Origin of the sequence: Pedobacter suwonensis (assembly GCF_044762335.1) — a bacterium.
In the GTDB taxonomy this organism is placed as follows: domain Bacteria; phylum Bacteroidota; class Bacteroidia; order Sphingobacteriales; family Sphingobacteriaceae; genus Pedobacter.
Genome location: NZ_JBIWEB010000006.1, coordinates 288,358 through 375,287, shown reverse-complemented (window position 1 = coordinate 375,287; position 86,930 = coordinate 288,358). Strand labels below are relative to the sequence as shown.

Below are 86,930 nucleotides of genomic sequence, written 5' to 3'. Positions count from 1 at the left end.
TATATCAAAAATATGTTTCATATCTGTTTTAAAGCAAAAAAATACTTTAAATTCAAAAACAAAACATCCAATTCAAGCATATTTAACAATTTATTAACACATTTTTACATTATCTTTGCTGTATCATGATTTTAATTCCGGAAATCTTCTGAAAAAAGAACAGGAAATAAAAAATGACAAAAAAAATACTTAAAATTTTCTTAGTGTATTTTTTACACTATCATTTTTTTTACTATATTTGTATCATAATAAACGGAACGATGTTTGTTATTAATAGAAATAGATAAAATCACTTTCCGGATAAACCAAGGTTTAGAAAGAAAGTTAAAGACAAAGCCTGGCTCATAACAGGTTTATATTTGGTTAGAAAAAAGAGATACGTCTGGATGGAGTATCTCTTTTCTTTTATACGGAGTTTTGATTTATTACCTGCTTAATTACTCCTCCTCAAGCCAAATCATTAAGGGACGACCCAACATTACAATTGCTTCAAAATAAATAAAATGCTTTCTCCCCTTTCACCTCAACCTGAATATTTACGATTAAAATTAACCATTTAAAACATTCCTGATCTGGCTAAGCTAAATTACAGAATAAAACTTCTTTGGTTTATATTTGTTAGAAACCTTGACCATCTAGCAATTTTAAAACAACCTCTATTCATGAGTAAGTTTAGCAAACCCTCAGATAACACAACAGAATATGAATTACAGCGTCTAAACAAACTTAGAAGGTATGACATTATAGATTCGCCTCCAGAACTTCTCTTTGATCTGATTGCAGAAATAGCGAAGACTACTTTTAAAGCATCAGGATCATTTATTTCATTTATTGATGAAGCAAAAGTATATTTTAAGGCAAATACCAGCCCGATACCGGTCTCGGTTCTTGAAAAAGAAGATAGCTTATGCGAAGTAGCTTCACAAGCGACGGAGATTACCCTAATTGAGGACACCCATTCCTATCCTGAAATCAGCAATAATGCTTACGTTAAAATGGACAATGGAATCAGATTTTATGCTGCCGCACCAATAATCACCATGGAAGGCTTTATAATTGGAACCGTAAGCGTAATAGACGAAAAGCCAAGGCATGACATTGAACAAGACCAACTGTTGATACTGAAATGGCTGGCCAGGATCACCCTGGAAAAATTGGAATCGCGACTAATTAACCGCATTTCGGTACGCGCTTACGATGACCGTTTGCACCGACTGGCGCACGACATGAAAAACCCGGCCACATCGCTGATTGCTTATGGACAACTTTTAGATAAAGGCTTGCTCTCTCAGGAAAAACTTGTTTCACTAGGTAAAAAAATTGAGCAAACCGGCCGGAACATCGAGCAAACGATGAACAACCTGCTGAATGAAGCTAAAAATGAAAATGCTTCCATAGATCTCAGATTCGAAACGGTTGAAGTAATCGACCTGATCAACGCAGCGGCTGCAACTTTTGATTCTACATTAAAAGAAAAACAGCAAACGCTTAAAATCAGCTGCCAAACTGATGGCTATATCCAGGTAGATCAGGAACGTATAAATGACGTTCTAAACAACCTATTGAGTAATGCAATTAAATATTCACATGAAGGGGCAACCATAGAGATTATCTGCAGCGAGGAAGCCAATAGCATTATATTCGAATTTAAAGACAACGGTTTAGGCCTGACCAGGGAAGACATTACCAAGTTATTTACGAAATTTGCCAAGCTCTCATCGGTACCGACTGCAAAAGAACGCTCTAATGGCATTGGGCTGTATATCGTTAAAACACTGGTACAACTGCATGGGGGTAAAGTATGGGCAAGCAGCGCCGGTAAAAATTTAGGCAGTTCCTTTTTTATTTCCCTGCCAAAACAAGAAAGCTCACCCATTACGAATTAGCATAAAATTCCTTTCCATTTTATTTCACCTTTTACTCAGTGAGTTCGATCCAGATTCGCTTCGCAGGATACGGAAGTAGCCATCAATACTGATCAATTGGCCACTACATCAACGGATTCGGTTTTCCGCCCGAAAGCCTTCAACTTAAGGGACCTCACAATATAAATGACAAATATTATTACCGGAAAATAAGTGATTGAAATAACGTATACGCCCCAGATACCCTAGCCAAGAAAAAAGGATGTAACCAGTTGGCTACATCCTTATCTAAATTAACGCTCTCAACTTATGAAGTTGTATAAGGCTCTCACCCCTTATGCCTACAATATTACGGTAGAAAGATTAAGATTTGATGAAGAAATGTATTTTTGATCAATTATTTTTAAAAATTAATGCTAATGCCATCTGCGTTGTATTTTTCTGCAACTAGATTTATTATACTACCTGCCTAACCATTTTACTCCGTATTCTGCTCAATGTTTCGAGGCGCATACCTAAGTAAGTAGCCATACAGCGCAAAGGAACCCTGGTTGCATCAACAGAATTTAGCTCCATAAATTTCTCGTAACGCCTTTCGGCAGACGGGATACGTGCCAGCATTGATCGTTCTGAAGCTGCATGGTACTGGAATTGGAGTATTTTTCGCCATATGATGTTTGTTTCCGGATAATTTGTATAAAGCTCATCAATTAATAAATATGGAATTGCAACTAATTCTGATTTCGCCAACGCCTGTATATATTCAATAGAAGGTTTGGGAGGAGCACCCGGATGCTGAATGGCACCAACAAATTCATTGCCTGCGCTAATCCAGGTGGTAATTTCTTTATTGCCTTCTCTAATAAAACCTCTCACCAAGCCTGATACTACAAAAAAAACGCAATTATTATTATCAATAGGCGATAGAATGTGTTTATTCTTCTTAATAAAAAGAGGCTCCACATTATTTTCTATTTCCTGGATAAATTCTGATGATATCGGAGACAACTGGCTGAAATAGTTTAACACAGCGTTTACCAAAAACACCTTTTGAGATTCGAGCATACAAATTGGGTTAGACTTTAGACCCTTAATTATAGCAATTTCGAATGGAATATAAAAATGTTACAGATTATAAACCGCTTTTTAAAGCGTAAACTTCTTGATGGCTTGAAGGGCAAATTGATTTATCCAGGTAAAAATTCTGAATTTGGTTTGATCAAATTGGGGAAAAGCTTCCCAAACTTCACAAAATGTTTGTTGTAAAATTAGTTTAGCTTTTTCTTCATTATCTACATGCCTGATAATATTCCCATAAATAGCTGCAGAATATTTCTGATAGAGCGCTTTGAATGCAGCACCGTCATAGGGCTGTAGTGTTGTAAAAAAGAATTGATCATCCGATAAATCAGCGTTACAGCCAACATTTACTTCTTGATGCGTATTTCTTTTATATAACGGTTGCATGAGTAATTTGATATGGGATAATAACACATCGACATCCTGTTTGTTTATACAAGGGAACAAAATCAAACAACCGAATGGAGTAAGAAGCATACGGCTTCCGAAAATAAAGTCATGAAGATTGACTCCCTGATATTTCTTCAGAATAAACAGCGGCTTGTCCTATATGCTCAGCGATGTAAACGACTATAAACACTGATATTGTAAAAACCAGGGCATCAAAAATAACACTTTGGCTTTCTGCTTTTTGCTGTTTGCAAGTAATAACCAATAGATATCTCGTGAGAGCCATAATCATAGTTACCCAGCTTGTTTAAACTATAATCGTAACCGTAACCAATCCTGAGATTGTTCCGGACAAAGAATTCCGTAATCAGTCCAACGGCACTTCTTGCACGTAAATCATTAGGCAATGCTGGTTTAGGATAAAGTTTTACAGAGGTTCGATACGCAGCACCTAACCAAAACTTTTCCCTGATCAATAAAAAAGCGTTCAGATCTAATGAGGTTGGCCCGTTTAAATCGTCTTTTATTAAAAAAGTGGGTTTGAACGTAAAGTCGTTATTCATGGGAAATACCATGCCGGCCGTTAAATAAAAATGTGGCTTTGCAGCAATACTAAGGAGATTATTATTCCTAAAAACTGGAAGATACTGCGTAAGCAGGTTATTGGCAGAAAACCCCACAAATAATTTCTGGTTAGAATAATGCACCCCTGCCCTGATATCTGGTACAGTTCTGCTTTCATATCCGGTTGGAATCCGGTTATCGCCGGTTTCTGTAGGATTCAATAAACTGCCGTTCAACCCCATCTGTACCACCCCGAGGCCAAAACCAAATGCGAGTACACTGGTTGCAGTTCGGTCCAATTTAATCCGGTAAGCAAAATTGCCTGATAAATTCAGCGAATTCTGTGCGCCAATTTTATCTTTGGACATCAGTAAGCCCAAACCTACATTTTTTTCTTTAACTGCTCCATCTACCGATAAAGAAAGCGTTTGTGGAGCCCCCTGAATACCTGCCCATTGCGCCCGGACAAAGGCCTGCATATAAAGTTCTTCTTTATAGCCTGCATAAGCTGGATTGATGTAAAGACCGTTGAACATGTATTGTCCAAACTGGGCATTCTGCTGCGCGAACAGACAGAGATAAAGTAAATTAAACAATATTGTTAAAAATATCTTTTTCATATTCTCTCTTTCCACATTCAGTTATCTCATTACCGTTACATAACCTTTAAATTCCTGCCATTGCGTATTTGCAGTTTTCACCCTAATCACATAAAAATAAGTTCCATCTGTCAAACCATCTGCGGTCCAATCGTTTAGATAGCCTTTCTTTTCATACACAGTACTCCCCCAGCGGTTAATAACAGTAAGCTGATTTTCGCTATATAGATCCAGACCCTCAATAAAAAAGGTTTCATTCTTTCCATCACCATTTGGTGTAAATACATTCGGGATTTTAAGTCCGATAATTTCTTTATTATCTATAGAGCTGTTGTTTGACGGATCAGGATCGTTTTCATTGATTGTAATCGTGGCGCGATTACTCACGTTCCCAGGCTTTACTGACCTTACATTGATGATCAGCTCGACAAAACTGCCATTGGCAAGAGATGGTATAGACCATGATACCGTTTTGGTCCGCTCATTATAATTTATGGTCCCCACAACAGCAGGATCAACACCGACATAAATCAGATTTTCTGGGAGTTCGTCTTTTACCTGCAGATTAGTTGCCGTACCCGTCCCATTATTGCGAACCAATAAGTTGTATTTAAACACTTCAGTGGTCATCACCTTTCTGCTTTCAGATCTTTTAACAATGGAAACATCGGCTAAAACCTGTGCATCCATAATCACTTCTATTGCTTCAGAGGGATCCGAACTACATCCGCCTAAATTAAAAGTAATAACAGTATATTTTCCTGCAGCATTTACCACATAATCTTGCAAGGTAGCACCTAAAATAGGCGCTCCATTTCTAAACCATTGATAAGAGGTAGCACTTGCACCGTTGGCCCTGAGCTTAACGGTAGCACCTGGTTTAAGAGGCCACGTGTTTGGATTAGGTGATTGCGCAAAGCATGCTGCTGCATAAAGCAGTAGCACACCAAACGCAATTATTCTAAATCTGTTAAACATCTTAATAATTAAACCAGCTCAAAGCAATAGCTATGGTACTACAGAGATTGTTGCCTTACCTGGTTTAGCCGTAACTGTTATTGCTTTATTTGCAGTTGCCGTACAACTTGCTGCGTTTACGATCTGAACACCACCGGTAGCATAACTTCCAACAGCGGCAAACACATAATCACCCGGAGCCACGCCAGCTTTAAGCGTAAAAGTATCTCCGGAAGTAGATGCGGTGCCCAAAGTTGTAATGTCGGTTACAGCAGTACCACCCAATGTTGCAGACCAGGCATAAGTCATGGTTACCCCTGCCGGTAATGTTATAGAAGCATCCTTACTTGCTGTAATTACAGTAGCCGCTGTTTGATCGGTACAATAAGTACTACCCGGGGCTGTAACAGCAATAACTGGGGCAGGCAATTTTTCTACAACTGTATTATCAGAAACATCGCTGGGACAAAGATTTGCATCAGCCGGTATAACCTGAACCGAATAGGTATGGCTTCCTACAGCCAGGCCGGCAGCAATCTGATAGAAAGCATTTGAACCGTTGTAAACTACCGGAGCCTCCGCGGTTCCGTCAACCGTCCATACAATTTTATCGCCGTTAGCGGGCGTGTACCCAGAAAAAGTGGGACTCAACTTTACAGTATTTGTTCCGCAGAGATATACACCTGGCGTTTGCGCCAGAGCACTTAATGGCAGCAGGCTAATTAAAAATACAAAGATTTTCAGATTACGTTTTTTAGTTTTTTTTGTCATGATTTTAAGTGGTTTGAGTGAATAATTTATTTTCTTTTTAGTTAATGGAAACGGTTGGTTTATGAGGAATCAGCTTAACCCTCAAACTAAATGGGATAGCGCGTTCACATCCATCTGCATTTTTAATGGTTAAAACTCCCTGGTAAACCGCAACAGAAGTGGTTGATGGTATGGTGATGGTAATCTCATTTGCAGGTAAAGCCTGATTTAAGACGGCAGGCAACAAATTGCCAGTCCAGGAAATACTATAATTTAGGGGGTTAAAAACGGCATTAGAGTAAGTGATTTTGGCTGACGTTGCCCCTTCGCAAATACTTATGTCCGGCCCCAAGGTTAAATTGGGCTGGGGATTTACAGCTAATGGAAAATCTACTTTTTTGGCACAATAAGTCGCATCTTCAGCAACGATATAGCTAATTACGGCATTACCAGAAGCTATTGCAGTAACCTTACCGGTGGCATCTATCGTTGCAGTTCCAGCATCACTTGTACTCCAAACTCCATTTGGATAAACATTGGTAAATGTTGTACTTGTTCCCGCGCACATAACAGTTGCACCACTTATTGCGGGGACAGGGGCATATTGTTTTACTTTAACTTCTACAGCTTGAGCGCCACCGGCATTTTTACATCCTGTTGCTGTATTAACCGCTTCTACATAATAAATAGTACTTGCAGTTAAAAGGGGTGTAGTGTATGTAGTACCCGTATAAAATGGCGTAACGCCAGAGGACGAAGAATACCATTTATAAGTGTAACCCGCGTCAGGTGCCGTAACTGAAAGTGTAGCAGAAGAACCACTACAGATTACCGTGCCTGGTACAGTGACCACAGGCAACGCATTCACCTTGAATTTTACCCTTAAACGTTCAGAAAAGGCGGTAACGCAATAGGTTCTGTTTGCCTGAACATAATAGTTATAATCGCCTGGTGTAAGCGTATTTGGCGGAGCGAAAGTTAGGCCGGTATGTATCAAATTACCCCCTGTTTCAGCATCATACCATTTGTATTCGGTGCAGGTTTGTGCATTCTGAATAGCAAATGTTGCCGTTTGCCCCTGACAAACCATTTTTTCGTCTGTAGATGAAGGATCGGCCAATGTGCGCGGTTTTACCAGCTTACGTTTAATATCATATATCCTTAAACGGCTGAAAGCGCCAGTAAGTCCGCCCATCGAAATCTCAAGGCGATCGTAAACATTAGCTACCGCAAACTTTAAGCTATATTTACTGGTTGATCCAGGAAGTAATTTGAGGTCTAAAAACGTACTTGTGTTTGCAAATGCTGACCCGGCTTTAACTCCACTCAGATAAGGCTGTATGGTAAAACCTGTTAAAAGACTGAGATCCAACAGTCCACCACCAGGATTTTCAAGTATAATACTAACCGAATCTGCTGGTTGTGAGGGTTTATTGAATACAGCTGTCAGATATACCTGATTGAGTACGGAAGTACCCACATCGATTAGTGCAAAGCTATTTAGATCAGCATCAATGGCATTGAAAGGGTTAGTAACACTTCCTGTTAGATTTGCAATACCACCTAAAGAAGTTGGTTTCACTCCCGATAATACATCAATTGCCTCATCACAATTGACTGAACTTGTATTGAGTTCCAAAATATACGCATGGAAAATTTTTATTGATAAAGCTGTAGAAACTACCGCACCCACAATTTTAATATATATCCCGTTGAAAGCTTGTGTAGGGGTAACAGTAATTTCCATCTCTCCTGCCCCGCCAATCAACCCGGCAATATTTGCAGCTGTATAAATCGGATTCTTTGTTGCATCATATCCAGAATCATATCCATAACCTACCAAAGGCTTACTTGCTGAAACAGGATGTAGATCCGTAAAACTTCCAATTTCAAAATTGCTCAGGAGCCCAAGAAGTTCTTTGGGTAGCGCTAGTTTAACTGTTACTGTCGTATTTGCAGCAATTGTGCGTTTACCAGCATTGGTACCATCATTGGTAAATTCCAGAAATTGTGTGGCAGAACCTGTAAGCCCAAGCACTCCAATTGGAACTGATAAGGTTGACGCATCTTTAACTTGCCCATTTACAGCATTTGAAGCGTTGGCGATGTTACCATATAAACTTCCACCTAAAACACTCAATCCATCAAGGTAGGCCCCCTGAAAGTTTGCGTATGTACGCCCTGTATTTTCACACTGTGCATATAAATACGCAGGCATAAAAAATAACAGAAATAACAAGAAAAATTGACAAGAGCGCCTTTTCAATGTGAGTTTAAAATAATGTGAAAAATAAATTTGTCTGTTTGCCAGTACAAACATACTACTGACAAACGCTACATTATCCGTTCACTTTATTCATTAAATCATTTATCAAAAAGTAAGAGCGCAACCAGATACCATCATCGAAAAACAGGAACCTTAAAGTAACGCTGTATTTGCTTTCAGCAAAAGAAATTTGGTCTCCATATCAAACGCTTTGGTATCATGCCATCCGATTGATCAGCTTATATCAGAATTATCCGTATCGGGTTACTTTATAGCACTTAACGCTGCATTTACCACAGCAGGCAAATCTGGTGGGCGAAGTGGCTTTGATGAGTGCTTTATAGCGCCTGGTATCAAACCGATTAATAGGGTACCAGAATAAGAAAAAATTAGACATTGTAATCTATATAGAGGAGATTATGATAGCAATATTTTAGCTTCTTGGTATTTAAAAAATAATATTGCAAGAGACGGTGTTTATTGTATCTTTGCACCCACTCTGGAAGCTTCCAGTCCGGAGTTTAAGAAAGCTTTCCAGCAATGGGAAGCTTTTCTTATTTAGAGTAATTGATTATCCTTCCAAACCGAATTACAAGGTTTGGAAGGGATAAAGCAGGTAATACTCTATTTGCTTTTAAAAATCACTACCGCTAAGGGTGGTAAATCGACAACAATTGAATGTTTTTGCCCATTATAGTCTTTCAGATCGGGAACAATATCTCCCCTGTTATTGATACCGCCACCATAAAAGCCAATATCATCAGTATTAAAAATCTCTTTCCATTTCGTTTTAAACGGCACGCCAATCCGATAATTTTCCCGAACCACCGGGGTTAAATTTATTGCAATAATCAAAGTATCTTTAGCTTTCGGTCCTTTGCGCATATACACAAATACAGATTCGTTTGCATTATCGGCATCAATCCATTGAAAACCTTCATAACTAAAGTTGAAATGATATAATGCAGGCTCTTTGCGGTATAAAAAATTTAAGGCTTTGACTGTTTCCTGCATGCCTTTATGGGGAGCATACTGTAATAAATGCCAATCCAGTGATTGTGTAAAATTCCACTCTTTGGTTTGAGCAAACTCATTACCCATAAATAATAGTTTTGCTCCGGGATGTGTAAACATATAACCATAAAGTGCCCTTAAGTTGGCGAACTTCTGCCAATCATCACCAGGCATTTTATAAAGCATCGGCGACTTACCATGCACCACTTCATCGTGTGAAAACGGAAGCATAAAGTTTTCGGTAAATGCGTAAGTCATGCTAAAACTCAACTGATTATGATGGTGTTTTCTATTTAATGTATCTACCTTGAAATACTTCAAAGTATCGTTCATCCATCCCATCATCCATTTCATACCAAAACCCAATCCACCAGCATGTACCGGATGCGTAACACCAGGGTAAGTACTGCTTTCTTCTGCAATAGTTTGCACGCCATCAAAATTTCCATAAACGGCAATGTTCAGATCTTGCAAAAACTGTATTGCTCCCAGGTTTTCACTTCCACCATATTCATTGGTTGCAGATTCTCCTTCCTCCCGGGAAAAAGTAAAATACAACATCGAAGCCACCGCATCCACCCTTAATCCGTCGGCATGATACTGATCCAGCCAGAATATGGCATTACTAATCAGAAAAGATCTAACCTCATTCCTGTCGTAATTAAAAATGTATGATTTCCAGTCCGGATGGAATCCCTTGCGCATATCAGCATGTTCATAAAGATGGGTGCCATCAAACTCATATAAACCATGTCTATCACCAGGAAAATGAGAAGGTACCCAATCCAATATTACCGCAATATTGGCTTTATGCAAGGCATCGATAAGGTACATTAAATCCTGTGGAGAGCCGTAGCGTGAGCTTGCCCCAAAATACCCGGTTATCTGGTATCCCCAGCTTGGGAAAAACGGAAACTCCATTACAGGCATTAATTCTACATGCGTAAAACCCATCTCCTTTACATAAGGCACTAGCCTGCCGGCCACTTCCCTGCAGGTTAAAACACGTTCCGGATTATCCGGATCGCGCTCCCATGAGCCTAAATGTATTTCATATACTGATATCGCTTGGTCTAAAGCATTCAGCTTTGCCCTCTTATTTAACCAGCTCTTGTCTTTCCATGTATAATCGGTGTCCCAAACAATGGAAGCGGTTTGCGGCGGATGTTCCCACCTGCGTGCATAAGGATCGCCTTTTAAATATTCAGATTCATCAAAGCCTTTTACAAAATATTTATAAACTTCACCTTTTGCTATACCTGGGATAAAACCTTCCCAAATACCTGACTTATCCCACCTTCTGTTCAGGCCATGTGAGGTATTGGTCCAACTGTTAAAGTTACCCACAACGCTTACAGCAGTAGCATTTGGCGCCCATACAGAAAAATAAACCCCTGCTGTACCATTAACCGAAATGAGGTGAGAACCCATTTTCTCATAAAGCCTGAAATGCTTTCCAACCAGAAAAAGATCAATATCGTAATCGGTAAATAAACTATGTACCCAAACCGCTTTTGTGTGATCGGTTTTGGCTAAAACTGCTTTTTTTGCAGTAACTTTTTTTGCTGATGGCATAGCTGTTTTTTGGCTAGATAAATTTAGCCCCAAATGCTAAACAACATTTGGGGCTAAAAGATTTACAGACTTAAAATCTGTATCTCAGAGAAATTTTTATTGCATTTGAAATGCAGTACTTGCTTGTCATCCGTATAAAAATCAGTGACTTCTTTATTATCGATAATAATTTTTCTCACCTGGAATTTTACACCAATAACATTACATACATAAAACTCATAATTCGGCGTATATAAGCCTTCAATACGTTGATTTATCTTTATGGCTTGTGTATCGCCTTTTACGGTAAACTTCTTTTCGAGGTAAATATCCTGTTCATATGCAAAGGTGTCTCCATGGTCCTCGTACATGTATGAATTCACTTCATAATCACTATGATAGATATTCAAAATTACTTCTGTAATCGATTTTTCATCTACATATTGCATTACCGGATATTCTGGTAAAGCAGAACCTGCACGCACAAACATTGGCATGCTGTCTATCTTGGCATCAACGGTATATTCGTTACCACCTTCTAAAGTCTCATTGGTCCAGAAATTATACCAGGTGCCTTTAGGCAGGTAAACTTTACGCGAGATGGCTCCCTGCTCCAGTACCGGACAAATCAAAAGTTTATCGCCATAGCAAAACTCATCCTGACGGAAGCTGTTGCTGATGTTTTCCTGCTCAAGCATAACCAATGGCCTTAAAATCGGAAAGCCATAACGGTGGTGCTCCCAGAATACTGAATATAAATAAGGCATTAAACGGTACCTTAACTCAATAAACTTGCGGTTAATGTTTTCAAAAAACTCACCAAAGCTCCAGGGCTCCCGCTCGGCAGTATCACCAGCAGAGTGCGCACGCATAAACGGTGAGAAAGTACCCAGCTGAATCCATCGGGTAAACAACTCGCCATCAGGCTCACCGCTAAATCCACCGATGTCCGTTCCGCAGAAAGGCACACCCGACACCGATAAACGCTGACATTGGATGTTTCCGATCTTTAGGTGTTCCCAGGTGGCAATATTATCGCCAGTCCACACACTTGCATAACGCTGCATGCCCGAATAGCCAGCTCTTGTAATGGTAAAGGGGCGTTTATTACGCATGAGTTTTTTAAGCCCTTCGTAAGTAGAACGGACCATCTGCATACCATAAACATTGTGTGCTTTGCGATGAGAGCCGCGATAGCCATCGTAATTGTGGCGTACATCGTTCGGGAAGGTACCCGAGCCAAATACCGCAGGCTCATTCATGTCGTTCCAGAAACCTGCAACGCCCATATCTACCAGTTCTTTGTATAAATTGCCCCACCAGGTACGCACCTTTGGGTTGGTAAAATCAGGAAACTGGCAACGGCCGGGCCAAACATGCCCTTCCATATAATAATCATCGCTGCGGCGGCAGAAAAACCTTTTTTCTTTACCTTCTTTGAACACCCAGTAATCATCATCAACTTTGATCCCCGGATCAATCATCACCACGGTTTTGAAACCATCATCAGAAAGTTCCTTAATCATCCTCTGCGGATCCGGAAAGTACTTTTTATTCCAGGTGAAACAGCGGTAGCCATCCATATAATCGATATCCAGGTAAATGGCGTCGCAAGGAATTTTACGTTCCCGAAACTGCCTGGCAATTTCTTTAACTTTTGTTTCAGGATAGTAGCTCCAGCGGCATTGCTGATAGCCTAAAGTCCATTTTGGTGGCATTGGATGCGTACCTGTCAAGGTAGCATAACGTTTAACTACATCCATGATATGTGGTCCGTGAATATAGTAATACTGCAATTCACCACCATCGGCCCAGAAACTGGTTTTATTTACATCTTCAGATCCGAAATCGAAATATGATTTAAAAGTATTATCGAAGAAGATACCGTATGCAGCCTGGTTATGCAAACCAATATAGAATGGTATGGTACGGTACAGCGGATCCTGGTTCCAGCCATAAGAATAAGCATCGGTATTCCAGTTTTCGAAACGACGGCCACGAAGGTTGAAATTACCCGATTTATCACCCAAACCGAAGAAATTTTCCTCCGGATGACATTTTTTTGTTGCATAGATATAATAACCACCAAAATCTACATTTTCTTCCCAATGCATCGAGTTGGCTTCATCAACCATCATCACATTGGTAATATTATCATGAAAAGAAATATGAAAATTGGCTTTTTCTATTTTGCAGGTCACAGAATGAGTAGAAATCGTGTAATGATCATCATGTTCCTGCATTTTAAATACCGAAACCTTTTGATCTACTTCGGGTACCGCATAAGAAAAATCATCTAAAAAGACACCATGGGGCGCCAGGCGAACCCTAATAATCTCATCACTTACCACACGTATTTCTACCCTCGCGTCACCGTCTGAGAAATAAAAACGATTACCTTCTTTCTTAACTTTTTTTACTTCACCAAGATATTGTTTAACAATTGGCTTTACAGATATATCTACCGGATTGTTCAGGTGCTGTATTTCCTGCTCCTTATCAATCAAATCATTTGTTTCGTTGCTTTTATCGTTTTGCGCTTCCATCCTATTGTATCTATAATCTAACAAACAGTCCCTAAACCGGGATTCGTTTAAGAAAGTACTATAATACAAATATTTTATTAAAAGGGATCAAGCTTTTTTTCAAGGCCTGTTTAGTAAAGTGTATTATTTACACTAAGAAGGTTGTGTCAAATCGGTGTTAAAGGTGAGAAATTGATTTTAAACCAACTTATCAATCATTTTTGAAACTATATGCGATCGGATATAAAAATTAGATAAAAAGCAAAATTATATCCGGTTACATATCATTTTGAACGTATGAGAGCGACCTGATAAACTCAAATTCATTTTAAACAAAAAAGCCCGCTGAGTTGGTATACAGCGGGCTTAAAAATCAATAAGTAATTACGGATTAAAAGTCAATCCAACATAGTAGATTGCACCTGCCATAGGGTTACCATAAGAAGTGATATAATATTTATTCAACACGTTAGAACCGCCCAATTTAACAACTGATTGCACCGAAGGAATCCTTAAGCTGACCTGGGCATCCAGAGAGCTGTATGCAGGTACCTGACCAGAAGCAAAAGATGAATTCCAATAGAATTGATCTTGCCACCGGTAAGCAACATTGAAACCAAAATTTTTAATGATCTCTTTATTACCGAGGCCCAAATTATAACGGATTTTCGGCGTATTGAAATCGTTAATATAGTTAACCGGCAAATCCCCAATCTGGTTGTAAGAAACGTTACCGCTCATGTTCCATTTGCCTACCAGGTAATCAAGACCCAAAGCAGCGCCGTAAGAAGTCACTTCTCCTTCGGCATTAACTGGAACACCGAATTTCACAAAACTTCCGTTTACATTCTGATAAACGTCGACAGCTGTGATAAAATCTTTATAAATATTGTAATAACCATAAGCATCAATCAATAAATTAGGCAGGATCAAACCTTTATAGCCTAACTCATAAGATTGTACACTTTCAGGACGTACACCTTTGGCGTCAAAATTATATTGTTGCAAAAGCGCCGGATTTGGCGTGCCTGTAGCCGCAGCCGATGCCAGAAATGCACGGTAGCTCACATCAGTATAGGGTTTGTTGGTATCTAAGTGGTATTTGTCGAAGATAATTTCTGGCAAACCACCAATTAAACGCTGCGAACCACCACCAACGGATAGATCTATATATTGGTTTTGCGTAGTTGGGTTACGATAACCGGTTTGATAGGAAACCCTGATGTTGTTATTTTTGGCAACCGTAAATACTCCGGTTACTCTAGGTGTAAAACGACCTTCAAAGTTCTGGCTTTTATCATAACGGCCGGCAAAGGTAAATTTAACCTTATCGTTAAAGAACTTTTTACCGATCTGTCCAAATGCACCATATTCTTTAATGTCAATGGAATTAATTAAGTCATTAAAAATGGTTCCTGCCGAATTTAAATCGTAAAGACGGTAAGAGGCACCAACCTGAAATTCTACCACATTATCAAAAAGATTGGTAAAGTTATACATTCCTTCGTAGTGGTATAAATTGGATTTATCGTCGAATTTAGCACCATAAATACCTTTGGATGGATCAGAAGCACTGATGGTGGTATTCATAATTTGATCTTTTGCCTGATTAAACTGAGGCGAACCTGGCTCAAAACGGCCCTGGTTAGCGGCATTTCTGGCTAAAGCATGTGCGGCTGCATCACTTTGTCCGGCAGCCCTGGCACCTACATAATTGCCGATATATTGCGGAAACCATGTGGTAGATGGTTTTGAAAGTTCATTAATATAACTGCCTAAAATAGATGAAATATAAGAATCGCCCGATCGCTCCTGAGTGGTATATGCTTTAACGAAGAAATCTTCGCCCTTTATTTCCAATTTATACTGGCCAATATTAAAATTACGTAACGAGTAACGATCAGAGCCGGTATAAACTGAAGTTCCTGTACCCCAATTTGCTTGCGCTACTGCCTGCACTGTATTGCTGATATTGTAATATAATGCCCCGGAAGCTTTTAGTGATTTAGTACCGTAATCAACAAGATTTTCTTCATTATAGCCCGTTCTTGATACATTTTGATCAGGAATTAAGTTAGCCTTTAAGCCTACATAAAAGGGCAGGTAATTTTGTACTGCCGGACGTAACGCTGCAGGCAGACCAGCAAGAAAACCAGCCTGTTGCGCCGCATTTGGAATAGTTGCCCCGAAAGCGCCGTCCATAGCGGCTTTGATGTTAGGGATTAAACCACCCGAACCTGCATTAATTCCTGAAATGGTGGCATTTTGAACGCTTAGCGCCACATTTCGCATATTCTGGCTTACCTCATCTCCATAAACATTTATCCCATCGTAGTTGGTGTCGCTGTTGCGGTCGCCAGCTTTAGCGGTCCTGGCAATCCTGTCGAAATTTGAATAGTTATTTCCAAACCAGTCTTTGGCCTGAAGAAATGAAAACGCAGCTTTTACCCCAAATTTATTGTTCCATGATTTGGCCATGCGTACATCCAATTGATTGAAAGGCTGTACCGTACTGTTATTATCATTAACATGGTTAACACCGGTTTTGTATTGAAAACTAGCACCAGGATATTTGAAAGGATCTTTTGAAGTCATTAATAAGGTACCGCTGATACCGCCCGCTCCGTAAAGTGCAGATGAAGCACCTGGCAAAAGTTCCACATTATCCACATCAAGTTCGGTAATACCTACAATGTTACCTACCGAGAAATTTAATCCGGGAGCCTGGTTATCCATTCCATCTATATATTGGTTAAAGCGCGTATTACCATTTGAATTAAAACCGCGGGTATTGATCGACTTGAAAGTTAAACTCTGCATGCTGCTCTCTACCCCTTTCATATTGTTCAAGGCATCGTAAAACGACGGCGCAGCGATCTCCCTGATTGTGGCTGCACTCATCCGTTCGATAGAAACCGGCGATTCTAAAATACGTTCCGGGGTACGCGAAGCAGAAACCACCACATCCCCACCTAATACAATTGCGGTTTCCATTTCGAGATTAATACCTGAAGTACTCCCTGTAATTTGCTGCTCAACCGTACCATAACCTACATAAGATGCCACTAAAGTAAAAGGTAATTTTGCCGTTGTACTGAAACTGAAAGTTCCATTGGCTGTAGATGCCGTACCGCCTGACTGGCCCTTAATGGTTAAACTAACTCCAGCCAATCCTTCTTTAGTCTGCTTGTCTTTTACGGTTCCGCTTACCGTAATACCCTGTGCCCGTGCCGCCATATTACCAGCAAACACAAATAAGAACACATAGAAAATCTGTGTAAAAATCCTGCTCATACGCGATTATTAATTTGGTTATTTGTATTATTAGTTGTATAAACTTAATTTCTTTTTTTGAATTAAACAAATTATGTAAGCATAATATTTTCAAAACAAATTATAATTTTGATTGATATACAGTTTGTTGTATTTTGCATTAGACATAAACCGTCATTTTGCCCTATCTTAGCAAAAGACTTGTTAGCTAGCCATTATGAATAAAGTTAAAGCCCTGTTCTGCATCGTAATCCCGATCGCATTAGCTTTTTTATTTAACACCAAATTAGGCAACATGCCTCCATTGTTAAAATTTCTAAACCCTTTTATGGGTTTCTGGCAAAATGCAGAGAACAATCATTTTATGTTTAACCATAAAGCGAAAATAAAAGGAGCGATTGATAAAATTGAAATCGTTTTCGACGATCGCATGATCCCGCATATTTTTGCGCAGAATGATCACGATCTTTATTTGGCGCAAGGTTATGTTACAGCTATGCACCGCCTTTGGCAAATGGATTTCCAGACCCGTTTCGCCGCCGGACGAATTAGTGAAGTGGTGGGCGATAAAGCGATAGAGGTAGACCGGTATCAACGCCGGATGGGCATGGTTTATGGCGCAGAACGCTCATTGAAGGGGATGATGGCCGATCCAAAAGCTAAAGAAATGATTTTAGCCTATACCGAAGGAATTAATGCCTACATTAAAACACTTTCTAAAGCAAATTATCCGATAGAATATAAAATTCTGGATTTTAAACCCGAAAACTGGACACCTGTAAAATGTGCTTTGTTGCTGAAGCAGATGTCGGCAGTATTAGCAATGGGTTCTGATGAATTTTACATGACCAATATCCTCAAAAAATTTGGCCCTGAGGTGACTAAAAACCTTTTTCCGGATTATCCTTTTCGCGAAGATCCCATTATCCCCGTTGGCACAAAATGGAATTTCTCTCCTCTACCAATACCAAAAACGCCAGAAAGCTTCACGCAGGTACAAACCGGCGAAGTGAAGACCGCTCAAAAAGTAGAAGGTATTGGGAGTAATAACTGGGCATTATCTGGTACAAAAACTGCATCAGGATATCCGATCTTAGCAAACGATCCCCATTTAGATTTAACACTTCCATCAATTTGGTATCAGATTCAGTTACATGCGCCTGGGGTAAACACCTATGGGGTTTCTTTACCTGGTGCTCCTGGGGTAATTATAGGCTTTAACCAAAAAATAGCCTGGGGAGTAACCAATGTTGCTGCTGATGTACTCGATTTTTATCAGATTAAATTTAAGGATTCGACCCATCATGAATATTGGTATAACAATAAATGGAACGCTACCAGCAAAAGACTCGAAACCATTAAAGTACGTGGCGGAAAAGATGAAGTAGATACCGTTTACTACACCCATCACGGTCCGGTTGTTTATTTCCAGAAACCAAAATATGGCAGGGCCGACAATGTGCCTGTTGGCGATGCACTCAGGTGGATCGCACATGATGAATCAAATGAACTCATGACTTTTTATTACCTTAACCGGGGTAAAAATTATAACGATTACCGCAAAGCGTTAACTTTTTATACGGCTCCTGCACAGAATTTTGTTTTCGCCAGTATAGATAATGATATCGCTATTACGCCAAATGGTAAATTCCCCTTAAAATGGAAAGACCAGGGTAAATTTATTCTGGATGGTACCGATCCTGCTTACGATTGGCAGGGCTGGATCCCAAATGCACAGAACCCAACGGTTAAAAATCCGCCGCGTGGTTTTGTGAGTTCGGCCAACCAGTCTTCTACCGACACCACCTATCCATACTACATTAACTGGGAATTTGCACCCTATGAGCGAGGCAAACGTATTAACGACCGTTTATCGGTAATGAAGAAGGCCAATTTAGACAGTATCCGCCTCATGCAAACCGATAATTACAGCATCATGGCACAGAACCTAGTTCCAGCTTTATTGCCTTTACTGAACAACGAACAGTTAAATGCCACGCAAAAAGAAGCATTGGCTTACCTGCGCAAATGGAACAAACGTTATGATGCACATGAAATTGCGGCCAGTGTATTCGAAATTTGGACCAAACGCTTATCATATAATATCTGGGCTGATGAATTTGAAGTGAAAGGCATCCCGATGCGTTACCCTTCAAGAGACCGTACGGTGGAGATGATCCTGAAAGAATCCGATGCAACCTGGTATGATAATATCAATACCAGCAAAAAAGAAACGTTAGCTGATTTGGTTAACGAAGCTTTTAAATTTAGCTGTGATAGTCTTGAAAGGCGCTTCGGACCAATAAATAAAGACTGGGCCTGGGCAAATGTAAAACAGACCAATGTGCCGCACCTTGCCAAAATACCAGGATTTGGTTCGAAAGTTTTACAGATTGGTGGCGCCAAAAGTACCATTAACGCTTTGAGCGAAACCAACGGACCTTCCTGGCGGATGGTGATTGAACTGGGCAAAACGCCAAAAGGGCATGGCGTTTATCCGGGTGGCCAGTCGGGTAACCCTGGAAGCAAATTTTATGATAATATGATCGATACCTGGGCAAATGGCAAATTATACGATCTGTTTTACATGCAAAATCCTGATGATAAATCGGGCACAGTTATTTCTCGTTTAAAAATATCTAAATAGTTTAAAATGGTTTTCATCGTTATATTAATCATTTGTTTCCTTTTACAAATGATTGCCCCTTGGTGGGTCATCATCGTCATTTCTTTTGCCACCTGTGGTATTATTGGCAAAACAGGAAAAATAGCCTTTTGGCAATCATTTTTTGCCATTTTTTTGCTTTGGATCGGCTATGCCTTGTTTAAAAGCCTGCCTAATGACAATGTACTTGCCGGCCGTGTAGCCGTGATGACAGGCATAAAAATATGGTGGGCGTTACTATTGCTCGCCGGAATTTTAAGTGGTTTGGTGGCGGGAATTAGTGGTTATTGCGGCTATCAGTTCAGAATGGCTATGCTGGCTAAAAAAACTGACGAGAAAATAGCATAATGCTTTGTATTTTTGCCTTGTGAATTTAACCGCTAACGAGATTTTCTCTGTAAAAGACAGTAATGCATTTAATGCCCTTGCTTTAAATATTTTTAAGTTACAGGCCCAAAATTGTAATATTTACCGCGAATATATCTTTCACCTTGGTATTGATGCCGAGTTGGTAACCGACATTTCAGCTATTCCGTTTTTACCCATCAGCTTTTTTAAAAGCCATGCTGTTCTGAGCAGCAATGAACCTGTTGAAATTACCTTCAGCAGCTCGGGTACAACGGGTATGGTGCAAAGCAGTCATCATGTAACCGATGTTATGTTATATGAACAGAGTTACCTGCAGGCATTTGCCCGGTTTTATGGTAACGTTACCGACTATTGCTTCCTGGCATTGTTACCTTCCTATCAACAAAGGTCGGGTTCGTCGTTAATCTACATGGTAAACGACCTGATCGAAAAAAGCGGTCATCCGCAAAGTGGTTACTTTTTATATAACCATGAAGAGCTGTTACAAACGCTGCTCGATCTGAAATCAAAAAAACAGAAAACAGTTTTAATTGGTGTAACCTATGCGTTGCTTGATTTTATAGAACAATATGATATTGAGTTTCCTGAGCTCATCGTAATGGAAACCGGCGGAATGAAGGGAAAACGTAAAGAAATGGTACGCGAAGAGCTTCATGAGCAGTTAACCAAAGGATTTGGTGTAAAAAATATCCATAGCGAATATGGAATGACCGAATTGCTTTCTCAGGCTTATTCTTTGGGTGAAGGCATTTTCAATTGCCCTGGCTGGATGCAGATTTTGATCCGCGACACCAATGATCCTTTAAGCTTAATGGAAACCGGCAGGACCGGTGGCATCAATGTAATTGACCTGGCCAATATCAATTCCTGTTCATTTATTGCCACTCAAGACCTGGGCAGAATCAATCCCGATCAAAGTTTTGAAGTACTGGGCCGGTTTGATCATTCAGATATCAGGGGATGTAATCTTTTGGTACAGTAATTCTAATTCACCTTATCAGCGCAACTGGCGCATAAGCCTGTGGCAATCAGATTAAGATGATTTACCTTAAATCCGGCAGGAACTTTTAATGCAGGAATTTTAACGGTATCCAAACAGTAAATTTTATGGCAGTTATCGCAGTTAAAATGCACATGCTCATCATGATGCTCATGCGCATTGCAACCATCCGAACAAATGGCATAATTGGCCGTGCCCTGCTGGTCCAAAACCTTATGGATAATTCCCTTCTCTTCAAAAGCCTGCAAAACACGGTAAAGGGTAACACGGTCTGCATCCTTTCCCATCACCTGCTCTAAATACGGTTGAGATGTGGCAGAATCCCTCCCACTCAAAATTTCCAGCACCTGCAAACGCGGGGCGGTTCTTTTTAGTCCGTTCTTAACCAAAAGTTTTTCGAAACGTGCAGTATTATCTTCCATAGCAATACAAAAATAAGCAATTAATCAATGAGTTTGGCATTTTTGATGGTTATTGGTGGCTTATAGCTCGCATCCTTTTCTTCTAATTTTAAAATGCCCTGTACGTGAATGGGCTTTTCAGAATAAGGAACCGCATTCGTCATTTCAATCATAATCATCACCGGAACACCATTTTGTCCGCAAAAATAACATTGGTTAATAGGCAAGGTGGCCAAAAGAAATTTCTGCTGTTTCTGTCCGCTTTTTATAGGAATCAGGTAACCGGTTAAATCAAATTCTCTGTTTTCAAAACGCCTGATTGTTTCTGTAAAAAGGGGCAGAATTTCATTCTTATCAGTCAGTTCAAACTTTACCGAGCCTATCACGTCCCAGTTTAAAGACCTTAACTGATCATTCGGGTTATGTTTTTTCGTTTGTGCCTGAGCAGGGCAAACTAAAAACAGAATTAAAACAACATATATATACTTCATTTTTTTACTGCATCTAAAAGAAAAAACGTAGACCGGCTATCGCCCGAATCATTGATTATAAATTTACCACGAAGGGTAATGGGTGTCTCAGTCCAGTTGATGGGTTTTAAAGTTTTCACTTCTATCATTGATGGTATATCGCCAGTGCCACAATAAGGACAAGAAGCAACTGGGACCATAGAAAACATAAATTCATTAAAACTATTACCAACCTTAGTAGGAATAATGTATCCCGGAAGCTCAATTATCTTATTATGTATAGCCTTTAGTGCGGTTGGAAAAACAGCCTGCCAAACCAGGGGTTTTACCTGCTTATCGTATTTCATACCAATAAGATTCCAGGTAGCGGTCCGTATTTCACGATGAACAGGTACCTGGGCAAACGTAGTATTGGAAATTAAAACAAAGAGTAACATCATGTATTTCTTCATCACTAATCGGGTTTATAACTGTTTTGCGTTTAAGAGAAAAAATTCACTCCTATCATCGCCTGAATCGTTGATAACGAAGATTCCCTTAAGTTTAATGGGTTTTTCGGTAATAGGTATCGCATTTAGTATTTTTACCTGCACCATTGACGGAATATCACCTGAACCACAATATGGACAGGAAGCAATAGGCACTATGGAGAGCATGAACTCGCTGAATTTCGACCCCACCTTTGTTGGGATGATGTAACCGGGTAATTCAATTATCTTATTGTTTAGTGCTTTCAGTGCTGGCGGAAAAACACTCCCCCATTTACGGGGCGCAATTTCGGCATCGTACCTCAGCCCGATTAAATTCCAGGTTGGCGTGCGCATGTCGGTATGTACCTTAACCTGCGCAGCCAATTTCTGGTAACCTAAACATAAGAAAACTAAAAAAATCAACTTCTTCATCACTTAACGGTCTTTCGTTAATGTTTCCGCTATATCAACTTTGTAAATCTGCATGGCCGGAATAAGCGAAGCCAAAGCGCCGATAAAAAGACCGGTCCAGATCAGGTATATCTCTTGTGGGAAAGCTGTAAATCCTGTTAATCTGGCCTGAGAAGCTCCCTGACAGGCCCCAATCACCTCCAGGGCAACATGCCCGATGAACAGCCCCAAACAGGTGCCGATAAATGTCACCAGAATTCCTTCAAACAGGACCAGAAAAAATACTTTAAATTTTGATGCACCTAAACAACGCATAATGGCCAGGTCGTATTTCCGTTCTTTCATCGCATTATAAAGGCTGATAAAAATACTCAGCGCCGCAACTCCCATAATAAAAATGGCAAACCATTTTAAGGTATCAATTCCAACCCCGATAAGCGAAAATAACCTTGCACTTTCCATTGCCGGAGAGGCTGCCTGCATATTGGTACTCTGGTTAACCATCCGCGGAAAAACAATTACTGACATTGGTGATTTATACTGGATCAACAATGCTGTAATCTGTTTGTCGCTAATTTCTTTGGTCTCTTCTGTTGTTGTGTGGCTATGGTTTTCGTCATGCTTCTCTTCATGCATTTTGTACACACTGCCAATATTGGTAAGAATCAGATTATCAGTTATGTTACCCTGTGGTTTTAAGATTCCCTTAACCAAGTACGCGTGTTGCTTATGGATATCGCCGTTGCCCGTTAATCCGTGCGCTCCGAAAAAAGAATCGCCAACTTTCAGTTTCGATTCAGAAGCCACTTCACTGCCGATGGTCACCTCCAAATCTTTTTGCCAGAAATTTCCCTGCTGAACAGCTAAACCATAAAGATGGCTGAAAGTGGTATCTGTACCTACAATTCGGTAACCGTTATAATTATCGCCTAATGCCAATGGAACAGCCATTCTAACCATGGGGTTGTGCATCAATTTGTAGGCATCTTTGGCCGGAATATTTCCGGTTGGGTTATCAATATGGTAAATACTGCTTAATATTAATTGCAACGGACTTCCTTTTGCGCCCACAACCAGATCAATATCCCTTGCATTTTTCTCCAGTTTATTGTTTATCTGTGTAGAAGCGAGAAAAAGAACAGAAAGAATGCCAACACCAAAAGCCACTAAAATAATATTCAGAATGGTGGTTAATTTATTCCTGATTAGATTTTTGCCGCTGATTTTAAAGATATTCATTAGAGTAGATAGGTTTTAGTAAAGTGATCCCGAACCCTTGCATCGTGGGTAGCGATGAGCAGTGCCGCACCATTGTCTTTAGCCTGGATAGCCAACATCCTGATTACCTGACCGGCGTTTTCGTCATCTAAACTGGAAGTTGGCTCATCAGCGATCAGGAGATCGGGTTTATTTACCAATGCACGTGCTACCGAAACCCTTTGCAACTGGCCCTGACTTAATTGATCAGGATAATTTTTCGCCAGCTCGCTAATACCCAGATCCGCTAAAAGTGAAAGGTTTCGTTCATGATCTACCGGCAAACCGGCCATTACCGCAGCAAGCTCCAGGTTATCGAGTACGTCTAAAGAACGGATAAGATGTGGTTTTTGAAAAACAATGCCAATATGCTTTCCCCGGAAACTATCGCGCTCACGTGCAGACAAAGCATACAAATCGGTCCCGTTAATTAAAACTTCACCCTGTCCCGGCTTTAAAAGACCGGCAATAATATTAAGAAGTGTACTCTTGCCACTGCCTGATGCGCCTAATAACAGCCACTGCTCCATATCGCCGATTTCCCGATCCGGAAATTTCAAACTCCTCCCCTGATCATAAACATGAACTAATGAACTGATCTTAATCATGGCGAACTACTTTTTGCACTTTTTTTATAACCAGATTTTTTATCGCATAACGCCTGTAAAGTTCTATCCCATCGTTTGTGCCATGTTTGCAGGCTGGGCTTAACACTGAAATAAAGGATAATGCACTGACAAATAATATTTTATATTTCATTGGTATAATTGATTATCGATGCCCCAATGGACAGGATTTAAGCATTCGTAAATTAATGTAATGGGCAGCAGCAACGGTAAGGCCACCAATAGGGATTAAGACGGGTTCTAATAATTCAATACCCGAAAAATGCCCAAAAGCGATACAGGCAAAGCCGGTAATCAATACCAGAATTGGTGTTATGCGGCAATGCTGTTTGCGATATGCAGCACTTAAACTCCAAATACCGATGATTAACGAAAATGCAATCATAGTAATCTCCACGGCTTCATTAGCCAAAAAACCCATGCCCCATAAAGGTAAAACGGTAATTAAAAACGGCAATGCAGCACAATGTATGGCACACAATGTTGAGGCTGTAATGCCGATCCGGTCGAGGTTGATTTTGTAGCTCTTTTGTTTCATTCCATAAAAATTTATGGTCAAATATAAAAGCAATTTAGTTGCATTTAAAATAATACACATTATATTTGCAACATAATTGCATTAAAATGATAAAGAAATTACCCGTAACCGTATTGAGCGGTTTTTTAGGCAGCGGAAAAACAACGCTGCTTAACGCCATATTGAGAAATAAGCAGGATTTAAAGGTAGCCGTTATCGTAAATGATATGAGTGAGGTAAACGTTGACGCCGCTTTGGTTAAAAATCAGCACACCTTGTCTAAAACGGATGAGAAACTGGTAGAGATGAGCAATGGCTGTATCTGCTGCACCCTGCGCGAAGACCTGATGATTGAAGTAGAAAGATTGGCAAAAGAAAACCGGTTCGATTACCTGCTGATTGAAAGCACCGGAATATCCGAACCCATTCCGGTAGCGCAAACGTTTTCATTTATTGATGAAGCTTCAGGGATAGACCTCAGCAGATTTAGCCGGTTGGATACGATGGTAACGGTTGTAGACGCTTTTAATTTTTATCGGGATTTTGGTTCGGCAGACAAACTTACCGACCGGAGGATGGTGGATGACTTAGCAGACAAACGTACTATTGTAAATCTGCTTACCGACCAGATTGAATTTGCCAATGTAATTTTATTAAATAAAACCGATCTGGTAAGCGACACCGACCTTAAAGTATTAAAGGCGTTAATTGCAAAACTTAACCCAACGGCTAAAATATACCACACCCTTTTTGGAGAAATAAACCCGGCTTTAATTTTAAATACTGGTTTATTTGATTTTGAATCGGCTTCAGATGGAGCTGGATGGAAAAAAGAACTGGAAGAAATCCATCAACCGGAAACTGAAGAATACGGGATAAGTTCGACTGTATTCCATTCTAAAAAACCTTTTCACCCTGAAAGGTTATGGCACTATCTTAACAAGGAATTTCCACAAAATATTATCCGTTCAAAGGGAATTTTCTATTTAGCGGCCATGCCCAATCAGGCTATTAATTTCTCGCAAGCAGGTGGCTCTTTACGCATCGATCTGGCTGGGGTTTGGTGGGCAAGTATGCAACAGCATGAGCGTGAGCAATACGCGGACTACCTGGAAAACAAAATGGAAATTGATGCTGAATGGGATAAAGATTTTGGAGACCGTAAAAACGAACTGGTTTTTATCGGGCAGGAAATGGATAGTGAAGAATTGAAAAAATCGTTAAGTACCTGTGTGTTAAATGACAGTGAAATAAAAGATTACCATGCAGGCAATGGTTTTACTAACCCATTTAAGAATGTACTTTTTTAACACCCTAAAACATTCCTTAAAAGAATAAAATTATCATTTTTATAATACAAAATGCTTTTTATTTGGTAAATTTGATCTCCCAAACAACTATTCGTATTATGACATCGCCTAAAGAATTATCTGATGCTTTAAACTGCCCGCCCTGTAAAAAATGCAAAAATCCTGAGACCTACAGAATACCCAGGAGTTTTATATTTAAGACATTGATGCCATGGTTGCCCGTTAAACGTTATGTATGCTTTAAATGTTTAAATAAATTTCACGTATTTAATTAGCGATCTAACCGTCCCCCGGTTTGTATTACAGATAGCAACGGCATGCTGAGATGATAGTATTCAATTAATAATCAAAAACGTCATAGTCATTGTTATTAATTCAAGAGCAAAATGGCTTAACAGAAGCGCGCTGGGGCGAGTTGTCTTTTCAATCTAAATTCAAGCCCAATGAACGATCTTTTATGATCAGTTTCATTGGGCTTGTAAATATTATCCGGCGATTAAAAGAAAATAGTTTTTCTTTCCCTTTTGTACCACGATAAATTTATCATTGATCAGGTTTGCTGTATCAAACACCTGCATTACATCCGCTACTTTTTCTTTATTTACAGAAACACCTCCGCCCTGGATCAGTTTCTTGGTTTCGCCTTTAGAAGGGAATACAGTGGTTTTTTCAGCAAGTAAAGTAGCTGCATCAATGCCTTCAGCTAAATCAGATTTTGATATATTAAATTGTGGAATACCTTCAAACATTTCCAATACCTGATTTTCGGTTAAAGTTTTTAAAAATTCCAACGATCCGTTGCCAAACAAAAATTCAGATGTTTTAATAGCTGTTTCCAAAGCTTCTGCAGAGTGAGTTTTGATTGTAATATCTTCGGCCAAAGCTTTTTGAAGGATACGCAGATGTGGCGCCGCATCATGTTCCTTTTCCAAGGCTTCTATTTCTTCCTTATTTTTCAGCGTAAAAATCCGGATCCATTTTTTCACATCATCATCTGATGCATTTAACCAAAACTGGTAGAATTTATATGGAGAAGTTTTCTCCGGATCAAGCCAAACGGCACCGCTTTCAGTTTTACCAAACTTAGTTCCATCAGCCTTTTTAATCAATTGTGTAGTAATGGCATAAGCTGTACCCGCATCTTTTCTTCTGATCAGCTCTGTACCGGTAACAATGTTTCCCCACTGGTCAGATCCGCCCATTTGCACCAGACAGTTTTCGTTTTTCCACAAGTGATAGAAATCGTAACCCTGGATCAACTGGTAACAAAACTCGGTAAAAGACAGGCCCGAATCGCCTTCCAAACGTCTTTTTACGCTATCTTTTGCCATCATATAGTTTACGGTAATGTGTTTACCGACATCCCTGATAAAAGTAAAGAGGTTCATATCCTTAAACCAATCGGCATTGTTAACCATTACTGCACCATTTCCACCCTCCTCAAATGTTAAGAATTTAGCCAATTGCTTTTTCATCCCTTTCAGGTTGTGCTCAATCATCTCAGGGGTCTGAAGATTACGCTCATCAGATTTACCTGATGGATCACCCACCATACCGGTAGCACCACCAACCAAAGCAAACGGCTTGTGCCCGGCATTTTGAAAATGAATCAGTGTCATGATCTGTGTTAAGTGTCCAACATGCAACGAATCTGCAGTAGGGTCGAAACCGATATAACCAGAAGTCATACCTTCGTTTAACTTTTCCTCCGTATTCGGCATAATATCATGCAGCATGCCACGCCATCTTAACTCTTCAACAAAATTCGTCATTGTACAAACACTTTAATAATGTGCGTGCAAAGATAAAATTTTAGCTTAGTTTAAAGCAAATTAGTTGGTTTTGTAACAAGTTATCGCCACTGATTTTTGCATTAACGCATCCTGACCAACTTTTTACTATCTGCTCTTTACAAGCCTGCCGGAAAACATTACCTTGCGAAATGAACTTTTTATCCCATTATTATTTCGACCGGACAAGTGATGATGCCTATGTGGTAATGGGAACGGTTTTACCTGATCTGATTAAAAATGCTTCAAAAGAAGCAAATTTATATCCACAGAAAAATGAATTCCTGTTTAAAGGCAATCCTGACGAAGAGAGCCTGCTTCTGGGCTGGAAAAGGCATTTAGCTGTCGACCTGCTCTTTCATTCTTCTACGTTTTTCCTGGAGAAAACCACCGAACTTAAGCAACTCATTAAACCGATTGTAGAAGACACAGCGGTGCGCCCATCTTTTCTTGCCCATATAGGCCTGGAGTTATTGCTAGACCATTTACTGGTTGAACAGAACCTCATCCAGGTAAACCATTTTTATGATAAGCTTGAGAAAGTAAAAAGAGAATCATTAAGCGATTTTCTGGAACACGGTAAACTCAAAAATCAGGAAATATTTTTTAATTTTTTAACAAAATTCATCAGCAGTAAATACCTGTTGAGTTACCAAAAACTTGAGAATATCAGTTATGCACTAAACAGAATCTGTATGCGTGTTTGGCCGGAAACATTAAGTGAAAGGCAATTAAATCTGCTCACTTTAGAACTGGGCGTTTTCAAAGCGGTTTTACAAAAAGATTTTATGGAGATCTTTAAGGAGATTGAGAGAAAGCTATGATTTAATTTATTACGTTATGCTTAACTCAACGTAACAACTGTACATCATTTTGTTGTCAAAAACGTTAAAATTGCTTTTTACACAAAGCAATAATGAGCAAAATTGCTTTTTTAGTTTAACAAAATTATCTAAATTTGCTTATCGTAAAAAGCAAAATGGAAGAATTACTATTAGAGTTTCAAGCAAGTTTAACACGCGTGTCTTTGGATTTGCGGCGTTATCTCATTGGCAAAATAGATTTCAATAACCGCCTGACCGCAATTAAAGGGGCAAGAGGAGCAGGAAAAACTACTTTGCTTTTGCAAATTGCGAAATTGTATTTACCTCGTAAATCAACACTTTATGTAAGTTTAGATCATATCTATTTTTTTGATCATAAACTTTATAATCTGGCTAAACAATTTGTTCAATTTGGAGGTACAAACTTACTGCTGGATGAAGTTCACAAATATCCCAATTGGTCGAGAGAGATCAAATTGATTTACGATAATTTCCCTGAACTTAATATCATCTTTACTTCGTCTTCGATGCTGGAAATCTATAAATCGGAATCTGATTTAAGCAGAAGAGCAATCACTTATTATCTGAAAGAATTGTCTTTTAGAGAATTTATCACTTTCGAATCCAAAATAACATATCCGACTTATTCGCTTTCTGAAATTTTAAAAAACCACAATACCATTGCGGCAGAACTTTTAAAAGATATAAAGCCATTGCCTTTATTTGAAAAATACCTAAAGGTAGGCGTATACCCATACTATAAGGAAAATGAGAATCTTTATATCCAGAAACTCCAAAACACGATAAATCTCATTATCGAAATAGACATCAATGCGGTTGAAGATTTGAATTATGAAACCTTGGTAAAACTTAAAAAATTACTGATCAGCGTAGCTTCAAGCGCACCGTTTAAGCCCAACATCACTAAACTGAGCGAAAAAATAGGGCTTTCTCGCAATACCCTGGTTCAGGGCATAAAAATTCTTGAACACGCCGGATTAGTTAATGAACTATACAAAGATACATCAGGTATTGGTGTGTTAACTAAACCAGAAAAACTCTATCTTAACAATAGCAACCTAATGTATGCACTGGCCAAAGAAAACATTAACATCGGGAATGTGAGAGAAACATTTTTTTTGAACCAGTTCAGAGGTTTACACGAAATAAACCATTCGAAAGTTGCCGATTTTATAGTTGACAAAACTTATACGTTTGAGATCGGGGGAAAAAACAAAACAAAACAACAAATTGCAGGCGTGGAAAATGCTTATGTTGCGAAAGACAGCATTGAAATAGGATTTGGTAATATAATTCCTGTTTGGCTTTTTGGTTTTATGTATTAACAGCCTGATTTAAGTTAATTTCCCAAGCATTAAATAACATGCCCAACAAAAATTGCCAAAGTCAATTTTTGTATTCCAATCTATAAAACCACTTTATCCTTTTTCTATATTTGCCTTATGTCGCTAACTGCAATAAAAGAAGAAATGGATGCCCTGGTGGCCGAATTAAACCAGCATAATTATAACTACTATGTTCTGGCTATGCCTACCATCGGCGATTATGAGTTTGATAAAAAATTAAAGCACCTCGCTGAGCTTGAACAGGCAAATCCTGATTTGGCGGATCCGAATTCGCCCACCCAGCGGGTTGGTGGCGATATCACCAAAAATTTCGTTACGGTAAAACACAAATACCCTATGTTGTCTTTGGGGAATACCTATAACGAACAAGATCTCCGCGATTTTGATGAGCGCATCCGAAAGGCCATTGGCGATAATTTCCAATATGTATGTGAATTAAAGTTTGATGGCCTGTCCATCAGCCTTACTTACGAAAATGGCAAACTTTTACGTGCGGTTACCCGTGGCGACGGAACTCAAGGTGATGACGTAACCAATAATGTAAAAACCATTCATACTATTCCACACCAAATCAAATCAGCGGTGGCACCTGAACATTTCGAAATCCGTGGGGAGATTTTTATGCACAAAGCGGCTTTTTTACGCTTAAATGCTTACCGGGAAGAACTTGGTGAAATCCCTTACGCCAATCCACGGAACTTTGCCTCTGGAACCATTAAAATGCAGGACAGCAAGGAAGTGGCTAAAAGACCTTTAGATGGCTTTATCTACTTCTTGTACACCGATAAAAATGAATTTAAAACACACTGGGATAGCTTAAATGCTGTAAAAGAATGGGGCTTTCATGTTTGCGAACACAATAAACTGGTCCCAAATATTGATGCAGTGCTTGACTTTATCCATCATTGGGAAAACGAACGTTTTAAACTGAGTTATGATATTGACGGCATTGTAATTAAGGTAAACAGTTACGCCCAACAACAGGAATTGGGTTTCACTTCCAAATCTCCACGTTGGGCTATTTCATATAAGTATAAAGCCGCAGAGGTTGAGACGGTTCTGGAAAAAGTAACCTATCAGGTGGGCAGAACCGGAGCGGTTACACCTGTTGCCAACCTAAAACCTGTTTTGCTGGCCGGAACTACCGTTAAACGTGCTACTTTGCATAACGCTAACGAGATAGAACGTTTGGATCTGCACGAAAGTGATACCGTTTATGTTGAAAAAGGTGGCGAAATTATCCCAAAAATCATCAAGGTAAATTTAGCTAAACGTTTTTCCGGGGCAGCAAAAATACACTACCTGGATAAATGCCCTGAATGTGGAACGGAACTGATCAGAAAAGAAGGAGAAGCAGTACACTATTGTCCGAATGATGAAGGTTGCCCGCCGCAGATTGTTGGAAAAATCCAGCACTTTATTTCGCGTAAAGCCATGAATATTGATGGACTCGGTGACGAAACGATCGAAACTTTTTACAGACATGGTCTCGTAAGGCACATTAGTGATTTATATACACTACATGAAAAATCAGATCAGCTTAAAACCTTGGACCGTTTCGGAGAACGTTCAATCGAAAACATGCTCAAGGGCATCGAAAAATCGAAAGAAATGCCCTTCGAAAAGGTGCTTTTTGGCTTGGGTATCCGTTATGTTGGTGAAACTGTAGCAAGAAAAACTGCTGCTGGTGTAAAGAATATCGACAACCTCGTTAAGGCATCGGTAGAGGAATTAATTGCCATCGATGAGATCGGGCAACGCATTGCAGAGAGCATTGTTGAGTATTTTGAAAAAGAAGCGCACTTAAAGCAAGTTGAATTATTAAAATCGGCAGGATTGCAGTTTGAAATTGAAGAAAAGATAATTACGCTGGCCAGTGATAGACTTATTGGAAAAACATTCGTAATTTCGGGCGTTTTTGAAAACTTTAGCCGTGATGAGCTCAAAGATATGATTGAAGCCAATGGAGGAAAGATGCTGAGCGGCATTTCAGGGAAATTGAATTACCTGGTAGCAGGCGATAACATGGGGCCGTCTAAATTGGAAAAAGCGAACAAACTAAACATTCCCATCATCAGCGACGCTGAGCTATTGGAAATGATAAAATAAAATTGACCACAAGGTTTGATTTATGAATTGGAAAATGCAGGAATGCAGGTTTTACGGCAATCAAAACTTCCCGTATATACCGGGGTATTAACTAGCTGTAATTACAGGATTGATATTTTAGCAGAGCAAAAAGTTGTGTTAGAAATTAAAGCAGTAAGCTTTAAATGAGATACATCTGGCACAAACCATTGCCTATTTAAAATTATCAGATTGTAAATCAATTTTAAAGTGGCAAACATAAAAGATGGAATTAAGCGGGTAATAAATGGCTATTTATAACTCAAAATAAAAACACTTCGTTCCTTTGCGGCTTCGTGATCGGAGAATAATAATTAAATATATAATGAACAAATTTCAGGGTACTGGTGTAGCGTTGGTTACGCCTTTCAACACAGATGGATCAGTTGATTATAATGGCTTAAAAAACCTGATTAATCATTTGACAGAAGGAGGGATAGATTACCTCGTTTCTTTAGGTACAACCGGCGAAACCGCTACAATGACCAAGGACGAGAAGAAGAAGGTGTGGGCCTATACTGCTGAAATTAACAATAACAGGTTACCATTGGTTGCCGGCATTGGCGGAAATGATACGTTAGCTGTTGCTGAAGACATTAAATCATTTGATAATGCCGGTTATAGCGCTATTTTATCCGTAAGTCCTTATTACAACAAACCTACCCAGGAAGGCATTTATCAGCACTATAAACATTTGGCTGAAATTTCTCCTTTAGATTTAATCTTATACAATGTACCAGGACGTACTGGAAGTAATATGAGTCCGGAAACCACATGCAGACTGGCTCACGATTTTAAAAACATTATTGCAACTAAGGAAGCGTCAGGAAGTTTTGATCAATTTAACCAGATTATGAGAGACAAGCCTGCAGATTTTCTTTTAATTTCAGGAGATGATCCGGTTACTTTGCCGATGATCGCGTTAGGTGCGGCAGGTATTATCTCAGTGATCGGAAACGCTTTGCCTAAGCAATTTTCTGATATGGTAAACCTTTGTTTAGCCGGTGATTACGGGGTAGCGCTGCCTGCTCATTTAGCGTTAATAGAATTCACCCGCTTGGCTTTTGCAGAAGGTAATCCGGCTGGCATAAAAGCGGCACTAAAACATTTAGGTGTTTGTGGCGATACGGTTAGGTTACCATTGGTTAAAGCTTCTTCAATGTTAGAAAAAGCAATTAATGCTGAACTTGATAAAATAAATCAACCGGTTTAATCGCATGATCAGATAAGCAAAAAGGCTTTCAAATTTAAAATTTGAAAGCCTTTTTGCTTTGATAGGAATTATTTAAACAACATCGGTATAAATTCTGATAAGTAGTCCCTCCAGTTAACCCAGGTATGCCCACCTTCACTTTCTTTATAATCATATTTGAGGCCGATTCCATCGAGCTTCTTTCTGAACTCACGTACAGTTTTATATAAGAAATCCGTTTTGCCTATTGCAATCCAATATAAGTTATAGCCATTTTTCTTTTGCGCTTCAAGCTTCAAATCCAAATCTTTGTAGATTGGACTTGCTGCACTGGCCGGCGGCAATATCGCCGGAGAAAATAAACCGACATAACCAAAAGTTTTAGGATAATTGGCCGATATATAGAGGGAGTGAAATCCTCCCATTGATAAACCCGCAATGGCCCGATCATGCTGCTCTTTACCGGTACTATAGTTTTTCTCTGTGAAATCGATAATTTCTTTAAAATAGGATTCCATATCACCATTAAAAACATCGGGCGTCATCATAATCGGTTTATAGAGTCCTTTTGATGATTCTCCCGGTGCAGCGGTGTTACTGGTGTGGCCATTGGCCATTACCACAATCATCGGCCTGGCTTTACCGGAAGCGATGAGGTTATCTAAAATCTGAGAAGCCCTGCCGAGTTGCATCCAGGCTTCTTCATCTCCCCCAACGCCATGTAAGAGGTATAAAACAGGATAACGTCCTTTTGACGCCTCATAACCCGGAGGTGTATAAACGGTAAGTCGGCGACTCGTTTTGAGCCCAGCAGATTGATACCAACGTTTTGCCACTGTTCCATGCGGTACATCTTTAACCATATATAAATCTGCCTTGCCATTTCCCACCAAGAACACATTGACAACAGATGATACATCTCTGATCAGATAAACATTGTTCGGATCCCGGATCTTCAAACCATCAACAATAAAACTGTAGCTGTAAAGTTCTGAGGGTAAAACCACTGATGTATATGACCAAACACTATCTGTTCCTAATTTCATTTCCTGCGCGGGCGGCATGTTTCCGTTCGAAACCAAAAAATCCCCCTGTATTTCTACCTTCCTGGCATTTGGTGCTTTAAGCCGAAAAGTTACAGTACCATCAGTATTCTTCTGCGGTGATACTATTTCCTTCTGACGGCCAAAATTTAAATTTTCCTGGGCATACATCAATTGCGTACAACCAAGCAACACTAGTAGAATTATTTTTTTCATGGTAAGGATAAGGGAATCGGGATGATCTAATTTTGTCTATTAAAAACAATGGCCTCTTCACATAAAGAGGCCATCTGGAATAATATCTATTTTAAAATCGCTTACGCTTTGTTTTTAGTTTCCTGAACTTCTAAACGGATGGCCTGAGCTAAGTTTTTAAGATCCTGCATTCCCTTACGTACACGGGTTCCTGCTGCGCTATTGCCCTTGTTATAAAATTTGTCTGCATCAGCTTCTAAAGCCGCCACTAAACTTTTTACCTCTTCGAATTTTTTCATTTTTTGATTACTCCTATGTTTTTTTTAAAGTTTTAGATTTAATTATCTAATTTAAAGGGTTTAACGAAATAAAAAAATTTTAGAAGAATAAAAAGATGCGCCCCTAAATCGTTTTTTTCCACAATTGGTAGGTTTATAAACACCAAATTAGACAACAAGCCAAACAAATAACTGATAAACAAACAATTACAAAAATAAATCATAAAAAAAGCCCTTTAAAACATGTCTAAAGGGCTTTGTAAAATTTCTATTGATTTTAAGCAGTAGCGAAAAGATTCTCTTTATAATATCCGTTCTCTAACTTTTCAGCAACCTCGCTGAAAGCGTCTAGCGTGCGTTGAACATCTTCCAGCGTATGTACAGCTGTTGGAATTAAACGTAACTCGATCATTCCTTTAGGAATAACAGGGTACACTACGATTGAACAAAAGATACTATAATTTTCACGTAAATCGAAGGTAATGGCTGTAGCATCAGATAATTCACCCTTTAAGAAAACCGGTGTCACAACAGAATTGGTCACCCCTAAATCAAAACCACGTTCACGAAGCCCTTTTTGTAAAGTTGTAGCAATTTCCCATAACTTATCTTTAAGTTCTGGTTTGCTTTTCAATAACTCTAAACGTTTTAATAATCCAATTACCATTGGCATAGGTAAGGCTTTCGCAAAAGTTTGCGAACGCATATTGTACCTTAAGAAATTGGTAATTTCTTCTGTTGAAGCTACAAAAGCACCGATACCTGCCATCGATTTAGCAAATGTACCAAAGTAAACATCTATGCCATCAATGCAATCTTGTGCTTCATGTGTACCTGCACCAGTTTTACCCATGGTACCAAAACCATGTGCATCATCAACCAGGATACGGAATTCAAAATCCCTTTTAAGGTCAACGATCTCTTTTAATTTACCCTGAGCCCCACTCATTCCGAAAACACCTTCAGTAATTAAAAGAATACCACCGCCAGATTCTTTCGTTAATTTGGTAGCACGTTCTAATTGTTTACGTGCACTGTCAATATCATTGTGCTTATAAACAAACCTTTTACCCATATGCAAACGAAGACCGTCAATAATACAGGCATGTGATTCGGCATCGTAAACAATTACATCATTACGATCAACCAGGGTGTCGATAATTGATACCATTCCCTGATAACCATAATTTAACAAAAATGCATCTGGCTTACCAACAAAGGCGGCTAGTTCCTGCTCCAACTGCTCGTGGAATTTAGAATTTCCACTCATCATACGGGCGCCCATAGGGTAAGCCATACCATACTGAGCTGCAGCTTCTTCATCTGCTTTTCGAACTTCCGGGTGATTGGCTAAGCCTAAATAATTATTTAAGCTCCAAACCAAATGCTCTTTTCCTTTAAATTGCATGTGAGGTGCAATTTCTCCTTCTAATTTTGGAAACGAGAAATACCCATGAGACCATTTCTGATGTTGGCCAAGTGGCCCCATGTGCTTTGCGATTTTATCAAATATATCCAATGTATTACCTGTTTTTAATATAAATTTTGCGAATTTAAGCTTTATTAGTCTTAAAATCAACTTAGCTAACTTTTAGGCACTAATTAAGACCTGTTTTTATGCTCCAATAGTATGCCAAAAAAGCCCCGATGTTACAACGGGGCTTTAAATTATATTTGGTTGGTTTTAATCAACGTTATCGTGCAGAAAAGAATTATTTGGTCTGATCTCTGTACCACCATCCTGATCGTTACTTAAAGTAAACCTGCTTACCTGTGATTCAGAAGAATGCTGAACCTGCTGTAACTGCATTTGTTTGCGTTTATAGGCTGGTTCGTTTTCCAGTTCCTGTAAACCATTTGTTGTACGCAATTTCATGCTCAGATCTTTAAGACGTAAAATACGCTCTTTAGATTTTCTCAGTTGCTCTTCCATTGACTCATCATTCTTGTCATCGTCTAAGCCAACAACCGGCATTTCGATTTCCGGTTCAGGCTGTGGCATGGGAGCTGCTTTTGCTGCTGGTGTTTCAAACGCGAAATTGGTTTCAGCCAATTTAACCTCGAACTCAAACCCTGTCTCTTTCACTTCTTCTACCTGGGGCTCTTCTTCAATTAAAGTATGGCGAACAATATGATTTTCCGGCTCCTGAACTTTTTGAGGCTCAGATTTGCTGAACATACCACCAAAAAGATCTGCTTGCGAAACTTCTTCCCTGTTTTTTAAAACAGGCTCATAAGATGGCGCTGCTTTAGGCTGGATGAAAGAGTTTACCGGCTCAACAGGGCGAATAAGTGGTGCTTCTTCTGGTGTTAAAAGTGATATTTTCTTTTTATTTTTTTCTTCTTTTACGCGTTCTTCAGATGTTTGGAAACCTGTTGCAATAATGGTTACAGAAAGTTTATCACCCAAAGATTCATCTGTACAGTTACCCCAAATTAAATCTGCTGATAAACCGGCTTTTTCCTGAATATAATCGGTAATGATCGAAACCTCATCCATCGTTACCTCACGCAAACCAGAACTGATGTTTAATAAAATATAACGGGCCCCTTCAATTTCATTGTCTTTTAACAATGGAGAAGCCAAAGCGCCTTCCACAGCCTGTAATGCACGGTCGTCGCCCTCAGCGGCAAAACTACCCATGATGGCTACCCCGCTATCTTTCATTACGGTACGCACATCTTTAAAATCCACGTTGATATATCCCGGAACCGTAATAATTTCTGCGATGCCTTTTGCAGCTGTTGTTAAAATATCATCGGCCTGGCCAAAGGCAGAACCCAGGGTTAAATTTCCAAATATCTCACGCAAGCGGTCGTTAGAGATGACCAGATAAGAATCTACATATTTTTTCAACTCTTCCATTCCCTCATCGGCTTGCAATCTACGTCTTTTTCCTTCGAAAGAAAATGGTGTAGTAATGATGGCTACAGTTAAAATGTCAAGTTCTTTTGCTGCTTTCGCAATGATTGGTGAAGCGCCTGTTCCGGTACCACCGCCCATTCCGGCAGTAATGAAAAGCATTTTGGTGGTATTGCCTAACATGGCTTTGATATCATCTATATTTTCTATAGCTGAATTTTTACCAACTTCAGGAATAGAACCAGCTCCCATTCCTTCGGTTAAGCTAGCACCCAATTGCACCTTATTAGGTATAGGGCTGGATTCGAGTGCCTGGGCATCGGTATTACAAATAATAAAATCTACACCAGTAATACCAGACAGGTACATATGGTTCACTGCGTTGCCGCCACCACCTCCAACACCAATAACCTTGATGATTGAAGATTTATCTTTTAACATTTCGAACTGCATATCTTTATGAATCAGTTGTTTAAAAATTTTTAAATTCTGTTCATTACTCCATGTAATATTAACACTTTTTCAACAGACGTTTTCCACAAGTGTTAAGAATGTGGAAAACTCTTCTTTTGTTGAAAAATAATTAGCTTTTCAGGTAATCTTCATCACTCACATTCATATCATCCTGAATGAAAGTTCTTGTTTTCGCCAGTAATTTATCAAACAATCCTGGTCCACGTTTTTCTTTCTCTTTGGCAGTTTTTGGCTTCTCTACAAAAACACCCGGTTGTTTCATTTCTTCCATCAGTTCTTCAGCTTTCTGAATTCCTTTGATCAGCAAACCTACACTTGTTGCATACATCGGGCTTTTCAGATCATCGTAAATGGCTTTAGGCATATCCTCATATTTAGATAAATGCTCGTTCGGGTAACCGATACGGCAATCTAAACCCGTTACATATTCAACAGCCTGAGATAAATGTTTTAGTAAAGCACCACCACCGGTAATCACAATACCACCAATCAGTTTTTTCTCATATCCTGAAGACTTGATCTCGTAGTATACGTGTTCTATAATTTCTTCCATACGTGCCTGGATAACATAGGCCAGGTTTTTAACCGAAATTTCTTTTGGTTCGCGGCCACGTAAACCTGGTACGCAGATAATTTCGTTCTCCTTATTCTCTTCAGCCAATGCCGAACCAAAACGCGTTTTAAGCAACTCAGCCTGATTACGCATTACAGAACAACCTTCTCTAATATCTTCGGTAACACTATTACCACCAAAAGGAATAACTGCGGTGTGGCGGATAATACCTTCGTGAAAAATAGCAATATCCGTAGTACCACCACCAATATCAACCAATGCAATACCAGCTTCTTTTTCTTCCTCGCTCAACACCGATTCAGATGAAGCCAATGGCTCAAGAATTAAATCCTGGGTTTGCAATCCTGCATTATTTACACATTTGATGATATTTTTAACGGCCGTAACCTGACCAGAAATAATATGGAAGTTAGCTTCAAGACGAACTCCTGCCATACCGATCGGATCTTTGATTCCCGGCTCGTTATCAATGGTAAATTCCTGCGGCAATACATGAATGATCTCCTCACCAGGAGGCATTACCAGCTTAAACATATCATCAATCAACTTATCGATATCCTTTTTACCGATTTCATTGTTTAGTTCTCTTCTTGTTAAAATACCTCTATGCTGTAAGCTTTTAATGTGCTGACCAGCAATACCCACATTTACCACCTGTATCTCTACATTGGATTGTCCGCTTGCCACTTCAACAGCCTGAGTAATTCCCTGTACTGTTTTTTGAATGTTAGAAACCACCCCACGCGTTACCCCCGCCGATTCTGCCTTGCCTATTCCTAAAATTTCTATCTTACCGTGCTGCGTTCTACGGCCAACGATAACACAAATTTTTGTAGTACCGATATCCAATCCTACTACAATTGGCGACTGACTGGTAAATTTTGCCTTGTCCATATTGTTAATTTTGCTGAGTTTTATACTGTTTTTCTAGGGCTTTGATTTCTTTCTCTCTTGCTTCTATTTCTTTTTTCAATTGAGCCGCAGATTTTGCCGGCTTTGGTAATGTTGTTACCGTTTGCTTCGGTTTTTCTTTTTTATCCGCAGATTTCGTATCCTTTGGTTTTGTGGCTGAAGTAACCACCGGCTTTGTTGATCCTGTTTTAACCAGTGTTGTTTTTTTCGGCTCTGCTTTTTTAGGCTCAGTTTTTTTTTCTACAACCTTTTTTGGTTCAACCTTACGAACTTCCGTTTTTTTCGGTTCATCGGCCTCCGGACGATCATCCATAGCGGCAACAATTGTACTTCTGATTAATGAGTCGGTTACACTTCGTTGTATCCTCAAACTATCTGCTGCAGAAATTGTTTTAGCTTTTTTTGCCAATTCTGTCGAATCTCTTCTTTCGCAAACAATCTGGTTGGTATACTTAATATTAATGGTCCGATAAGTGTCCCATCCTACCTGGGGCATTGCCTTTTTATAAAACAACAGCAGGTTTGTCATTTTCTTTTCAAGCGAATCGGCATTGCCCAGAATAATCCGCTGATTGCCTACTCTTGGTATCAGTTCGATATCGTTTTTTTGATCAACTACAATCTGCTCAATCTGCGAATCCCAGAGCGTATCTTTTTTAATGAACTGCGCGGTTTTATATAAATCTCTTGCCAGTTGTGTACGTAAAGTATCTACCCTACTCCCAAAAACTTCAGTAATATGTCCTGTTGCGACCAGCACATTGGCAGTAAAGTTTGATGAAATAGGCATTTTCAGTCCATCGTTATCAATGTAGAAATCCTGCCCGTTTTCGTTCAATATACGAAGGATAGGCTGACGCTGTTTTACTTCAATATGCAATACCCCATCCATATCTACATATACCTTCGCAAAACCAATATAAGGGTTAGACTGCAGTTTTTTTTCGATATTATGAATGTTGATGTTTTCGAGGTTACGGCCTAACAGCACCCCCTGATCTTCTTTCAAAATCGCATCAATCTCTTCACGTTCAATGAAATTATCTGCCCCGGGAATCAGAATCTTAACATCTTTGCATTTAACCGTTTGTTTCTTCACATTGATAAAACTCAAAAGCACCACCACCCCTGCCAGGCTGATCAGCCAGGCAAAGCCAGTAAAAATTGCGCTCCAGTTTATCCGTTTAAGCATTGTTCAAAGTATTTTTTAGGGGTTCGATAATAGTGTCTATATCGCCCGCACCTACTGTTAAAATTAATTCAGGTTTTGTATCCCTAACATACTGTACTACAAAATCTTTTCCGCACACCTGTTTATCTGCCAGCGTGATTTTATTCAGTAAAAACTGTGCATTTATCCCTTCAATTGGTAATTCTCTTGCGGGGTAAATTTCCAATAGCATCAGTTCATCAGCAGTGCTCAAAACTTTTGCAAATTCATCTGCAAAATCCCGTGTCCTGGTGAACAGGTGCGGCTGGAAAATTACGGTTAGCTTTTTATCAGGATATAATTGCCTTACCGCATCAAAACAAGCCCTAAGTTCTTCGGGATGATGTGCATAATCATCAATATAAATCTGATTACTATTATTTACAATGTATTCAAAGCGGCGTTTAACACCCTTAAAATTTGCAACAGCCTGTTTTATCTTTTCAGCATCAATGCCCAACTGTAAGGCAATGGCAATAGCAACCGTTGTATTTTCTACATTGTGCCTACCTGGAAGCATTAAACTGATATCGTTTATGCTTTGGGCAACACCGGTATAATCAAAAAGAAATTTCGAACCTTCTACCCTTAAATTTTCTGCCTTTGCTACTGCCGTTGAACTTGCTGCATAGCTGATGCTTTCCTCCAGCGGCAATCCTTCATGCGCATAAAGTGTACCTTTTGCTTTCAGCTGGCCAGCAAACAAGCGAAAGGATTCTTCGAGATGGCTTTTATCACCATAAATATCTAAATGATCGGCATCCATCGAGGTAACCACAGCTATGTCAGGATGAAGGGTCAGAAATGAGCGATCGTACTCATCAGCCTCTACCACTACCACATTGTTTTTTCCGAAAAGCACATTACTATTGTAGTTACTGGTTATGCCGCCTAAAAAAGCAGTGCAATCGTAACCGGTATCTTTTAAAACATGAGCGACGATAGATGAAGTTGTAGTTTTACCATGCGTGCCTGCAACAGCAATACAGAACATTCCCTTACTGATGATACCTAAAACTTCTGAACGTTTTTTTAGTGTAAAACCTCTTTCTATAAAGTGATTTAAAATCTTCGAATCTTTTGGAATTGCTGGTGTATACACAACAAGGGTATCATCCTGATGATCTGAAAATTCATTAGGCAATGCAGAAATTTCATCAAGGTAGGTAATTAAGATCCCTTCCTGCGTTAAGGTTTCAGTCAGTTTGGTCTTAGTTTTATCATAACCACAAACCACCTGTCCGCGTTTAGCAAAATAACGGGCAAGCGCACTCATGCCGATACCACCGATACCTACAAAGAAAACCCTATTTATTTTACTTAATTCCATTATTTTTAGATTTGAGATGGGAGATTTGAGACACTAGACAAATAGTCTGATCTCATATCCCACATCTAGTTTCTCATATCTTTATTAATCAATTTCAATACTTCGTTCGCAATTATTTCGTCGGCTTCCGGCAATGCCATTTTGCCTATGTTTTCTGCCAGCTGTTCGCTTTGTTCTTTATTATTTAAAAGTTCAAGCGCCACTTTTACCAAAGTATCTTCGGCTGAACGATCGTTAATGATTACTGCAGCTCCATTTTTAACCAGGGCCATTGCATTTTTGGTTTGATGGTCTTCAGCAACATTTGGCGAAGGCACCAGAATCACTGGCTTTTTGATCAAACAAAGTTCTGCTATTGTCCCTGCTCCGGCACGGCTGATGATCACATCTGCAGCGGCATAAGCCAAATCCATTTTATTCAAAAACTCCAGGATCCGGACGTTTGGGTGATAATCGGGACCCAATCTTTCCATAATCCCTTTATAGTAATACTTACCGGTTTGCCAGATCACCTGCACATCCTGTGCAATAATTTCTGGCAAGTGTTTTTCAATTGCCTTATTTAATGTTCCTGCGCCTAAACTTCCACCGGTAACCATAATGGTCTTTTTTAATGGGTCTAGTTTTAATAGTTCAGCTCCTGCATGGTGCTTTCCCTTAATATCAACCACTTGCTGACGGACAGGATTTCCTGTTTTTAAAATCCGGTCAGCTGGAAAAAACTGGTCCATTTCATCAAAAGCAACACAGATTTTCGAAGCCTTTTTACCTAACCACTTATTGGTTACCCCCGCGTAAGAATTCTGTTCCTGTATGAGGTAAGGAATTCCTTTTAATGATGATGCGTACAACAGGGGCCCGGAAGCATAACCACCAACACCTACTACTGCATCGGGTTTAAAATCATTAATAATCTGCATGGCTTTCCGCACGCTACCAATAACCTTTAGCGGAAGTGCCAGGTTTTTGATAATCGAGCCGCGTTGTATGCCACTAATATTCAATCCTATAATTTTATAGCCGGCAGCAGGAACTTTTTCCATTTCCATTCGGCCTATCGCACCCACAAATAAGATTTCACAGGTTGGCACCATACGTTTTAGCGCATTGGCTATGGCTACGGCGGGAAAAATGTGCCCGCCGGTGCCACCACCTGATATGATAATTTTTGGGGAATTATTCATTTTAATTATTTATCTGTTCTTACCACTAAGTGCACTGAGTTCTCACAGAGGGCACTGAGCTTTATATTTTAACCGCAAAGCGCGCTAAGTTTTCGCAAAGCGCACTAAGTATATTTTACCACCAGGGCGCGAAGACACACGTATTTTAGGGCCTTGGTTTAACTTTTCAATTCTTTAAATATTCTAAGGCTCAACCCTACACCTTCAACCTTCCTACCTTCAACCTTACTAGGCTATCGCTGGTATTTCTCCAACGATCACTTTATTTTTCACTTTATCTTTATCTTCTTTTGTTGCTGCATTGGCATTTTCTTCTACGTCGCGGCTTACACTCAGAATAATACCAAACGCCACGCTGGTAAAAATCATAGAGGTACCACCCATACTTACCAGCGGCAATGGAACCCCGGTTACCGGTCCTAAACCAACTGCTACCGCCATGTTTGCAAAGGCCTGAATGGTCAGACTAAAACTTAATCCGGCGGCCAGCAGCGCACCAAAAGCCTTTGGTGCCCGGGTTACGATCTTTATACATCGGTATAAAAGCACCAGGTATAGTATCATGATAACAATTCCTCCCACAGTCCCCCATTCTTCAATAATAATGGCGAAAATAAAATCGGAATATGGGTGTGGCAGGAAATTGCGCTGTGTACTATTACCTGGTCCTTTACCAAAAACACCACCAGTAGCCAAGGCAATTTTTGCCTGATCTGCCTGGAAAGTTTTATCTGAATGCTGCATTTCAGGATGCATAAACGTATTGATACGCGACATGTAGGTTTTTCGCCTTGGCCCTAAAAAGAAAACGAACAATAGCAGCACAAAACCTCCTGCACAAACGATAGCAATCTGTTTAATACTGATTCTACCGATAATCAGCAGCAATATACTTACACCAAAAAGCATTAAAGCTGTAGATAAATTGGCCAGTGCAATTAGAACAAAAACCACACAAACCGACCCCATAATTGGTATAAATGACTCTTTAACATCTTTAATATTTTCTTGTTTTTTGGTCAGCATCCGGGCCAAAAAGGTAATCAATGCCAGCTTGGCTAAATCGGAAGTTTGAAAGGTTAACCCAATTACCGGTATTTTAACCCACCTCGAAGCATCGTTTAAGTTCGTACCAAAAATTAAGGTGTAAAACAGCAAAGGAATAGTTACAATCATTAACACCTTTGAAATACCTGCATAATAGCGATAATCAAGCAGGTGGGCGATGTAAATCATACCTATACCCAGCAAAACGAAAATAAGGTGTTTGGTAAGCAAAAGTTTTTCTACAGCTTCTCCTTTTTTATAAGCCAAAGTACCCGTTGCGCTATACACTGCCATTACAGATATAAGCGAAAGCAGGATAATGATCAGCCAGATCCATCTATCTCCTTTTGTTTTATTAAGTAGTGCCTGCAACATATATTGAGCCTCCTATTATAATTCTCTGACTGCCGCCTTAAACTGGTTACCGCGGTCTTCATAATTTTTAAACAAATCAAAACTTGCACATGCTGGCGATAGCAATACGGCATCGCCACGTTTAGCCAGATGGAAAGCAATTTGTGCAGCTTCTTCTGCAGAAAAAGTATTGACAATAATATCTACATCATCCTCAAAAGCATCATGAATACGTTTATTGTCTTTACCCAGGCAAACAATGGCTTTCACTTTAGTTTTAACCAGATCCTTAAGCATATTGTAATCGTTCCCTTTATCAACACCGCCCATAATCAGCACTACATCACTCGTCATACTTTCTAAAGCATACCAGGTAGAGTTTACATTGGTGGCTTTACTATCGTTTATAAAATCGATCCCCGAAATTTTGGCAACATGCTCTAACCTGTGCTCAATATTCTTGAAATTACCCATGCTCTCGCGGATGGACTCATTTCGTAACTCTAAAACTTTCGACACAATGCCTGAGGCCATAGAATTGTAAATGTTGTGCTTGCCCTGTAAGGCTAAATCTGAAATAGACATGGTTAGTTGGTTATTAGGTTCTGTAAGGATGTGTAAAGTATTATCTTCTAAATAAGCACCCCTTTCAACTGGTTTAACAATCGAAAAAGGATAGGTTCTGGCAAGTGGTTTAGTAATTGCCATGGCTTTCAGGCTTTCCTCATCATCTGCACAATAAATGAAAACGTCATCTGCGGTCTGGTTTTGAATGATGCGCATTTTTGATGCAGCGTAATTCTCCAGCTTGTAATCGTAGCGATCCAAGTGATCGGGTGTAATATTTAATAAAACAGCAATATCTGCCTTAAACTCGAACATATCGTCAAGCATAAAACTCGATATTTCCAGCACATAATATTCATAGTCTTCTGTGGCTACCTGCGCTGCAAAGCTATGCCCGATGTTACCCGCCAAACCTACATTTAAGCCCGCATTTTTTAAGATATGATAGGTTAACAGGCTTGTAGTTGATTTGCCATTAGAACCTGTAATGCAAACGGTTTTGGCGTTGGTATATCTTTTGGCAAACTCAATTTCTGAAATTACCGGAATACCCCGGGCAACCAGTTTTTTAACGATAGGTACTGTCGGCGGGATACCAGGACTTTTAATGACTTCCGTTGCATTCAGAATCAATTCTTCGGTATGTTTTTCAGATTCGAAGGGCACGCCAAGCTTTTCTAATGCAGCTTTGTATTTATCGGTTATGATACCAAAATCCGAAACGAATACGTCGAAACCTTTGGCTTGTGCCAGCTTTGCTGCACCTACCCCACTTTCGCCGGCACCAAGAATAACCACACGGCCCTGCCCGGTCATTGCTGACTTAGTATTGCTTGATGTGATGTTATTCGTGTTCATTGTTTTATATTTTAGTATTAAGTAATTAGTATCAGGTATCAGACACTACTATTATACTTTGATTTTCTATTTTATTTTATTTTTTTACTTTTCTACTTAAACCTTACACCCTCCACCTTTAAACCTTCTACCTTGAACTACCTCAATTTCAATGTTACAATGGTCATAATCGCAAGCATGATCCCAATGATCCAGAAACGGGTTACAATTTTAGCTTCATGATATCCCTTTTTCTGGTAGTGGTGATGTAAAGGCGACATCAGGAAAATCCTGCGGCCTTCTCCAAATTTCTTCTTGGTGTATTTGAAGTAAGAAACCTGCATAATCACCGAAACCAGTTCTACCAGGAATATTCCGCATAAAATCGGGATTAAAAGCTCCTTACGGATCATCAGTGCAAAAGCGGCTATGATTCCCCCGATGGCCAAACTTCCGGTATCGCCCATAAAAATCTGGGCAGGATAAGAGTTGTACCAAAGGAAACCCACACAAGCACCAACAAATGCTCCTGCAAAAATCATCAGCTCTGCCGAGTTCGGGATATACATAATATTCAGGTAATCGGCCATGATCGTATTACCCGATACATAAGCCAAAATTCCCAGCGTGATACCAATTACAGCAGAAGTACCAGTGGCGAGCCCGTCAATACCGTCGGTAATATTGGCTCCATTTGAAACTGCAGTAATGATAAATACGGTGAACACGAGAAATATGATAAAAGCATATTTCTGATAATCACCTCCTAAAAACTTTAATACCTTGGCATAATCGAACTCGTTGTTTTTATAAAAAGGCATGTTGGTTTTGGTCGATTTTACATCCTGTGTATAGTAAAATGTCTCGCCTTTCTGGCGCAATACCATCGGAACCGTAGAAGTGCTTTTAACATTATCCTGAACAGTTTCTCTCACCACGATATTGGGATGAAAATACATGGTTGTGCCAACAATTAAGCCTAAACCTACCTGACCAACCACTTTAAAGCGACCGGCTAAACCTTCTTTATTTTTCTTAAATACTTTGATATAATCATCTAAAAAGCCTATTGCGCCCATCCAAATTGTGGTGATTACCATCAGAATGACATAAATATTGGTAATATTGGCAAAAAGTAATGTTGGAATAAGAATACCCAGCAAAATGATGATCCCACCCATTGTTGGAGTGCCTTGTTTCTGCATCTGGCCTTCCAAGCCTAAATTCCTAACCGTTTCGCCCACCTGTTTTTTATGTAAAAAATCAATAAGCCTCCGGCCATATACCGTAGTGATGATCAGCGATAAAATGATGGAAATGGAAGCCCGGAAAGTGATGTACTGAAACAACCTTAACCCAGGTATATCATAATGCTTATGCAGGTATTCGAATAATAAATATAACATTAGCTGATTGGTTTTAATTGTTCAAGTAAAATTTCTTTATCATCAAAATGGTTCCTTACCCCATTAATTTCCTGGTATTTCTCATGTCCTTTACCTGCAACAAGAATAATATCTCCTGGCTTCGCTAAATGACAGGCTGTTTTTATCGCTTCTTTTCTATCTAAAATGGATAATGTTTTACGCTTATTTGTCGGCGAAACCCCTGCTTCCATATCGTGGATAATGGCTTGAGCATCTTCCGTACGTGGATTGTCAGATGTGAGAATCACCTTATCACTCCAGTCGCAGGCCACCTGGGCCATAATCGGTCTTTTGGTTTTGTCACGATCTCCGCCGCAACCAATTACCGTAATTACCTGTTCTGTTCCTTTACGGATATTGGCAATGGTACTTAATACGTTCTGAACGGCATCCGGGGTATGTGCATAATCTACAATACCGATAATTTTATCAGCCGAAGTGATATAATCAAACCTTCCTTCCGCACCTGATAAACGACTCAACATCGTGAGTACCCTTAATCTATCCTGTTCTAATAAAATTGCGGTTCCGTAAACGGCCAATAGGTTATAGGCATTAAAAGAGCCTACCAGTTTAAAATAAACATCTTCGTTATCGATATCCAAATGCAAACCACTGAACTGGTTTTCGATAATTTTAGCCTTAAAATCTGCCAGCTGCTTCAGCGCATAAGTCTTTTTATGTGCTTTGGTATTCTGCAGCATCACCATGCCATTTTTATCATCGATATTGGTCAGCGCAAATGCCGATTTAGGCAACATATCAAAAAATGCTTTTTTGGCTTTCAGGTAAGCATCAAAGGTTTTATGAAAATCTAAATGATCATGTGTTAAATTCGAAAACACCCCACCCGAGAAAGTTAATCCTTCTATCCGGTGCTGGGATACGGCATGCGAACTTACTTCCATGAAACAATAATCGCAGCCTGCATTTACCATATCCCTTAACAGCTGGTTTAAGGCAATCGGGTTTGGCGTAGTGTGCGTAGCAGGCACGACGGTATCATTGATGTAATTCTCTACCGTAGATAAAAGCCCGGTTTTATAACCCAGATCTTTAAATAATTTAAAAAGAATGGTCGCAATGGTCGTTTTTCCGTTCGTTCCGGTAATACCAATCAGTTTTAAATCTGCTGATGGATTTCCAAAATAATTGCCGGCCATAATCCCCAGGGTAACCGATGTATTTTCAACCTTGATATAAGTCACCGTAAAATCGTGGATTTCCGGTAAATTTTCACAAATAATTACGCCTGCGCCCTGCTGAACGGTCTGCTCAATAAACTGGTGCCCATCAGCCAAGGTACCTACCACCGCAAAAAAGATATCATCTTTACCTACCTTACGCGAATCGAAATTCAGCGCATTGATTTGCCGATCGGTTTTACCAACCAATTCTTTAATCGTTACACCGTAAAGTAAATCTTGTAATTGCATTTTTTTTATTTTTAGTATCAAGCAGTAAGTATCAAGTAGCAAGGCATACACCTTAAACCTTCCATCCTAAACCCTACGCCTTAAACCCTAAACCTTCCACCTTAATTTAACTCTATTTGTACACCTAATCCTCTACCCACTTTTGTACCGGCAGCTATCGACTGACTAATCACTTTACCGGCACCAAAAACCTTCGTTTTTAAACCTGCATTGCCTAAAAGGTACAAGGCATCTTTCAGCCCCATCCCTGTTACGTTTGGCATTACACCTTTGCGCTCGCTGTTTTCCTGAAAAATTGTGCCTGCACTGGTATCTATAATGTTGTAATACTCAGATTTTGAAGCAAAAAGTGGCTTAAATCCGAAAGCTTTATATACCTTCTGCGTTGCTTTGCTTTGTCCGGCCTTTGTTGGCGGCGTCCCGGTATTGCCAACCAAACGTGTAGGCACATCATTGTACATCTGCATGTCGCTGGCATAAATACGATCGGCAATTTCCCTGAAAACGGGACCTGATACCAATGCGCCATAATAAGCACCTTTTGGATCATTAATTACCACGATCATTGAATATTTTGGCTTATTTGCAGGAAAATAACCTACAAAAGAGGCTTGATACTGTTTATTCGCTCTATATCCTTTATTGGCATCAGCCACCTGTGCAGTACCGGTTTTACCAGCAATCGGATATAACGGATTGTAAACAATCTGCTTTCCGCTACCCTCAGTAACCACGCCTTCAAGCATTTTTTTGATCTTGCTCAGTGTAACATCAGAACAAATTTTTTCATTGATCACCCTGGCTTTAAACTGCTCAATCGGGTTTCCCAACCTTCTGATCTCTTTTACAAAAATCGGCTGAAGCATCTTACCATTATTGGCCACCGCATTATAAAGCGATAACATTTTCAATGGTGTCAACTGCATTTCATATCCATATGCCATTTGCGGCAAGGTCATATTCTTGTTCCAACTTTTATTGGTAACCGGGTTTTTTACTGCGGGCCTGGCTTCACCCGGAATCTGCAAACCCATTTTTTCATGCAAGTGCCAGTCATACAGATGATCGGTAAACTTTTTCGGATTTGCACCATATTTACTGTTAATCAGGTAGGCAATCGCCGCATTGGATGATTGTTCAAAAGCTTTTTTAACGGTTACCACACCGATGCTTCCGTGAGAATCTTTAATGGTATGCCCCGGGATTTTATAGGTACCCGTTCCAACCATGGTATTGGTATCAACCAGTTCATCCTCCAGCAAAGCCATGTAAGAAGCCAGTTTAAAAGTGGAACCCGGATCCTGGTTACCTGCGATGGCGTAATTAAATTTCTCTTTATAAATTCCTTCTTCTACTTTGGAGAAATTAGCCACTGCACGGATTTCGCCCGTTGCCACTTCCATTACAATTACTGCACCATGATCGGCCTTTGATTTAATCAACTGTTTCTCTAAGGCACTTTGTGCCAAATCCTGCATATTCACATCAATGGTCGAGATAATGTCAGCCCCATCCTTTGGCGCAACCTCTGCTTCTTCATTTACCGGGATATAAACACCTCCGGCAATGCGCTGCATCAATCTTTTTCCGGTTTCACCGTTAATATATTCTTTATAAGCACCTTCCAAACCTACACCATTGGCTACATTTTCGTTTTTATAACCGATGGTACGGGCAGCTAGCGCCTGAAAAGGAAGAATCCGTTTATTCTGCTGCACAGCAATTAAGCCGCCGCTAAATTTACCGATGTTATAAAGCGGAAAAGTCCTGATCGTTTTTAGATCGGCATAACCTACTTTACGGTGAATCAATAAGTAACGTGCACTGTCCTGACGGCCCTTACGCAGGTAACGCGCATATTCTTTTGCAGTTTTATCCTGAAAAATCTGCGATAATTTATAACCCAGCGAATCTACCTTCTCATTGAATACTTTATCATCAGCAATACCGCCTGCAAACATATCCATACGCAGCTCATATTCCGGCACCGAAGTAGCCAGCAAACTGCCATCATTGGAGTAAATATTCCCACGGGTAGCTTCTACATTTACATAACGGGTAGAAAGACTATCTGCCATAGCTTTCCATTTTTTTCCCTGTACAAACTGCACCTGACCCAGGCGTAAAAACACCGCGAAAGCAAAAAGCACAATTAAGCCAAATGCCAGATATACACGAAGCAAGATGTTTGCTCTAATATTCATCGCTTTTAACAATTATTTTTTTTGGTGGTTCAATCAGTTCTTTTATACCAAGGGTATCTACCTTTTTAGCAACCTCTGTTAATTTACTTTTGAACATCAGGTCGGCCTTAAGGGATTTATACTCCCATCTTAATTCTTTTACTTCTTTATTTAATTTATCAATACGGCGAACATTGTTTACCGCAAAATGGCTATTGGCGATATAAATCATCCCTAAAAAAGCCAGAAAACACAAATAAGGCAAGGCATCGGTTGCCGCCTCTTTACTTACCAATCCATCATTAAAAAGCTTGCTGATGAAGGAATTGCTATCCATCTTCTCTTCAGCAGTTTTCGGCTTTTTGGGCACAGCTTTTAACTCCGGTTCAGGCCCAGCTTCCTCTTCCTCTATCTCCTCTCTAAACCTGTTCATATTTTTTCTGCAATTCTAAGTTTCGCACTGCGGGCACGATTGTTTTGCGCAATCTCCTCATCACTAGCCACAATTGCTTTACGTGTAATTACATTAAATGGCTTTTGCTGATTTCCAAAGAAATCCTTTTCTACTTCTCCCTGAAATTTCCCTTTTGCCATAAAGTTTTTTACCGGTCTGTCTTCTAACGAATGATAAGACATCACCACCAAATGACCGCCCGGCTTTAACACATCGGCCGCCTGTTGTAAAAAATCTTCCAGCACCTGAATTTCTGCGTTTACCTCTATCCTAAGTGCCTGAAAAACCTGCGCCAGGTATTTATTTTCTTTTCCCTTAGGGATATAAGCCGTTATAGCCGATTTCAAACTATTGATATCAGTAAAAGACTGTTCTAAACGCGCAGTAACAATAGCACGCGCTAAAGATTTTGCATTTTTTACCTCACCATAAATCCCAAATATTTTATGAAGCTTTTCTTCAGGATAGGTATTTAAAATTTCAGCCGCCGTTAAATCACGGTGCCGATCCATACGCATATCCAAATCAGCATTATGACGGATAGAAAAACCACGTTCAGGCACATCAAACTGATGAGAAGAAACCCCTAGATCAGCCAGTATACCATCAACCTGCCTAAAACCTTTTAAACGGAGATTATTTTTCAGAAAACCGAAATTCTGGTCGATAAAAATAAAACGATCGTCTGCCGGAATATTAGCCTGCGCATCCGGATCCTGATCAAAAGCAATCAACCTACCCTTCGGACCAAGATGCTTCAAAATCTCTTTCGAATGACCACCACCACCAAAGGTTACATCAACATAAACCCCGTCAGGCCTGATATTAAGGCCATCAATACAAGGCTGCAACATCACAGGCACATGGTAATTATTCTCCATCAACCCCTCCTTTCTTATCACCCATTACCTTTTGGGCAAGACTGGCGAAATTAGCCGGCACATCATCGAAAATATCTTCGTAAGATTTTTTATCCCAAACTTCAATACGATCTAACTGACAAGCCAGCACCAGATCACTGCCGATACCCGCATAATCAACCAGCGATTTTGGCAAAAGTACCCGACCGGCGGCATCAAGCGAAAGCTCGGTTGCCCCACGAGTAAAGGCCCTTACAAAGGCCCGGTTCTCCTGATCGTAAATATTAAGCTTGGAAAGATCGGCCACAACAGCATCCCAAACTTTCCTTGGATAGATAACCAGGTTTTTTTCAAAACCACGGTTGATAATTAACCCCTCCTTCTCGGATTCAGGCAATTGTTTCTTAAGCGCAGCAGGAACCATAAGGCGTCCCTTTGCGTCAAGTTTACAATCAAATTCTCCTAAAAGTTGAGTCATAGTGGTATCTACACTTTTTATCTAGTGTAAAAGTAAATAGTTCTACCACTTTTTACCACTTTTTACCACAAAAAAGTTTTCCACATCTTTTTTGTTACATTAATGGCTATCAAATATAGCTACAATAAACCTACCTATACAATTAAAAACACATTAATAACTGATAATAAGCAGGTTAAAAACAAATTAAATAAAAGTGTAACGTTCGCCCACTTTTTACACCTAAAAACAAATAATACTAAAAATGAGCATCTTAATAACTTATTGATAGCAAAAATCAACCAGATTTCAATACCCAATTTACATGGTGCACCATACATTAAATACGAATTTCATTTTCAGCCGTTTAAACAAAAAAGGCCTTGCAAAGATCATCTGCAAGGCCTTTTATAAGGTTGTTATCTCTTATTCGTTAATGGCTTTGACACCTGGCAATTCCTTACCTTCCATATACTCAAGTAAGGCACCACCACCGGTAGAAACATAACTCACTTCATCTTCCATTCCGAATTTGGCAATCGCCGCAGCTGAATCGCCACCGCCGATTAACGAAAATGCACCATTATCTTTAGTTGCAGCTACTACCGCATCGGCAACAGCTTTGGTGCCTACCTGGAAGCTTTCCATTTCGAAAACACCCATCGGGCCATTCCACAATAATGTTTTGGAGTTTTTAATTACATCCTGGAACAGTTCAGCCGTTTTAGGACCGATATCTAAGCCCATCCAGTCAGCCGGAATATGACCTGCCGCAACATCTTGTTTAGCAGCATCGTTGGCAAATTTATCTGCAATTACGGTATCAACCGGCAAAATCAGGTTTACCCCTTTTGCTTTCGCTTTTTCGATCAGTTCCAAAGAAAGCCCCTGCTTGTCAGCCTCTAACAATGAGGTACCGATTTCGCCACCTTGTGCCTTGGCAAAAGTATAAGCCATACCACCACCAATAATCAGGTTATCAACTTTCTCCAGTAATTTCTCAATCAAAAGAATTTTATCAGATACTTTAGCACCACCCATAATGGCTGTGAAAGGCCTTTCTGCATGATTTAAAATTTTCTCTGCATTTTCTACTTCAGAAGCCATTAAATAACCAAAGTACTTTGCATTTGGGAAGAACCGGGCAATAATTGAAGTTGAGGCATGAGCACGGTGTGCAGTACCAAAGGCATCATTAACATAAACATCACCCAATTTTGATAATTTCTCTGCAAAAGCTACATCACCTTTTTCTTCTTCTTTGTAAAAACGAAGGTTTTCCAATAATAAAATTTCGCCCGATTTTAAATCAGCTGCCTGTTTTACCGCGCTTTCGCCAATACAATCGTCGGCAAACTTAACGTCAACACCAATAAGCACAGATAAATCAGATAAGATGTGTTTTAAAGAATATTTATCGGTAGGGCCGTCTTTCGGGCGACCTAAATGAGACATCAAAATAACCGCACCGCCATCTTTTAAAATCTTGTTGATGGTAGGTAATGCAGCCCTGATCCTTTTATCATCGGTAATTTTAAATTCATCATCCAAAGGCACGTTAAAATCTACCCTGATTAATGCTTTTTTATCTTTAAAGTCAAACTGGTCAATGGTGTTCATGATTAATTATTTTTGATTTAAGTTTAATTTCATTTCGTAATGGAAACCGATACCCGGGATATCGAACTCAGGCGAATCAGTAGTGAAGCCGATTTTTTTATAAAAAGCTGCTGCGGTTGAGCGGGCATTGCACCATAAATAATCGGTTTTGTATTCTTTTAAATATTCGATAGCAAAAGTAACCAGTGCTGCACCATATCCCTTACCACCTTCATCCGGATGCGTGGCCATCCCACGTAACTGATAACCTTCACCTTCTCCGGGAAAAAAATCATTGCGCATAAATGTAGCGATAGATTTTATTTCTCCATCTCTAAAAAAACCCAGATGAAAAGTGTCGTAGGCCAGGTCTCCTTCAAAAACACAGGCCTCTAATGGTTTACCGTTGCGTAAAACCAGGCTCCTTAAAGGCAGAACTTCTTCAGGAAGAATGAATTTGACCATATTTATTTTATGATTAGTCTGTACCCAAAGAAATCGCCATTGAATACACCGCAAACGTTTGCAAAGTTAATAAAGCAATTGAAACACACTAATAATAATGCCAGAAAGTGTTAAAATTTTGATATAAAACCCATCTAATCAACCACCTTAGCTGAAGCGAACATAAAATGCACATCGTGCAAAACAGACATCCGATTTACTTGTTTGATTAATAGGCTCAGAGCTGAACGAGCAATTTTCGCCTTTGGATAGCTTAAAAACCAGCTTTTGATTAAAGCAAAAATCTATCTAAGGGCATTTACAAAAAACAGTTTTTTCTAATATACCAGTTCAGGCAAAAATTGAATTATCATTTGATGTAAACAATGAAAGAAGAAAACATACAAACAGCAGCCAGGGTATTAATGGGCGCGGGTTTAATAACCGCCGGGATTGGGCATTTAACTTTTGCCCGTAAACCTTTCCAGGCACAGGTGCCAGATTGGGTACCTTTAAAGAAAGACGATACTGTTGTGTACTCGGGTTTTGTTGAAATTGCCCTGGGCACTGCTTTGGTATTAGCGCCTAAAAAACATCAGGCATTAATTGGCAAAATTGCCGCTGGCCTGTTTGTTAGCGTTTTTCCAGGAAATATAGCTCAATATACCCACAAACGAAGCGCATTCGGGCTTAATACAGATAGCAAACGCTTTTTACGCTTATTTTTTCAGCCAGTGCTGGTTTATTGGGCATTAAAATCAACACAAAAACCCTAAATTATTTTGTATTAAGGATATTGATTTTTTTCACGACATCGATTAAACGACTGCTATAACCGTATTCATTATCGTACCAGCCCACTACTTTAACCAGGTCGCCAACAATCGAAGTCAATAGCGAATCGAATATGCAGGAATGTGGATTGTCAATAATATCAATGGAAACAATCGGATCTTCAGTGTACTGAATAAGGCCTTTCAATTCATTTTCGGCAGCATATTTAAAAGCTGAATTAATTTCTTCGATGGTGGTTTTCTTCTTTAACAAACAGGTAAAATCGGTTAACGATCCATTTAAGACCGGAACCCTGATTCCCGCGCCACCTAAACGCCCATCCAATTCTGGAAAAATATGGGTAATGGCTTTTGCTGCCCCTGTGGTAGTGGGGATAATAGAAGATGAAGCTGCTCTTGCCCTGCGCAAATCTTTGTGGTTGGCATCATGCAGATTCTGATCTCCAGTCATAGAATGGATGGTTGTAATATAACCTTCCTCCACGCCCCAGTTGTCGTTCAGAATTTTAATCATTGGGGCAATATTATTGGTTGTACAGCTCGCGTTTGATAATATAGTGCTGGTCAGATCAAGATGATCGTCGTTTACGCCTAATACCACCATGGGAATATCTTCTGCAGCCGGTGCAGAAATCAAGACCTGTTTTGCACCTGAGGATATATGTTTTTCAGCTGATGTCCGCGTCAGGTTCCTGCCCGTACAATCAATAACCAAATCAACACGCAGTGCCGACCATGGCAGCTCATCAGCTGCTTCAATGGCAAAAACGGGAATGGAAAGGTCATTAATTACCAATGCATCGGTTTTAGCCGAAACGTTACCCTTAAAAACACCGTGAACACTGTCATACTTAAACAAATGCGCCATTGTTCTGGCATCTGCAAGATCGTTTATGGCTACTACATCAAAGCCTTCGGCCAATGCCAGGCGTAAAAATGTTCTTCCTATTCTACCAAAACCATTAATTGCCAGCCTCATGATTATAAAAATTAGAGCGCAAAATTAGTATTAATTTGCCATTATGAAAGTAGCGATGCCAGAAGATGTAGATGCGATGATAAAAATACAATAAGATGCTGCAACGGCAATTTAACCATCAGATCAAAAGATATTATTTCAACCAAAAAACCTATCATTGCTTTATAAAGCAAAACAACATGAACGTTATCCTCGCTTCTACCTCTACCATATATGGCGGCAATTACCTGGAATACCTGAAAGATGAGCTGATTAGCCTCTTTGCCGGATTAGATGAAATTATATTTATACCTTTTGCAAGGCCGGGAGGCATTTCACATGAAGAATATACAAACACCGCGCGCGGTTTTTTCTCCAGTTTAAATATCAGCGTTAAGGGATTGCATGAATTTGATGATCCTGTTAGTGCAATCCAAACAGCGAAAGGTTTTTTTACAGGTGGTGGAAATACCTTTCTGCTGGTAAAAACATTGCATGACTTGGGACTAATGGCACATTTAAGCGAAAACATCAAATCGGGCAAACCTTATTTAGGTTGTAGCGCCGGCAGTAACATTGGCGGCCTTAATATGAAAACAACCAACGATATGCCTATTGTATATCCTTCTTCTTTTGAATGTATGCGCCTGGTACCTTTTAACATTAACCCCCATTACCTTGACCCGATTCCGGAATTGAAGCATAACGGAGAAACCAGGGAAACGAGGATTCTGGAATTTTTAACGCAAAACAACATCAGGGTAATAGGCCTACGCGAAGGCAATTGGATCAGGATATCAGGCGATAAGATCACTACTGAAGGCAGTGAAAACACCAGGATTTTTGAAGCAGGAAAAGCGCCGTATGAACGCCAGCCCGGTAGTTCATTATTGTAATTTATCAGATAGCGATACAGCTATTGAAGATAAATTCAAATAGCTACAAGTTTATGATTCTACCCGGCATCATAAACTTGTAGCCAGTATTATCTACTAAAGATGATCTGTAAGGCAGTACTTCGTTATGCCACCACAGCACTTGTTTTTTTTCTTGAGCGAAGATAGATCACCAATCCGCCAAAAGCAACAATTAATATAATGGGTATAATCAAGGTGGCTCGTAAAATTTCCGGACCTGCAAGATTTTTGGCATTGGCCAGCGCCAATGCATATTCAGAATTTTCCGGTGCTTTTAGGTAAGCATCAAATGAAGCACCTGCAGGCAGATGTTTAACAATCAGGCTATCGTAAAAACTACCCATGAACATGGTGTAAATAGAAACGGCAAACATCCCGGCCCCGCCCATTAAGTTTAAACCGAGTGCGCCTGATTTAGGAACATTTTCAGCAACAAAACCGATCATGGTTGGCCAGAAATAACAAACACCTATTCCAAAAACGATTGCCGCGAAGAAAACTGAATTTCCGGTAAAAGTACTTAGCATGTAAAGCCCTGCTGCAGCAAATACGGCAGATAGAAGCAGTACGCCCTGAGGCGCAAGACGGTGCACCACAGGCTCTGCAAAACCCCGCCCAATTACCATGATTCCGGTTGTTAGCGTGAGCAACAAAATGGCATTGTCGGTTACGTTCTTCAACAATAAACCTATCCATTGACCAGTAAATAACTCTGTAATGGCGGTACCAAACATGCAGATGAACATGAAGATAAACAGTGGAGAAAGTACTGCTTTATACATATCTGAACTTGAATAACCAGACGATACCCTTTCGGTAACCGGAAAATCCAGCTTCGAAAAGAGGTACCCATAAATTAAGGTAGGGATAATCATCATGGCTACCTGCACTTTCCACCCTAATCCAAGCTGAACAAATAGCGTAACCAACAATGTGCCGATTACAATCCCACCAGGAAACCATAAGTGAAAGTGATTTAATTTAGTTGTTTTATTTTCCGGATATAACGCGGCAACCAATGGGTTACAAGCAGCTTCAACAGTACCATTAGCAATGCCGATGAGCAAGGTAGATAAAAAGAGGCTCCAATAGCCCTGGGCAAAAATAGTCAGGATAATACCGGCCAGGTGAAAAACAAAGGCCATAACCAGTAAACGTTTCATGCCGATTATATCCACGACAAATCCTCCAACTACAATAGCCAGTGGAAACCCCCAGAAGGCAGCAGCCGTAATCGTACCCAATTCTGCGGTACTTAATTGAAAATCTATCCCCAGCTGGTTCATGATCCCGGCACGGATACCAAAGGACAGAGAGGTGACGAGTAATGCCAGGCAACTTGCCCAGAATAATTTTGTGGTTTTAATGTTAAGCATAAGCTCAGATTTAGTTTATAATTGGTTTTTAATTTCAGAAGAAAGATTTTAGGAATGATGAAAGTCTTCTCTACTTAAAGAAAGATATATTGTACATTCAATAGGAATCCGGTCAGGTAAATACGCTAAACCTCCAGCTAAAACCCTGAGGCAGTAAATATGCCGGGTTTTAAACCAGCCTGCTAATTTAATGAGTTGGCGCTCCTCCATTTTCATTGGAATATTTGGTTTTATAACACGCAAAAAGCAGTGTTATAGACAGATGATGATGATCGTTAAACGCCATAATAATAAACAATTGAATCGATTAATGCAACGGCTGATGATAAACTTCATTCGTTTGCAGGTAATCTATGGTCAATGAGTATGAAGTATTAGAGATTGATAAATTTGATTTTCTCCCTGTTAATCTATAAATTGAGGCAGAATCTTATCCAGACTACAATAACCTTATGAAAAGCTATCTTTTTATTACCCTTTTAGCCATTTCTTTTGCTGTTCAGGCACAATCTAATACAGCAAATTATAAATATATCATTGTTCCAGAGAAATTCAGTTTTTTAAAGCAAGTTAATCAATATGGACTAAACACCCTCACCAAAGCACTTTTTGAGGAAAAAGGTTTTACAGTATATTTTGATAATACCGAAATACCACAGGAAATAGCGGCCGACAGATGTAAAGCCCTTACTGTTGACCTGCAGGAAAAAAACAGCATGTTTGTAACCAACCTTACCCTCCTACTTAAAGATTGTAAAGGTGCCGTGGTGATAAAAAGCAAGGAAGGTAAAAGCAGAGAGAAAGAATATAACACTTCTTATAATTTAGCGTTGCGAGATGCTTTTACAACCTTTAACGATTTTAGTTACTCAGCCGATCAACCAACCATGTTAACCGGCAACTTGCCAGTACCAGCAAACACAAGCATGGAGACAAAAACTGCACCTGTATATATTGATCAGCCTACGGCCACCAAACCAGAACAAAAAGAAGCGCTATTATATGCTCAAGCCATTGGCAACGGCTACCAACTTATCGATGCGACACCTAAAATTGTAATGATCTTACTAAAAACCTCTGTGGAGGATTGTTATATTTCAAATAACGGAAATGCAAACGGCATCGTTATCAAAAAGAATGGCAATTGGTTTTTTGAATACTACAAAAACAATGTTCTTGTTTCGGAAAAATTATCGATTAAATTTTAGTAGTTACATCAAGAGGTGGCCTGTAAAATTTATTGTATTCAACAGGAAAATTATCATAATCAGATGAATTCATCACCTGCATCATCAATATAGATTGCTATTTTGAACAATCATTTTCTGTATATCCATATCAGTTACGCAACTTATTTCCTATAGCACATGGCACGGCCTTGCCACGGCTCGCCACCGGTTAGTTACTATTTTTGACGTCAAAAAGAATCAAAAGACTCCTTTATTACTAAAAGGTACTGAAAACAAAGTAACTAATGGACATTTAAAACGCTATTCCTATCTGTAAAATAAATCCAACAGTAATAGGATCAAGCATGCCGAATTGTTATGGTTGTAAGACCATTGAAAAATAGTTCCATTAAAATTCGATTTAAAGGTTAACTTGTTAGCATCAAGCTGGAAATGTACGTCAATACAGCCTTTTCAACTGAATAATTGAATAATTAAAATACAAACACTTTTTTGCCTGATTTTTAAACCCGTTCGTCGAGAATTAAGGTACGTTGGTATAATTGAGGATTTTCTTCTGCAACGTTTTGTAGGCCATGACGTCTTATCTACAAAACAACAACAAATATTAATAAAATATAAACAACAGCATTATGAAAACCTCTATCAAAACCCTAACAAAATCAGTATTAACAGCTATCGCTTTAACTTCTGCAATTTTCTCAACAAGTGTAATGGCACACGAAAAACAGCCAATCAAAATTTCAACGCCTAAGGATATCCAACAAGTTATTGTAAGCGGAAATGTAGAAATTACGCTGCTTCAAGGTGAAAAAGAAAGCGTAAGCTATAATGAAGATAACACCGGTAAAGTAAAAGTGATCCAGGATGGACACGCCTTAAAAATCAGTTCAACCGATGGAAATGTGGCTAAAATTACCGTTTCTGTAAAAAACATTTTCAGAGTACAGGCATCTGATAACGCTGTAGTAAAAACTTCAGGTAAATTAAATTCAAAATATCTTCAATTATTCTTAAACGGAGATGCTGTTGCAGCGATCGACTCTAATACCGAAGGTTTATATACAGTAATTGAGGATCGTGCGGATCTAAAATTAAGTGGTGCTACTCAGGAACATATCCTGGTAATGGGCAGCACACCAAAACTTAATTTAGACAGATTTGCTGCATTGAAAACACAAATGAGCTCACCAGTAGGTGCAACTCAAACTGCAGCATTAGCCAAATAAATAATAAAATTTAAATAAAACGGGAGCGGTGAATTTATTCATCGCTCTTTTTGTTTATACAGCGCCGGCCAAGCCTAACCATTTAGCTGACGGAAAGATATACCCGCTAAAATAAAGGGATTCCTTTCTGTATTTTTTTTGATAAAATAGCCCTTTACATTAGATTTGATAAATCGTTTTACTAATTTGGCATCTTAAAAAGATTTACATGATTAATGATACGGATGGTTCCACATCAATGCTGATATCGCTTTTTGAAAAGTTTCTTTTTGTTCCATCTAATTAAAAGTCCTGACATGAAAAAATATACACATCCGGTATTAAGTGCAATATTCACCCTGATAGCCTGCATCAGTTTCGTGCAAGCACAAACTAAAAAACAACCCGTAGACTATGTTAACCCATATATTGGCAACATCAGCCATTTACTTGTGCCCACATACCCTACCGTTCATTTACCCAACAGTTTGTTAAGGGTTTATCCGGAGCGAGATAATTTTACCAGTAATACGATACAGGGTCTGCCAGTTGTGGTTACCAGTCACCGGGGCAGCTCGGCTTTTAATTTAAGTCCTTTTCAGGGCGACCTCAAAAAGGCGGGGCATGTTATTTCTTATGGTTACGACAATGAGGTGATTAAGCCTTATTATTATCAGGTAGATCTTGATGATCATGGGATCAATGTACAATTTGCTCCATCTCATCAATCAGGGATATATGCACTCCATTTTTCGCAAACAAGTGTTCCGCCTTACCTGATTTTAAACACCAAAAACGGCGAATTAAAAGTAAGCCAAAATGTGATAAGTGGTTTTCAGAAACTGGACAATAATACCAGGGTTTACCTCTATTTGGAAACTGATTCAAAACCCGTTGAATCGGGTACGCACAGTGGAGATAACCTAAATTCAAGCCAACAGTCAACTTCCGGCCGGGATGCTTATCTGATTTTAAAATTTCCTGCTCAAACCCGGCAGATTAAGGCACGTTATGGTATATCATTTATTAGCGTAGAACAGGCAAAGCAAAATCTGCGTCGCGAAATCAGGGATTATAACCTGGACCAGGTGGCGCAGACAGGCAGAAATATCTGGAATGCCACGCTTGGAAAAATCCAGGTAACGGGTACAGATGAAACCGCCAAAACGATCTTTTACACTTCCCTTTACCGCACCTACGAAAGGATGATCAGCTTATCTGAAGATGGAAAATATTTTAGCGCCTTCGATGGAAAAGTGCATAACGATAATGGTGTGCCATTTTTTACTGACGACTGGATTTGGGATACCTACCGCGCAACACATCCGCTTCGCGTGATTATTGAGCCGAAAATGGAAGGCAACATGATTAATTCTTATCTGCGAATGGCCCAACAGATGAACGACCACTGGATGCCAACTTTTCCGGAAGTAACCGGCGATAGCCGTAGGATGAACAGCAACCATGGCGTGGCTACAATAATTGATGCTTATAACAAGGGTTTGAGAAGTTTTAATCTTGAAGAAGCCTACCAGTATTGTAAAGCAGCAATTACTGAAAAGACCCTTGCCCCATGGTCATCAAAAAAAGCAGGTGTTTTAGATCAGTTTTTTAAAGATAAGGGCTATTTTCCCGCTTTACCTGAGGGTGAGAAAGAAACCGCAGCAGAAGTTCATGGATTTGAAAAACGCCAACCTATTGCGGTAACCCTGGGTACCGTTTATGATGAATGGTGCCTGGGCAATATAGCACAGCAGTTAGGTAAAACCGAAGAGGCAAAACATTTTTTAGATAAAAGTACCAGCTACCACACCGTTTTTAATCCTGAAACCAGGTTTTTTCACCCCAAGGATGCAGAAGGTAGATTTATTAAACCGCTGGATTACCGTTTTTCCGGCGGACTTGGTGCCAGAGAAACTTATGGTGAAAATAATGGCTGGCTCTACCGTTGGGATGTGCTGCACAATATCGGCGATCTGGTGAATATGATGGGTGGTAAACAGACTTTTGTTGATGAACTGGAAAAAATGTATAACACCCCGCTTGGAAAAAGCAGGTTTGATTTTTATTCGCAGTTACCCGACCATACCGGCAATGTTGGTCAATTTTCTATGGGTAATGAACCTGCTATGCATATTCCTTACCTGTATAATTATGCCGGACAGCCATGGAGAACACAAAAACGGGTAAGGAGTTTATTAACCCAGTGGTTTCGCAATGATTTAATGGGGATTCCTGGTGATGAAGATGGTGGTGGCCTTACATCTTTTGTTGTATTTTCGCAGATGGGCTTTTACCCGATAACCCCAGGCTTGCCTATGTACGTGATTGGCAGCCCAACTTTTGCCAATGTTAAACTGGACCTTGGAAACAACAAAAAATTTGAGCTGAATTGTATAAACTATTCCCCTGAAAATAAATACATTCAATCTGCTAAACTGAATGGTACGGTATGGAATAAATCGTGGTTTACCCATGATGATTTAATGAAAGGTGGCAAATTAGAGCTGGTAATGGGCAAACACCCAAATAAGCTTTGGGCAGCGGATGAAAGTTCACTGCCACCTTCATTTAAAATGCCTGCGAAATAAAAAGACCGGGTGGCTTCCAGGCAAATAATATCATTTTAAGTACATCTCTAAAGCTAACCCAATGTCCTTTGCCATTAGGTTAGCTCATTTAGGTTATACCGCTAAAAAACGCTGAACCAGCGCTTCCCATTCCTGATCCAGTGATAGTGCCGGCAATTTCTCTCCAGCTTTAGCATACCAGTAATTCGCATTCCAGATATCGCCTTCTTTACGATGCAGGTATGCATGGATACGTGCAGAGGCCAAATCGCCTAACTGATCAACCTGATCATGGGCCTTATGCCAATCTCCCTTTGCATCGTACCAAAGTGCCCGCAGCTGAACTGACAGGTGGGCATCCGGACTGTCTTTTTCTAATAACTTTTTAAATTCAGTTATATTCATTAGCTTCTGATTCTATTTTAATATTATACAAAATAGATGTAAAACTTTACAATAGCTGACTGTTTTTTCCAATTAATATCTAACGGACTTCCACATCTGGCTATACTTACATAAAAAACTAGACAACAAACACTTATAAACAAGTTCGACTTTGTGATACTTGGTTCGTTTCCCTTTTTTTACAAACTACCTGATAAGTTTTAAAAAACCATCCGCTGGTTAAACCTGTTGTAAAAATGGGCACGTTATGAATAGCCCCTTAAACAAAAGCAATTATGGATTCAGGAACTATTGTATACAGTAATTTAGAAGAACTTTCAAAAAGTAATTATCAATTAAGCGATGGCGAGGCCGACATTAAAGGATGGCCGGTAAGAAATGAAGCCGGTGATTCGGTTGGGAAGGTCCGTGATCTCCTATTCGATCCCGCGCAAAATGCAATTCGTTATATTATTGTAGAACTTGTTGACATGGGCGAAGATTTGGAGGAAAAAGCGATATTGATCCCTATTGGCCTTGCAAATTTAGGTGAAGATAAAAAAGAGGTTGTTTTACCCGATATCCACCTTGATCAGTTTAGGGCAATGCCAAGATATATCATAGGTGAGGTTACCCCTCAAATGGAGAATGAGATCCGCCGTGTGATAGGCAGTCCCGCGGCACTGCGACTGGAAGATGAAATTGTAGAGATAGACCGGGCAAACTTTTATCGTCACCACCATTTTGACCGTAATAGTTTTCCCGATCAAAATACCCGTAATCAGGATGCTGACCCATTAATTTAATGAACAATAGATTGGAATTACGGTAAAAGCATTTCCAACAGACTTAGTAGCAGAGTAAGCGGAGCTTTCGATCAGGAAGCTCCGCTTTTTTTTAGCTGGAGCTGGCCCGCTTAATCAAATACAAATCCGAAATCTACTCTATAGACAAAAAGTGATTACAAGCTTTTTAAGTTTAATAGTTTGGGCCTTTGTAATAAATATCTGGTTCATCTCCGTTGTCTCGTTCATGAGGTAATTCAATTCGGGCAAACAGCTAAATCCGGAATGTGTTTTTTATCTTTAAGGCATGAATCAATTTTTCCTTTCCGAAATCAACATTTATCCTATAAAATCGCTGGGAGGCCTAAGTTTACAGGAAGCCAAACTTGAAGAAAAGGGCTTACAATATGACAGAAGATGGATGCTTGTTGATGAGAAAGGGATGTTTATTACCCAAAGGAAACATGCAGAACTGGCCCTTTTACAAGTGAACATCTGTAATGGTAAATTAATCGTTTCCCATAAAACATTGCCTGGGTTAAGTACATCCTTTTCCATGGATGAAGATACCGGAGAGCAGATTTCAGTTGAAATTTGGAACGATGTGGTTACTGCGACTGAAGTAAATAAAATGGTAAGTGATTGGTTTTCTGATTTTATAAATTTTAAGGTTAGATTGGTAAAGATGCAGTTAACCGAAAAGCGACTGGTTGATCGGGATTATGCCCAAAATAATGAAGTGGTGAGTTTTGCTGATGGTTACCCTTGCCTGCTCATCGGCCAATCTTCGCTTAATGAACTGAATGGAAAACTACCAGAGCCTATTCTGATGGACCGTTTTCGGCCAAATTTTGTTTTCACCGGAGGTGAGGCCCATGTTGAGGATAGTTTTAAGGACTTTTACATTGGTGAGGTTTTATTTTCGGCTGTAAAACCATGCTCAAGGTGTGTACTCATTACAATAGACCAGCAAACGGGTTTTAAGGGCCAGGAGCCCTTAAAAACACTGGCCAGCTACCGCAAGATGGGGAACAAAATCATGTTCGGGCAGAATTTACTGCATCAGCAAACGGGGACCATCTGTGTGGGTGATGAAATTAAGGTGGTGAGCTGGAATAAGTAACGGAAGATGGATGATGTAAAATGGAAGATGGAGTTGATGCCATGACAAAAATTCCTGACTAACTTAACCGTAAAAAACTTAAGGCTTTTACTATTCCATATTTTTCGATCGACTTAATCACATAAATCTGCTAAGCTCCGGATACAAAACAAACGACCTTATCATCGAAAGCAAACTTTTCAGTAAATTTTACGTTTAGAAACTACTTTCCAAAGTATTGGAGATTAAACGATTCACATGGAATGAAAGAAGCAAGAATTTTAGCTGCCAGTGGAAAGGATTATGGAAAACTGATTGCGGTTTGGGAAAGCTCGGTAAGGGCCACACACCATTTTCTTTCTGAAAAAGACATTATCACCTACCGTTCGTTGATTTTAAATGAATATTTTGATCAGGTACAGTTATATGCTATCGAGGTTGAGGAAAAGATGATGGGTTTTATAGGCATTAATGGTGAATCGATCCAAATGCTTTTTATCCACCCTGATGCAAGAGGTAAAGGATTTGGCAAAAGACTGATTGATTTTGCCAGAAAGGCACATCATGTTTATATGGTAGATGTAAATGAGCAGAATGAACAAGCAGTAGGTTTTTATAAAAAACTTGGTTTCACAACCTTTGAACGAAGTGAAGTGGATGGAGCAGGAAAACCTTTCCCTATCCTTTCTATGGCCTTACCGGTACAAAATAAATGACTTTTTGCTAACAGTCTTTTCTAATCATGCTCGAAAACATCACAGGCAAACTATTAATGGCTATTGCAGTTGGTGCTGCATTCGGACTGTTTTATACACTTTTGCTCCACCTGCATGGTTTTACTAAACTCAGGTATAAAAATGTAGCGCTTAGCATTGGAATAGTTGTTTTTCTCCTAGGGCTATACAGCTTTGAGGCTGCTGGTATAGCGTGTTTCGCTATTGGTATTGGCGTTTTTGTACTGGCCATTGCCTTGATGGCAAGAGGTACTGCAAATTCACTTAAAGCGATCTCCGCTAAATTCTCTTCAGCTAACAAATCACCAAATACCGAAGGGCGGCATTTAAACAAACTTAGTTTGGGCAATTATGCTGGTGTAATATTTCACCTTGTAGTTATCATATTAATTTCGTTATCAATTTTTACCTATTCAAACGATACCGTTCTTGATGAGGAAAAAATGGATCGGTTAATCGGTGACGCTGTTTTTCAGTTTACAAGTACCATCATGTTAATACTGTTAGGCATATTTAATCCTTTTGTACCCCCATCTGCTAAATTATTGGCAATTGCTAACTTCATCAGCTCCTCGAAATACCCTAAACTATATCTTTTACTGTCGAATAAAAAATTCTGGGTAATTTTTAAAGCACTGATCTGCCTCGCCCTTATTTATTACTTCACTTCAAAAGGTTATTTTACCCTATTGGAATGGGATAGTGCAACGCCCTTTATGAATGTTTATATGTTGCTCATTGGCTTTTTTATTATAGTCAATCTGGTGCAAATGATCAGAAGCCCTGAATATTTTTTTCAGAAAAACCTCTTCAGGATTACATTATTACTACGTTCGGCCTTTATCAGTATATTTCTTAGTGCAGTACTCGTGTTTTCAACACTGTTCATTTCTTCCATTTTAGGTGTCGATATCAATAAATTGAAGGTGAGCTCCGAGGCTATTATTTTCCTTGGGTTTAATGTTATTATGTGCTATAATGAATTTAGACTGACTAGATAATAACAATTTTTCTCTTTTATAGAAATTAAATATTCGTCAGGTGGTAATATCCTACAGCACAGAGATCAATATTTTAATTCAAAATAAGAAAAATCAGCATCTTGATTAACCTGTCCGTTAAAAAGAATACCAATACGCGGGCTTCTATCCCATTGTGGTAAAAAGTTAACCCTCATTTTTTCCTTAGCTGGCATATTTTGCCATTCCTGGTTTTCCTGCTTAAAAAACACCATTACACTTAAATCATCAGCCGTTTTCATTTTAAGTTCCACAGGTGTTCTTGCTGGTACTTTACGCTTAGAAAGTATTGTTTTGATTTTATTTTCGACTTTCCAGGATACGATTTCATCTCCAGCTATACCAATGCCCATGGCCGACCCAGCATCACCATAATATACTAAACCTTTTAAAGCACTAGTGCTATTGGTAACTGCTGTGGTTGCTTCAAATGTTGCCGATACAGGTCTAATGGTTAATGCTATACCGGTAACGTTATTGTTTTTCATCTCTCCTGATAAATGAAGCTGACCGTTTTGTTGTTTAATTGTTGGCGATGAATTCCTGAAATCCCATTGCCATCTTTTATCAAGTTCGGGTTTGGTAAATGTTATTTTTAAATCCTGGTTAAGCTTTAGGCCTGACTGTTCTTTAAGTATTGGCCAGCCACCCCTCTGCGGCCAGCTTAATTGCGCCAGCATCCCCTGTCTGCCTGAAAAAACATTTGTTTTTTTATTATAAGCATGGTAGAGGTAATAATCCTTTCCATCTGCTGCCTTAACAAATGTGCCATGCCCTGAACATTTCCAATATTCATTTTCCATTAAGAGCGGGTTGGCAGCATAAAATTCGTATGGTCCAGCAAAAGATGTTGATCTGGCCACCCTTACATTATAATCGCATTGTATACCACAGCAGTTCCCTACCGAATAAAAAAGATAATAATAACCATCTTTTTTCAGGATGCTTTGCCCTTCCAAACCGATATGAGCATCATCTTTAATTAACGAGAAAGGCTTGCCTTCAACTTTGAGGCCGTTTTGAGCAAGCTTGTAAGCTAAAATTTCTATGGGACGCTTATCCAAACCATAAGCTTTAAAGGTAATGTAACGTGTGGAGCCATCCAGGTAAACAAAAGCATCAATAGCTTCTTTTCCATAATCGACAACGATACCCTGATCGACAAAGCCTCTGTCGGGATATTTTGAAGTGGCTACTCCAATGCACGATATATTATCCTTTTTCCTTCTGGCAGTATAATATATAAAATAGGTTTGATCATGATAATCGTATTCCGGTGCCCAAAACGAACCGGATGTCCATTCTGGCGCCCGTTCAAAAACATAACCTATCTGTTTCCAGTTTAACAGATCTTTCGAGGTATAAATTGGAAAATGAGGTGCCCACTCTGATGAAGTGCCCACGGCATAATACTGGTTGCTAACCCGGATAATAGATGGATCGGCAAAATCTCCGGCAATTACAGGTTCTATAACGGTTTGTGCCGATGAAATATTCATAATCAAGAGCAGTTTAGCGATTACTGCTAAGGTTACATACCGCGAAAACTTCATTTTTTTCCTCATCATTATTATTAATAGATCTTTGTAAAAAAAATCGTCATTCCCAACTCGATTGGGAATCGTAATGCAAGCGCTTTAAGATTCCGCATGCGCGAGAATGACGACCTCACTAGTAGATGTGTAAATGGTAGCCAAGTGCAACACAGTCTAAATGACGATTTTACAGCATTTTATTTCTGCACCGGTACGGTAATCTGATATAAGTTACCGTGCAGAGCTTTCATCTGTGCTTCTGAAAACTTAATGTCTTTCCTATCATAGGTCATTAATCCGTTGGTTTCTACCTCCACATCAGTAGTCTGGGTGTAAACTCCGGCCGAAAGCCCTAGTAGGATCAATTGCTCCAAACGTTTGGTAAAGGCTGCGTATTTGTTAAACAAATCAGTTTTATTTTTGAAACTTTGATAACCCCAGTTATTTTTCTGTTGCCACACATGCCCATCAATAGGAAGACCAAGACCACCAAACTCACCTAACACCAAGGCATAGTCTTTTCCAAAATAATCAGGACTTGGCATAGCCGGATGCGGATAGTTATGCAGATCGATAATATCGCCTACCGGATGGAAATTACCGCCGCTGGCCGTATTTACCAGTCTCGATGGATCTTTTTCCTTGGTCCATTTGGCAATTTCTACAGTTTTAAACTGGCCCCAGGCTTCGTTAAAAGGTGTCCATACTACAATTGAAGGTACATTATAAAGTGCATCGATAATGGCGTTCCATTCTTTTTTGTAAAAGCCTTCTGATTCAGGAGTTCTTTTTTGATCCGAACCGTGGTCTAAAACACCCGGACGGTTTTCCCAGCCATTACCTAAATCACCACTAGGCATATCCTGCCAAACCAACATGCCGGCTTTATCGCAATAGTAATACCAACGGGCCGGTTCTACCTTAATATGTTTTCTGATCATATTAAAACCCATTTCTTTGGTTTTATCTACATCAAACTTCAAAGCAGCATCAGTCGGCGCGGTGTAAAGGCCATCCGGCCACCATCCCTGATCAAGCGGACCATACTGAAAAACAAATTCGTTATTCAATAACATGCGCTGAATGCCGTTCTGATCTTTACCCATTGAGCTTTTACGCATCGCGAAATAACTTTTCACCTCATCTACCTTTTTGTTTTTTGCAAGCAGTTCTACTTTTAAATCGTATAAAAACGGGCTTTTAGGACTCCAAAGTTTTGGATTAGCGATTTTTAAGGTAATTGTACCGCTACCATCACCGGTTTGTTCGGCAACTTCCGTAGCCCCATCCCAAGCCGAAACTTTTACCTGATCGCCCGCGGTAGCTCCTGTTAAAATTGGTGTAACAGCCAATGATTGCTGATCGATGTCAGGAGTCACCTTAATGTGATCGATATGTGATCGGTTTACCGCTTCGATCCATACGGTCTGCCAGATTCCGGTTACGGGAGTATACCAGATCCCCTCTGGTTTTTTAACCTGTTTTCCCCTTGGCTGAGGACCATCGTCAGTTGGATCCCAAACTTCTACAGTTAAGGTCTGTTTACCACTTTTATTCAAAAATGGTGTAATATTAAAGCTGAAAGGATCAAAACCACCTTCATGTTTACCTACTTGTTTGCCATTGATGCTTACAGTGCTTCTCCAGTCAACCGCTCCAAAGTGAAGTAGAATTTCTTTTCCTTTCATATTCGCCGGAAGCGTGAATACCGTTTTATACCATAAGAGGCTATCTTTACCAACCGTTTTGCCCACACCGGAAAGTGCAGATTCTACAGCAAACGGAACTAAAATTTTCCCCTGGTTAATGGCCGGGCGCTGCGATTTTTCGGAAATGGCATAATCCCACATGCCATTTAGGTTTTTCCAGTTACCCATACGCTCCAGCTGAGGGCGTGGATATTCTGGCAATACATTTTTTGGATTAACTTCCTGTGCCCATGGTGATGAGATTTTTCCTTTTACCATCGACCATGACTTGTTTTGCTGCTGCGCAGAAAGGGATAGCGACAGCCCCAGCAGCGATAAAATAAGCGATACTTTTTTATTCATTTGTTTACAATTTGTGTGTTTAGGTTGGCTAATGTTGTTAATTTGAGCAGGGAATAAAAACAGGTGTCCTTAGGCATCATACCATTCACAGGTTCCTTTAGAAAGGTCGTCATTGCTTCGTACCTCGCAATGACGATACTTTAAAGCGATTTATCTCCATGAATACCTCCTGTCATCTATTTGGATTTTACAAAATAAGTTATACCTCAAACTGACACTTATTTATTTGTTATTCAGTTTTTTAATCAGGTTAACTTCATCCTGGCGATAAGGGGTACCATCAGGCTGAAAGATTTCATGAAACCATTCAATCGGTTCAGATCCGTCTGCAAGCGGTGTATCCCAGGCATATTTGGTATTAGTTTTACCCGCAGCAAAACCCCAGTTTATTGCACCAACATTTTCTTCTTTTAGCATCGGTAAAATGTTAGCGAAACGGCTGTTGCGCGTTCGGGCCATATATTCAGTACAAATTAATGGCCTACCGCTGGCTTTTAACAGATCAATGGTTCTTTGGTGCCATTCCGGTACCTCGTAGTTATGGTAAGTTACAATATCTGAATTGGTCAGCTGTATCTCATTAAGCTTTTCAAAACCCCAGCTCCACAATCCGATGGAAATAGGCTGATCAGGATTGACAGCTCTTGCCCAGCCGATGGTTTTAGTTAGTAAAGGGATTGAGGCCTCCAGCTTTCCACTATTACCAGGTTCATTATATAAATCCCAGAGCAAAATCCTTTTATCATGGGCAAAATGGCTTAGCACATCCTTAACATATTTTTCAAGTTCAGGAAAATTGGCCTCTTCTTTAAAAGCCGGATCGCCAGGATCCTGTAACCAACCTGAATTATGGATGCCTGTTTTTGGTGCAGGCTGTTTGCCAATAGCCGAAGTTTTATTCCAGCAATCATCAAAAAAAACAAACATCGGTTTAATACCATGTTTTTGAGTGATGGTTAAAAACTGATCAATTCTCTTTTTAAAACCCTCGGGATCCTGGCTCCAGGCTTTGCTGAACAAGAAAACACGTAAGGTATTAAAGCCGATGCCTTCGGCCCAGCCCAGTTCTTTATCAATCAGTTCGGGCGAAAAGGTATCAGCCTGCCACATTTCTAACTGGTTAATGGCATTGGAAGGAATATAGTTTGCACCTGTTAGCCACTGATGTTCTTTGTACCAGGCATTCGCCTTTTCTACAGGCCAGACTTTTGCAGCTTCGGTGCTTTTTTTTGTTTTTTGCGCAAAGCCAGTGCTGACGATCAGGCTTAATGCGGCAAATAGCGCATAGTTTTTTAAATTCATATCGGTATTATCTGATTAGTTTTTGTTTTAGTTTGATGGCGATGCTAAGCGCGCTCCTGCTTTTACTGGCGTACCAAAATTTGGTGTCCCGTCGCTATTCCAGGAGAACTTTTGGGCCCGGGGTGAACGGAAACCTCCGCAACCCTGGCCCGGTTTATCATTGGCGTGATATAGGATCCAGTCTTCTTTGCCATCAGGCGATTTAAAAAATGAATTATGACCTGGTGCATAAACGCCGTCTTTGGGCGACTGCTGAAAAACAGGTTTAGTAAATTTTGTCCAGGAAGCAGGATCAAGCAGGTTACTTTTTGCAGAAGCAGATAACATGCCTAGTGCATAAAAATCGGTCCAGCAACCACTGGCCGAGTAAATGATGAAGATTTTGCCTCCATGTACCAAAAACTGTGGCCCTTCGTTTACATCAACATGTTCTCCTCCGCCTAAATCACCGTTTTTTTCCCAGTCGAATTTTGGGGTTGAAATTTTTACACGTTGCCCGTCTACCGTCCAGGGGTTTTTAAGCCTGGCAATGAAAATCTCCTGTTTACCATTTTTATCTCCCTCCCATCCCGACCAGATCATATACAACTGGTCTTTAAAATCAATCACATCGCCGTCAATGGCCCACTTATCGGTGGGGTCGCTAATTTTTCCTTTAAATATCCATTCTCCTTTCATTGGATCGGCTGAAGCATTCTCTAACACATACATGCGGTGGTTTTCGTTTCTGCCATCATCCGCAGCAAAATAGGCATACCACTTGCCCCTTAAAAACATCACTTCAGGCGCCCAGATTTCTTTACTGTACATGGTTCCGGCCGGTGCTTTCCAAATGGTTTTACGCTCTGCGTCATTTAAACCGGCTAAGGTTTTGGTTTTCCAAAGATCCATCCTGTTACCCGTGGTATGGGTGTAATAGTAATAACCATCTTTATAATAGCTATAAGGATCAGCGCCAGATGGAAGCAAGGGATTGGTAAATGTTTGTGCATTTAATCCGCCAATCACTAAAAGGCATAATGCAAACCATAATTTTATTTTTAATTTATTCATTTTCAAAACTTAAAGCCTGTCTTTTTCAGGCTGCTGCATTGTCGTAATCTTTTAAAATTATTTTTTTTATAATATTTATATTAAATCAATTTATCCCTTCTATTAAAAAGCGAAAACTTTCGTGATCGATCTGCAGATGGTAACCACCATTTTTATCGCTTACAAAAACAGCTTTGATAATAGCTGTAGCTCTTGGCGATACTTTTTGATTGTTATGGTGCGTATGGAATACATACTGTAAGGCTCCATTTTTATCGGTAAAGAAATCGCCATGCCCGGTACCATTTATTTTCAGTAATTTTTTACTGATTACCGGATTGCCTGCATATTTTACCCATGGTCCTTTGGGTGAGTTCGAAGTGGCATAACCCACTGCATAATCAGGATTCCGGAAATCGTTTGCCGAATAAAAGAGATAATAAACGTTGTTCTTTTTAAGAACTGTTGGTCCTTCGGTTACCGGCCAATCTGTTTTAGCCGTGTTTTCCCAGGGTTCAGTTCCTGTCAAACAGGGCTGTGCTGTTTCCGGGATGATATCCGAAAAATCAGCCTTCAGTTCGGTTACAAAAATCCGGTTGCCACGATCAAGTTTAACATGATAGAGGTAATTTTTACCATCTGTATCGGTAAATACAAATGGGTCGATCTGCTTCCCTGTGCCAGAGATGGCTTTTAATGTTTCCTGTTTGAACGGGCCTAATGGGCTCTTGCTCAAAGCAACCGCAATCTGCTCATCAGCAGTATAAGCCATATAATAAGTATTTTTCCTTTTAAAAACCTGCGGGGCCCAAAAACCTTTGTTGCCAAAGGAATCTCCCTTTTTTAAAGCAAAACCATCAATTCCTGATTTTCTTTTCCAGGTTTTGAGATCTTTTGAAACATAAACCAAAAATCCCTGGTCACTGCTGGTGCCATATAAGTAATAGTTACCTTTATCTGCGAAAATGGTTGGATCAGCAAGGTATAGGGTATCATTTAATTGTTTCCCCAATGTTTCTTTGCTAATGAAACTTAGTGAAAAGCAGAAAAAAAGGGCGTAAATATGTTTCATTAGCAATGTTTAACTAGAGATAAGGTATTGATTTTTAAGATATCGCCATTACCAGAACAATGAGGAATCTTAAAGCATAATGAATGACACTATCATTAAGATTCCCGCCTGCGCGGGAATGACGATACTATTAAAAGAATTAAAAACTTATTTTGCTTACCGGTGTAAAAATCAGATCGTCAACACCGGCAATTTTAACGCCTATTCTGGCAAAGACATAATTTTGAGTGGGTGTAATGCCTGGGATCGTTACACTCATGTTCAGGTTATTAAGATCGGCAATGGCTGCACCACTAATCTGCTGGGCAGCAATGTTATTGCTACCATCTACAAACTGTGTTTTGTTAATGTAAAGCGACACATTTTCAATGTCCTTAGCATCGGCATTGGTAATGATTTTTTCGAGCTTGCAAAAAGCATTTACTTTGCCTGCCGTAGCGGTGAGGGTAGCCCCGCGGATCATGTAGTAAGGCATTACCTCAATATCCATGGTTTTATTGCCGTTAATATTTACCGTAATGGTATCCTGTTTACCAGCAGCATTCTTTTTCCATAAAAAAGGCCCCTGATTAGGTGAAAAAACAAGTTTATAATCTCCTTTGAATAATTTGGCAGAATAGGTCCCATCCTGGCTCACATTCACGTTCAGGGCAGCGTAGTTACCAAAACCCGACTGCCAGAGTTCGAAATTCACCTGACCATACTGAACACTAATCGGTTCACCTTTATATACAATCCGTCCGGTAAAATCAGCTTCAGGTGCATCATAATTATCTTTTTTACACGAAGCAAAAAGTACGGCAATAAGTGCCCCCATCATGAAATAAAATCTAATTTTCATATCTATATCTGCTTATTGGTTAGGGTTTCTTACAATTTTCGGGTTTCCGTTAAGCACATCCTGCCCGATAGAAGAGTAATAATTACCGATGCGGAACCGGTGTGCAGCCGTTACGCGGCTTGGTTTGATTACTTTAAAAATATATTTTAAATGGTTGGCATTGCCAGGATTATAATACTTGTAGGGCCACAAGCCAAATACCTGCGTACTGGTGCGTGTCGCGCTACCTATATCTGTAGCATTAATAAAATTGGCTGCCGACATGTTACTGCCATTCCAAACTTTATCAGCCAGTCTCCAGCGTTTCATGTCCCAAAGTTCATGTCCTTCAAAAGCAAGCTCTACTTTACGCTCGTGTACAATACGGTCGAAAGAGATTTGTGCCGGTGTTAAAGCTGTAGTTAAATTAGCACGGTCTCTTACCTGTTTCATGTAGTTTGCAGCTGTAGTCGGATCACCTAGTTCAAAAGCGGCTTCAGCTGCATTTAACAACACCTCCGCATAACGGTAGCGGATCCACCAAACATCACTACGGGTACCAATCTGTCCTGACCCTGTTGCCGGATCCAGATACTTGCGGACATAAAAACCAGATTGTGCGCTGAATTCCAATCCATCAACAGGGCCATCTCTTCCTACTACCTGTACAGATGCCGGATTATCTGGCAATACCTCACTTTTGCTCTGCCCGAAATTATCTCCGGTAATGATTGTTCCGTTAGCCAATTGATAACCCGCCCAGATATCAACCGTTTTGCCTTTAAACTGTGTTCCCGGAAGAATCACCGTTCCAGCCAAACGTGCATCACGGCCTGCAAAAATATCGGTAATACTGGTATAGTATACCGGGTTACCATTTCCATCAACCGAAGCCATGGATGCATAGGTATTATCCAGTTTTTCGAATGACTGTACCAGATTTAAGGATGGGTTTAAACGCCCGCCCTGCGCTTCTTCGGCTGAAGAACGTGGTTGATTATCAATGGTAAAACCATGAACCTTATTGGTTTTTAACTTAAAATCTTTTGCGAAAATTACTTCAGGATTGCTGCCTTTATCCGTAAATAGCGCGGCAAAATTTTCTGACAAATTAGGGTTCTTTTTGTACAACGAATATTTACCACCATCTATAATCTCTTTGGCCGCAGCTAAAGCTTTGGTAAAATAACCGTTGGCCAGGCTTGATGATATGCCCACCTCTCCGCCAGGTAACGTTAACTGCGAGTTGCTGTATTTGGCAATTGAACCTGCATATAATGCTGCTCTAGACTCCATGGCTAATGCAGCAGCTTTTGTAGCCCTGCTCTGCACGGTCGCATCATCAGGCAATATATTTTTAACGGCTTCCAATTCAGCAATCACAAAATCATAAATTTCGGTTTCTTTTGCCCTTGGAAACTGAAGATAGCTTGGGTCGCCACTATAATCATAATCCAGAACAGTTGTGATCAACGGCACACCTCCCATTCTTTTTACCATTTCGAAATATACTCCAGCCCTGATAAAACGAGCTTCGGCCAGGAAACGGTCGCGGTCTTCTGCTTTCAAAGCGGTAGATTCCTGCCCACGTTTAATAAACATATTTAAGTCGCGGATATAACCATAAGTGCCCATATCCCAATACCTCCAGGCATCATAACCGTACTCTAAATTCTGATGGCGAAAATAATCGCCGCTAGCCGAAGCAAAACCCTCGTCAAAATCGGTGAAAGTCCACCAGGCTTCAATGGTCTGGTAATCCGGATACCGATCGTAAAGATCGCCAACAACCGTTAGCACCAGGTTTGGGTCTTTCCATACCGCATCAATAGGTAGCGTACTGGTAGGTTGTTTATCTAAAAATGCTGAATCTTTTTTACACGACTGCGCAAAACTTAAAAAGGCAATGGCAGCAAATGCATATATAATTTTTTTCATTTGATTAGTCTTTTTCATGTTACAGCGTTAATTTAAGTCCGATGTTAAAAAACTTGTTCTGAGGATACTGTAAACCGTTATCATCTGCGATTTCGGGGTCAACACCATAATCGCTCAGGTTATCGATAGAAAACAGGTTGTATCCGTTTACATAAACCCTGGCATTTTGAATCTTGATTTTTTCGGCCCATCTTTTTGGTATGGTATAGCCTACCTCAAGCGTACGGGCACGTAAATACCTTACATTATGCAGCCAGAAAGTGGAATTTTTGTTGTAGTTGCTGTGCCCGGCGTCATTAAAACGCAATGCAGGGTATTTCCCAGGGATCCATGCACTGTTCAGGTCGTATGGATTGGCACGATGCCAGCTGTCATCAGCGAAGTTCTGCAATAAAGCACCCGTATTCTGAAATGCCCAGCGCTGTTCCCAGTTCTGGTTCCAGGAGTACATGGCACCGCCTGAAAAATCTGCTGTAAAATCAAAGTTTTTGTAAGAACCGCCGATGGTAAAACCAAAACCGATGTTCGGCTGGCCTGTTGTGGTATATCCGATCGGTCTTTGATCCAGGTCATTGATTACACCGTCACCATTTTGGTCCTTATAAATTAAATCGCCTGGCAATAAAGAGCGGTTTCCCTGTCCATCGATGTTTACTTTATAATTATTGATCTCGTCAATGTTCTGAAATTGTCCGGTTACTTCATATCCCCAAAAAATATCAGTGTATCGTTGGTTCCTGATATTTCTGTATTGATCCCATGAATTGCCATAACGTGGCTTATACTGATCTAAAAATTTTCTCCGGCTGATGGAGATATTTCCACCCACGTTGTAGTTGAATTCTCCGATTTTATCCCGGTAATTTAACGCAAACTCGGCTCCGAACTGCGCATCGCTTTCCAGGTTTTCAGGGCTTAAACCGTAGCCCAGTTCACTCGGAACCACTACATCATTTTTAATGGCCGGCAATCCGGTACGTTTTCTGTAAAAATAGTCAGCTGTTCCTGAAAGCTTGCTATTGAACATCACAAAGTCCAGACCGATATCAGTAATCTTGCTCTCGAACCAGGTAAGATTATTGATAACGGGACCCTTGTCCCTTGAAGTGGTGATATTCTTTCCATCCAAAATCACAGAACCTTGATTATAGCGGTATCCAGGGATGTAGGCAAAAGGATCGATACCCAGATCGTCATCTCCCAGTACGCCATACGAAGCCCGAAGTTTCAGATCATTTAAAATGGTGCTTTCACCTAAAAGCGACTTCATAAATTTTTCCTGGGTAATTCTCCAACCAATGGATGCGGAAGGGAAATAACCTACACGTCTGTCGGGTGCAAACTTCCACGAGGCATCTCTACGGCCTGAAAGTTCCAGGTAATATTTATTGTCATAGTTATAGTTTAACCTGGCTACATATCCGATACGGGCTTCTTCCTCCTGAATATCGGCGAAGTCCTGCCCGTCCATATCTGCAAACTGCAAAACAGGCAAAATATTGGTTTGTGGTACTGCATGCTGGAAAGTATAAGTCCTAAAACGATCTAAACGCTCCGCTACTAAAACACCACCAACAGTATGTTTGCCAAAAGTGCGGTTATAGTTGGCCTGCAACTGATAAGTATTGGTGTATATCTTTTCGTTCCTGCGTTCCCGGTAAGGATTAGAGCTTCCTACTTTTTCTTCATAAACACCAGTTTCAGGGTGGTAACTATATACGTTGTAGGTATACTCATGACCATTGATTACGTTATCGGCAATATAATAAGAATACAAACCTTTAATTTCCAATCCTTTGATAGGGGTATCATAACTGGCTGATAAATTGGTCTGTAAAACCCTCCAGTCTGACTTCCAGTATCCGCTTAAGGCTTTACTCTGCACGGCGAACTGTTCGGTATTATGCCCAATATCGTTCGGATAATCAGGATTGCCATTGGCATAAGCCTGCTCTGTCGGCCTGTTTCTCAATAAAGCAAAACGGGCGGCCCAGTAATCATCTCCACCCGGTACGCCTGGCTGATCGCGGCTTTCAATACGGCCATTAATAAGCATCCCCACTTTAAAACGGTCGGTTATTTTAGCTTCAATATTACTTTGGATATTGGTTCGGTTAAAATCGAATTCCCTTGCCTTTCCGTATACTCCTTTCTGGTCTAGGTGTGTGCCAGAAAAATAATAATTTACCTTGTCGCTGCCACCGGAAGCACTTAAATTAATGGATGACTGTGGGGCATTGGGTGCAATAATGATATCTTTCCAGTTCTGGCTCTGGTAACCATATTCTGTTCCGGCTTTCCATTTATCCAGTTCGGCCTGGGTAATATCAGTTTTGCCGTTTTGATTCAATTCTGCGGTAGCCTTTCCCAACATCCATTGGTAGGCATCAGTCGTTTCAGGGAAACGTACCCAGTTCTGCCATCCGGTATAAGCATCAACACTAAAGGTATTACGTGTACTGTTTTTACCCCTCTTGGTCGTTACTAAAATTACCCCGTTAGCAGCCCGGCTACCATAAATAGCGGCTGAAGCATCTTTTAGCACACTAATGGTTTCGATATCATTGGGCGAAATGTTATTAAACTGACCCGCATCCTGCTGAATCCCATCTATAACATATAAGGGGTTGCCCATGTTACGGATCTGGATGTTGGCACTTGACCCCGGTCTGCCATCAGGCATCCTGAACGATACACCAGGCAGTTTACCGGCAAGGCCCGTACTCACGGTTGAGCCACCATGTACTTTTTCCAGGTCTTTACTGCTGATGGAAGAAATGGCCCCTGTTATGGCTTCCTTTTTCTGTGTGTTATAGCCCACTACCACCACTTCTGAAAGATCGTTGTTGGAAGGTTTAAGTTTAACATTAACCTGCGATCGCCCTGCAAGAGCAATTTCCTGGTTAACATAACCTACATAGATAAAAATCAGGGTCGCATTTTTATCGGCAACCTGAATTTTAAATTTTCCGTCCGCATCTGTTGTTGCCCCCGTGCTTGTGCCCTTAATTTTAATACTGGCACCTACAACTGTTTCGCCTTTTTCGTCGGTCACGGTACCGGTAACGGTACTTTGTTCCTGCGCAATAAGCTGAAATGAAAATAAGAGTAAGGTAATCGAGGTTAAAATAGCAGAACGGATTTTGCTTTTCAAAAACATCTTTTGAAGCAAGTACCAATCCGGGCTTAAAAAGCCGTCACGGGAGAATAAACTTCTTTTCATATTTGGTTAGAGATTTGGTTATTACTGGAAGTAAATGGTTTTAGTTCCAATTAATTCTTTTCAAAGATTCGGTTTTTAGCTTTCAAGAGGGATATACATTTGTATCAATCTTTCTTCATTTTGTCTCGATTTGCGAGATTGGAAAAATCCGAGAATGATCATTTGCTAAAACGTTTAAGCTTTGGATTCGTATTATAGGAGATCAAACCACTCGTTATCTCAGGTGAGACTATTTTTTTGGAAATGATGGGGTCTAGTTGGTTTCGGTTAGGGACAGCAGGTTTTTTTCAACAAAAAATAGTAGTACCAATTTAGATCGGACCCCAATCTCTTAAAGGGAACGCAAGTCGTTAACTAAGTTTAAAATTGACAATAAATAGTTTTCAGGGCTATAAAATTGGTCGCTTCGCTGTTTTTCGGGCTATCCTAAATAAAAATTAAAAAATTTCATTGACAAACATCAGTTAAAATAAAAAATTTCATTGTTTACAAACAAGTTATTAGATAGATTTGAATCATCTCTTTAATAACGCTTAGATGAAAAAATCTTTATTATGCTCCCTATTCATATTGTGGGCCACGATTGGTTTTGCACAAAAAACTACCCTTACTGTAAGCCTTGCAAACTCGAAAGCAGAAGAATTTTCATTGTTGGATACAAGGCAAATCTTTGAAAACGAGTTTGCGGAATCCACAGCGATGGAGGTAAAATTGAATAAGAAAAAATCAGGCTGTTTAAGCCTTGACCTAAAGAGAGCAGGTTTTTTTGATCTTCGGTGTTTGGGCAGAACTGACAGAGAATATTTATTTTATAATTTATATATTGAACCAGGAAACCATTTAAACATAAGGGTAGATTTTGACCGTCCCGATTTTGGAATCACCGTTATTGGAAGTGGTGCAGAAAATAATCAACCTTTAATTGCACTGATCAAAAAACCATTTGATGTGCATGAGTTTTATGGCGATACAACGCCTGTACGGGTAATTAGCGCCATCAAAAAAGAAGAAATTAAACAGCAGCAAAACTTCGATAATTATGTCAGAAAGTATAAACCAACCAAAAGATTTATTTCAGACTGGCAATTAAACCAAAAGTATTTCGCCGCGAAAACCTATTTTTCATTTAAAGAGAATAATAAATTCAAAATTCAGGATAGCTACATCAAAGGCACCAAGTCAGGTTGGGAAAAAATACAAGACAGTCTCATCGATGAAAAATCAATCAATAATGAACAGGCTGTTTATACTCCGAACTACCTGCGCTTGATCCAAGAGTTTTTATTACGTAAAAAAGAAAAACTATGGATGATGGCGTCCATTGAACCTGAAAATTTTTTTCCTGAATGGTACAATATGGATCAGAAAGAGGGTATGATTGCCTATTCTGATGATTCCACAAATCTTCTTAAGGAAAAAATAATCAATAAGTACTTTTCAGGGCAATCGGCAGAGATACTCTACATGACCTTATTTGATGATGCGATCAATGAAGCCTATTATAAAAATGTTCCACAGATTTTCGAACGTTTTAAATACCGCTTCCCAAAAAGCAGATATATTAACTGGATCAAACCTTATGTTGAAGCTTATTTGATTAGAGAACAAAAGCCTTTGAATGACAAAATGATCATTGCGAAAAACAACGGATCAGACCTCAATACTTTCGAAGAGATTTTGGCAGCCTATAAAGGCAAAACAATGTTACTGGATATGTGGGGAACCTGGTGCGGCCCCTGCAGATCAGAAATCGAAACCAACGGACAGGCCATAAAAGACCATTTTAAAGGCAGAGGTATTGATTACCTATACATTGCCAATCATGATCAAAGTAATGAAGCTGACTGGAAAAAACTTATTCCGTATTTCAATATGGAGGGCTTTCATATTCTTGCCAATTTAAAATTGACAAAAGATATCATGCAAAAAGTGAAGGGCGATGGTTTCCCAACTTATGTAATCATTAAAAGGGATGGAAGCTATGAACTATCAAAAGCAGGTTTCCCCATGAACAGAGAAATCTTAATTAAACAACTGGAAGAGGCGTTAACGCATTAAACTCGTCCGTCTCAACCTTAATACATATCAGCTCAAATGCAAATTAACCTGAAAGCGAAACAATTCTTTAATATATTTGGCGCTACTGACCAGGGATCTCTTGAAAAAACTCATCATCCTTTTATATCTTTTGTTTTCGGCCAAGCTACTTTTGGCGCAGCCATACTATTTCAGGCATTACCAGGTAGAGAACGGACTTTCTAACAATACGGCCTTTTGCAGCGTGCAGGACGGGAACGGCTTTATGTGGCTTGGCACAAAAGATGGCCTGAACCGATTTGACGGTTATGCTTTTAAAACTTATCGCCACGATCAGGATCAGGCAGGCAGTTTGGGCAACGATCTGATTTATGCGCTCCACCACGATCAGCAACAGACCCTTTGGGTAGGTACAAATAATGGTGTATACCAATACAATCCTGCCAAAGAAAGCTTCACCATGATTAAAGGCACTAAAGGGATGCGGATTATCGATTTGGCAAGCGATCAACATGGAAATTTATGGATTCTGTCTTCATTCAAAATATACTTATATCAAAAGCATAGCAAGAAAATAAAGGCATTTGCACATAACGCACCATTTGATGCCTCGCTGGTTACAGTTTTAAAAGATGGCAGTGTATGGATCAGTACCGGAAAGGGAACGCTGGAAAAATACATTCCCGAAAAAAATAATTTTCAGCAGTTCAACATCAATGGAAAAAATGCCAAAGCAGAATACGGGTGGGTATCCAGGATTGCAGAAACTGAAAACGGAAATCTATTGGTCGGCACTACCAATCAAGGGGTTAAACTTTTCAACCCTGTTACCTTAACATCAAAAAACATACTAAAGTTAAACGACGACAAAACGCCAATTTTCGTCCGCGACATAAAAAAGGCAAGTCCACACGAGTTTTGGATTGCCACAGAATCTGGCATTTACATTTATAATGACGAGAGCGGAGCAATTATCCACCTCAAAAAGCAGTACAATAATGATTATTCTTTAAGCGATAATGCGGTTTATACCATTTGCATCGATCGTGAAGGTGGCGTTTGGGCCGGCACCTACTTTGGAGGAGTAAATTATTACTCAAGCCATACTTCATTGTTTACCAAATACTTTCCGCAAAATGGCACCAATTCAATCAGCGGAAGTGATGTAAGGGAAATTAAAAAAGATGGAGCAGGTAATTTATGGATCGGTACGGAAGATGCCGGCCTGAATAAGCTCCATGTAAAAACAGGTATCTTTAAACATTTTTTGCCAGATGGAAAACCAGGAAGCATTGCTTATTCCAATATCCATGGCTTACTGGTTGATGGCGACAGACTCTGGATCGGTACTTTTGAACATGGATTAGATCTTTTAGACCTGAAAACAGAAAAGGTGATTAAACACTACCAGGCCGGTGTAGGAAACGCTCTGCGTACCAATTTTATCGTTACTTTTTGCAAAACGCGATCGGGCGAAATATTGGTCGGGACCATTAATGGCATTTACCGATACAACCGTAAAAGAGATGATTTTGACCCTATTACCGGACTGCCTTTCATTTTTTATTATTCAGTTATGGAAGATAGCCAGGGCAACATTTGGGCAGGTAGCTTCAACGATGGTGTATTTCAATTTAATTTATCCAAACCAGGTTATGTAAATTACCGTAATATCCCAAAGGATGCAAAGAGTTTAAGCCATAACTCCGTAAATAGTATTTTTGAAGATAGCCAAAAGCATATTTGGGTAACTACAGATGGCGGAGGACTTTGCAGGTTCGACCGGCAGAAACATCAATTTAAGCGCTATGGAGTAAAAAATGGTTTTCCCAGCAATTACCTGTTCCGCATTGAGGAAGATGCCTTGAACAAGTTCTGGATTAGCAGTACCAGGGGGCTTATCCATTTTGATCCCGCTACAGCCTTAAGTAAAACCTATTCAAAAGCTAACGGATTACTTTCCGATCAGTTTAATTACAGTTCTGCCTATCAGGATGAAAGTGGCCAAATCTATTTCGGTGGTGTAAAAGGGTTGGTCAGTTTTAATCCAGCCAATTTAAAGACGTCAACGTACGCGCCACCCATATTTTTGACCGGATTTCAGATCAACGGTTCAGAAATGAGTCCTAACGTGAAAGATCCGCTCGACAATAAATCCATCGTTTATGCCGATACTGTCGAACTTAATCATAATCAATCCTCTTTCAGCATCGATTTTGCGGCTTTAAGCTACCTATCGCCCGAAATGACCGAGTACGCTTATAAAATGACGGGGCTTTATAAAAACTGGGAATATCTAAAAACCAACAGGAAAGTTTATTTTACAAAACTTGCGCCTGGCAATTACATTTTTGAGGTAAAAGCACTCGTTGAAGGAAGCAACAGTTGGAGTACCAAAAATACTAAACTGCTGATTAAAATATATCCTCCTTTTTACTTCAGTCCCCTTGCCTATTTAATTTACCTGATCGCCACAGGCGGAATTATTTTCTTCCTGATAAGAAGTTACCATCAGAAAATTGCATTAAAAAACAGCAGGCGGATGGAAGTTTTTGAGCATGAAAAACAGAAGGAAATTTACCAGGCCAAGATTGAATTTTTTACCAACGTTGCTCATGAAATCAGAACGCCGCTCACGTTGATCATCGGGCCGATGGAGAAACTGATTAAACAGGCAAATGCCATACCTGCGATAGAAAAGAATTTGCGGATTATGGCCCGGAATACTGATCGATTGCTCAAGTTAACCAACCAATTATTGAATTTCAGAAAGACGGAAACCAGCGAATTTTCGTTAAACTTTGTAAAAGCCGACATTTCTGAAATTTTAAAAGATATATTTCTACAGTTCCAGCCAGCTGCAGAACAGCAAAACATTATATATAACCTTCATTTACCAGAGCAAAACCTTCATGCGTATATCGATATTGAAGCTTTTTATAAAATAATCAGCAATCTGGTCAGCAACGCGCTTAAATATGGAATAAATACTGTGGAGATCAATTTATCTTTACCGGAAGGCGGTCAGTTTATGGTGAAGGTTAAAAATGACGGGAACAGGATTCCTATAGAAATTAAGGACAAGATATTTGAACCTTTTTTCAGGGGCAAAGAAACAGCGATAAAGGCAGGGACAGGAATAGGCCTATCGATATCAAAATCGCTTGCGCAACTGCACAGAGGGGAACTTTATTTGGATTTTAAAGAGGATGATTTTAATATCTTTGTATTAGCGCTGCCGATCCATCAACGGATAGAATTTAACCTGAACGGAAAATGGAAGAAATTGTAACTGGGTTTACCATTAAAGATATTGATGAAGACAGGGCTGTGGTGTTATTGGTTGACGATAACGAAGATATCCTTGATTTCATTTCGGATGATCTGGAAGAAAAATATCGTGTATTACAAGCCAAAAACGGTAAAGAGGCCTTTGCTATACTACAAAGTGAAATTGTCCAACTCATTATTAGCGATGTGATGATGCCCGAAATGGACGGTTTTGAATTTTGTGCCAAAGTA

At 39.7% G+C, this 86,930-nt stretch carries 68 protein-coding genes (1 of these 68 running past the window's edge); 22 read left to right on the top strand and 46 right to left on the bottom strand.

Going from position 1 to position 86,930, the window contains the following annotated elements:
• The first annotated feature begins 662 nt into the window (after positions 1-662).
• Complete coding sequence (locus ACIQXP_RS12635; RefSeq protein ID WP_387504018.1) at positions 663-1,886, top strand: GAF domain-containing sensor histidine kinase; 1,224 nt, start codon at positions 663-665, stop codon at positions 1,884-1,886.
• A gap of 435 nt (positions 1,887-2,321) precedes the next feature.
• On the opposite strand, the gene ACIQXP_RS12630 is transcribed toward ACIQXP_RS12635, so the two are convergent.
• The 9 genes from ACIQXP_RS12630 to ACIQXP_RS12590 all read right to left on the bottom strand — a co-directional run bounded on the left by ACIQXP_RS12630 (position 2,322) and on the right by ACIQXP_RS12590 (position 16,858).
• Positions 2,322-2,930: a Crp/Fnr family transcriptional regulator gene (locus tag ACIQXP_RS12630; RefSeq protein ID WP_293741831.1), complete on the bottom strand. Its 609-nt coding sequence runs from the start codon at positions 2,928-2,930 to the stop codon at positions 2,322-2,324.
• Between the two features lie 81 nt (positions 2,931-3,011).
• Positions 3,012-3,332 carry a hypothetical protein gene (locus ACIQXP_RS12625; RefSeq protein ID WP_293741832.1) on the bottom strand — a complete coding sequence of 107 codons (321 nt, stop codon included), beginning with the start codon at positions 3,330-3,332 and terminating at the stop codon, positions 3,012-3,014.
• A gap of 215 nt (positions 3,333-3,547) precedes the next feature.
• Complete coding sequence (locus ACIQXP_RS12620) at positions 3,548-4,519, bottom strand: PorP/SprF family type IX secretion system membrane protein (RefSeq protein ID WP_293741833.1); 972 nt, start codon at positions 4,517-4,519, stop codon at positions 3,548-3,550.
• 21 nt (positions 4,520-4,540) lie between these two features.
• Positions 4,541-5,476: a T9SS type B sorting domain-containing protein gene (locus ACIQXP_RS12615; RefSeq protein WP_293741834.1), complete on the bottom strand. Its 936-nt coding sequence runs from the start codon at positions 5,474-5,476 to the stop codon at positions 4,541-4,543.
• 30 nt (positions 5,477-5,506) lie between these two features.
• Positions 5,507-6,226, bottom strand: a complete 720-nt coding sequence (locus ACIQXP_RS12610) for a hypothetical protein (protein ID WP_387504016.1) — start codon at positions 6,224-6,226, stop codon at positions 5,507-5,509.
• A gap of 37 nt (positions 6,227-6,263) precedes the next feature.
• A complete protein-coding gene (locus ACIQXP_RS12605) occupies positions 6,264-8,423 on the bottom strand; it encodes an immunoglobulin domain-containing protein (RefSeq protein WP_387504015.1) in 2,160 nt (719 codons plus the stop codon).
• Between the two features lie 672 nt (positions 8,424-9,095).
• Positions 9,096-11,060, bottom strand: a complete 1,965-nt coding sequence (gene glgB, locus ACIQXP_RS12600) for a 1,4-alpha-glucan branching protein GlgB (protein ID WP_387504013.1) — start codon at positions 11,058-11,060, stop codon at positions 9,096-9,098.
• 62 nt (positions 11,061-11,122) lie between these two features.
• Positions 11,123-13,585 (bottom strand): glycoside hydrolase family 31 protein, encoded by a 2,463-nt coding sequence (locus ACIQXP_RS12595; protein WP_090982533.1) that lies wholly within the window; start codon positions 13,583-13,585, stop codon positions 11,123-11,125.
• A gap of 363 nt (positions 13,586-13,948) precedes the next feature.
• Positions 13,949-16,858, bottom strand: coding sequence for a TonB-dependent receptor domain-containing protein (locus ACIQXP_RS12590; RefSeq protein WP_387504011.1), 2,910 nt, complete (start codon positions 16,856-16,858; stop codon positions 13,949-13,951).
• 196 nt (positions 16,859-17,054) lie between these two features.
• On the opposite strand from ACIQXP_RS12590, the gene ACIQXP_RS12585 reads away from it, so the two are divergent.
• From ACIQXP_RS12585 to ACIQXP_RS12575, 3 genes are read left to right on the top strand one after another with little or no spacing between them, the layout of a single operon-like run.
• Positions 17,055-19,484: a penicillin acylase family protein gene (locus ACIQXP_RS12585; protein ID WP_387504010.1), complete on the top strand. Its 2,430-nt coding sequence runs from the start codon at positions 17,055-17,057 to the stop codon at positions 19,482-19,484.
• Between the two features lie 6 nt (positions 19,485-19,490).
• On the top strand, positions 19,491-19,850 hold the full coding sequence (locus ACIQXP_RS12580; protein WP_293741840.1) for a hypothetical protein: 360 nt from the start codon (positions 19,491-19,493) through the stop codon (positions 19,848-19,850).
• A 19-nt stretch (positions 19,851-19,869) separates the two neighbouring features.
• Complete coding sequence (locus tag ACIQXP_RS12575; RefSeq protein WP_387504009.1) at positions 19,870-20,853, top strand: LuxE/PaaK family acyltransferase; 984 nt, start codon at positions 19,870-19,872, stop codon at positions 20,851-20,853.
• A 2-nt stretch (positions 20,854-20,855) separates the two neighbouring features.
• Here ACIQXP_RS12575 and ACIQXP_RS12570 read toward each other — a convergent pair whose 3' ends face one another.
• The 7 genes from ACIQXP_RS12570 to ACIQXP_RS12540 all read right to left on the bottom strand — a co-directional run bounded on the left by ACIQXP_RS12570 (position 20,856) and on the right by ACIQXP_RS12540 (position 25,044).
• Complete coding sequence (locus ACIQXP_RS12570; protein ID WP_293741842.1) at positions 20,856-21,293, bottom strand: Fur family transcriptional regulator; 438 nt, start codon at positions 21,291-21,293, stop codon at positions 20,856-20,858.
• A gap of 20 nt (positions 21,294-21,313) precedes the next feature.
• A complete protein-coding gene (locus ACIQXP_RS12565) occupies positions 21,314-21,763 on the bottom strand; it encodes a hypothetical protein (protein WP_293741843.1) in 450 nt (149 codons plus the stop codon).
• Positions 21,760-22,194 carry a hypothetical protein gene (locus ACIQXP_RS12560; protein ID WP_293741844.1) on the bottom strand — a complete coding sequence of 145 codons (435 nt, stop codon included), beginning with the start codon at positions 22,192-22,194 and terminating at the stop codon, positions 21,760-21,762. The genes ACIQXP_RS12565 and ACIQXP_RS12560 overlap by 4 nt, the downstream gene beginning before the upstream one ends.
• A 12-nt stretch (positions 22,195-22,206) precedes the next feature.
• Positions 22,207-22,644, bottom strand: coding sequence for a hypothetical protein (locus tag ACIQXP_RS12555; protein WP_387504008.1), 438 nt, complete (start codon positions 22,642-22,644; stop codon positions 22,207-22,209).
• A 3-nt stretch (positions 22,645-22,647) separates the two neighbouring features.
• Complete coding sequence (locus ACIQXP_RS12550; RefSeq protein ID WP_387504006.1) at positions 22,648-23,862, bottom strand: ABC transporter permease; 1,215 nt, start codon at positions 23,860-23,862, stop codon at positions 22,648-22,650.
• Complete coding sequence (locus ACIQXP_RS12545; RefSeq protein ID WP_387504005.1) at positions 23,862-24,488, bottom strand: ABC transporter ATP-binding protein; 627 nt, start codon at positions 24,486-24,488, stop codon at positions 23,862-23,864. Before ACIQXP_RS12545 ends, ACIQXP_RS12550 begins: the two co-directional genes overlap by 1 nt.
• Before the next feature lie 163 nt (positions 24,489-24,651).
• Entirely contained in the window at positions 24,652-25,044 is a 393-nt protein-coding gene (locus ACIQXP_RS12540) for a MerC domain-containing protein (RefSeq protein ID WP_293741848.1), read from the bottom strand.
• A gap of 86 nt (positions 25,045-25,130) precedes the next feature.
• Here ACIQXP_RS12540 and ACIQXP_RS12535 point away from each other — a divergent pair, with 86 nt between their 5' ends.
• Positions 25,131-26,333, top strand: a complete 1,203-nt coding sequence (locus ACIQXP_RS12535; RefSeq protein WP_387504004.1) for a GTP-binding protein — start codon at positions 25,131-25,133, stop codon at positions 26,331-26,333.
• A 485-nt stretch (positions 26,334-26,818) separates the two neighbouring features.
• Here the strand turns inward: ACIQXP_RS12535 and tyrS are convergent, their stop codons facing one another.
• The gene (gene tyrS, locus ACIQXP_RS12530; protein ID WP_387504003.1) at positions 26,819-28,105 is read right to left on the bottom strand and encodes a tyrosine--tRNA ligase; all 1,287 of its coding nucleotides are present in this window, start codon (positions 28,103-28,105) and stop codon (positions 26,819-26,821) included.
• 170 nt (positions 28,106-28,275) lie between these two features.
• On the opposite strand from tyrS, the gene ACIQXP_RS12525 reads away from it, so the two are divergent.
• From ACIQXP_RS12525 to dapA, 5 genes are all read left to right on the top strand, one after another.
• On the top strand, positions 28,276-28,947 hold the full coding sequence (locus ACIQXP_RS12525; protein ID WP_387504002.1) for an ACP phosphodiesterase: 672 nt from the start codon (positions 28,276-28,278) through the stop codon (positions 28,945-28,947).
• Positions 28,948-29,102: 155 nt separating this feature from the next.
• The gene (locus tag ACIQXP_RS12520; protein WP_293741852.1) at positions 29,103-30,293 is read left to right on the top strand and encodes an ATP-binding protein; all 1,191 of its coding nucleotides are present in this window, start codon (positions 29,103-29,105) and stop codon (positions 30,291-30,293) included.
• Between the two features lie 117 nt (positions 30,294-30,410).
• On the top strand, positions 30,411-32,423 hold the full coding sequence (ligA, locus tag ACIQXP_RS12515; protein ID WP_387504001.1) for an NAD-dependent DNA ligase LigA: 2,013 nt from the start codon (positions 30,411-30,413) through the stop codon (positions 32,421-32,423).
• Between the two features lie 15 nt (positions 32,424-32,438).
• Complete coding sequence (locus ACIQXP_RS12510; RefSeq protein ID WP_387504000.1) at positions 32,439-32,591, top strand: GxxExxY protein; 153 nt, start codon at positions 32,439-32,441, stop codon at positions 32,589-32,591.
• A 175-nt stretch (positions 32,592-32,766) separates the two neighbouring features.
• Positions 32,767-33,654 (top strand): 4-hydroxy-tetrahydrodipicolinate synthase, encoded by an 888-nt coding sequence (gene dapA / locus ACIQXP_RS12505; RefSeq protein ID WP_387503999.1) that lies wholly within the window; start codon positions 32,767-32,769, stop codon positions 33,652-33,654.
• A gap of 68 nt (positions 33,655-33,722) precedes the next feature.
• On the opposite strand, the gene ACIQXP_RS12500 is transcribed toward dapA, so the two are convergent.
• The 18 genes from ACIQXP_RS12500 to ACIQXP_RS12415 all read right to left on the bottom strand — a co-directional run bounded on the left by ACIQXP_RS12500 (position 33,723) and on the right by ACIQXP_RS12415 (position 55,382).
• Positions 33,723-34,892, bottom strand: coding sequence for an alpha/beta hydrolase-fold protein (locus tag ACIQXP_RS12500; protein ID WP_387503998.1), 1,170 nt, complete (start codon positions 34,890-34,892; stop codon positions 33,723-33,725).
• A gap of 101 nt (positions 34,893-34,993) precedes the next feature.
• Positions 34,994-35,170, bottom strand: coding sequence for a histone H1 (locus ACIQXP_RS12495; protein WP_090982499.1), 177 nt, complete (start codon positions 35,168-35,170; stop codon positions 34,994-34,996).
• Positions 35,171-35,426: 256 nt separating this feature from the next.
• Positions 35,427-36,668 carry an aminotransferase class I/II-fold pyridoxal phosphate-dependent enzyme gene (locus tag ACIQXP_RS12490; protein ID WP_293741856.1) on the bottom strand — a complete coding sequence of 414 codons (1,242 nt, stop codon included), beginning with the start codon at positions 36,666-36,668 and terminating at the stop codon, positions 35,427-35,429.
• Between the two features lie 165 nt (positions 36,669-36,833).
• Entirely contained in the window at positions 36,834-38,465 is a 1,632-nt protein-coding gene (ftsZ, locus tag ACIQXP_RS12485) for a cell division protein FtsZ (RefSeq protein WP_387503997.1), read from the bottom strand.
• 130 nt (positions 38,466-38,595) lie between these two features.
• On the bottom strand, positions 38,596-39,954 hold the full coding sequence (gene ftsA / locus ACIQXP_RS12480; RefSeq protein WP_090982496.1) for a cell division protein FtsA: 1,359 nt from the start codon (positions 39,952-39,954) through the stop codon (positions 38,596-38,598).
• Between the two features lie 4 nt (positions 39,955-39,958).
• Complete coding sequence (locus ACIQXP_RS12475; RefSeq protein ID WP_387503996.1) at positions 39,959-41,164, bottom strand: cell division protein FtsQ/DivIB; 1,206 nt, start codon at positions 41,162-41,164, stop codon at positions 39,959-39,961.
• Positions 41,157-42,512 (bottom strand): UDP-N-acetylmuramate--L-alanine ligase, encoded by a 1,356-nt coding sequence (gene murC / locus ACIQXP_RS12470; protein ID WP_387503995.1) that lies wholly within the window; start codon positions 42,510-42,512, stop codon positions 41,157-41,159. Before murC ends, ACIQXP_RS12475 begins: the two co-directional genes overlap by 8 nt.
• 65 nt (positions 42,513-42,577) lie before the next feature.
• A complete protein-coding gene (murG, locus tag ACIQXP_RS12465) occupies positions 42,578-43,696 on the bottom strand; it encodes an undecaprenyldiphospho-muramoylpentapeptide beta-N-acetylglucosaminyltransferase (protein WP_387503994.1) in 1,119 nt (372 codons plus the stop codon).
• A gap of 228 nt (positions 43,697-43,924) precedes the next feature.
• On the bottom strand, positions 43,925-45,118 hold the full coding sequence (locus ACIQXP_RS12460; RefSeq protein WP_387503993.1) for an FtsW/RodA/SpoVE family cell cycle protein: 1,194 nt from the start codon (positions 45,116-45,118) through the stop codon (positions 43,925-43,927).
• Positions 45,119-45,133: 15 nt separating this feature from the next.
• The gene (gene murD / locus ACIQXP_RS12455) at positions 45,134-46,522 is read right to left on the bottom strand and encodes a UDP-N-acetylmuramoyl-L-alanine--D-glutamate ligase (RefSeq protein WP_387503992.1); all 1,389 of its coding nucleotides are present in this window, start codon (positions 46,520-46,522) and stop codon (positions 45,134-45,136) included.
• 137 nt (positions 46,523-46,659) lie between these two features.
• A complete protein-coding gene (gene mraY / locus ACIQXP_RS12450; RefSeq protein ID WP_387503991.1) occupies positions 46,660-47,907 on the bottom strand; it encodes a phospho-N-acetylmuramoyl-pentapeptide-transferase in 1,248 nt (415 codons plus the stop codon).
• The gene (locus ACIQXP_RS12445; protein WP_387503989.1) at positions 47,907-49,364 is read right to left on the bottom strand and encodes a UDP-N-acetylmuramoyl-L-alanyl-D-glutamate--2,6-diaminopimelate ligase; all 1,458 of its coding nucleotides are present in this window, start codon (positions 49,362-49,364) and stop codon (positions 47,907-47,909) included. Before ACIQXP_RS12445 ends, mraY begins: the two co-directional genes overlap by 1 nt.
• A 101-nt stretch (positions 49,365-49,465) precedes the next feature.
• Positions 49,466-51,568, bottom strand: a complete 2,103-nt coding sequence (locus ACIQXP_RS12440) for a penicillin-binding protein (protein ID WP_387503988.1) — start codon at positions 51,566-51,568, stop codon at positions 49,466-49,468.
• Positions 51,558-51,980, bottom strand: coding sequence for an FtsL-like putative cell division protein (locus ACIQXP_RS12435; RefSeq protein ID WP_090982481.1), 423 nt, complete (start codon positions 51,978-51,980; stop codon positions 51,558-51,560). Before ACIQXP_RS12435 ends, ACIQXP_RS12440 begins: the two co-directional genes overlap by 11 nt.
• Positions 51,977-52,882, bottom strand: a complete 906-nt coding sequence (gene rsmH, locus ACIQXP_RS12430; protein WP_387503986.1) for a 16S rRNA (cytosine(1402)-N(4))-methyltransferase RsmH — start codon at positions 52,880-52,882, stop codon at positions 51,977-51,979. Before rsmH ends, ACIQXP_RS12435 begins: the two co-directional genes overlap by 4 nt.
• Positions 52,872-53,339: a division/cell wall cluster transcriptional repressor MraZ gene (gene mraZ, locus ACIQXP_RS12425; RefSeq protein WP_134204018.1), complete on the bottom strand. Its 468-nt coding sequence runs from the start codon at positions 53,337-53,339 to the stop codon at positions 52,872-52,874. The genes rsmH and mraZ overlap by 11 nt, the downstream gene beginning before the upstream one ends.
• A gap of 405 nt (positions 53,340-53,744) precedes the next feature.
• Entirely contained in the window at positions 53,745-54,938 is a 1,194-nt protein-coding gene (locus ACIQXP_RS12420) for a phosphoglycerate kinase (RefSeq protein ID WP_293741866.1), read from the bottom strand.
• Positions 54,939-54,944: 6 nt separating this feature from the next.
• A complete protein-coding gene (locus ACIQXP_RS12415) occupies positions 54,945-55,382 on the bottom strand; it encodes a GNAT family N-acetyltransferase (protein WP_293741867.1) in 438 nt (145 codons plus the stop codon).
• Positions 55,383-55,747: 365 nt separating this feature from the next.
• Between ACIQXP_RS12415 and ACIQXP_RS12410 the strand changes: the two genes are divergently transcribed.
• Entirely contained in the window at positions 55,748-56,137 is a 390-nt protein-coding gene (locus tag ACIQXP_RS12410; RefSeq protein WP_293741868.1) for a DoxX family protein, read from the top strand.
• Position 56,138: 1 nt separating this feature from the next.
• Here ACIQXP_RS12410 and gap read toward each other — a convergent pair whose 3' ends face one another.
• The gene (gene gap / locus ACIQXP_RS12405) at positions 56,139-57,134 is read right to left on the bottom strand and encodes a type I glyceraldehyde-3-phosphate dehydrogenase (RefSeq protein ID WP_293741869.1); all 996 of its coding nucleotides are present in this window, start codon (positions 57,132-57,134) and stop codon (positions 56,139-56,141) included.
• Positions 57,135-57,313: 179 nt separating this feature from the next.
• Here gap and pepE point away from each other — a divergent pair, with 179 nt between their 5' ends.
• Complete coding sequence (gene pepE, locus ACIQXP_RS12400) at positions 57,314-58,009, top strand: dipeptidase PepE (RefSeq protein ID WP_293741870.1); 696 nt, start codon at positions 57,314-57,316, stop codon at positions 58,007-58,009.
• Between the two features lie 125 nt (positions 58,010-58,134).
• Here pepE and ACIQXP_RS12395 read toward each other — a convergent pair whose 3' ends face one another.
• Positions 58,135-59,406 (bottom strand): MFS transporter, encoded by a 1,272-nt coding sequence (locus tag ACIQXP_RS12395; RefSeq protein ID WP_387503985.1) that lies wholly within the window; start codon positions 59,404-59,406, stop codon positions 58,135-58,137.
• A 452-nt stretch (positions 59,407-59,858) separates the two neighbouring features.
• Between ACIQXP_RS12395 and ACIQXP_RS12390 the strand changes: the two genes are divergently transcribed.
• From ACIQXP_RS12390 to ACIQXP_RS12380, 3 genes are all read left to right on the top strand, one after another.
• Entirely contained in the window at positions 59,859-60,614 is a 756-nt protein-coding gene (locus ACIQXP_RS12390) for a hypothetical protein (protein ID WP_387503983.1), read from the top strand.
• A 614-nt stretch (positions 60,615-61,228) separates the two neighbouring features.
• Positions 61,229-61,825 carry a GIN domain-containing protein gene (locus tag ACIQXP_RS12385; protein ID WP_387503982.1) on the top strand — a complete coding sequence of 199 codons (597 nt, stop codon included), beginning with the start codon at positions 61,229-61,231 and terminating at the stop codon, positions 61,823-61,825.
• Positions 61,826-62,121: 296 nt separating this feature from the next.
• Complete coding sequence (locus tag ACIQXP_RS12380) at positions 62,122-64,395, top strand: GH92 family glycosyl hydrolase (RefSeq protein ID WP_387503981.1); 2,274 nt, start codon at positions 62,122-62,124, stop codon at positions 64,393-64,395.
• 93 nt (positions 64,396-64,488) lie between these two features.
• Here ACIQXP_RS12380 and ACIQXP_RS12375 read toward each other — a convergent pair whose 3' ends face one another.
• Entirely contained in the window at positions 64,489-64,779 is a 291-nt protein-coding gene (locus ACIQXP_RS12375) for a hypothetical protein (protein WP_293741875.1), read from the bottom strand.
• 275 nt (positions 64,780-65,054) lie between these two features.
• Between ACIQXP_RS12375 and ACIQXP_RS12370 the strand changes: the two genes are divergently transcribed.
• The 4 genes from ACIQXP_RS12370 to ACIQXP_RS12355 all read left to right on the top strand — a co-directional run bounded on the left by ACIQXP_RS12370 (position 65,055) and on the right by ACIQXP_RS12355 (position 68,380).
• A complete protein-coding gene (locus ACIQXP_RS12370; RefSeq protein ID WP_387503980.1) occupies positions 65,055-65,564 on the top strand; it encodes a PRC-barrel domain-containing protein in 510 nt (169 codons plus the stop codon).
• Positions 65,565-65,850: 286 nt separating this feature from the next.
• Positions 65,851-66,666, top strand: coding sequence for an MOSC domain-containing protein (locus ACIQXP_RS12365; protein WP_293741877.1), 816 nt, complete (start codon positions 65,851-65,853; stop codon positions 66,664-66,666).
• A gap of 242 nt (positions 66,667-66,908) precedes the next feature.
• The gene (locus ACIQXP_RS12360) at positions 66,909-67,361 is read left to right on the top strand and encodes a GNAT family N-acetyltransferase (RefSeq protein ID WP_293741878.1); all 453 of its coding nucleotides are present in this window, start codon (positions 66,909-66,911) and stop codon (positions 67,359-67,361) included.
• 26 nt (positions 67,362-67,387) lie between these two features.
• On the top strand, positions 67,388-68,380 hold the full coding sequence (locus tag ACIQXP_RS12355; RefSeq protein WP_387503978.1) for a hypothetical protein: 993 nt from the start codon (positions 67,388-67,390) through the stop codon (positions 68,378-68,380).
• Between the two features lie 65 nt (positions 68,381-68,445).
• Here ACIQXP_RS12355 and ACIQXP_RS12350 read toward each other — a convergent pair whose 3' ends face one another.
• The 8 genes from ACIQXP_RS12350 to ACIQXP_RS12315 form a co-directional block, all read right to left on the bottom strand.
• Positions 68,446-69,966, bottom strand: a complete 1,521-nt coding sequence (locus tag ACIQXP_RS12350; protein ID WP_387503977.1) for a glycoside hydrolase family 43 protein — start codon at positions 69,964-69,966, stop codon at positions 68,446-68,448.
• Between the two features lie 164 nt (positions 69,967-70,130).
• Positions 70,131-71,984 (bottom strand): glycoside hydrolase family 2 protein, encoded by a 1,854-nt coding sequence (locus ACIQXP_RS12345; RefSeq protein WP_387503976.1) that lies wholly within the window; start codon positions 71,982-71,984, stop codon positions 70,131-70,133.
• Between the two features lie 222 nt (positions 71,985-72,206).
• Positions 72,207-73,286 (bottom strand): glycoside hydrolase 5 family protein, encoded by a 1,080-nt coding sequence (locus ACIQXP_RS12340; protein WP_387503975.1) that lies wholly within the window; start codon positions 73,284-73,286, stop codon positions 72,207-72,209.
• A 27-nt stretch (positions 73,287-73,313) separates the two neighbouring features.
• Entirely contained in the window at positions 73,314-74,339 is a 1,026-nt protein-coding gene (locus ACIQXP_RS12335) for a glycoside hydrolase family 43 protein (RefSeq protein WP_387503974.1), read from the bottom strand.
• An 85-nt stretch (positions 74,340-74,424) separates the two neighbouring features.
• The gene (locus ACIQXP_RS12330) at positions 74,425-75,390 is read right to left on the bottom strand and encodes a glycoside hydrolase family 43 protein (protein ID WP_293741884.1); all 966 of its coding nucleotides are present in this window, start codon (positions 75,388-75,390) and stop codon (positions 74,425-74,427) included.
• Between the two features lie 139 nt (positions 75,391-75,529).
• The gene (locus ACIQXP_RS12325) at positions 75,530-76,231 is read right to left on the bottom strand and encodes a DUF3823 domain-containing protein (RefSeq protein ID WP_387503973.1); all 702 of its coding nucleotides are present in this window, start codon (positions 76,229-76,231) and stop codon (positions 75,530-75,532) included.
• A gap of 12 nt (positions 76,232-76,243) precedes the next feature.
• On the bottom strand, positions 76,244-78,148 hold the full coding sequence (locus ACIQXP_RS12320; protein WP_293741886.1) for a RagB/SusD family nutrient uptake outer membrane protein: 1,905 nt from the start codon (positions 78,146-78,148) through the stop codon (positions 76,244-76,246).
• 19 nt (positions 78,149-78,167) lie between these two features.
• Positions 78,168-81,371 (bottom strand): SusC/RagA family TonB-linked outer membrane protein, encoded by a 3,204-nt coding sequence (locus ACIQXP_RS12315; RefSeq protein ID WP_387503972.1) that lies wholly within the window; start codon positions 81,369-81,371, stop codon positions 78,168-78,170.
• A gap of 537 nt (positions 81,372-81,908) precedes the next feature.
• On the opposite strand from ACIQXP_RS12315, the gene ACIQXP_RS12310 reads away from it, so the two are divergent.
• The 3 genes from ACIQXP_RS12310 to ACIQXP_RS12300 form a co-directional block, all read left to right on the top strand.
• The gene (locus ACIQXP_RS12310; protein ID WP_387503971.1) at positions 81,909-83,429 is read left to right on the top strand and encodes a TlpA family protein disulfide reductase; all 1,521 of its coding nucleotides are present in this window, start codon (positions 81,909-81,911) and stop codon (positions 83,427-83,429) included.
• Positions 83,430-83,529: 100 nt separating this feature from the next.
• On the top strand, positions 83,530-86,700 hold the full coding sequence (locus tag ACIQXP_RS12305) for a ligand-binding sensor domain-containing protein (protein WP_387503970.1): 3,171 nt from the start codon (positions 83,530-83,532) through the stop codon (positions 86,698-86,700).
• On the top strand, positions 86,685-86,930 hold the 5' end (the start) of the coding sequence (locus ACIQXP_RS12300) for a response regulator transcription factor (protein WP_387503968.1). It continues 576 nt past the right edge of the window; 246 of the gene's 822 nt are visible here — the first part of the coding sequence; the start codon lies at positions 86,685-86,687; its stop codon lies off the right edge, out of view. Before ACIQXP_RS12305 ends, ACIQXP_RS12300 begins: the two co-directional genes overlap by 16 nt.

Bases quoted from the DNA above. Each gene is read 5' to 3' on its own strand.
- ACIQXP_RS12635 (WP_387504018.1), top strand. From the start codon at position 663: ATGAGTAAGTTTAGCAAACCCTCAGATAACACAACAGAATATGAATTA.
- ACIQXP_RS12630 (WP_293741831.1), bottom strand. From the start codon at position 2,930: ATGCTCGAATCTCAAAAGGTGTTTTTGGTAAACGCTGTGTTAAACTAT.
- ACIQXP_RS12625 (WP_293741832.1), bottom strand. From the start codon at position 3,332: ATGCAACCGTTATATAAAAGAAATACGCATCAAGAAGTAAATGTTGGC.
- ACIQXP_RS12620 (WP_293741833.1), bottom strand. From the start codon at position 4,519: ATGAAAAAGATATTTTTAACAATATTGTTTAATTTACTTTATCTCTGT.
- ACIQXP_RS12615 (WP_293741834.1), bottom strand. From the start codon at position 5,476: ATGTTTAACAGATTTAGAATAATTGCGTTTGGTGTGCTACTGCTTTAT.
- ACIQXP_RS12610 (WP_387504016.1), bottom strand. From the start codon at position 6,226: ATGACAAAAAAAACTAAAAAACGTAATCTGAAAATCTTTGTATTTTTA.
- ACIQXP_RS12605 (WP_387504015.1), bottom strand. From the start codon at position 8,423: ATGCCTGCGTATTTATATGCACAGTGTGAAAATACAGGGCGTACATAC.
- glgB (WP_387504013.1), bottom strand. From the start codon at position 11,060: ATGCCATCAGCAAAAAAAGTTACTGCAAAAAAAGCAGTTTTAGCCAAA.
- ACIQXP_RS12595 (WP_090982533.1), bottom strand. From the start codon at position 13,585: ATGGAAGCGCAAAACGATAAAAGCAACGAAACAAATGATTTGATTGAT.
- ACIQXP_RS12590 (WP_387504011.1), bottom strand. From the start codon at position 16,858: ATGAGCAGGATTTTTACACAGATTTTCTATGTGTTCTTATTTGTGTTT.
- ACIQXP_RS12585 (WP_387504010.1), top strand. From the start codon at position 17,055: ATGAATAAAGTTAAAGCCCTGTTCTGCATCGTAATCCCGATCGCATTA.
- ACIQXP_RS12580 (WP_293741840.1), top strand. From the start codon at position 19,491: ATGGTTTTCATCGTTATATTAATCATTTGTTTCCTTTTACAAATGATT.
- ACIQXP_RS12570 (WP_293741842.1), bottom strand. From the start codon at position 21,293: ATGGAAGATAATACTGCACGTTTCGAAAAACTTTTGGTTAAGAACGGA.
- ACIQXP_RS12565 (WP_293741843.1), bottom strand. From the start codon at position 21,763: ATGAAGTATATATATGTTGTTTTAATTCTGTTTTTAGTTTGCCCTGCT.
- ACIQXP_RS12560 (WP_293741844.1), bottom strand. From the start codon at position 22,194: ATGAAGAAATACATGATGTTACTCTTTGTTTTAATTTCCAATACTACG.
- ACIQXP_RS12555 (WP_387504008.1), bottom strand. From the start codon at position 22,644: ATGAAGAAGTTGATTTTTTTAGTTTTCTTATGTTTAGGTTACCAGAAA.
- ACIQXP_RS12550 (WP_387504006.1), bottom strand. From the start codon at position 23,862: ATGAATATCTTTAAAATCAGCGGCAAAAATCTAATCAGGAATAAATTA.
- ACIQXP_RS12545 (WP_387504005.1), bottom strand. From the start codon at position 24,488: ATGATTAAGATCAGTTCATTAGTTCATGTTTATGATCAGGGGAGGAGT.
- ACIQXP_RS12540 (WP_293741848.1), bottom strand. From the start codon at position 25,044: ATGAAACAAAAGAGCTACAAAATCAACCTCGACCGGATCGGCATTACA.
- ACIQXP_RS12535 (WP_387504004.1), top strand. From the start codon at position 25,131: ATGATAAAGAAATTACCCGTAACCGTATTGAGCGGTTTTTTAGGCAGC.
- tyrS (WP_387504003.1), bottom strand. From the start codon at position 28,105: ATGACGAATTTTGTTGAAGAGTTAAGATGGCGTGGCATGCTGCATGAT.
- ACIQXP_RS12525 (WP_387504002.1), top strand. From the start codon at position 28,276: ATGAACTTTTTATCCCATTATTATTTCGACCGGACAAGTGATGATGCC.
- ACIQXP_RS12520 (WP_293741852.1), top strand. From the start codon at position 29,103: ATGGAAGAATTACTATTAGAGTTTCAAGCAAGTTTAACACGCGTGTCT.
- ligA (WP_387504001.1), top strand. From the start codon at position 30,411: ATGTCGCTAACTGCAATAAAAGAAGAAATGGATGCCCTGGTGGCCGAA.
- dapA (WP_387503999.1), top strand. From the start codon at position 32,767: ATGAACAAATTTCAGGGTACTGGTGTAGCGTTGGTTACGCCTTTCAAC.
- ACIQXP_RS12500 (WP_387503998.1), bottom strand. From the start codon at position 34,892: ATGAAAAAAATAATTCTACTAGTGTTGCTTGGTTGTACGCAATTGATG.
- ACIQXP_RS12495 (WP_090982499.1), bottom strand. From the start codon at position 35,170: ATGAAAAAATTCGAAGAGGTAAAAAGTTTAGTGGCGGCTTTAGAAGCT.
- ftsZ (WP_387503997.1), bottom strand. From the start codon at position 38,465: ATGCAGTTCGAAATGTTAAAAGATAAATCTTCAATCATCAAGGTTATT.
- ftsA (WP_090982496.1), bottom strand. From the start codon at position 39,954: ATGGACAAGGCAAAATTTACCAGTCAGTCGCCAATTGTAGTAGGATTG.
- ACIQXP_RS12475 (WP_387503996.1), bottom strand. From the start codon at position 41,164: ATGCTTAAACGGATAAACTGGAGCGCAATTTTTACTGGCTTTGCCTGG.
- murC (WP_387503995.1), bottom strand. From the start codon at position 42,512: ATGGAATTAAGTAAAATAAATAGGGTTTTCTTTGTAGGTATCGGTGGT.
- murG (WP_387503994.1), bottom strand. From the start codon at position 43,696: ATGAATAATTCCCCAAAAATTATCATATCAGGTGGTGGCACCGGCGGG.
- ACIQXP_RS12460 (WP_387503993.1), bottom strand. From the start codon at position 45,118: ATGTTGCAGGCACTACTTAATAAAACAAAAGGAGATAGATGGATCTGG.
- murD (WP_387503992.1), bottom strand. From the start codon at position 46,522: ATGAACACGAATAACATCACATCAAGCAATACTAAGTCAGCAATGACC.
- mraY (WP_387503991.1), bottom strand. From the start codon at position 47,907: ATGTTATATTTATTATTCGAATACCTGCATAAGCATTATGATATACCT.
- ACIQXP_RS12445 (WP_387503989.1), bottom strand. From the start codon at position 49,364: ATGCAATTACAAGATTTACTTTACGGTGTAACGATTAAAGAATTGGTT.
- ACIQXP_RS12440 (WP_387503988.1), bottom strand. From the start codon at position 51,568: ATGAATATTAGAGCAAACATCTTGCTTCGTGTATATCTGGCATTTGGC.
- ACIQXP_RS12435 (WP_090982481.1), bottom strand. From the start codon at position 51,980: ATGAACAGGTTTAGAGAGGAGATAGAGGAAGAGGAAGCTGGGCCTGAA.
- rsmH (WP_387503986.1), bottom strand. From the start codon at position 52,882: ATGGAGAATAATTACCATGTGCCTGTGATGTTGCAGCCTTGTATTGAT.
- mraZ (WP_134204018.1), bottom strand. From the start codon at position 53,339: ATGACTCAACTTTTAGGAGAATTTGATTGTAAACTTGACGCAAAGGGA.
- ACIQXP_RS12420 (WP_293741866.1), bottom strand. From the start codon at position 54,938: ATGAACACCATTGACCAGTTTGACTTTAAAGATAAAAAAGCATTAATC.
- ACIQXP_RS12415 (WP_293741867.1), bottom strand. From the start codon at position 55,382: ATGGTCAAATTCATTCTTCCTGAAGAAGTTCTGCCTTTAAGGAGCCTG.
- ACIQXP_RS12410 (WP_293741868.1), top strand. From the start codon at position 55,748: ATGAAAGAAGAAAACATACAAACAGCAGCCAGGGTATTAATGGGCGCG.
- gap (WP_293741869.1), bottom strand. From the start codon at position 57,134: ATGAGGCTGGCAATTAATGGTTTTGGTAGAATAGGAAGAACATTTTTA.
- pepE (WP_293741870.1), top strand. From the start codon at position 57,314: ATGAACGTTATCCTCGCTTCTACCTCTACCATATATGGCGGCAATTAC.
- ACIQXP_RS12395 (WP_387503985.1), bottom strand. From the start codon at position 59,406: ATGCTTAACATTAAAACCACAAAATTATTCTGGGCAAGTTGCCTGGCA.
- ACIQXP_RS12390 (WP_387503983.1), top strand. From the start codon at position 59,859: ATGAAAAGCTATCTTTTTATTACCCTTTTAGCCATTTCTTTTGCTGTT.
- ACIQXP_RS12385 (WP_387503982.1), top strand. From the start codon at position 61,229: ATGAAAACCTCTATCAAAACCCTAACAAAATCAGTATTAACAGCTATC.
- ACIQXP_RS12380 (WP_387503981.1), top strand. From the start codon at position 62,122: ATGAAAAAATATACACATCCGGTATTAAGTGCAATATTCACCCTGATA.
- ACIQXP_RS12375 (WP_293741875.1), bottom strand. From the start codon at position 64,779: ATGAATATAACTGAATTTAAAAAGTTATTAGAAAAAGACAGTCCGGAT.
- ACIQXP_RS12370 (WP_387503980.1), top strand. From the start codon at position 65,055: ATGGATTCAGGAACTATTGTATACAGTAATTTAGAAGAACTTTCAAAA.
- ACIQXP_RS12365 (WP_293741877.1), top strand. From the start codon at position 65,851: ATGAATCAATTTTTCCTTTCCGAAATCAACATTTATCCTATAAAATCG.
- ACIQXP_RS12360 (WP_293741878.1), top strand. From the start codon at position 66,909: ATGAAAGAAGCAAGAATTTTAGCTGCCAGTGGAAAGGATTATGGAAAA.
- ACIQXP_RS12355 (WP_387503978.1), top strand. From the start codon at position 67,388: ATGCTCGAAAACATCACAGGCAAACTATTAATGGCTATTGCAGTTGGT.
- ACIQXP_RS12350 (WP_387503977.1), bottom strand. From the start codon at position 69,966: ATGATGAGGAAAAAAATGAAGTTTTCGCGGTATGTAACCTTAGCAGTA.
- ACIQXP_RS12345 (WP_387503976.1), bottom strand. From the start codon at position 71,984: ATGAATAAAAAAGTATCGCTTATTTTATCGCTGCTGGGGCTGTCGCTA.
- ACIQXP_RS12340 (WP_387503975.1), bottom strand. From the start codon at position 73,286: ATGAATTTAAAAAACTATGCGCTATTTGCCGCATTAAGCCTGATCGTC.
- ACIQXP_RS12335 (WP_387503974.1), bottom strand. From the start codon at position 74,339: ATGAATAAATTAAAAATAAAATTATGGTTTGCATTATGCCTTTTAGTG.
- ACIQXP_RS12330 (WP_293741884.1), bottom strand. From the start codon at position 75,390: ATGAAACATATTTACGCCCTTTTTTTCTGCTTTTCACTAAGTTTCATT.
- ACIQXP_RS12325 (WP_387503973.1), bottom strand. From the start codon at position 76,231: ATGAAAATTAGATTTTATTTCATGATGGGGGCACTTATTGCCGTACTT.
- ACIQXP_RS12320 (WP_293741886.1), bottom strand. From the start codon at position 78,148: ATGAAAAAAATTATATATGCATTTGCTGCCATTGCCTTTTTAAGTTTT.
- ACIQXP_RS12315 (WP_387503972.1), bottom strand. From the start codon at position 81,371: ATGAAAAGAAGTTTATTCTCCCGTGACGGCTTTTTAAGCCCGGATTGG.
- ACIQXP_RS12310 (WP_387503971.1), top strand. From the start codon at position 81,909: ATGAAAAAATCTTTATTATGCTCCCTATTCATATTGTGGGCCACGATT.